Source organism: Psychromonas algarum (assembly GCF_004376845.1).
Taxonomy (GTDB): Bacteria; Pseudomonadota; Gammaproteobacteria; order Enterobacterales; family Psychromonadaceae; genus Psychromonas.
This window is the reverse complement of the sequence record NZ_SNUW01000002.1, coordinates 1-115343: the sequence shown is the minus strand read 5'-3', so window position 1 is coordinate 115343 and position 115343 is coordinate 1. Positions and strand designations below refer to the sequence as shown.

Here is a 115343-nt window from a genome sequence, read left to right as displayed (position 1 = left end):
GCTGTCATAATATTTCCTTTTATAATTTAATTAATGATTTAATTTCTGTAACTAAAGCTTTTATTTCTTTAGCTGATCTACTGTGCTTATATTTCTTTAATTCTGTAACAGATGCGCCTTTTTCCATCGCTTTTTCAAAATCGACACGTTGACGAATAACTGTGTTTAGTAATTTAAAATATTTAAATTCTGTAGATATATATTCAAAGTCTTCAAAATTAGTTGTTGATGGGTGAATTCTATTTCTTAAAATATGCACATCAATTTTACGTTTTACGTTTACAGATACATCAGCAATAACGCTATGAAATTCGATAAGTGAACTTTGCTCTAAAGTAGAGTTTTTACAAGGAGCAATAACAAGATCCGAAGCAGCTAAAGCTATTCTGATTAATTCACTGTCATAACCTCCACAGTCAATAACAATACAGTTGTCTTTTGTTGATTTTTCTAGAACTTTAATTAAGTCAGTTTTGTTTTTTGGATATTCAACATCTAACTTTTCAAGTTCACTATGCTCTCTAAAATTTTCTATACATTTAAGTTGACCTCTTATGTCATTTTCTACTAATTTCGCTTTCAATAAATGAGCTAGAGAAGCTGCTGCTGTTGTTTTACCTACGCCACCTTTAGACGTTCCTCCAAGTGCAATTATCATATATTTATCCTTTTGTTTGATTTGTATGTGTACTGTATAAATTAACAGGCCTAGAGTGGTTTGCAAGAGCAAGTGGATATCTTTTTGTATATTTGCTTGTATATCCGTTTGTATATTCGCTTGTATATCCGTTTGTATATTCGCTTGTATATCCGTTTGTATATCCGTTTATTGTATTTTTATGGCTAATTTAAGCGATTTTAAAGACGTTAAATAGGAAGGGGGTATATTTGTTTAGAGTCTTTATTTTTTGGGGGGAGAACATTGTTTTGGTTGTTTTACGAAGACGAAGTTAAAATTTGATCGTAATATTTTTATTTGAAATAAAATCAAAAAATGGAATTTTAAATAAAGATAGGCAGGCTTTACTATATACTCTTTTCATTTATGGTTGTTATCAATTATGACAACAAATAAAATGAGTTATCAATTATGATAACCCTTTTTTATTTAAGATAATGATTCGAGTAATTTGTATTCAGTTTTAAATAAATAAGTTAACTTTTCTTGATCTTCAACTTTTTCAATAAACTCGTTTAGTTCCAAACTTTTCAAAGCTCTTGATAAATTTGGTTTAGAGATAGTTATATCTGTTTTTTGAATAAAGAGAACGAAGCTTTCAAATTTAAATAAACTATCTTCAATGATTAAGAACCTATCTATCAATGTATATAGAACAGAGAAGTCAGTTTTGCTGATTTTAGAAGATATAAAGTCAATCATAACCAATTCATACAATTCACGCTTAAAGTCAGCACAAAGCAGATATTTTTCATCAGCTACAACATTAAACATCTGATTAGATTTTTTAGACCATTCGATTAAATTACTCATGATTTTTAACTCCCTTTTCTGTTGTCAAATATGATAACAGGAAAGGGTGGTGTTATCAAATGTGATAACGGATTGTTGGTTATTATCTTTTCAGCTTTTAAATAATCACATACTTAAGCTTTTTTGTTGTTCAAAGTATTCTTCTGCTATTTGTATATCTTGCAAAATTTGATAAATCTGACTTTCATCTTTATCAATAATGAATTTACTAATACTTTTCGTTAATTTTTTCATTTCAGCATCTAGAGGGAGATTTTCATTATTATCTTCAAGTATTTTTAAAACTAAACTACTGAACAAGCCTAAGACGCTCCAAGTTATTTCATCAATAGAATTATCTTTTTCATTTATTCTTTTATAGCTGTAATGTCCGCTTGAAATTGAACACCCACCGAAACCATATTTATCATCAATAATAACTCTATGTATTGTTTTGTCTTTCATCGTAAATACAAGAAAAGGACAATATTTGTAAAGTATATGTATCTCGTCAATTTGTTTTATCAGATAACTATTAAAATTTATTCTGTTTGAATATAATTTTAGTTTGTCATTTTCTAGAATCACATCATTGAAAAGATCGTCATACTTATAATCTGGTCTGTAAGTCAAAAGCTGATCTTCAATAATTTCAATCTCAGAGCTATATTGTTCTATCTCTCTCGACAGCTCATTTATTTTGTTTTTTATTGCAGGAACTGTGAAATCATCTTCAAGCAAAATGTTAAGTTTCGAATTTGTTTTATCGTGAAGCTCTTGAAGTTTAATAAGTTTTAGATTCAATGATGTTGGTACTTCTGGCTTAGGCATTAAGCCATTTTCAGTCGTTAAATGTAATAACATTAGCTCAAGTGCTGAATACTTGTAATGTTTACTGTGCGAACATTTACCGCCCCTTTTAGAATTTGAACAAGTTAAGTATTTACCACCTCTAGATGGGTTATTACCTTTATTCACATATTCCATTGCTCCATTGCAATAAGCACATTTTATTAAATTTCTAAATAAATTAGAGAATATATCTTTTCCTATTTTACCTTTGCCAACATATCTACTTTTTCTAGCAATTTGGGCTTTTAAATATATATCTTCATCAATGATCTGAGGATAATAATCAGGAATTATTTCACCGATAGGTTTACGTTTATTATCTCCAATTCCTTTGTGTGTGCCGATGTGGGGTTGATATTCACCTAATACTGATTTGTCTGTTAAAATTCGTGAGAGGCTTGTTCTTGCCCATAATTTACCTTTTTTTGAAGGAACAGGGAATTGTTCTAAGTTGTCGTTTAAAAGTCTTAAAAGCTGAGAAACACCCACACCTTCTATACATTTCTCATAAATGAATTTAATAATTTCTACACGATCTTTTTTAATATTAAAAGTAGTCTTATCTTCTGAGAGTTCTAACCAATGCGGAACAATTGAAGTTAATTTTTTAGTATGAATATTTTTACGTCTTTCAGTCCAACTTTCTTTTAATCGTTTTTGCTTAGTTGCACTTTCTTCATAAGCTCGACTCATTATAATTAGGCTTGTCATAATATCTAAGAGTTGATTATCACCAGTTGCATCATCATCTGCATGTGAATATTTTTTATTATCTTGTAAAGTATAAATATCTACATATTCTAATAAGTGCAGAAATTGGCGCATTGCTATATTTATTTTTTGTCTAGACAGTCGATCCAGATTTTCTACAATTAATAAACTGCCTTTTTTTACATTACCTTTTTCACAATCATCAATAAAACGCTTAAGGTTTTCTTGATCACCTTTAAAGCCTGAAATACCCAACTCTTGATATACAGATAATTCAGTATCAAGTTCATACCCATTCTTTTCGCAAAAGCTTTGTGTAGCTGCTAATTGTCGTCTAAAACTATCTCCTTTAGCCTGTTGCGGAGAAGAGTATCGAATGTAAGAATATGCTTTTTTCATTGATTAAAATGCCATTTATGAGTGTTGTGGTGATTATAGCATAACTAGTTATTAGTTGGTCCTCCAGGAACAGGTAAAAGTATGTTAGCTGAGCGTTTTATGACTTTGCTACCTAACTTAGAAGAACAACAAGCATTACAAACGGCTGCAGTTTATTCTGTGTGTGGAAAACAACGAGAAAACTGGTTTACTCCTCCTTATCGAGCACCACACCATAGTGCTTCTGCTGTTGCCTTGGTTGGTGGTGGAGGAAAACCTAAACCGGGAGAAATTTCATTATCACATCATGGTGTTTTGTTCTTAGACGAGTTAACTGAATTTCCAAGGCAAGTTCTAGATAGTTTACGTCAGCCAATGGAAAATCATCATGTCACTATTTCTAGGGCTGCCAATCAAGTGACTTTCCCAGCTCATTTTCAATTAATTGCAGCAATGAACCCAAGCCCATGTGGGCATATTTCAGGACAACTTTGTCGTAGTACACCAGATCAGATTTTACGTTATTTAAATCGTTTATCAGGCCCTTTTTTAGATCGCTTTGCACTTTCTATTATGGTGCCTTTATTGCCTAAAGGTATGCTTTCAGCATCACAGCAAGGTAAAGATAATTTAGCCGAAAAAAGTGCTGACATTAAAAAGCGAGTACTAAAGGCGCGTGATATTCAATTAAAAAGACAAGGTAAATTAAATCATTACTTATCTAGCCAAGAGATTAATCTATTTTGTATTTTAAGTGCATCGGATGCTCTTTTTTTAGAGCAAGCAATTGAACAAATGGGCTTGTCAATCCGTGCTTGGCATAGTTTGTTAAAGGTGGCGAGAAGTATTGCTGATTTAAAATCTGAGCCTAATATTTTAAAAGCACATCTGTGCGAAGCATTAACATATCGAGCAATAGATCGTTTATTAAATAGTTTTAATTAAGAACGTTTATATATCCCTCATTTTTTCAGGTTTATTATTATTTATTGTCGTTAAATAGTTCTTTTCATGTTACTTTTTTGTTAAGTTAGTTGTTATAGAATTGATAAGGGAATGGTAATAACTATGGCAAGTCCAATTATGTTGTATGTTGAATTAGAAGGGAAAATTTGGGCTATTACAGAGGATGGTTCTTGGCTTGCTGTTGTAGATCCATTGCCTGCTTCAATTGAAATTCCCTTTATTCGAAATCTAGCTGATATTGTTACCGAAAATATTGCAGGTGATGCAACCTTCACCTACAAAGGTAAAACTATTGTAGTAGATCAAGCTCAGCTTGAAGCTGCCGATCCCTTTGATAGCCGATCAACTCCTTCTGATGATAATACCTTCCCAACAATAGAAAGCGATGGTGGATTAGGGTTTGCTGCCCGTATCCATAGTGATGAAGCCTCGGCATTAGCACGAGCAGGTTATCAATCTCGAGGTTTTATTGAAGAGCAAAGTGATGATACAGCCGATGAAAACCATTTACCTGCTCGCTTATCAAATGATGCCCAAATTACTATCTTAATTGAAGATGGTAGTGACAATACAATCAATCAATTCGAAGTTAATAGTATTCTCATTCATGGAACTACAATTGATGTTGATGATGATCGTGAAGTACATGTTACCGTTACAGATCAATTCGGTAATAGTCTGACCTTTGTTGCTATTGTCACAAATAACGAATGGACTTTAGAACCTGCAGATTTAGCTTCTCTTAGTCAAGGCCCTATCACTGCTGGAGCGGTGATCACCGATTTTTATGAAAATACAATTTCTGCTGAAACAGATAGCAATATCGATACATTAGCTGATATTGATATACGTTTTGATGAACAAGAAAATGATAATGTTATTAATCAAGCCGAATCTCTTGATGAGACGCTATCTGGTACGGTAAATAATGTTGAAGATGGACAAATAGTTACCGTCTCTGTTACTGATTCAACAGGAAAAACAGCTAAGTTAACAACCTCTATAGTAAATGGTCAATGGCAACTACCTGATAATGATTTAAGTATTTTTAGCGATGGGGAGTTAACTGCTGTTGCGACTGTTTATGATGTTGCTGGTAATGTTGCGACTTCTCAGGTCTCTATTTTAAAAGATACCTTAGCTGAAATTGAGCTTGTTATCGATAGTGGTGATGACGAATGGTTAAATGGTCAGGAAGTCACTGATGTTACTTTCTCTGGCACGGTAACGGGGGTTGAAGATGGGCAAGTTGTTACTTTAATAAGTACTGATGAAAAAGGTTATAGCAAAACGGTCACCGCTGTGGTCGAAAATGGTCAATATAGTATCTCGGATGTTGATCTTACAGGTGTCCATAATGGGTCATTAACAGTCACAGCTAGTGTAAGTGATCAAGCTGGAAATCCTGCAACAGTAACAAACAATATTGATGTTGATCTGTCTGCTTTTATTGTGGTTCGTTTTGCAGAAAATGGCGATACTTTTATTAATGCTGAAGAAGTTGTTGCTACGACTATTCGTGGCATATCTTTTAAAGTAGATGATGGTCAAGATATTGTATTAACTGTCACGGATAGTGAAGGTAAAAGCTTAACCTTTACTACTAAGGTTGATGGAAATCTGTTTAGCATCACTGAAAATTTATCTTCTTTAGCTGAAGGGAAATTAACAGTGACGGCTGAGACTACTGATTCTGTGGGCAATACAGCAACATCATCTGATGACACAACTAAAGATACCTTAGCGTCAATTACCATCGCAGTGGATAGTGGTGATGACAGTACGCTAAATAATGCCGAAGTGGTGAGCACGCATATCTTTGGTACGGTTGCTAATATCGAAGATGGTCAAACCGTCACTGTTGACGTGACTGATGGCACGGCCACCTTAAGCTTTACTGCAACGGTTGTGGGCGGTGCTTGGTCAGTTGATAGTGAAGACTTATCTGGTTTATCAGAAGGTGAATTAAGCTTTACGGCGACAGCAAGTGATGTGGCGGGTAATCCTGCTATGAATACGACAGAGGTCATTAAAGACACTGAAGCGTCAATTACCATCGCAGTGGATAGTGGTGATGACAGTACGCTAAATAATGCCGAAGTGGTGAGCACGCATATCTTTGGTACGGTTGCTAATATCGAAGATGGTCAAACCGTCACTGTTGACGTGACTGATGGCACGGCCACCTTAAGCTTTACTGCAACGGTTGTGGGCGGTGCTTGGTCAGTTGATAGTGAAGACTTATCTGGTTTATCAGAAGGTGAATTAAGCTTTACGGCGACAGCAAGTGATGTGGCGGGTAATCCTGCTATGAATACGACAGAGGTCATTAAAGACACTGAAGCTTCGGTTACCATTGACATCAAAACTGATGGAAACTTTGATGATAATGTCATTAATAAAGTGGAAAGTGAAGGTGCCGAAATAAGTGGTACTGCTGCTAATGTTGAAGACGGTAGAATGGTTAATGTTGTTATTGTTGATGACGCGGGTGGCAAAATAACGCAAACTGCCATGGTTAATAATGGAATATGGATTTTACCTAGTGTTGATTTAAGTTCATTAGCTGAGGGCGTTGATAATATTACTGCAACTGCCACAGTGAGTGATTTAGCTGGCAATTCAACCTCTGCTGAAGAGACCGTTTCAAAAGACACATTAGCGTCAGTTGATGTTGAAATTATATCTGGTGAGGATAAGTTTTTAAATAGTAATGAAATAAGTACTGTTACTATTAAAGGAAGTGTTTTCAATATAGAAGATGGGCAAACTGTTACTTTAACCATCACAGATCAATCAACGAATGAATTAATTGTCACTGCAATCGTTGTTAATGGAGAGTTTGTTGTTGATCCTGTATTAGATCTATCTGGGTTCGTTGAAGGCCAAATTGAAGTCTCTGCTGAAGTTATTGATGATGTGGGAAATGTTGCAATCGCAACAGATAATGCCGTTAAAGATACGGAATTAACGATTGATATAGATACTGATACCAATAATGGTTTTCCTAGCCCTTATGAAGGCTTTAATACTTTCGATTTTATGAATGGAAACCATACTTCAATCGGTGGAACAACTTCCGCAGAAGAAGGACAAGAAGTCACTGTTACTATTTCTGATGGAGTTGACTCTGTTAGTTTCACTGGTTTTGTTGGTGGAGAGGGGCGCTGGTTAGTTGATAACATAGATATCGACTCTCTAGATAATACCAAAGTATGGGATTTGACGGTGTCGGTAGCCGATCTTGCTGGGAATGAAGTAAGTGATTCAATGCCTGATCTTAATATTCTAGATCAGATCACCTTTGCTGAGGATGATCTTGTTGATCGTGCTGTCGCAGGTGAAGTTGCACTAGAAATTAATAGTCCTAATACAGATATCTCTTTTTCAGAAGAACAACCTCAATTAGAAAATATTACCTCTGAAGGACAAAGTGTTTTCAGCCGAATATCTGATGATGGATTAAGTATTGATGTTTACCGTTCAAGTGACGGGCAATTGGTGTTTAATGCTGTTATTGATAGTAATGGAACTTCCGTACATATCTCTATGTTTGCACCATTAGATCATGCTGTTGATAGCGATTCATTAATTACAGAATTATTTATTAAGGCTGTGCAAACAGATGATGATGGCACAACTGAAACATCAGTTATGCCGCTTGTTTTTGAAGTTATTGATTCGCAGCCTATTGCACTTGCAGATACGTATCAAGCTGTTGAAGCAGAAACAACAACCGGAAGTCTATTAACTAATGATACTGCAATTGATGGAGACCCCGTTGTTCATTCGGTAACTTTTGAAGGTGTTACTGTAGAAGTTAGTTCAGGTGAAGATGCTGTATTTGATACAAATAAAGGTAAATTAACTGTAAGCCTTGATGGTAGTTGGACGTTTGTGGCTGCTCATAATTTGAATAATACAATAGAGCAAAAACTTGAATTTGAATATTCTATTATTGATTTAGATGGGGATATCGATTCAGCTCCTGTCACGATCACTATTACAGATGGTGATGCAGGAACAATTGATGCACAGGTCGAAAGTCATATTGAACCTGATGTAACAAAAATCACTGAATTTATTCATACTTTTACTGTTAATGCAGGATCTGATGATCTTGTTGCTAATAGTATTCGCTTTGATGTTGCTAGTGTTGATTTTTTAAATGGATTAGGTCTAAGCAGTAATGGAGCTGAGATCATCTTTACCATTAATGATGATAATACACAGATAATAGGTAGTAACAGTGGTAATGAAATTATCTTTACTTTAACCGTTTCTGCTATTGAAAATGGAGCGGACCTAACTGGCACTTTAAACTTTGAACAGCACTTACCATTAGATCATATAACAAGCGATGAATTAACTATTAGTGTTGGTGTATTAGCAACCGATAGTGATGGTACAGATACTTCTACTGGTATTATTGATTGGACTATCGATGATGGTAATAATGCAAGCATAGAAAATACACAACAAATTGCTATTGATGAAGTTGATTTAAGCAATGGACCTGTACAAGGTAGTGGTTTATTAGAAGTTACTCCAGGTAGTGATAATACTGTTTCTATTGCTTTTGATGTTACTAAACAACCTGATTTAACTGCTGCAGGCGAAACAGTTCAATATCGATTAAATGGTGATGTATTAGAAGGTTTCACTGGCACAACTCCAAATGATGTACTTATTTTTGAAGTTGCATTAACGGGGACATTAGCGGAGCAAAGTCAAAGTGGACTTGGTTACGATATTACTTTGTACCATGCGATTGACCAGATAGACCCTGATGGTCATCATATTGATAGTCTTGATGTTCCATTTACTGTTACTGTCACAGATGGTGATAATGATATTACCGATCAATCTCTTATTGTTAATATTGCAGATAGTGGTGAGGCAATCATTACAGGTGATGGTTTCACCGTTTCAGAAACACCAAAAGCACCTAGCACTGCAACAGAAATAACCGCTAATGATAGTATTGTTATTTCAATTACCGCTGACAAAGATCCTGTTACATCATTAACACTGAACGTTAAAAATGGTGATGCAGTTACTTTAAGTGATGGCACTGAAGTTACTCAAAATGGTCAAGCTGTATTATGGCAAGATAACGGTAATGGTGATTACAAAGGTGTTCTGGCAGATGGAACCGTTGTTTTCACATTGCTGTTACCGGATAGTTTATTTATTGAAGCAGGAGAGTCTGAAAATATTGATTTAACGCTTACTCTCGTTGGCCCAGTTGATCACGATAAAGATTTATATGATGAACAATTAACTATTCGTCTACCTTTAGTTGTTACTGATTCTGATTATTCTACTATAGATCATGACATTGATGCCGTTGTTTTCGATGGTGAATTACCTAGTTTAGATATTACAGAAGAAATTTACTTAGATGAAAATGCAACACTGAATGATGAACATGACAGCGATAAAACGAACTACGACTTAATAGAAGGTAGTGATCAGGTTGTTTCAGTTGAACCAATATTAGCCGGGCAAGAAATTCCTGGCATTACCAGTAATGGCAACCCAATTACTTTTGCAGCTCAAGCTAATGATAACGGTTGGTGGATTGCGAGAAGTAGTGAAGGATCGGTATTTAAAGTTCGATTTAATCTTGATGGCACCATTAATACTCAATTATTAGGTGTACTTGATCACCCTGATGAAGGGGATGATACATTACAAATTAATATTGATGTGCAAGCTGTTGATGCTGATGGTGATGTCACTGAATCAGGCGCTAATAATATTACCTTAAATATTGTAGATGATGTGCCAGAATCAAATTCAACCTTTATTTTGGTGGAAGAAGGCTCATCACATGATTTAGCACTCTTAGCAAACAATGAAGCGGGAGCCGATGGAGGCACCATCACTTATATCGCTGTTTTTGATAAAAATGGAGATTTTATTACGGAGGTGGTCGTTGGTGAAAAGACTGAAATCATTATTGGTGAAACTAACTACGGTTCCTTATTAATAAATGCTGATGGTACAGGCAACTTAACTACCAATGAAACACTAGTTGATGGACTAGGTTCTTTAGGTGATATCGTTTACACCATAACAGATGGTGACGGTGATACCGCTGAAAGTAATCTTATAGTTGGTATCGCAGATGCAATGGGTGATATCACCATCGCAAATACATCACTAACGGAAGATCATCCGCAAATATTAGCTTTAAAAGTATATGTTGGTGATGTAGATAATAATGAAGCACTTGAGAAAGTTGTATTCAAAGCAGCGAGTTTATTAGGGGGAGTATTAACTTTTAATGGCGTTCTATTATCAACAAATGCTGATGGTGATTATGTTTTAGATGGTAGTTTCTTTAAAGAAGATGCAACTGGTGTTTATGTACCTAATGGTGATTTAATCTTCGCTCCGTTATTAAATTCATCTAATGAAACGCAATCAGTAGCATTAGATATTGATGCTTTAGTTAGTAAAGATGCAGGTGCTGATCGTATTACTGAAACTATCTCTAATACTATTGATATCAGTGTGACATCGCTTGCTGATGCACCTATTTGGGATACTGTTGATTCAACTTTTGAATATAGTTTATTAGAAGATGACGAGCAGCAGAGTATTAACATCAATGCTGACTTATTTGATAATGATGGTTCTGAGGTATTAACGTATCAGATAGGAAACATAGACGAAGGGTTAACGCTATTTCTTAATGGCACAGAAATCATCACTGGAGATACGTTATCAGCTGAAGATATTGCTCTTATTGAAATTGTTGTCGCGCCTAATATCGCAGGTACTTTTACATTTGATGTCACACCTACTGCGACTGAAAAAGAGAACAACGATACTCAAGATGGGGAAACAAAAACAGTTGTCTTCAATGTTCAACCTGTTGCAGATGCTCCAACATTAGCTGTATTTGATGCAAAAGGTTATGAAGATGAAATAATCTTACTTAATCAAGCAATTAATGGACAATTAACTGATACCGATGGTAGTGAAACATTAAGTTATTTGATCACGGTTCCTGATGGTTGGAGCGTTGTTGCAATTGATGGTTCAGATGCTGTTGTCACTGTTATTGATGCTGAAATGGGTATTTATCGTGTCATCGGTGAAGATGTTTCTGCCGGTGAAGTAGGTTTATTACCTGCGCCTAATGTAAGTTCTGAAACAGGTACCTTTGAGATAAAAGCACAAGCTATTTCAACTGAAAGTACGCAAGATGGACAAGATCCTGCACCTGGCTTTGAAACTAATCATTCAAATGAAAAAACATTCGAAGTGATTGTCAAAGGTGTGGTAGATACACCAATAGTGACACCTGGTGGAGGCTGGGATTTTGATAGTGATACACAAATAATATCTAATGCTGCAGCGCTATATGAAGATAACCTTATTTCATTAGATATTGCTATCACGACTGTTGATCAAGATGGCTCTGAAAGTATTAACCTTCTATTATCTAATCTTCCGCAAGGTTTCTTATTTGTTGATGCTGATGGTAATAATGTTGATCTTGAAATTTCAGGTTTTGATGGTAATGGTAATCCAATTTATCAAATCAGTTTGGCAGACTTACAAAATTTAAATCTAAAACCACTTGCGGATTTTAGTGGCAAAGTGAGTTTTAATATCGATAGCATCATTACCGAAGCCGATGGTGATGCACGACCTGATGGCTCTTCAGATGATGACTTATTTTCAATGACAGTTGAAATGGATATATTGCCTGTTGTTGATACAAGTGAATCTGATATTAATCTGCTGGATAAAGGTGAAGAAGATACCTTGATCCAATTATATTTATATCCGGATAGCTTAAGTGATAGTGATGGTAGTGAACAATTATCTGCTTTCACCATTGAAGGGCTTGCTAGCACGGGACTCACTTTATATTTTGATGGTGCTGAAATTACGACTCCAGTGGATTTGAGTCATTATCTAGACACAACAAACTCAACGTTAGAATCCTTATTAGATAGTGGTCGATTTGCAATTAAACCTCCAATTGATGGTAGTGGAACTTTTAACTACGATATCACTTATGAGATCACTGATACTTCTGAAACGGGTGAAACATCGACCAGTTCATTTTCTGATCAAGCGACAATTGAAGTGAGTGCAAAAGTAGAAGATTTAACCTCCCCTGAAAATGAAACGATTGAAGATATTACCCGTATAGAAGGGACAAAAGCAACTCAAGTTAGCTCCGATGGAAGTGCTATCTCTTTAGATGGTTTGGTCTTATTTTATGACCAAGATAATGATGGATCTGAGCATATTGATTATGTTGTTATCCAAGTACCAAATGCTGATGATTGGTTAGTTACCCATCCTACCTTGAACGTTATCCATGATGGTGAAGGACGCTGGTTAATAGATATGAGCGGAATAACTTCTGACTCTGTGATCGAGGATGCCATGGATTTATTGACTGGTGTCACTGTCTATAATAATCAATCAACCTTGCTTAGTAATACCATACAGATATTTGCACATGTGCTTGATGGCGATGACAAGAAGATGATTGAAACCACTATTCAAGTACATTTTACAGAAGATGGCTCTGATAGTAGTGCAAGTGATATACAACCATTACAAAAAGATTATATCGAAGGTGATGAAGATAGCCCGATCGATATAGGCTCACAAATAAATATAAACGTTGCCGGTGATGATAATGACATTGTCAGCTTTAAAATTTTAGCCAGTGATTTACCTCTGGGTGGTGTGATATCGGGTAGTGGAGTGATTGTTGATTATGACTCAACAGGCAAAAATGTAGTGCAATATGTGTTCACAGAAGCTTCTCTTGCAACATTAGTTTTAAGTGGCTTAGATGAAGATTTTGCTGGTATTTTTGAAGTGCCGATCACCGCGATTGCAACAGATAGTGATAGTGGTGATAGCTTAACTGAAAATCAAACTTTAGCATTTGAAATTAACCCTGTGGTAGATGGCTTAGACCTAGTTGTGAATGTTAATGAAGTCTTAGAAGATACTATGACTTCGTTAGATCTTGAGACGGTATTTGCTGATAGTAACCTTCCGGGAGAGGGGATAGAAAGTTTAATTAGTTTAACCTTTACCCTCGTTGATGGCGGCACGTTAATGGCTGATGATGGTGTACTGACTGAAACCTCTCCAGGTGTATACCAGGTTGACGATTTAACTCAGTTGCAGTCAATCTCATATCAAGGCCCTTTAAATGTATCTGGGGCTGTAGACATTAACTTTAGTGCTGAAATTGTTGATACAGCTAACGGTTATGATAGTGATTTAACGGCCTCTGAAACCGTAGAAGGTTCCTTTACAGTCGATATTACCCCTGTAACAGATAAGGTTAATATCACTTCTGAAGATAGTGTCGGTGATGAAGATACTTACATCAGTATTTCTGGATTAAATGTTGAGTTTATTGATTCAGATGGTTCAGAAACTATGTCTATTGAACTGACAGGGATCCCCGCGGGATCTGTCTTAGTATATGGTGAACCGGGTAACTATGTACTCCTGCCTAATAACGGTGTTGATGGTGGATCTTTTAATGGTCAACCGACTTATAAATGGAGTATTGATGAAAGTCAGTTAGCGACTTTATCTATTCGACCTCCTCTTGATTTTAGTGGTGATATTCCATTATCAGTTTCAGTGATTAGTCATGAAATAGGAACAACAGATTATGTGACAACCGAAGGAAACTTTATATTAGAAGTCAATCCTGTTGGTGATAAAGCTGTATTTACTAGTGTTCCCGAGGCTATGACTGGAGTAGAAGGGCAAGTTACTCATTTTGACCTTCAAGGTATGAGCACTGAAACTGAGTCTAATGAGACGTTAATTTTAACCGTTAAGATTGCAGATGGTTCAGATAGCACGACGATGCATGACTTAGATCGAATTAGAGTCGGTAATGCAGAGGCTCAATTTACTTTTGTAGGTGGTTATTGGGTTGCAACTTTAGAAATAGACAGCAATGAGTTAAATGGTTTTGACTTATTAACGGGCCCAGATGCATTTGGTCATTTTGAGATTGAAATAGGACTCGCGAGTAAAGATAGTGCAATAGTAGGAGGAAAGTTAGTTGAAGATATTGGCGAAACATCCACTGTAACAACAACGCTCGATCTCACTGCCGTTGTTGATGCGCCAATATTAACACTTGATAGCACTTCAATTACCACTGAAATAGGAGAAGAAACTCCGTTACCTATTGAGTTGGTATTGATTAATCCTGACTCCCCAAGTGAATATGGGTATGTAGAAATAACTGGCTTACCTGATGGCGCAACTATTAGCAATGCGACTGAAAGTGACGGTGTTTGGACCGTTCTGCAAGATGATCTTGATAATGCAATGATAGAAGGATTAAGTACTGAAGGTGATTTCACCTTAGTTATCTCTCCGTATGCAACGTTAGATGGAGATACTGTAAGTAGTAATTCTCAAACAATAGATGTGACTGTACTACCTGATAGCTCATCAGTAAGCCGTAGTGTTGAAAATAATTCGTTTGATGAGTTTTTTGCAACCAGTGAAGATGATGTATTTGTCTTTAATAGTGAAGATCAAGGCAGTGCAGGAAGTCCTGCAATAGATGTTATTAATGGTTTCGAAGTGGGGGCAGATAGCATCGACCTTAGTGACTTATATAGCGCCCGAGCAGATGGTGATATTAATGCCTTGATTGGATTAGATGAATCTTCTGGTAATACAATCCTTGAAATTAAGAGTGCTGGAACAGAGGTGACACAACAAATTATTATTGAAAATACTTCTATTGATGATTTATATGGTGCTGATGCCAGTGCCGTCAGCGATGCCGATATATTATCTAAATTATTAGCTGATACCACATTAATTACAGGATCAGTTTAATGGAAAAAGTGCAACAAGATGTATATTGCGATAGTGTTTTATGGTTTGCTCATTATTATCATAAACGCTGTCACCGCCATAAATTAATTGCAGGATTACCAATTGATGATGGAAAATTAACGGCTGAATATCTGCCAAGAGCCTTCTCTAATGCAGGTTTAGAATGTGAAGCAATTGCGATAAAAAATTTAAACCAAGATGACTTACCTGCTTTATTAGTATTAGAGTCAGGGCCTCATATCATTATTAAAATAGAAAATGACAGAGTACATTTTCAGGAGATGTCTAAACCAGAAGTAACAATTATTGAAACTGAAGAAGTCGTTAATAATGAACAAAAAAATATCAAAGAAACTGAATCAGTTAATAGCCAAAGTACTAACTTAACGATTAAACAAATCCAACAACAAGAGCATGTCCTATGGCGAGTTAGTGCTGAAAATGTGTTAGATAAACGTTCTGAATTTGGTAATGATAATCCCCCCCAACATTGGTTTAGACAAGCTTTAAAGCAAGTTAGTCCTTGGTACCGAGATCTATTTGTTGCTTCTATTTTAGTTAACCTATTAGCTTTAGTGATCCCTCTCTTTACTATGAATGTTTATGACCGAGTCGTACCGAATGCTGCATTTGATTCGTTATGGGTCTTAGCTTCTGGTGCGTTAATTGCTGTTGTTTTTGATTGGATTTTAAAACAAGCACGTTCACATCTCACGGATCGTGCCGGTCGTCAGGTTGATTTATCTTTATCATCTATTTTATTTTCAAAAACCCTAGGTATGAAATTATCACAGCGTCCACAATCAATTGGTGCTTTTAGTAAACAAATTCAAGAATTTGATAGTGTTCGTGAGTTCTTAACATCAGCGACATTAGTCACATTGGTGGATTTACCCTTTACATTGTTGTTTATTGCTTTGATGGCATGGTTAGGTGGATTTATGGTGTATATCCCATTAGCTGTGATGTTGTTAGTACTTATCGTTAGTTTATGGGTGCAGCCTAAAGTTAAAGTCGCATTAGAAGAAACAGGCAAACACTCCACTCAACGTCAAGCAATCCTCATTGAGAATCTATCAAGTCTTGTGGAAATTAAGCAAATTAATGGTGAGGGGCAAGCTTTACGCCGTTGGGAACAAACTGTAGCCAGTTTGGCAGATTGGAATATTCGCTCAAAATCATTAAGCAGTATTGTGAGTCATCTGGTGGCAAGTAGTCAGCAATTGGTGACGATTGGTTTGATTGTGACCGGTGTTTATCAAATTTCGGCGGGTAACTTAAGTATGGGGGGCTTGATTGCACTGGTCATGTTAAGTGGCCGTAGTGCAAGTTCTATTAACCAAGTTTCAGGCCTAATGTTACGTTATCAACAAGCTAAATCATCTATCCAAGGGCTCGACGCGGTGATGGAATTAGAGCAAGAGTTATCTGATAACCAAATCGTTGAAAAAACAGAGTTCATTGGTGATATTAAATTATCTAATGTTACTTTCACTTATCCTGAGCAAGAAATGCAAGCATTAAAAGATATCTCTCTACATATCAAACCCGGTGAAAAGGTAGCAATTGTTGGCTCGTCTGGTGCAGGTAAATCAACTTTATTATCATTATTAGCAAAACAGATTGAACTAAGTAGTGGATTATTAAGTTACGATAATATCGATAGTAAATTATGGCCTGCAAGTGTGGTGCGAGCAAGCTCAGGTTGGGTTTCACAACAGCCACAGTTATTTTTTGGCAGCGTATTAGAAAATATTTGTACGGGATTACAAAAAATTCCCGAAGATAAATTAAGCCAAGCATTATTAGCTTCTGGTGTTGCACGTATATCTACCCGCTTAAATTCTGGTTTAGAGTCTCAAGTAGGTGAAAATGGTCGTAATTTATCTGGAGGGCAAAGACAAGCCGTTGCTTTAGCGCGCGCTTTATTACGTGATGTAAACGTATTGTTTTTAGATGAGCCAACCAGTGCAATGGATCAACAAACAGAATCGGATGTGATTAAAGGCCTCAAAAGTTTACCAAAAGAAGTGGGACTGATCATGGTGTCACATAAGCCTGCTATGTTAGCTCTTTGTGATCGAGTGATTGTGTTAGATAACGGAAAAATAGTGAATGATGGTGAAATACAATCAGTGTTAAAAGAGAAAAAAACTGCAGTAGCAAAACAAAGTGCGAGTGCCAGACAAGTACCGAGTGCTCCGTCACGTATTAAAAATGTCAAGATAGTAAAGGATGCCAAATAATGAGTACTTCCTTATACTGGCAACAGCAGATTAAAGCGCAAAAATCACGTTATGTTGTATGGATATTTTTTGTCTTAATTATCACTATTATCGTTTGGGCAAATTGGGCTGAACTTGATGAAGTGGTGGTTGGTGAAGGTCGTGTTGTCCCTGCTAGTTCTATCCAACAAATTCAAAGCTTAGAAGGTGGGATCCTACAAAAATTACATGTAAAACAAGGTGATGTAGTAGAAAAAGGGCAGTTATTAGCAACCTTAGATAATACTTTTTCTAAGGCGGCTTGGTTAGAAGGTGAACAACAAAGCAATGCTTTAGAAATGCTAATTAAAGGTGCTGAAGCAGAATTGGCTAGTATTGTGATTAAACCTCTGCATAAAAATTGGCGCGAGCAAGTTATGATCAGACCAGTTGATATTGATATCTCTGAATTTAGTGAACGACGTGCGCTTATTATTAAAGAAAACTACAACGAGCGTATTGGCCAATTAACTTCATTACTACGATTAGAAGCGCAGGAAGTAGAGCAAGCAAATCAATCATTTAATGAAGCAAAAAATAAAACTAGAACATTAGAGCAAAGTGTTAAATTATCTCAAAAAGAGATAAAGTTGACACAGTCTAGTGTTAATAAAGGGGCGGTTTCTGAGGTTGAGTTATTAAAGCTAAAACGAGAACAAATTCGTTTAGAAGGGGATTTGAGTAGTTCAAGGTTAAATGAAAAAAGGCTAACCGCTGCTTATCAAGGTGCAATTACCGATTTAGTTAATACGGCTCGTAATTTTAGAACCAATACTAGACAAGAATTAACCGATGCACGTAATCAATTATCACAATTAGAAGAGAGTCAACCAGCATTAAGAAATCGTTTACAACGTGCTGCATTATATTCTCCATTAAACGGTAAAGTAAAAGATATTTCTCGTCGTACATTAGGTGGTGTTATTAAACCAGGCGAGTCGATTATGGAGATTGTTCCCGATAGTGAAAAGTTAATTGTCGAGACTCGAATCGCTCCTAAAGATATCGCATATTTACGTCTAGGGTTACCTGCATTAATTAAATTTACGGCTTATGACTTTGTTATCCATGGTGGTGAAAAAGGAAAAGTAACTTATATCAGTGCTGATGCATTACAGGATGAAGAGGGCAATACGTATTATAAAGTCAATGTAGAAAGTACTCAGGAGCAAACCAGTTTTGATATCATTCCTGGGATGCAAGCGTCAATTGATATTAAAACGGGCAAAAAATCAGTACTAAATTATTGGTTAAAACCATTGCTTAGGGCACAAGCAACGGCATTAAGAGAACCCTAGTAGTCGTTAGGTTTATATAAGGAAATAACATGCGTTTTAAATTAGTAACAGCGGCTTGCGTCATGCTAAGTCAGTCGTTATCCGCTCAAACTTTAGAGGAGTCGATTGCCGAGGCAATTGACAATAACCCCCTCATCAAGCAGCAATATGCACGATTTGAAGCATATGTTCGTGATCGAGATGCTTCAACCAGTGGTTATTACCCAACGGTTAATATCCATGGTGGTATAGGCTACGAAGATACGCAGTATAATAGTGGTCAGAAAGTTGATGAGCAATTAACGCGTAAAGAACTTGGCTTAAAAGTAACACAAAATTTATTTAATGGTTTTGAAGATGTTTCTGAAGTTGATCGCCGTGCATTTGAAGCTGAGTCTGAGCGTTTAAATTTATTATCAGATGCAGAAAACCTCGCATTAGATGTTTCAAGAGTATATCTCAATACATTAAAAGCAGAGCAGTTATTACAATTAACAGAACGTAATGTTGATGATCATAAAAAAGTATTAGCTGATATTGAAGTTCGTAGTTCACAAGGTCTAAGTAGTCGCTCTGATTTAGCACAAATTAAGTCTCGTGTAGCGACGGCAGAGTCTTCATTGCTCGCTGCTAGAAATAACCTGTGGGATACACGAGTAGAGTTTATGCGTTTAGTTGGTACTAAACCTGAAAACTTAATCACCCCTAAAGCGGATAATTTTTTACTTCCTACCAGTGAACAAGATGCTGTTCAAAAAGCCATTAAATATAATCCGGAAATTCGTGTTGCCTTAGCTGATTTAGAAGCGGCAAATTATGAAATTAATCGTGAATCTGGCGGTTTTTATCCTGATGTAAATTTAGAGCTTCACGCTAATTATAACGATGATATTGGTGGTATCGAAGGTCGAGATAACGACATGCGTATGATGTTAACTTTCACTTATGATATCTATAGTGGTGGTAATACAGTTTCTAAAAAAGAATCGGCTATTTGGCGTAAAGAAGAAGCAAGATCAATACGTATCAGAACAGAACAAGAAGTAACTGAAGGGGTTCGCCTTGCATGGAATGCATGGTCAATTCAAGAGCAACAATTATCTTGGTTAGAACAAAATGTAGACTCAGCGAAAGAAACTGAAGTGGGTTATGAAGAGCAGTTCAAGTTAAATCGTCGTAGTTTATTGGACGTATTAGACGCAAAAGTTGAATTGTTTGTTGCACGTAAAAATTATATTGATACTTTTTATAATCAACGTTTAGCAAGTTACCGTTTATTAAATGCCACCGGACAATTAAATTATGCAATGCGAGTTGCTTATCCTGAGCAATGGAAAGAAGAGGTCATTACAAATGAGAAAGATTAATTTATTAACACTGACTTCTTTATTGCTACTCGCTGGCTGTGCTGAAAATGCAAATATGAAAGTAGACCGTTATCAATTTGATGATCTACGTGACTATGATCAAGATGGTATTATTAACCAGCGAGATCTGTGTGAAACTACGCCTCCTAATGTATTGGTTGATAATGATGGTTGTGCGTTTTGGACTGATGTGAAAAATATTAGTTGGTTCCCTATTGATTTTAAATTTGATAGTTCAGAACTGCTTGAAGAAAATATGATTGACCTTATTCGCGCAGTGGCAACGTTGAAACAAAACCCTGACACCAAATTAGTACTTATTGGTGATACAAGTGGTGAAGGCTCGCTTGAATACAATAGTGCTTTAGCAGAACGTCGTAACCTATCAGTAAGATCTTACCTTATTAGTAAAGGTGTCGAGGAAAGTCGTGTTGAAATGGAAACTTTTAACCAACCAACTTCTTTTACATCACACTTAAAATTAAGAAAACGACGTACTATCGCAGTCTTTATTGATACAGATAAAGTATTTGATGAAGCATGGAATATTTATACATCTGATCCGGAGAACAAATGAAAATTATAATTACTTTATGCTTATCACTGATTGCTAGTTTGCAGTTTGTTCAAGCAGAACCGGTTATTATCGGTAATAATAGCTTTCTTGATTTTTCGAGTCTGGATAGTGGAAATAGTGAAGTAGAATTTAAGATTGAAAATCATACTATTGCAGATATGATTTTAGGGGATACTGTTGCTGTTATTTCAAATATAAAATGGAATGATAGTCAAATGGCTGATTATCAGCAGCGTTATGGTAGTAACCCACATCAATTGATTCTTGCTGCATTCAATAACAAAAAAGATCCAACACCAGAAGAACAAGCGGAAACATTTTCCACCCGTGATGGAAGCGCTCTACTGTATTTATATTTAAGTGATTTTCAATCTGAGGAAACAAACCAAAAGATTGGTGTTTTCTTTATTAAAGATGCACAAAATTGGTTTTCTGATAAAGGGTTAATGCCAATCCCTGATGCAATTTATCAACAAAATTTAGTTGAATTAGGTTTGCAAGAAGCGGTCTATGAGGGGGGACATAAATAAAGCTAATTTCTTGTCATTTGTCTTTAGAAAGCCTCTATATTTTTAGGGGCTTTTTTGTGTCTACCTTTTCTTTATTGTTGTTTATATCAATCACAGTAGTTATAGCAATGACAGTAAATCGCAGATCTATTTTACTGTTTAAAACAACTCACTTTTTTATTATGCATTTTGGAGGCATAAAAAAGGGAGCTTAAATAAGCTCCCTTATTGATAAACCCTAATAAGCCTTAATCAGCCAAGTTAAAGTGCTTTGATAGTTTCAATTTGCTCATTTAACTTATCACAAGTAGTTTGGTATTCAGCTTGTTTTGCTTTCTCTTTAGTAATGACCGCTTCTGGTGCATTACTAACAAAACGTTCGTTGCTTAGCTTACCTGATACTTTACCTAGTTCTTTAGTTGCTTTTTCAAGCTGCTTAGCTAGACGTGCTAACTCAGCTTCTGCGTCGATCAAACCAGCCATTGGAATTAATAGCTCTAATTCACCAATTAATGCAGTAACAGAAGCCGGTGTTTCTTTGCCTTGTTCAACAAAGGTAACTGACTCTAATTTAGCGAGTGCCGCTAAGAAAGCCTCATTCTCAGCAAAACGACGTGTATCTTCAGTGCTTGCATTTTTAACTAATACGTTAAGTGGTACTTTTGGACTGATATCCATCTCACCACGAATGTTGCGTACTGCATCAATGACTTGTTTAACCCATTCAAGATCTGCAACTGCTTGTTCATCAACCTGTGAAGCATCGTATTCAGGGTAAGCTTCAAGCATGATAGTTTCACCACCTTGACCAGTAATTGCTTTCACACGTTGCCAGATTTCTTCCGTCATAAATGGCAGCATTGGATGCGCTACACGTAATAACGTTTCTAATACATTGATTAATGTATTGCGAGTACCGCGTTGTTCTGCATCGCTACCTTTGAATAAAACAGGTTTAGTTAATTCTAAGTACCAACCACAGAATTCATTCCAGATGAAATCGTAAAGAATATTTGCTGCAATATCAAAGCGATATGTGTCTAATGCTTGACGGAACTCTTTGATCATATTTTGCAATTGACCTTGGATCCAACGGTCGGCAAGACTGAATTGCATCTCTTTGTTATCACCAAAACCAAAATCTTGCTCTTCTGCGTCCATTAATACATAACGACTTGCATTCCATAACTTGTTACAGAAGTTACGGTAACCTTCAAGACGATTCATATCCCAATTGATATCACGACCCGTTGATGCCATTGCTGCTAATGTGAAGCGTAATGCATCTGTACCGTGTGCTTCGATACCATTAGCAAACGTTTTACGTGTATCTTTTTCGATTTTCTTAGCAAGCTGTGGTTGCATCATGTTGCCAGTACGTTTTGTCACTAAGCTTTCAAGATCTAAACCGTCGATCATATCTAAAGGATCTAATACGTTACCTTTAGATTTAGACATCTTATCGCCGTTTTCATCACGAATTAGACCAGTGACATATACGGTTTTAAAGGGGACTTGTGGTGTGCCATCTTCATTCTTCATAAAGTGCATGGTCATCATGATCATACGTGCAACCCAGAAGAAGATGATGTCAAAGCCGGTTACCAATACATCTGTAGAGTGGAAGGTTTTAAGATCCATTGTTTGGTTTGGCCAACCCAAAGTAGAGAATGTCCAAAGACCAGATGAGAACCATGTATCAAGTACATCATCATCTTGGCTCAGTACAACGCTATCATCTAAATTATTTTCTGTTCGAACTGTCGCTTCATCATGTCCAACGTAAACTTTACCTGCTTCGTCATACCAAGCTGGAATACGATGTCCCCACCATAATTGACGTGAAATACACCAATCATTTAAGTCATTCATCCATGAGTTGTACATATTTTCGTATTGCTGTGGAACAAATTTGATATCACCATTAGCAACCGCTTCTTTTGCTGTTTTAGCTAAAGGAGCAACACGTACATACCATTGGTCTGTTAGCATTGGTTCAATAACAACACCACCACGGTCACCGTAAGGAACGGTTAAATCGTGATCTTTAATTTCATCTAATAAACCTAACGCATCTAATTCACTCACTACTAATTTACGAGCATCTTCACGTGTTAAGCCTTGGAATTGTTTAGGTAAATCCGTTGCGTAATCTTCGCTCTTTTCACCATTAGTATTAAAGACTTCTGCTGTATCACGAATACATGCATCAAAAGTTAATACGTTGATCATAGGTAGGCTGTTACGTTTACCTACTTCATAGTCATTAAAATCATGTGCTGGGGTGATTTTTACACAACCCGTCCCTTTTTCCATATCGGCATGTTCATCGGCGATGATTGGAATTAGGCGGTTAGTGAAAGGTAAAACAACGTGTTGGCCGATCAAGTTTTGGTAACGAAGATCTTCTGCATTAACCGCAACACCAGTATCACCTAACATGGTTTCAGGACGTGTTGTTGCAACAACGATGTAATCTTTACCGTCCGCCGTTAATACGCCATTTGCTAATGGATAGCGGAAGTGCCACATGAAACCTTTAACGTCTTTGTTTTCTACTTCTAAGTCTGAAATTGCAGTGTGTAATTTAGGATCCCAGTTAACTAAACGTTTACCTCGGTAAATTAAGTCGTCATTGTATAAATCAACAAACGTCTTTTTAACGGCTTCAGATAGCCCTGCATCCATAGTAAATCGTTCACGATCCCAATCGACAGAAGTACCTAAACGGCGCATTTGGCGAGAAATATTACCACCTGATTCTGCTTTCCAATCCCAGATTTTTTCAATGAAAGTTTCACGGCCTAACTCTTTACGAGTTTCACCTGTTTCAGCAAACAGTTTACGCTCTACAACCATTTGTGTTGCGATACCTGCATGGTCAGTACCCATTTGCCACAAAGTATTTTTACCTTGCATACGTTGGTAACGGATCAAAGTATCCATGATCGTATCTTGGAAAGCATGACCCATATGTAAACTACCAGTGACATTTGGTGGCGGGATCATGATGCAGAAACTTTCTTTGTCAGTATCACCATGAGGTTTGAAATAACCTTTTTCTTCCCAATTTTGGTAATTTTTTTGTTCGATTGCACTTGGGTTATATGTCTTTTCCATCATTTATCTTCTGTCTGGTTAGTTGACTCTTGGGATGCTGTTGCAACATCTTGAGTAGATAGGGTGTGACCTAATTTTTTATAGGCGCTGTAGCGCATTCGCGCATTAATTTTTAATTGCTCTTGTGCTGGCACAAAATCAATAATTTGTTGGAAGTTTAAATTAAATTCCGGAATGTTTTGACTGAGATTAATCAGTATCGCACGTGGATGTTGCGGTGCTAACCAACTAATCTCAACTGGTGAACCATAGCGAGGGCCTTCACCGACTAAATTGTGTGGTACAAAACTATCGCCATCGAACTGCCATAAATATTCATCAACAGTAAATGCATCTTGTTGATTTTCAGTGTAAATAAATATTTTCTTATTTTGCTGATAATAATAAGCCGCTAACTGACAAGCTTGCACAAAATAGGGCGGCAAGCCATTGTCAGTCGCATCTTCTGTATGAATATAAAAAAGAACTTGGCTCATTAGCGTTCCAAATGACGTTTAGTTATTAACATTTATGCGTCGATATCCGCGACATCTTGTTCGCTGCGGTTAATGACAAACTGTGTTAATAATGAAACAGGGCGACCTGTTGCACCTTTATTTGGGCCTGAGCGCCAAGCTGTTCCTGCAATATCTAAATGTGCCCATGTGTAGGCTTTCGTAAAGCGAGATAAGAAACAAGCTGCTGTAATTGAACCAGCAGGGCGACCACCAATATTTGCCATATCAGCAAACGGACTATCTAATTGTTTTTGGAAGTCATCATCCATTGGTAATTGCCATGCTTTATCACCCGCTTGATTAGAAGCACTTAATAGTTCATGTACTAACCCTTTATGTGGACTCATTAAAGCACTGATATTGTGGCCTAATGCCATGATACATGCGCCAGTTAATGTGGCTACGTCAACAACACATTCTGGTTCAAAACGTTCTACATAAGTTAATGCATCACATAATACTAAACGTCCTTCAGCATCCGTATTCAATACCTCAACCGTTTGACCTGACATAGTTGTTAAAATGTCACCTGGGCGATAAGCTTTACTTGAAGGCATATTTTCTGCGCCAGCAATAACACCAACAACATTGATTGGTAAGTCTAATTCTGCAATGGCTTTCAGTGCACCAAATACAGAAGCAGCACCACCCATATCATATTTCATCTCATCCATGCCTGCGCCTGGTTTTAGTGAAATACCACCTGAGTCAAAGGTTAATCCTTTACCTACTAATACAATAGGTTTCTGATCTGTTGGACCACCTTGGTAATTAATGACTGACATATAAGCAGGATTTGCAGAACCTTGTGCTACCGCTAAGTAACTGTTCATACCTAATGCTTGCATTTGTGCGGTATCAACTACGTCTGTAGTAATTTTATCAAACTGTTGGTCCAGCTCTTGTGCTTGTTCACTTAAATAAAATGGCGTACAAATATTCGGAGGCATGTTCGCTAAGTCTTTACAGAACTTCATACCAGAAGCAATCGCTAACCCATGTTGTAATGCTAATTCTGCACGAGTTAGTTCTTTACGACTTGGAATATTAAACGTTAGTTTACGTAATGGGCGACGAGTATTGTCTTTATTGGTTTTGAATTGATCAAAGTTGTATAAGCTATTTTGTGTTGCTTCTACTGCTTGACGTACAGCCCAGTAACTATCGCGCCCTTTGATATGTAATTCTGATAAGAAGCAGATTGCTTCTAATGCACCGGTATCGTTTAACGTTGTGATCGTTTTTTCAATAATTTGTTTGTACTGTGTTTCTGTTAACTCGCGTTCTTTACCACAACCTACTAATAATACACGCTCACTTAATACGTTAGGTACATGGTGCAAGAATAATACTTGACCAACTTTTCCTTCAATGTCGCCACGGCGTAATAACGCACTTAAATAACCTTCACTAATATCATCTAATACTTCTGCAGCATTAGACAAACGTCGTGGTTCAAAGACACCAACAACAATACATGCGCTGCGTTGTTTTTCTGGGCTACCGCTCTTAACTAGAAATTCCATATGTATCCTTTAAAACGAATTATATTAAGATTAACTGTGCTATTTTCATAAAAATGCAGTTATCATAAGCTATTGTGGATCTTGAAACGTAATCTAAACTTACTAAAATAGCAATTTTACCGCAATTGCTTGCTTAATCCACTATTTTACGGTCTTTTGTCGCATCTTATTTTACACTGGAGAGCTGGGTGATAATTCTTCGTTATTTAATGTCTGAAACATTTAAAAGTCAGATAGGCATTCTCTTTATTTTACTCCTGATATTTGTGAGCCAAAAGTTTATTGCCATTCTTGCTCAAGCGATTAATGGTGTGATCCCTGCGGATTTAGTATTAACTCTTTTATATTTAAACTTACCCACTCTGGGTACGTTAATGTTACCTATCAGTTTTTATCTTGCGGTACTCGTTGCTCATGGTCGTTTACACAGTGAAAGCGAAATGGTGGCTTTAACATCATGTGGTTATAGTCCAAATAAAGTATTGAAAGCGACACTTATGCTGTCATTATTTACCTTCGGTTTTGCAAGTTTTAATAGCTTGTATTTAGCGCCAACAGCTGAAGATGCAATGATCTCTGTTATTGAACAAGCTGAAGCAGATGCGGGTACTGCCACTTTAATTGAAGGTCGTTTCCATAAAACATCGGGTAATGGTGGTGTTGTATACGTTGAAAAATATGAGAAGGGCCAAAAACTGGTTAATGTATTTGCAGCACACTGGCCTGAAGAGGGAGGGGTTTCTCCTTCAGTGATCACTGCAAAAACAGGGCGTGTTGAAGAAAAAAACGATGGAACATGGTTAACCTTAAAAGATGGTCAACGTTATGCTGGCATTGTAGGGCAGAATGAATTTCAAAATACCAGTTTTTTAAGCTATAAAGTACATATCGCAAATGCAGAAGTACAAAGTAAAAAACGTGGTGTAGATGCGTTACCAACACAAACATTATTAGGCTCTAAAGATCCTCGTTACCAAGCCGAATTGCAATGGCGTATTGCTATTCCTGTGTCTATTTTATTAATTACTTTTATGGCTGTGCCCTTATCAAAGGTAAACCCTCGTCAAGGGCGTTATGCTAAATTACTACCAGCTTTAGCTTTGTATTTAACCTTTTTCTTATTACTCAGCGCTTCAAAAAGTTTGATTGAAGATGGTGCTATCCCTCCTTTTGCAATTTGGGGCGTACAATTCTTGTTTTTTGGTATTGGTATTATGTTGCATTTACAAACAATCGGAAAATTTAATCTTAAAGTGAAAACGCCTAAAAAACCTAAGGTGGAAAAATAGATGGGAATTTTAGATAGATACATTGGTCGAACTGTTTTTGCTGCGACATTCTTAACTTTATTCGTATTAACAAGTTTAAGTAATATTATTAAATTTGTAGAGCAAATGAAGCATGTTGGTACTGGTAATTTTGGGGTTGTTGAAGCCGCTTATTTTGTTTTATTAAAAATGCCTGCTGAAATTACCTTATTTTTCCCAATGGCTGCATTAATAGGTGCATTAATTGGGTTAGGCTCCTTAGCAAGTAGTAGTGAACTCGTGGTTATGCAAGCAGCCGGATTATCCAAGTTTAGAATTGCAACATCAGTATTAAAAACAGCGATTCCAATGGTCATTGCCGTTATGTTATTAGGAGAGTTTGTCGCGCCTAAAACAGATAAAGAAGCTTACTTTATGCGTGATTTAGCTAAAAGTGGCAGTGCTCAAGTTGAAAATGAATACGGTGTTTGGGCTAAAGATGCGAACTCTTTTGTTAGTATTGGCAAAATGAATAGTAATGCTGAATTATATAATGTTCAGCTGTATTTTTTCTCTAAAGACTTGATCTTAGATTATGCGCTTGCTGCTAATAAAGGGAGTTATCAGCAGGGGCATTGGTTGTTAAAAAATGTCACTAAAACAATTTTTTTTGAAGACAAGACTGAGATAGAAAGTATTCCTGAATATACTTGGCAAACGGATCTGACTCCTAAAAAATTGGAAGTTATTATTAGCGAGCCAGATAAGATGTCGATGCGAGACATTTACAGCTATATCAATTATCTACAAACAAATGAGCAAGACGCTAGTCGTTACTGGTTAACCTTTTGGCGTAAAGCCGTATTGCCTTTTACTGTTGTGGTAATGATGTTGTTATCTGTATCATTTATCTTTGGTGGTTTACGTAGTGTACCTATGGGGACGAGATTGATTTTTGGTATTGCCAGTGGTTTTGCTTTCCATGTGTCTGGTGAGTTATTTGGTCCTGCAAGTTTAGTATTTGGTTTACCACCGATATTGGGAGCCTTGTTGCCAAGTATATTAGTCTTAGCAATTGCGATGTTCTTACTCAGTAGGCAAAGTTAGCCTTATCATAAATTGAAGTTAATTAGGGTATTAGTTATTTATTAACAACTAATACCCACTTTTTATTTTATTTGTTTTTATCTTCATCCATAAAACCCATCCCTTTAAAACCTTTCCAGTTACTGAGTTCTTTGGTTAATACTACGACTTCACATTCTGCCCACAAATCTTGGAATGCGTTGCGACCTTTTAATAAAGCCATGAAAGTACCTAAACCAAATGCAGAAGTTGCCATGCGGATTAATGATTGTGTAAAACTGATATTACTACCATCACTATTTTGAACGCGTAAACGCCATGCTTTCATGCCGATAGTTTGGCCCGCTTTGCTCCAAAAGTAAGCATAAAATCCAATAATTACAGCGCATAAGTAGGTTAAAAAGAGAGGACTTTGCCCTAAATAATCAGCACTATCTTTATATAAACTTAAATCGATTACTGCAATTTTAGCTAAAATAACAACAACCAATAAAGCGAATACAGTTGCAAGCATCAGCACTGCACCAATGGCAAAAAGATCATAAATATAAGCACCTAAACGCTTAAAAAATGATGCTCGTTCGCAGGCTTGATATTGTTCTTCTAAGATTAATTGTGGTGTTTTTGTATTATTAGCCTTAACCATGATGACCCCTTTAAATAATGAAAAAACAGTATAACAAATGCTTAAACAGTTACTATTTTATTTCTAAGGACAGTGAGTTAGGATTCATTCTTAATAAACCAAGAACAATAATTGATGAGTTTTTAATCGCTCACACAGTTTGTGACTGAAAAACCTTGTGTGTAAATAATGCATCGGTATAATCACTCGCACTTAGCCCGAGTGGTGAAATTGGTAGACGCGACGGATTCAAAATCCGTTTCCGAAAGGAGTGACGGTTCAAGTCCGTCCTCGGGCACCATATTTAGTGATAAAGCCTCAACAATTGTTGGGGCTTTGTTGTTTTTGGGGAGATCAAAAGCTTACCCCATAAATTTTTAGCTTATCCTTTAGCATACCTTTAGATACCGTACTCTTTATAATTAGCACATAAAAAAAGCAGTACAATTAATTTATACTGCTTTTAAAATTTCATATTAGGCTATCTATATTCTTGGCTTTATTCCACCAAAAATGGGGCTTCGGCTAACACTGTGTATTTATTGTTTTCAAATAGATAAGCGACATATTTACCTGCATCTAAGCCACTGAAAACTTGACTACCAGCTATATTACCGTTGATATAGTGCCATTCGATTCGACCTTCGCTACCCGTTGGTTCGATATCTGCGTTATAAATAGCAATCCAATCTCTGCTATTACCTGGCGCATGTGCGTAACTAATAGTGATTGCTTCATCGATTGCGTAGATGGCTTTGTTAAGACTTACTTCTGTTTCTGGCCAGGGCCATTGCGCATCAGCAGTAATTTCAGTGGATTTCATTTCAAACTCAACCCCGCGAGCAGCCAGTTCGGCTAAATTACGGCTGTCTTTCACCTTTGCTGAACATGCATCGTTTCGCGTGATAAATTCTCGGCCTATTGATGTGTGATTACTGATAGCAACTTGTGCATTGGCTTTGTCACTCACTAATACTCCCATAAGATTTAATGGTTGGCGATAATCTAAGTTGACGGCTCGAGAAGCGGCAATAAGAATAAAATCATTGGTACTGATAGCTTTAGCTTCATCAAGGCTGTAAGTGCTAAAACCTAAGTTGTCACGTTTGTTTATCCATGCTTCATCGGAAGCAAGAGCACTATTAAATTCGCGTTCGATAATATGTACGCGTGCAATAAGGTGCTGACCCCAATTTAAAATATCTAAGCGGCGTGCATGCAATTGCAGTTCATCCCATACAAAGTAGTTGTAATCATAGCTACCCCATTGTGTTAGCGCTGTAGGATCTGATTCTATGGTAGTACCTAATGTTGTACGCTCTATAATAGCTGCAATTGTTGCACCTGGATCTTCGGTTTTAGCTGCCTCTACAAAGGCTGCAAATTCACCTCTAAATGCTGGTCCGGTTTGTACTTCACAAATAGTGGTCGCACCAGGCGTAGAGTGTATACCTGTTGCTTCAAAAAACTGTTGACGTGCATAGAAGGAATAAAAGTTAGTTGCACCATGGCCACCTTGTGTTGCTGAGCCAAATGAAAATAGGAAACGGTTGGTTTGCAAACCATGACCTATCTCATGCAAGTTACCGTGTTCTACAGGATGAAATGAACCGTATGTATCGTACGGATTACCAGAGCAAGCGCCACCACAGGTTGCTTGGTCGGCATTCACATGCTTTACAATATCAACTGTTGCTACCGCTAAACCTTCCGTTTCCGCCCAGCCATGTACTTCTGGCTCTGGAGTAATATCTGGACCTTGAAATCCAGCCAGAACATGTGTGTAGTTCGTTGCATATAATTTAATCGCTTCTGCGAGTTCAGCTGCTGTATTCCAATAGGAGGTTTCTAAAGTGCTAACGATACGATCCGCTTTAGAATGTACTTCAAAGCTGTTCGTCGCAATTTCAGCCCAATCATAATGATCATCAGCTAATGCTTTTGTGAATTTTGTGTCGTCTTGCGAGCCACTCCAAAAAGCATGTTCACCGATGTTTTCGAATGTAAACTGTGTTTCTATATCGTTAGTGTTGAATGTAATGTGGATCGGGCCGCCGTAGGGTGAAGTAAATACTATCGATTCTCCAAACTTAATTGCTAGGTTCTGTGATGCTAAATATTTAGGACGTGTGTACCCATTGCTATCCCATTCATGAGTCGCACCAGATCGAACTGAGTTTACACGAATACTCGTATCAACTTCATTGTTATCTAAACGTGTGACCCGAACAGTTTGACCCGGTAAAGCATACACGCCAGATGAACGAAATGATTGTTTGCTGGTAAGTGTTATTGTTTTGCTTGTTGGTGTGATGCGGCTAAAATCACTGCGACTGTAATTACCTAAATCTTCTGGTACAGGGTTTATATCACGAGAGATATAAATCAAATGATCGGCAAAGTAGGCTTTGAGAAATTCATTTGTTGGTGTTGAATCAACACTCATAGGATAACTAATATCTTGTCGGATTTGGTCAGCTAATAATACTAAATGTTTTTCTAGTATTTTACTGTTTGAATCAAATATGCGTATACCATTTTGGTCGTAAGTATCGAACATTGATTTAATTGAATTAGCGGCGAGTGAGAATTCATTTGCGTAAGATTCATCATTCGCACATCTATCTTCAGCACAACTAGCTAATGGAACCGAAAAATTCTCATTATTTATATGATTTAATAGATTTTTTATAGCGCTGATATGTCCCGGTAAACGATCTGCATCGGCAACACTTGTATTTTTGATAGTAGATTGTGGCCAGCGATTATCACCTGCATAGGCAACATCAAAGTTGTTAAATAACTGACTACCTAAATCAGTGATGCCACCATCATGGTGCAGGTATAATACTGGAATACCATTTGCTGTTGCATAATTCACTCCCGCCATTATGTCATCAATTTCATATGCGTCTTGAAATTGCGAAATGATTAATAAATCACTACCACCTTGTAAGCAGGTTTTAAGTGCTGCACCATTACAAGTATTGGCATTATTAATAATTAAGCCTTCGTTATAATTATCTTCTAGCCATTCTCGAGTCGCTGGTTCATCTCGAAACCAATAGCTATTATCGCTTTGAGCAAGGGTTACACGTAAATCCTTTTCTTTTCCTTCGGTCAGCCAAGTCATCGTATTATGTAAAAACTGCAACATATCCTCGTTGAGCAATGAAGGGTCGCTTCTTAAATTACGGAACGGGTGACCACCAAACATAATAAATTTTGATTGCTCATGTGTGCCAGCCACTACCAAGGCTCTGCTATCATCGATATCATCACCATTTTGGTCTGCATTGACATTAAGCACTTCGATATTTTTACCTAATTCACCACGAAGAAAACCTGCATCATGAGTAGGATTCCAGTCAAGATCGGTTATATCAGCTAATAGTTGAAGCCTTGTTGCTGCATCGTTTACGCTTGCTTTATCGATAAAGTCAATTGCAGCTGCAGCGACGTTATCACTTGTTTTGAGCAAATTTATGTTGCCGGTTTTTAGTGCTTGCTCTAGAGATGATAAACCATCGCCACTAGGTGGTTTCTCTGTTTCATTATTATCTTCATCTTCTGGTACTGTGTTATCCGGAGCTGAGTCTGATGAAGGTGGGGTATTGCTTTCTGATGAACTTCCTCCTCCACAACCATAAAGAGTAAGTATTGAACTAAGAATAATAAACAATAATGTACGCTGGCTAAACATGCTGCCTCCTTGAGCATAAGTGAAAATGAATATATTCACTTCCATGTGATTTCAGATAAAGCAAAGCCTATCTTTTTATGGGCGCAATAATAATGCAGGGAGAGTATTAAAAGAACAGCATTAAAAGTATTATCTCTAAAATTGAATGTTCTTTATAAAATATTGATATGTAAGCTTTATTTAATGAGAATCGGTTACCTATAAAGTGGTAGTCGTGGAGGTGTGTCTGGGGAGAGATTAATAAATACTTTCTCTTTTATGATAATTATCATCATAATATTTTAAAAACGTTTTTACGAGCAAGCCTTAGTATTTTTATTAAGGCTGCTCGTTTGATGATTTTTGAATCTATTAAGTGCTGTTTAATAAGCTATTGTGCCACGGATTGGATATCCCTCCTGACTACGAACAAATGTTAATCCTCTCACAATAACCTCTGGATCTGGGCGTAAAAAAGGCGCATTGGAAATATCTACTGCTTGTAGAGTACCTTTATCGTTAATAATAAATAAAGCAGGTTCAGAGTAATTATGATCTGTTTCTTGCTGAGTTCGTGGGGCTGAAACATATAATCCGAGTTGTATCATTTGCTGTTCTGTTAAACCATAAGCAATAGGGTAGGTAACCGTTAGCTTTTCCATACTTGTTTGTAGCTGTTCTTTTGAATCTGCAGAAATTGCTGAAATACTGACACCAATTTCTTTTAATGCATTTTGATGTTGTTCTAGCAGGTTTAAGTAGCGAACGCATAATGGGCAATGTTTACCTCTATATACAACAATCATCTGCCAATCTGCACCACTGTGCGCTTTACTTAAATCTAATGTTGTTCCATTAAGTAAGCTTGCTTCAATCGATGGAAAAACACTACCAGCTGTTAATTTTATTGAGTTTGTCATGATCATCTCTCTTTATTTAATGGTTAATTTTATTTTTTAGCGAATGAATTAATAAGAACACTGATGGCAATGAATAATATACTGACAGCAACCACTCCAGGCCATTGATATAGTGCAAAAGCTTTAACTCCTGTAATAGAACCTAGTGCGCCACCAAGATAATAACCAAGCATATAGATCCCATTAATACGGCTCTGTGCACTCGGGTCAATACTAAAAACACGTACTTGATTCGCCACTTGAGCGCTAAAAATAGCAAAATCGATTAAAATAATACCGATAATTAATGCAATCAAGTTTCCTGAAAAAATACCCGTGATTGCAAATCCAATTGCTGCAAGTATGAGCACAACTAAGACTAATTTTTTAGAGCCTATTTTATTAACCCATTTGCCAGCTGACTTCGCGCCAATGACTCCTGCTAATGCAATGACACCAAATAAGCCTGCTTGCTGTGTGTTGTAATTAAAAGGCACATCACTTACATAAATAGCGAGTGTTGCCCAAAGCACATTAAAAGAAGCAAACCAACAAGCTCCTGCTAATGTGTATATTTGCAATGGTTTGTGTTTAATTAATAGGCTGATAGTACTTTTTAAAAGTGCGAAATAAAGTAAATTAGTTTGTGGTTTATTTTGGGGTAAAAATAGCCTTAATAAGATGCCAAAAAGAGCTGCTAATAGAGCAGACATAATAAAGACACTATGCCATCCAAAGTTTTCTCCCACATATCCACTTAATGTTCTTGAAAGCAATATGCCAATAGTTAAACCCATCATTAATGTGCCTAACGTTGCTCCTTTGTTTTTGGCTGAGACCATAGATGCCGCAAATGGAATTAACTGCTGAGTAATATTAGTGCTAACACCAATTAAAAATACGGCTACTAACAAAACAGGCAAATTTGGTGCAACAACTGCAACGCTACAGGCAAGGACTAATAAACAGGATAAAATAGTAATTAAGTGTCGACGAGCAATTGAATCACCTAAAGGAGAAATAAATAATAATGCAAAGGCATAACCAAATTGTGTTAAGGCTGGAATGCTACCTAGTTGTGAACTGCTTAAATTAAACTCTTTAGCAATCAAGGGTAAAATAGGTTGGCTGTAATAAAGGTTAGCTGCAGTTGCTGCAATAGCCGCTGTCATTAGCAATAAAATAAATTGATTTATAGATTGATCCTGTTTGCTATTACTCATCTTCTTTCCGGTGAATAAATGATGCTGAGATGATAAGGCTTGTTCATGTATAACAAAAATAATAATATATTATTGAATCTATGTTATTTGTGTATAGATGTTTATTGCTTAAACATAAAATGAAACATGTTATATAGGGAATTTACGATGGATATCAAAACATTAAAGAGTTTTATTGCGGTTGCTAAACATAAAAGTTTTTCGCAAGCAGCACGAGAACTACATACAGTACAACCTGCAATTAGCCGACATATTTCAGCATTGGAAACAGAGTTGGGGGTTAATTTGTTCAAACGAAACTCTCGAGATGTTGCTATTACTGAAGCAGGAGAGCAGTTATTAAAAGATGCGATTGATATTTTAGCATTAACGGAGCAAGCTAAAACACAAGTAAAACTGGCTCAAAATGGCCAATTAGGCACACTCAATATTGCTTACTTAAGCTCTGCTTGTTTATCGTTTATGGCTGAGTTAGTGCGTGATTATAAATCGCACTTTCCACATGTACATGTTACTTTATTTGAAATGACGGCTACGGAACAAATTGAAGCCTTTAAAAATGATCGTATCGATATTGCCTTCTCAAGGCCATTACCGATCTCAATTATGGATGAATTTGTTCATCACAGTATTTATATCGATACACTTGTTGCTATTGTTAATCAAGATCATGAATTTGTTGGTCAAAAAAGGGTTAACTTATTAGAGCTAAAAAGAGAACCGTTTATTATTTTTAATCGAGAAGAGGCTCTTGGACTTTTTGATGAAACGATTATGCTATGTAAGCAAGCTGGTTTTTCACCTAATATCGTTAGCCAACCTAGAAATATGCAAACATTAGTTACAGAAGTCGCTGCTGGATTAGGAGTGGCTATTGCTCCTTATTGTGTCCGTAAATTATATAGTGATGGTTGCCATTTTATTATGTTAGAAAATATTACGACAGAAATTCCAGTTCATATTCAATATAAAAAGAGTAACTGCAGTGCAACCGTTAATGCATTTGCAAATATTGTTTTAAATGCCAAGCAAGAAATACAGCATAATATGCTTAATTGAATATGATAAATAAAGTACAATTTAATCACTGTTGAGAGATCTTCTATTGATCTATTATTTTGCATCGACTTTTTATTGTTTGCTATAACAGAAAGTGCTTATGGATCAGTTTGTTGTTATCTGATTAGTCGCTATTTAAAGTATATATGATGCATTATTTTATTATTGTATCTTGGGATAATGTATTAATTTAAGGTGTGTTTTTGTGAACTATTGTACGCTTCAAAAATTTGATTACTCTGTTTGCAATGACCTTGATAAAAAGTATTTTTTTAGTGCCATGTTAAATATTTTATATGTCCGCTCGCGAGTTATTTTTTCTCGTATCATATTTCCTCTTTTTTTTATGATGTTTATATTTCCTATTAGTCCTGTTAAGGCCCTGGAAAGTAATGTTGAAACACCTCCACAGAAAATAGAAACAATACATCTATCTGATACAGAACTATTCAATAAAGCAAAGTCAATTCAACATTCGGATCCAAATAGTAGTCGTTTATTGGCTAATGAAGTGCTTAATCGAACAGACAAAAATAACCATCAAGAAGTCAGAGCACAAGCCTATTCTTTATTGGGTGAACTAAATTTAACATCGCAAAAGATTGTTGATTCCATGTCCTCTTTTTTACAAGCTTCACTGATTTATAAAGATCTAGATGATGAGCGTTATCAAGAAATAAATCATGCAATGGATAATTTATTACCGCTTGCAAAACAGCATAATGTTACTTGGTCTATTGCTAACATATTAATAAATAAGGGCGATGAGGATTTTGATAAGAAACATTATGGAGATGCTATTGTGCAATATACTCGTGTTTTAGAGTATGTTTCAAACTCTAAGAGCATTGCACAAACCTATAAAAAAATAGCAGAATCGTATAAAGGCCTAAATGATAAAGGGCAAACCGCTTTGTTTTATAAAAAATCATTAACGGCTTATACGGCTTTAAATGATAAAAAAAATATAGCGCGTATCTTAAATGCCATTGCAGAAGCGGAACGTCACCTTGGAAACGATGTGATCGCACTTGGTTATTCTGCACAAAGTTTGGAAGTCTATGCACAAATAGATGATCCTAAAGGTTATGTAAAAGCGCTAAATGGTGCAGGTATCATTTATAGAAATATTGGGCGTTACGAGAAATCATTAGCAAACTTTTACAAAGCGTATTTATATTATCAAAAAGTGGATGACGTTAATGGTATTGCAAAATCTTCAATTCAAATGGGGCTTATCTACACTCGTTTGAAAAAATTTAAAGAGGCAAGATCATTTTATCAACTAACCATTTATTTACCAAAAGAGGAAGTTGAAGCCAAAACATTAGCTTCAGCATACAGAGAAATAGGGGTTATTGATTTAAATGCAGGTGATTATGAGTCTGCAAAAGCGATGGTCCTGAAAGCGCATGATATCTATGAGCAGGAGAATGATAAAACAAAGCAGGCTTTGACAGCTCGGATCCTTGGTAATATTTGTCGTGATCAGAAAAATGAAAAGCAAGCGATTGCTTATTATAAAGACTCATTAGTGGATGCTGTTGCTGTTGGTAATAAAATGTATCAAATAAAAGCACAAATCTCTTTAGCATCTATGTTGATTAAAAAAGATCCTAAACAAGCCATTCATTTATTAAATCAGTCATTAGCTTTATCAAATGAAATCAATTCAAACCCTCAGAAATTATCTGTTTATTCTGAGCTTAGAAGATTAGAGAAGCTACGAGGGAATTTTGAAAAATCATTAAGTTATGCAGAAAAAGAAATTGCATTATCTTCTATTATTGAACAAGAAAAAGAAGATAAAGAGCTTGTTTTTGTAAAAGCCACATTGTCTTCGCATAAGATGGAAATGGAATTAGCATCATTAAAAGAAAAAGCAAAGCTAGATCATCTTGAACTTGAGCAGAAAAATAACGAAATTGAAATTGCAGCTCAAGTGAGTAAAATTTCTGAATTAGAATTGGTTAAAAATAAATATGCTAACTTGGCATTGGCGTTATTATTAGCCATGTGTTTGTTGCTGGTGGTTATTATTTATCGCAGGTTTTCTGCTTCAAAAAAACGCAATAGAGAACTTGATTACTTAGTTTCTCGTGACCCGCTAACCAATAGCTATAACCGTCGTATTTTATACGAACTTTTAGAGCGAGATTTTGGGAAATTTGCAAATTCGGGTTCATTTAATGAGTATTGTTTTATGATGATCGATATTGATTTCTTTAAAAATGTTAATGATGCTCATGGCCACATTACAGGTGATACTGTACTTTGTGATTTTGCTAATATTTTACAAAATACTATTGCTAATAGAGGCACGGTTGCACGTTTTGGTGGCGAAGAATTCTGTGTCGTTTTACCAGATTCCTCTCAAGAAATTGCCATGCAAGTTGCTGAAAATATACGTAAAAAAGTAGAGTTATATAACTTTGATAATATCTCTATCACTTGTAGCATTGGTGTGACATCTGTTGTATTTGGCGCTAAATCTCCAAAAGAATTAATGCATCAAGCTGACGTGGCACTTTATCAATCAAAAACCATGGGGCGAAATCAAGTAACTATCTGGAATGAAGCTTTAGAGAAAAATAATACATAAAGAGATTAACTTTATTTGTATTTATTTCACCTGTTTTATTTCTATATTGCCATTGGGCTTTTCATGGATTTAAAAGTAGCTTACTGAAACTGTGATAGGGAAATGTTTAATAATAAAAAGTAAAAAATAATCGAGCTATTGCTCGATTACATTTGTGTTGTCATTTGAGATAAAACAACAGTTAAAACAATTGCTGCTGTTACTGTAAACATCATAAAAATGCCTGCTAGTTCTCGGCTGGTACTAAAGATTTTTTGTTTCATAATCATTCCTATTTAATGTGCTCTTGATTATATTGTTTATCTAATTGTAATACAAGAAAAGTGTGATTTTCGTCACACTTTTTTGTTGTTGTCTTTTGCATTATTCCTAATAAAATTAACTTCCATTTGCTATTGTATAAATAAATCACAATCTGAGTATGTAAATACGCTTATATAAATTGCATGCTGTAACATACTTATATTAATTTACAGTAAATAGCTGATCTTAAAACAACTCACTTCTTCGTTATAAATTTCGTAAATAGAAAAGGCGTTTACGTTAATTTACATCTTGAATTGAATTACTTTTCATTGAGGACTCACCTTTTTATAGGATTTGAAATGAAATATAACGCCAATGGATTGACCATTTTATTCTTATTGTTTACCACATTATTACTTTCGGGCTGTGTTTCGGTAAAACAACAGCAACAAAAATCAGCTAAAAGTAAGGGAGATCTTCAGGTTACCTTACAGCAATATAAACAGAGTCATTTTAAACAAGTTGAAGCGAAGTTTTTCACTAGTCGTTCTAAAGCTTTAGTATTCAGGGTTTTATCTGATATTAAAGGAACACCGCGGTGGTTTGAGCGGGTGCAAAGTTTACAAGTTTTACAGGTTTATAATAATCATCAATACTTGTTACGGACTGTCATCAATAGTCCATGGCCATTTAAAGATCGCGAAGTGATCACCTGTGTTGATACTCTTTTTAAAGAAAACATTACGACAATCAATATTACATCTTGCAGTGATCGTGTGCCTACGAATGATCAATATGTACGTTTAGTTCAGGTTGAGTCTCGTTGGACAATCCAAAAAATATCTAACTCTATTGTTGAAGTTAATTATAAAACTTGGCTTGATCCTAATGGTTATGTGCCAGCTTTTATTTTTAATAGAGAGTTAATTGCGGGTACTGAAGCTGATTTGAACAAACTACAAACTATCATTGATAATGCGTCATTAGATACTTATGCATATTAATTAACAGCCATTAATTTTAAAAAATTGAATGGTTAGTGTTTATTACTATAGGAATAAAGAGTAGAGGGTATTAAATTGAAGCAGATATAAGGTTTTCCTATCTGCTTCAATTGAGGCTTACTATTGGTGCTTCATAGCGTCATAGCAGCTATCCAGCCAAAGACAATTAAAGGTAAATTGTAATGTAAGAAGGTTGGGATTACTGTATCGCGAATATGATCGTGATTACCATCTGCATTCAAACCTGAAGTTGGTCCTAAAGTTGAATCGGAAGCTGGTGAGCCGGCATCACCTAATGCGGCTGCCGTACCTACTAATGCAATAGTTGCCATTGGAGAGAAACCAAAAGAGATAGCAAGTGGCACATAAATAGTTGCAATGATTGGAATTGTTGAGAAAGAAGAACCAATCCCCATTGTTACCAATAAACCAACAACTAGCATTAAAAGAGCTGCTAGCCCTTTGTTATTACCAACATCAGATGATAATGCAGCGACTAATGTTTCAACACTACCAGTGGCTTTCATCACAGCAGCAAAACCTGCAGCAGCAATCATGATAAAGCCTATCATTGCCATCATATGTACACCTTTAGTGAATACATCATGTGTTTCTTTCCAAGCAATAACACCACCAATAGTAAATACACAGAAGCCCGCTAATGCACCGACAATCATTGAGCCTGTCATTAATTGGGTGATTAACGTTGCAGCAATGGCAATAAAGGCAACAACAATATGGCGTTTATTCAGTGCTTTAAAGGCAACTTCTTCAACACTCTTTTTTTCTTCTTGGTAAATACGTGGTTTACGGTAGCTGATAAAGACAGCAATAAGCAAACCAACAACCATTCCTATTGCAGGTAGTGCCATCGCTGTTGGTACTTGACTTGCAACAACGTCTAAGCCGTTATCATGTAAATTTTTAAGTAAGATATTATTTAAGAAAATACCACCAAAACCAATAGGTAAAACCATATAAGGTGTTACTAAACCAAAGGTTAAGATACAAGCCGCTAAACGTCTATCAACACGTAATTTATTGAAAACACTTAATAGTGGTGGGATAAGAATAGGGATGAATGCAATATGCACTGGGATAACATTTTGTGAAGCAACAGCCATTAATAAGATAACTGAAAAGACAACATACTTAATGGCTGTAGAGGTCTGCTGAGCATGCTCGCCACGTAAACGCTTAATGATACTTTGTGATAATAAATCAGTGATCCCTGATTTAGAAATAGCAACGGCAAAAGCGCCTAACATTGCGTAACTTAGTGCAATAGTTGCACCACCACCTAAACCGCTTTCGAAAGCTGCGATTGTGTCATTAAGTGATAAACCAGCGGTTAAACCACCAACTAATGCACTCAATGTTAATGCTATTACAACATTAATACGCATCATTGATAGGATGAGCATGATACACACCGCTAATAAAACTGGGTTAATCATAATTATTCCTTTTGGAGTAAATCAAAACTGCTTATATAAAAATCGCAGGCATTCTACTCGATGTGTTAATACTTTGCAGATAAAACTTTATATATATTTATCACCTTGTTTATATTCTCTTTGTAGAGTGGTTAATTTTTGCTCCTGTTGCAGGCTATTTGTGCTGAACTATTAACCCTAAAGCAATACTATTTTTATTTATTCATAACACATTTTCTTTTTTATTGTCTTAATCCAATCATTAATTGCTTTAGACGTCTAGATGTCTTAGTATGCAAGGGTAATTATGAGATAGATCACATCAGTATGATGATTGATTCATACATAACACCCGTTTGATTTCAGGAAATTTGATGATAGAAATAAAAAATGTAAATAAGGTTTTTTATCAGGGAGATAGGGCTATCAATGCGCTTTCTGATATTAATCTGACAATACAACAAGGTAGTATCTCCGGGGTGATCGGTTCATCGGGCGCAGGTAAAAGTACATTAATACGTTGTGTTAATTTATTAGAGCGTCCAACAAGTGGAGAAGTTATTGTTGATGGTGTTGATTTAACGACATTATCAGAGCAAGAACTTACTTTAACTCGTCGTAAAATAGGCATGATTTTTCAACACTTTAATCTGCTTTCATCACGTACTGTTTTTAATAATATTGCATTGCCATTGGAACTTGCTGGTATTGCTAAAGAGAAAATTAAAAGCAAAGTAGAAGATTTATTAGAGCTCGTTGGGTTAGTTGATAAACGCGATGTTTACCCTGCTAATTTAAGTGGTGGTCAAAAGCAACGTGTCGCAATTGCACGAGCATTAGCTTCAGATCCGAAAGTTTTATTGTGTGATGAAGCAACAAGTGCTCTTGATCCTGCAACAACTATTTCTATTTTAGAGTTATTACAAAAAATTAATAAAGAGTTAAATCTAACTATCTTATTGATTACCCATGAAATGGCTGTGGTAAAAGGAATATGTGAAGAAGTTGCTATTATCGGAAATGGGAAATTAGTTGAAAATGGCAAAGTAGGTGACATATTTGCTCACCCTAAAACAGATCTCGCGCGTGAATTTATTCGTTCAACATTAGATTTATCTATTCCAGTCGATTATCAAACACGTTTACAAGCACAGCGTGTTGAAAATAGTTATCCATTGATCCGTTTAGAATTTACTGGAGCATCCGTTGATACGCCTGTGATCAGCCATGTTGCACGTGAATTTAATATTGATATTAGTATCTTAAGTTCAAACATGGATTATGTTGGAGGCGTTAAGTTTGGCCTAATGCTCGCAGAGTTTATTGGTTCTGAAGTTGCTGCTGAAAAAGCGATTGCGTATTTAAAAGAGCAAAAAATAGAGTTAGAGGTGTTAGGTTATGTCGTTTAATGCAGTGATCACATGGTGGGTAGAAAATCCGCGTTTAATTGATTTATTGGTTAATTCTCTTTGGGAAACCATTGTAATGGTATTCACTTCTGGTTTTATCGGCTTTGTTGTTGGTATTCCATTAGGTGTGTTATTACATTTAAGTAAAAAAAATGGCTTATTAGAAAATACTGCACTTAATAAAGTATTAGGTGTTGTGGTTAATATTGGACGTTCTATTCCTTTTATTATTCTATTAGTGGCTTTGATACCAGTAACGCGTTTTATTGTTGGCTCTTCGATTGGTACTGCTGCAGCGATTGTGCCGTTAACTATCGGTGCGATCCCATTTATTGCTCGCTTGGTTGAAGGGGCGTTATTAGAAGTTCCTGCAGGTTTAGTTGAAGCTGCACAGGCGATGGGCGCAAAACCAATTCAAATTATTAATAAAGTATTATTACCAGAAGCATTACCCGGCATTATCAATGCAATAACGATCACTTTAGTGACGCTCGTTGGTTACTCTGCAATGGCTGGAACTGTAGGTGGTGGTGGTCTTGGCGATGTTGGTATCCGTTACGGTTATCAGCGTTTTGATGGCACAGTAATGATGATCACTATTGTTATCTTAGTCGTGTTGGTACAACTTATTCAATCTGTTGGTGATCACCTTGTTAAACGTGTCGATCATCGTTAATTTTTTACACTTTACCCTTAATGATTAACTCTTAATTATTAAGCCATAACATTTAAAAAGGAAAATTTATGAACTTTAATATCAAAAAAGTCTTTGCTGTTTTAGGCTTAGCATCAGTCGTTGCGCTATCTGGCTGTGGTGAAAAAGAAGCACCTGCAGTAGATAATACTAAAGTGACTATTGGTGTAATTGCTGGTGCAGAAGCACAAGTAGCAGAAATTGCAGCTAAAGTAGCAAAAGAAAAATATGGTCTAGATGTGAAATTAGTGACTTTTTCTGATTACATCACACCGAATGCCGCACTTGATGAAGGTTCAATTGATGCAAATGCATTCCAACACAAACCTTATTTAGATCAGCAAATTGCTGACCGTGGTTATAAATTTGCCGTTGCAGGTAATACATTCGTTTACCCAATTGCTGGTTACTCAAGTAAAATTAAATCATTAGATGAATTAAAAGATGGCGATCAAATTGCAGTACCAAGTGACCCAACTAACTTAGGTCGTTCTTTAATTTTATTAGAGCAACAAGGTCTATTAACATTAAAAGAAGGTGTTGGCCTACAAGCAACAGTTTTAGATATTGTTAGCAGTGAAAAAAATCTAAAAATTGTTGAACTAGAAGCTGCACAATTACCTCGTTCATTAGATGATGTAAGTCTTGCTATTATTAACACAACTTACGCAAGTTCTATTAACCTTTCTCCAGAGAAAGACGGTATCTTCATTGAAGATAAAGAATCTCCATACGTTAACTTAATTGTTGCACGTGAAGATAATGTTAAAGCAGAAAATATCCAAAACTTTGTGAAAGCATACCAATCTGAAGAAGTGTACCAAGGTGCTCTTGAAATCTTTAAAGGTGGTGTTGTAAAAGGTTGGTAATCCACTTTTTATAAACCATTAGTAACACTGAAAGGGGGATTAGGCTTGGCTTAATCCCCTTTTTTATTGGCTCGACTTTGGGTGAATATTTTTCACTAAAAATAACGAAAATAATTTTTAAAATAGGTATTAAAAAACGGCTTTATATTTGATGTTTGACCTGTATCAAGTTATTGTTCCCCCTCCTTTGGATATCGATTTAAAACGATACATTTATAGATGTCATAGCCATTTTAATTTGCTAACAGTGTAAATGTTTGGGAACTTGGTCAAATACCAAGGCTGCCCCCGCAACGGTAGAATAAACTGAGTTTAGTTTATTAAGCCCGGATACCAAACCTGAGGAATGATGCTTATTTAGAAGCAAACTATTGAGTTTTCTCTGAAATAAGTACCGTGGTGTTGCGGAGGGCTTCACCGGTTGGTTTGCTTGATTTGAGCTGCCATCTCCTCCACAACTTCGCCTGTTAACCATTCAGACGGAGCTTTCTCTGTGTTAAATATTAAAAAAATAAGTACATTTAAAAAATTGTTCACTCCATTATGTGTCATCACTAGCTGTTTACTGTCTTTTTCAGCTAATGCACATTTTCAAATGTTGTATACCCCACATTTATTGCATGAAAAAGGCGGCCCCATTAGTTTCAAAATGCCATTTACTCACCCTGCAGCTAGTGGGCATGTTATGACGGTTGATAAACCAGAAGCCTTTTATGTAATTAACAAAGGAAAGAAAACTGATTTATTAAAGACTATTTCAGATATTGAATGGCAAAGTTCTGTTGATAAAGGACATGCTTATCAAGCAGAAACTAGACTACGAGGTTTAGGTGATTACGCATTTATTGTACAACCTTCACCTTATTTTGAAGAAGAAGAAGATATTTATATTCAACAAATTACTAAAACAATTGTGAATGTCGGTAATTTACCTACAGATTGGAATCATGACCTGGGTTTAACCGCTGAAATTGTGCCTTTAACAAAACCTTATGCAATTTATGAAGGTGGTATTTTTAGTGGCATTGTAAAATCTAACGGTAAACCTGTTCCATTTGCTGCAATTGAAGTTGAGTTCATGAATTACCAACCTGATATGAAAAACAATCGTTTTGCTAAAGAGCCGACTATGACACCTCCATCAGATATTTTTGTTACTCAGACTATTTATGCTGATGCAAACGGTACCTTTCACTTCTCTTTATTAAAAGCAGGGCATTGGGGCTTTGCTGCATTAGGTGTGGGTGAGCAAAAAACTTATAAAGGAAAAGAGTTATCACAAGATGCTGTGATATGGGTACAAGCAACTAAGTTGCCATAAGTAATAATTGATTTATTAATCTAGGTCGAATAACGCATTTACATTAGCTTATTCGACTTACTTCTTTATTGTTAGAGAGAGTATTATGCATATTGTAGATGGTGCATTATCGTTACCAGTCTTAGTCACTGGTGGAGTATTAAGTGCCATTGGTGTTTATATTGGCCTTAAAAAAATGGATTACGAACACCTTCCTTTAGTGGGAGTTTTAGCCTCTGTTTTCTTTATTGCTTCTTATATCCATCTACCATTAGGGCTTTCTAGTGTGCACCTCATCATGAATGGATTATTAGGCATTTTACTCGGTTGGGTGGCCTTTCCTGCTTTATTAGTTGCATTGTTATTACAGGTGATTTTCTTTGGGTTTGGTGGTTTATTAGTGCTTGGTGTAAATACACTTAACATTGCTTTACCCGCAGTTATTATTTATTACGTTTGTTATAAAGGAATACGCAATAAGAATGCGAAAGTTGCTGCAATCTGGGGAGCCATTGGTGGTGCGGGCGCGATTATTATTACTTCAGTAATGGTTGCTTTATCTTTAGCATTATCAGGAGAATCTTTTATTTTAGCGGCTAAAGCGATTTTACCTGCACATATACCGATTATGATTTTAGAAGGATTTGTTTCCTATGCCGCTGTGTATTTAATCCACACAGTAAAACCAGAATTTATTACTAAGGAATATTCATAATGAAAAGTAGATCATTATTTTTAGTTTTCGTGTTTGCTTGTTCATTGTTCAGTTTTAATGCTTTTGCTCATAACGTGGTGGGTGGTGTTTATGCAAATGGTTTTGAGATAGAAGGTGAAGCTGGGTTTTCAAATGGCTCAATGGCCCGCGCAGGAACGATCGTTAAAGTATCAGATCAATCTGGCACCCCTTTAGGTGAAGTTAAAACTGATGCCGATGGCCTTTTTACCTTTACAGCAAAAAAACGTATTACCCATGTATTTAAAGTCAATATGGGAGCAGGACATCTATTAACAATGCAATTACCTGCTGAAGAGTTACCTGATGATTTTGGACATGTTGAAGCAACTACAAATGAAGAGACTGCAAATGAAGTTGTATCAATATCTAAATCTAATTTAAATGAAGTAGCTTTGAGCAGTCAAATCACACCATTGATGTTAGAAAAAGCCATTGCGAAGGAAATTATCCCTCTACGTAAAGAGATTCAAGCATTAAAAGAGAAATCAGGTTTACGCGATATTTTAGGTGGTATTGGTTATATCTTTGGTTTGTTAGGTCTTGTTGTTTTTTTACGTGAACGTAAATTAAAGGCAAAAAAATAATGCCACAAAATTTAGAGCACAGTCTGGCATCATGGTCAGGACAAGCATTAAAACATGAGACATCATGGATTGATGATATTGACGCGCGTGTGCGTGTTGTTTGCTCTGGGTTATTTGCATTAGTAGTTGTATTAAGTGAGCAATTCACTCCTACATTGTTAGGATTATTTTGTGCGTTCTTTTTAGTCAAAATGAGTAAGCTAAATATTAAACGTACTTTGCGGCGTGTCATTGCCATGGACTTTTTTATGTTGGCTCTCATTTGTATTTTGCCTTTTACAACACCTGGTGAACCTATGTTTACCGTATTCGGCTTAGCAGCAAGTTGGCAAGGTTTATCACATGCATTGTTGATCACGATTAAAGCGAATGCGGTGTTATTAGTTTTGTTTTCATTGGTCGCCACCATGAGTGCTTCTACATTAGGGCATGCACTTGCACACCTCAAAGTACCTGATAAATTAGTGCATTTGTTGTTATTTATGGTGCGTTATTTAGACGTTATTAGCCAAGAGTATAAAAAAATGCGCCGAGCTATGCAGGCTCGTGCTTTTGTACTACGAACTAACCGTCATACCTGGAAAAGTATTGGTTACTTATTTGGCATGTTGTTGATCCGCTCAGTTGAACGTGCAGAACGCATTTCAGATGCGATGAAGTGTCGAGGTTTTTGTGGGCGTTATTATTTAAATGATAAAATGAAAATTAGCAATGTTGATTGGTTTTTTGGCTTGTTCTTTTTGTGTTTTTTATTACTGCTAATAGGGTTAAATATTCATGGCTTACTCCAATAAACCTCTGATTAAAATAGAAAACCTTAATTATGCTTATCCTCGACGAGGCACAGTATTAAAGGATATTAATTTTTCTCTGTATGCTGGCGAACGTGTTGTTATTAACGGTGATAATGGGGCAGGTAAAACAACGTTATTACATTTAATTGTAGGTTTAAAAAAAGCGAAACAAGGTGACATTATTGGTTTTGGTGCAACTTGTAAAACAGAAAAACAGTTTAATAAGTTACGCACTAAAGCTGGTTTGTTATTTCAAGATCCTGACGATCAATTATTTTGTCCAACGGTCTTAGAAGATGTCATGTTTGGACCGCTTAATTTAGGTTTTAGCAAACAACAAGCGATAGATAAATCGATAGAAACATTAAAACGTCTAGGTATGCAAGGGTTTGAAAATCGTATTACTCATCAACTCTCTGGTGGAGAGAAACGCATGATCACTCTTGCGAGTGTGTTAGTGATGGAGCCTGAAGTGTTGATTTTAGATGAGCCTACTAATGCATTAGATGAAAAAGCAAAATTACGTTTATTACATGTATTACAAGCATTACCACAGGCGATGATTATTATTTCTCATGACAAATCTTTTTCAGCACAATTAGCAACGCGACAGCTTATTCTGCAAGATAGCCTGTTAACAGATCCTCTAAGTGAAACTGAAGCATTAAGTAAAACTGCCGAAGTAGCTTAAGCCATATTGATTAAGGATAGAGATAAATATGCAGCAAGATTCACCACAGCACCTAAAACAAAATATGACATTTCCTTTTAGTGCAGTACAAGGCCAGCCTTTATTTAAGTTGGCACTATTGTTAGCAACGGTTAATCCTTTGATTGGTGGTATTTTAATTTCTGGCCCTCGTGGAAGTGCTAAATCCACCTTAGCGCGAGCTGTTGCAGAGTTGCTACCTGTTAAAGATGACGTTCCGCAGAGTTTTGTGACTTTACCGCTTGGTGCAAGTGAAGACATGTTGATTGGTACGTTGGATTTAGACCATGTACTACAAGAAAAACAAGTTAAGTTTTCTGCTGGGTTATTACAGAAAGCGCATAATGGTGTGTTGTATGTTGATGAAGTGAATCTTCTACCAGATCATTTAGTGGATCAACTTTTGGATGTAGCAAGTAGCGGTGTCAATGTGGTTGAACGTGATGGTATTAGTCATCAACATGATGCTCGTTTTACTTTAATTGGCACAATGAACCCTGATGAGGGTGAATTACGTCCACAATTAAAAGATCGCTTTGGATTAATGGTTGAACTAGACAATGTGTACAGCCTAGATGAACGTATTAATATCATTAAAGCACGTCAACAATTTGATCTCGATAAAAGTGCTTTCTGTGAAAAGTACCAAGCTCATCAAGTATTATTAAAACAACAGATCAGTGATGCACAAAAGTTACTAGCAGGAGTCACCTGTGACGATAACTGTTTAATTGACATTGCTACTCGTTGCCAACAAGCTAATGTGGATGGGTTACGTGCAGACATTATGATGCATCGAGCAAGTCTTACACATGCAGCTTGGTGTGGAAGAAAAACGGTAACCTTAGAAGATATTGAGCAAGTTGCACCATTAGTATTATTGCATCGTACGCAAAATGCAGGTACACCACCTGCTGGTTCGTCATCTAATGCGCCTAATTCATCTTCTGTTCCTGATCCGTCAAGCAAGCAACCGCCATCAAAAAATAGTGGATTTTCACGTCCTCAAGCTCCTCAACATAATCATTCATCTTCGCAAGAGCAAACGACTGAGCGTGAGTCTGAAAGTGATTTACAAAGTGAACAAGAAAACAATGCCGGAGAATGGGGGGCTATGTCTGCTCAATCAGGTGAAGCACAGAAAACGGCATCTAAAAGTGCGCTAGAGTTACCAGAATTAACAACAGTATTTAGTTTGCAGGAAAAGAGTGATTCACATAATAAAAATAATAAAGGAGTCACTGCTTTAGGTAAGCAAAAAGGAGGTAAAAAAACATCCTTGAATAGCCAAAAAACGGATTGGTTTAAAACATTAACAGATAGTTTAGGTCAGTGGCCGCCAGCAGAGTTATCTTTCAAAAAAGTCTCTGCAGGAGAGCAAAAACTTCACCTCATTTTATTGGATACGTCAGCTTCTACCTTGACTGATAGTTTATCGTCAGTGGCTAAATCAGTTGTCATGAATATTACCGATAATGCTTACTTACAACGAGAAAAAATCAGTGTGTTAGGGTTTGGTAATGATAACGTTGAAAGCATTGTTAAAGCAGGTAGAGCCCCCAAAAACATTTCAAGTTTATTAGATAATATCAGTGCTTTAGGTGGTACGCCTTTACGATTAATTTTACAGAAAGCATCACAAAGTATTCAACAATTAAGCAAACAATATCCCGGTTTGTCATTGTTTTGTTATTTGATCACTGACGGGCGAACGCGTGTAGACGTTGATGATTTGAAATTGAATGTACCAACTCTATTAATTGATATTGAAAAAGCACAAATAAAACGTGGCCGTGGCAAGTTACTTGCAAACCAATTAGAGGCACAATATTTTGCCGTTTCAAATGCAGCAATAGATGCTTAATACAGGTTAAGGAACAATAGAAATCAGATGAAAAACATAACAAAAAAAGCCTGTTGCCCAGCGTTATTTTTGGCTGCACCCGCCTCAGGTCAGGGGAAAACAACTATCACAGCAGCTATTGCACGTTATTTTACGGTGCAAGGTAAAGTGGTGCGCATTTTTAAAACTGGGCCAGATTATTTAGATCCACAAATTTTAGCACAAGCATCTAATGCTCATGTTGAACAACTTGATATGTGGATGGCAGGTGAAAACTATTGCCAACAAAAACTCTATGAAGCGGCGCAACAAGCTGATCTTATTTTAGTGGAAGGCGCCATGGGTTTATTTGATGGTGAACCATCTAGTGCTGATTTAGCCGCGCGATTTAACATTCCCATTGCGATAGTGATGGATGTAAAAGGCATGGCACAAACTGCTGCGGCCGTAGCGATTGGCCTTGCAAACTTCCGTGATGATTACAATTGTTATGGTTTGATTGCTAATAACTGCAGTACTGACCGCCATGCTCAGTTAATTAGAGAAGCTTTAGGTGATAAGTTACCCTTATTAGCCTGTCTTAAAAAAGATGCTGATATCGCCTTGCCTGAGCGCCATTTAGGCTTAGTGCAAGCCAGTGAAGTATTTGATGAATTAGAAGAAAAATTTACACGAAGTTGTGACTGGTTACAAGATGGCGTGACTCGTGCAGACTCTGTCAGTCCTTTGTTAACCTTACCTGAAAGTGTTGATTTTTATGCAGGAGAAACAGAGCAAGTTGGTAAGTTACTCTCTGGCAAAACCATTGCTATTGCACGAGATGTTGCCTTTAGTTTTATCTATCAAGCTAATACTCGTTTGTTAGAAGAGATGGGCGCGACATTAGTTTATTTCTCTCCATTAACTGATACTGAACTACCCGATGCCGATGCGCTTTGGTTACCGGGGGGATATCCTGAGTTATATGCAGGGAAATTAGCTGCTAACAGTGCATTACGAGCACAAATTGTTGAGTTTTATGAAGCTGGAAAACCTGTGTTAGCAGAATGTGGTGGTTTTCTTTATTGCTTAAATGAGCTGGTGGATCTAGAAGATCAACATCATAAAATGCTTGGCCTATTAAATGGTCAAGGCAGTATGTCGGGTAAACGAGGTTGTCAGGGAATGCAAAAAGCGATACTACCTGAAGGTGAAATTCATGGGCATGCGCATCATAGATCTCGGGCAATTATGCAAATAGACGCAATGGGATATGGACAGCGCCAACGTCATCCCGCGCCCGGTGAAGCGATTTATCGAGATAAAAAATTAACGGCGAGTTATTTACATCTGTTTTTTCCATCTAACCCGCGTTTGATTGCGGATCTATTTACTGGTCAATTAAAAGCGGAAGATAAAGACAAGCTAACGGCTTGGGAAAATTATCAGTCTACACCTAAAGAGCAGTCTCAAACCCAATCTAAACCTAATCTTGTTGGTGAGTAATACCTATGTGGCCAGAATCGAACGAAACAGAGCAACCATTACGTAATGGATTAACTACAGGAAGTTGTGCAACTGCTTGCTGTGTAGCAGCTGTTCGTGCATTACTGGCAAATAAACAACCTGCAACTGTAGAGATCACTTTGCCTCGTGGAGAAAAGGTGGATCTGGATATTATTGATTATCAAATTATTGATAACGGTATACGCACAGCAACCATCAAAGATGCAGGGGACGATCCCGATGCCACACACGGTGCAACATTGTTTGTTGAATTACGTTTAACAGCTGAGCAAGGCATTGTTTTTAAAGCTGCTGAAGGTGTTGGTACGGTAACGCGAGATGGTTTAGTACTGGCTATTGGCGAGCCGGCCATTAATCCCGTACCGCGTAAAATGATCACTAGTCATTTGCAACATTATGCTTTGGTTTATCAATATCAAGGTGGTTTTGAAGTGTCCGTTGGGGTTGAGAATGGTGAGAAAATTTCGCTTAACACTATGAATAGTCGGTTAGGTATTCTTGGTGGATTATCTATTTTAGGTACTACGGGTATTGTTCGCCCTTATTCTTGTGCTGCTTATATTGCCTCCATACATCAAGGTATTGATGTTGCGCTTGCGAATGGTTTTACCCATATAGCTGCATCAACAGGTATCGCTAGTGAACATGCTATTAAAGAGCATTATCAAATGGATGAAGTGAGCTTGATTGAAATGGGCGATTTTGTTGGGGCAATGTTGAAATATTTACGCCGAGAAAAAACAGATAAAAAAACCGGCAATAAAATTACCAAACTTAGTATCAGTGGTGGTTTTGGCAAGTTAACTAAATTAGCGAACGGACATTTAGATTTAAATAGTCGTCAATCAAGTATCGATTTTCAGCAGCTAGCTAATATTGCTAAATCACTAGGTGCGACGGCGCAGTTACAGCAAGAGATACTCGATGCTAACACGACTATTGAAGTGTTTAATAAAACGCAAGCTGCAGAGCTTGATATTGCCACCGTGATTTGCAAAGACGCGTTAAAAGTTGCGCAAGGTATCGTGCATGAATCTATCGAAGTGGAAGTATGGGCGGTAGATAGAAAAGGACAGTTTGTAGGCAATAGCATAGGTGATCATTTAGGGAGATTTAAAAAATGAAAGTATTAGTGGTAGGGGGAACTGCCGATGGTCGTCGACTGGCAACGCAGCTGTTTGAATTAGGTTTCGATCTGATATATAGCATTGCAGGGATTGTTCGTAAAGCCATGGTACCTTGTACTAGCATTAGCGGAGGTTTTTCACAATTTGGTGGTTTGGCAAAATATGTAACGGCTCAAAATATTACCCATATTGTCGATGCGACGCATCCTTTTGCTCAGAAAATGAGTGAGACTATTGCAGACGTCAGTGAAAAATTATCAATCCCAGCTATTAGATTTCATCGACAACAATGGCCTAAAACAGAACAAGATCACTGGATTGAAGTATTAGATTGGCCTGAGGTTATTGAACAACTACCGGAGCAACTATCACTTTTTATTACTGCTGGACAAATAGAGCAGACGGTTATCGATGCATTAGCAAAAAAAGCAAAGCAGGTGCTTTTACGCACTGCAATGCCTGCAAAAGTAGAGCTACCAGAGAATGTCTTGTGGTTAAAAGCCATTGGCCCTTTTTTGCTAGCAGATGAAACAGCATTATTAGCAGAATATAAAATTGACGCCATTATCAGTAAAAATAGTGGCGGTGAAGCCACTTACGCAAAAATACAAGCGGCGGCAGAAGCAGGTATTCCTGTTTATCAGTTTAAACGCCCGGAGTTGCGCCCTTTAACTTATGAGTGTGATGAGCAAGTTGGCTGCGTAACACTTTTGCAAAAATTTAAAATGAGCTTACAACATGAAGTTTGAATATATTCACGATCCCAAATTAATTGAACAAGAAAGTTTTCGTCAAATCAGAACATTAACTGAACTTGAACATTTATCCATAGAAGCGCAACAAGTGGTTATGCGTGTTGTGCATAGTGTGGGGATCCCTTCAGTCGCAACACAAGTGAAGCTAAGTGAAAATGCGTGTCAATCTGGTATCGAAGCCTTAAAAAAAGGTGCTGCGATTCTCTGTGATGTGGAAATGGTTAAGCAAGGTATTACTAAACGCATGATCAAAACTGAACCGCTGTGTTTCTTAAATGCGTCGGGTGTTCCTGAACTTGCCAAACAAACAGGGGAAACACGTACCATGGCGGCATTAACGTCTTGGCTACCTTATTTAGAAGGTAGTGTTGTAGTGATTGGTAATGCACCTACTGCGTTGTTTCGGTTGTTGGAAATGATTGCTCAAGGTGCAGCAAAACCCGCTTTAATTATCGGTATGCCGGTTGGTTTTGTTGGAGCTGCTGAATCAAAGCAAGCATTATGGGATGTGCATCAAACGTTAGGCATTGAGTGTATTACATTATTAGGTCGAGAAGGTGGCAGTGCAGTGTCTAGTGCAACTTGCAATGCTTTATTACGTTGTATTAAAGGTGAACTGTATTAATGAAGTTAATTAATAAATTAATAGATAAATTTGGCTCTAATCTTGGATTGAGCATTAAGAGCAGAACGAGATCTTCATCTAAATCTGCTCGTGATATTGCGGTTATTGGCTTAGGTGTCGCTGAAAATGCCATGCTCAGTGAAGCTGCGTTAGTTGCATTACAATCGGCCGATTTGGTGATTGGATCTGAACGTCAATTAAGAACTCTAGAAAAGCACCTTGCAGTTCAGCCTAAGATAGAAAACTTGCATGAAGGTGAGCAGCAGAAAATTGAATCTCAAATAGGCAGTTTACCGCCTAGAACTGAAATTTTTCCTAAATTAAAAGAATTAAAAGCGCTAATCGAAACTGAAAATAAAGTGGTTGTTTTAGGCTCTGGTGATCCTCTCTATTACGGTATTGGTACTTGGATCAGCAAACATTTTCATAATGCGACGGTACGTTTTTTTCCTGCTGTTTCTAGTATTACACAAGCTTGTCATAGTCTGTCAATTGCCCAGCAAGACGTAAATGTTGTTAGTCTGCATGGTCGTCCATTAGCTAAATTAAAAGTTGCCTTAAAAGCACAGCAAACTTTATTATTGTTAACAGATAAAGACAGTTTGCCACATCATCTTGCTGCTGTTTGTTTACAAACAGGATTTACAGAAGCTGAAATTATTGTATGTGAGCGTCTGGGTTATACAGAGCAAAAAATATCTCGATTTACCGTTCAAGATTTATTAAAAGCGGAGTCTGAAGGTAAGTTACAACGTTTTGATACTTTACATGTTTCTTTCATTCTTTGTGGTGCAAACAAAGGTTATCTACCTCAATTCCCTGGTATTAAAGATAGTCACTTTGAAACAGGCGAGCTAGGCAGTAAAGGTATGATCAGCAAACGCGAAGTACGTTTAGCTATTTTGTCTCTATTACAACCAAGTAGAAAAGATGTTATTTGGGATATAGGTGCGGGTTGTGGTGGTGTATCTGTTGAAATGGCCTATTGGCAACCAAAAGCAAAGGTGTATGCAATTGAGCATAACCAAGCACGATTCGATTGTTTATTGCAAAATACCCAAAAGTTTGGTGTGGTGAATAATTTAAATACAAAATTTGGACGTGCACCAGAAGTGTTAATGGGTTTACCAAAAGCAAATAAAATCTTTATTGGCGGGAGTGATGGCGAGCTTCCAAAATTACTTGAAAAACTTTGGACAACACTACCTGAAGATGGACAAATTGTTGTTTCAGCAGTGATGGAAAATACTAAATCACAATTATTGGATTTTTATAATAAACGTGCGGAATTAAAAGATGCTGAGTTAGAAACGTTACAAGTTGCTGTTAATAAAAGCAAAAGCTTAGCGGGTCAACTTGCTTATAAACCTGCATTACCGGTGAGTTTATTTAGCTTTATTAAAAGTAATACTCAAAAAGGACATTCAGGTGAGTAAAGTTGAATCTACAGTACTAAAACAGTCCGTTGATCATGGTGTTTTTATCGGTGTTGGGGTAGGCCCTGGTGATCCTGAATTATTAACATTAAAAGCATATCGTGCGATTAAACAGGCTGATGTTGTCTGTTTTTTAGAAAATGAATCTGGCGAGTCTCAATCACGTAATATTGCAATTGAAGCCTTGGCTGAGCCTGTTAAAACTCAATTATATCTTGGGTTCAATATGGCTTTTGAACGAGATCGTGCAAAAGCCAATCTTGCTTATGATAATGCGATAGAACAAATACATGCTCAACTTGCATTAGGTAAAAATGTTGTATTCCTATGTGAAGGTGATCCCTTATTTTTTGGTTCGTTCACTTACCTATTAGAGCGATTAGACAGCCAATATAGATCGCAAGTGATTCCTGGACTCCCTGCCTTTATTGCCGCAACAGCAGAATTACAATTACCTTTAACGGTATTAAAACAATCTTTTGCAGTAATAACTGGTCGCCATAGTGATGAAAAAATTAAAGCTGCACTACGAGAGCATGATGCCATTGTGATCATGAAAGCAGGCATTGAAAGACCACGTTTATTGGCGTTATTAAAAGCAACAAACCGCTTTGATGATGCTAACTATCTTGAGTATATAAGCCGTGATAATCAGAAAGTTATCACCGATTTAAATCAATTAGAAGATAAGGCTGGTCCTTATTTTTCATTGTTTCTGATCACACGAGAAGAGTTAAGCGCGTGATTAGAATCATTTGTTTAACAGACGTTGGTTTGCAGTTAGCAAGGTGTTTGCAAAATGCGTTAATAGCGAATAAAGCTAAATCCGTTAACGTTTGTTTTAAACCAAACTCATTTAGCGAAACAGTACAAAGCTTTTTCAAACAAGGCGATCGACTTATTTTTATCTGTGCCACAGGCATTGTAATGCGAACCTTAGCACCTGTGATCCAAGATAAACTCAAGGATCCAGCTGTATTAGTCTTAGATGAAATGGGTAAGTTTGTTATTCCTCTGTTGTCGGGCCATGAAGGCGGTGCCAATGAGTTTGCTCGACAAGTTTCTGACTTACTTGAAAGCCAGTTGGTGATAACGACAGCGAATAGTTATTTAAAACCTGTTTATGTCGTTGGTATGGGGTGCGAACGCAATTGTCCTGAAACGGTTTTACAAACATTGTTAGATGAGTGTTTATTAAAAGCTGGTTTAACATTCGATGATATTAGTGCGATTTGCAGTATTGATATTAAAGCCGATGAAGTGGGATTAATGGCATTAGCTAAGTCACTAGATAAACCCTTTTTAACCTTCGACGCAAAAGACTTAGGTGAAATGGAAAACCGTTTATCAACTAAGTCTGATTATATTTTTAAAACTGTTGGCGTATATGGGGTCGCTGAATCAGCAGCTTTATATCAAGCACAGCAGATAACCAATAACAGCAGTGAGCTATTGCTGAATAAACATAAGAATAAGCAGGCGACATGTGCAATCGCACGTTCTTATGCGTAATAAAATTAAAGAATAAATAAGGAATAAAATGAGTAATAAAAAACAACTTTTTGTTGTTGGTATGGGACCAGGTAATGCTGATTTAGTCGCACCAAAAGCATTAAAAGCAGTGCAAGAAAGTACTGATTTAGTGGCTTATGGTCTCTATTTAGATCTGTTAGGAGAGCCGTGCAACAACAAAGTACATCACGATTTGCCATTAGGTGAAGAGATTGGTCGTGCTCGTTTAGCCTTAGATCTAGCAGCAAGCGGTAAAACGACGTCACTAATTTCAAGTGGTGATATCGGTATTTATGCCATGGCAACACTCGTGTTTGAATTGCTTGATAGACAACTTCAAGGGCTTGAAGACCATCCTGAATGGTTAGATGTTGAGATAGATGTCGTACCGGGTATTTCTGCGATGCAAGCAGGTGCAAGCCGTATTGGTGCAATGTTAGGTCATGATTTTTGTACCGTGAGTTTATCGGATCTATTAACACCTTGGGAAACCATTGATAAACGTATTCATAGCGCTGGTGAAGGTGACTTTGTTATCTCTTTCTATAATCCAGTGTCTAAAAAGCGTGATTGGCAGTTAAACCATGCGCGTGATGTGTTACTAAAATATCGCCCAGCATCAACGCCAGTTTTATTAGGTCGTCAGTTGACCCGTGAAGATGAAACCATCCGTATTATCCGTTTAGATGAGTTAGATGCAAAAGACGTGGATATGTTTACCTTAGTGAGCGTGGGGAACAGTGAGTCGCGTCATATCATTAACGGCGATAAAGACTGGGTCTATACACCTCGAGGCTATAAGAAAAAATTATAGTCATAGCGTTGAAATTCACACAATTTCTGCGTTGGTAGTGCTCACTTAGAAACTGCGCTCAGCGCTTGAAAAATGAATTATCGCGTTGCACTTCAAGCTATTTCTGCGTTGAAAGTACTCACTAGGTAAAGCTAGCTCCGTGCTTTCGTCTTGAACTCGCGTGAATTACTTAGCTATAAAACATTTTTATGAATGACATTAAAAATTGAAATAATTGTAAAGGAATCATTATGAAAGTTTATTTTATTGGCGCAGGGCCGGGTGATCCTGAGTTGATGACCATTAAAGGGGCGCGTTTATTAAAGCAGTGTCCTGTTGTGTTGTATGCTGGTTCATTGATTCCGCGTCAAACATTACAAGATGTTGAAGATAGTGCTGAGTTGATTGTGGATACTGCGAAAATCAATTTGGATGAGATGGAAGCCTATTTTGTTGAAGCATCAAAAGCGGGCAAAGATGTGGCGCGTTTACAGTGTGGTGACCCTGCATTATATGGCGCGATTGCTGAGCAAATTCGCCGTTTAGATAAGCATGGTATCGACTATGAAGTGATTCCTGGAGTAAGTGCAACGGCTGCGTCAGCTGCGTATCTAGGTAAAGAGCTAACACTGTCTGGTGTTTCACAAACGCTGATAATGACGCGTTATGAAGGTAAAACACCTTTCCCTGAGCGAGAACGCTTACCGCAACTTGCGCAAAGCGGTGCAACCTTAGCGATCCATTTAGGTATCACTAAGATCCGTAAAATTGTGGCTGAATTGATTCCGCATTATGGTGAAGATTGTCCAGTTGCTGTTTGTTACCGCAGTTCATGGCCTGACCAAGATAAAGTCACTGGCACATTAGCTGATATTGCTGAAAAAGTAGAAGTAAAAGGCTTTAAGTTAACGGCACTTATTTTGGTTGGTCACGTATTAGATACCACTAACTTTGAAGATTCGTATCTGTACAAAAAAGATAAACCCAACATTTTCCGTCGTCGTAAAAATACACTTTCAATCGAAGAATTAGAGGTCAACAATGACAACATTAAATAAGAACGTTTCATTAAATAAAATTCCAACCACGGTTGTTACTGGTTTTCTTGGTAGTGGTAAAACAACCTTATTAGCGAACTTGCTTAAAAAAGCCAAAGGCAAACGTATTGCCGTGATCATGAATGAATTTGGTGAGTTAGATATCGATTCAGAATTGCTACGTAGTTGTCCACTTGAATGTGAAGACGAAGCGGCAGAATTAGTCGGCGGTGAAGACGGTATCTACGAATTAGCGAATGGTTGTATTTGTTGTACGGTAGAGGAAGAGTTTTTACCTGTGATGGAAAAACTGGTTGAACGTCGTGATCAAATTGACCATATCTTAATTGAAACATCAGGTTTGGCATTACCAAAACCGTTAGTACAAGCATTTAACTGGCCAGGTATTAAAGAATATTGCACTGTCGATGCAGTGATCACTGTGGTTGATGGCCCTGCCATTGCTGCAGGTCGCTTTGCGGCAGATGAAGATAAAGTATTAAAGCAACGTGCTGCAGATGAAAGCTTAGATCACGACCCAAGCTTACAAGAGTTATTAGATGACCAACTTAACTCTGCTGATTTAGTGGTAGTAAGTAAAAGTGATTTACTGAACGAAGAAGAACAAGCTCGCGTTAAAGCTGTTGTGCAAAAACGCTTACAAAGCTCGGTGAAAACCGCTTATATCAATAATGGTGATGTGCCACTTGAAGTATTAATCGGTATTAATGCAGGCACTGAAAAAACTATTGATAAAGTCCATAACCATCACGATCATCATCATGCTCACGGTGCACATCACGACCATGCTCATGACCATTTCGATTCAATGGTGATTAGTTTGGGTACTGTTGATGCAGACAAGTTAAAAGTAAGCGTTGAAAAATTATTAAACGAATTTAACTTATTCCGTATCAAAGGGTTTGCTGCTGTTGAAAATAAGCCAATGCGTCAAGTATTACAAGCCGTTGGTAAACGTTTAGACGTGCATTTCGATCGTTTATGGGAAGCAAGTGAAACACCAAAAACAGAACTAGTGTTAATTGGTAAAGGCTTAGATGAAGCTGCAGTGACTGCGATTCTAAAAAGCGCAGAGGTTTAATAAAAGATGCATCTATTAGCGGCACAACCGGGTGGATTTATTGAAGAAGAGGGCATTGTCGATTTAGCACAATCGCCAGCTCCTTTAGTTATATTTAGTGCTGCTGATAGCCAATTAACGGCGCTTTCTGCTGGTTTTCAACAAATAAATGAACGTAATGGACTTGTTGAAACGCGTTTAGTGAATTGGACCAACTTATTAAAACCCGCAGCTTTTGATCTTTATGAAGATAAAGTCTTAGAGCAAGCGGAAGTGGTTGTTGTGTCGTTATTAGGCGGAAAAGTCTACTGGCAATATGGCGTAGAAGGCCTAGTTCGTTGGTCAAAAGCAAAACCGAATCGAACCCTTATTTTAGTCCCCGGTGATGATAATGTTGACCCTGAGTTAATTGAGTTATCAACTGTATCCGAACAAATCCAACATCAAGTTTGGCGCTATTGTCGTGCTGGTGGACTTGATAACAGCGCACAACTTTTTACTTATTTGAATCAACTTTACTTTGAAGCAGAATTTGAAGCTAATGATCCACAGTTTTTGCCTGTTGCGCAGTTTTATAACCAACAACCAATCAGTGAAAAATGGAGAAAAGATCAAAGTGTTGTTGCGCTGATCTTTTATCGTAGCCATTTACAATCCGCCAACTGTGAAATGTTCGACCAGTTGATTGAATTAATGTCTGCGAACGGTTTAAATCCATTACCGATAGTCATTAGTTCGTTAAAAGATGAACAAGCCATGAGTGTGGTGAATAAACTTTTAAGTGAGCATGATTGCCGTTTGATTTTAAACAGCACTGGATTTGCTGCAAACACAGTCAGTAGTCCTGGATTAAGTTCTCAACCTAATAGTTTTAAGCGTTTATTTTCCGTTGATATTCCTATTTTACAGCTAGTACTTTCTAGTAGTACGTTAGAGGATTGGACTGATTACAAACAAGGTTTGCGAAGCCGTGATATTGCTATGCAGGTGGTCTTGCCTGAAATGGATGGCAAAGTATTAACCCGCGCTATTAGCTTTAAAACCGAAGCCTTTTTTGATGAAAAAACACAAATTTCATTAGTACAATATCAATTACATCACGAGCGCGCTTTGTTTGTGATTGAGTTGGCTAAAAAATATATTCAGCTTTCAACGCTTGAAAATAAAAACAAACGTATTGCGTTAATTTTAGCGAACTATCCAACCAAAGATGGACGCATCGGCAACGGTGTTGGATTAGATACACCTAATTCCACAGTCAATATCTTAAATGCTTTAAAGGACGCTGGTTATCCCATTGATAGCGTGCCTGAAAACGGCAACCAACTGATTGAAATCTTATTAGAATCAGTGACTAACAATCCTAATACCTTACACCATTTACCCTGTTGGCAGAGTTTGTCGTTAAGTGATTACAAAAAAGCCTTTGCTAATTTGCCACTCGTTAGCCAACAAGCCATTACTGAGCGTTGGGGAAAACCGGAAGATGATATTAAATGCCGAGATGGACGTTTAATGATATCGGGGATCCGCTTAGGTGAAACCTTTGTCGGCATTCAACCTGCACGTGGTTTTAATATCGATTTACTCGCTAACTACCATGATCCCGATTTAGTGCCTCCACACAATTATTTAGCCTTCTATTTTTGGCTACGTTTTACTTATCAAGTAAACGCGATTATTCATGTGGGTAAGCACGGCAATTTAGAATGGTTACCGGGCAAAGGTCTCGCACTTTCTAACGAATGTTGGCCAGATGCTGTCTTAGGTCCAATGCCACATTTTTATCCTTTTATAGTTAATGATCCCGGCGAAGGCGCGCAAGCTAAACGCCGTACTCAAGCTGTAATTATTGACCACTTAATGCCACCAATGACTCGCGCTGAAACTTATGGTGAGTTGGCTGAGTTGGAAGGGCTGGTGGATGAGTATTACCAAGCACAAGGTTTAGATGTACGTCGTGAAGTATGGTTACGCGAGCAAATATTAGAGAAAGTACAAGATACCCATATTCTCGATGAATTAAATGAAGCTGCGCGTGAAGACGATAACCAAGTATTAGAAGAGTTAGATACTTATCTTTGTGATATTAAAGAAGCACAAATTCGTCATGGTTTACATATTCTTGGGCAATTACCTGAACCTCATAAAGTGGCCAATACGCTGATTGCTTTATTACGTTTACCCCGTGGCGAAGGTGTTATAAACCAAGGTATTTTACACGCATTAGTGAGTGATTTTTCTCTAATGGTAGACGGGCAATCTTTTGATCCTTTAGAAGCGACTCGTGAACAATGGTGTGGTGAAAAATCAGAGCTATTAATGAACGTTAGCGACACCCTATGGCGAACGCATGCGGATACGCGTGAACGTTTAGAGCTGTTAGCACTGGAGTGGGTCGAATACTTTTTACTTAATGATAATGATCTTATTGAGCTTAATTTTTACCCAGCAACACAAGCGTTATTAACCTATGCAAAATCAACGATTCAGGCCGCGTTAAATCAGAGTGTTAACAATGAATTAAGCGCCATTATTGATGGTTTAGATGGAAAGTTTATTGAAGCAGGGCCCAGTGGTGCACCAACGCGTGGTCGTTTAGATACCTTACCAACAGGACGAAATTTTTATTCGGTTGATAATCGAGCCATTCCATCGAAAGCCGCGTGGGTATTAGGTCAGCAATCGGCGCAAGCATTGATTCATCGCCATTTACAAGAGCATGGCGACTACCCGAAACAACTGGGTTTATCGGTGTGGGGAACGGCAACCATGCGTACTGGCGGTGATGATATCGCACAAGCCTTTGCATTAATGGGCGTTAAGCCAATTTGGGCACAAGGCAGTAATCGCGTGGTGGATTTTGAAATTATCCCATTCCAATTATTGAATCGCCCAAGAGTGGATGTGACCTTAAGAGTCTCTGGTTTTTTCCGTGATGCTTTTGCTAACGTGATGGCATTGTTTGATGCGGCTGTTGTTGCCATTAGCGAACTCAACGAACCGGGTAATGGCAATTTAATCCAACAAAATATTCAACAACGAGAAGCTCAATTGATTGCCGATGGCATGGCAATTGGTGAAGCTAAACGCGAAGCCAGTTATCGTGTATTTGGCTCAAAGCCCGGTGCTTATGGCGCAGGTTTACAAGGTTTGATTGATGAGCGTTGTTGGGAAGAGAAAAGTGATTTAGCAGAAGCTTATCTGAATTGGGGCGGTTACGCTTACGGCAACAGTGATAAAGATGGTGTGCAAGCAAAAGATGCCTTTTTACATCAATTGAGTAACATCGAAGTGGTGGTGCAAAATCAAGATAACCGTGAACATGATTTATTAGATTCAGACGATTATTACCAGTTCCAAGGTGGTATGAGTAACGCGGCACAAGTGTATTCTGGTAAAGCACCAACGATTTATCATAGTGACCATAGTAATCCAAGTAAGCCGGTGATCCGTACTTTAAAAGAAGAATTGAATCGCGTGATCCGTTCGCGTGTTTTAAACCCTAAATGGATTGAAGGGATGCGAGAGCATGGTTACAAAGGTGCCTTTGAAATGGGCGCAACGGTGGATTATCTGTTTGCTTATGATGCAACCACAGATTTGATTGCGGATTATCAATACGAACAAGTAACTAACACGCTATTGTTTGATCAAGTTAATCAACAATTTTTAAAAGATAATAATCCACAAATCATGGAAGAGATGGCTGAGCGTTTAATGGAGGCAGCGCAACGTGGCTTGTGGCAAGCACCTGACGAATATAAAGAAAAATTACAGGATCTGCTATTGCAGTGCGATGAAATGCAAGAGTCTAAATAAAAGGAGGGAGTAACAAGTAAGTAATGACAAATTCTACTCGTTATAACACCCTGAAATCATTATTAAAAATACGAATAAAACTTAAATATAATATATAAAAGAGATTTAACATGAATAATAAAGCAGTTAAAAAAGGGATCATGATTTGTGGACATGGCAGTCGAGATAAAGATGCAGAAGTTGAGTTTGCATTAGTCGCGGAAGGGTTAAAAAAACGCTTTCCTGAAATCCCGGTTGAATATGGTTTTTTAGAGTATTCAGCACCGAATATTCATATGGGATTAAATAGCTTAATCGACCAAGGTGTTAACCATATTTATGCGGTACCCGGTATGCTATTTGCGGCAACGCATGCTAAAAATGATATTCCTTCTGTATTAACAACTTTTGAAGAAAAAAATGAAGGTTTGCAAGTCACTTATGGCAAAGAGTTAGGTTTACAAGATCCAATGATCAAAGCCTTTGAAGCACGTATTTATGAATCACTAGGTTTGGATGCTGATAATCCGCCAGCGGAATTATACGATACCATGCTAGTTGTGGTTGGCCGTGGTACATCTGATACAGAAGCAAATGCTGAAGCGGCTAAATTAACTCGTCTGGTGAGTGAGGATATGGGCTTTGGTTGGGCTGATACGGTTTATTCTGGTGTTACTTACCCTTCTGTTGGTGTTGGTTTAGAAAAGTTATTAAAACTCGGTTACAAGCGCATTGTTGTTGCACCTTATTTCCTTTTCACTGGACGTTTAATTAAACGTATCACTGGTTATATTGATAAAGTGGCAAAAGAAAATCCTGAGGTTGAGTTTATCAATACACCTTATTTACGTGACCATGATAAAGTGATTGATGCGTTTGAAATCCGTGTTCGCGATATTATGGAGCATGATCAAACTGATCCAGAAGATCTGATGTCTATTTTTAAACGTCGTTTAGCTGCGGGGGAGATAGATGTTCATCATCACCATGCGGAGTTCCAAGATCCTGAGTCTCACGGACACAGCCACTCACATGAACATTCTCATGACCATAGCCATGCACACGGACATTCTCACTCTCATGAGCATTCTCACGAAAATGTTGAGCCACATAGCCACGGTGTTTATAAGCATATTGCCCACCCACTAGGTCCAAGAACTATGATTGGTGAAGGTATTTGTAATTGTTTCATGAGCCAATTTCCTCAAGAATTATTAGATGAAGAAAAAGAGCGTATTGAAAATGGCGTTCAAGGTGAAGCATTAGCACATCGAAAATAGTGTTAAAAACAAAAGGAGGAACAGTCTGGACTGTTCCTCCTTTTTATTAGGTTTTATTCTTGATATCTATTACATAGTCGCTTTAATACTACTCCAACGGTAGTAATCATTTTTATAAGCTAGGCTACCCCACAAGGCATTAGCATTCGCAGTCTCGATGAGTTTCTGCGGTAATGTAACGGGATGTAATTGATGACTACCACTATCATAATGATAAGTTTCCACTGCTTTATTTGCTTGGAATACTACTGCATCATTGTCATTGTTTACCCAAGCATATGTTTTATGGAACTGCATCATAGCGCGTAATTTTTCAGGTGCTATATCTTGAGTTAAATCATGTCCAATCATTGGACCATAATTATCAACACCAATTAACGACAGTAATGTGGGTGGCAAATCAAGTTGACTCGCAATTCTTTCATCTTTTTTAGCTTCAATACCACCACCAAAAATAATTGCTGGGATGTTAAATAACTCAATAGGGATAGCTTGATCGCCATAAACGCGTGAATCATGATCTGCTACCACAACAAAGACTGTTTCATCCCAATAATCAGATGCTTTTGCTTGTTTTATAAATTCACCAAAAGCAAAGTCCGAGTATTTAACGGTATTTTCACGTGTTGCAGCTGGGCTATTATATTGTTCAATTTTCCCTTCTGGATACTCATAAGGTGAGTGGTTCGTTGTTGTGAATACTAAACTAAAAAATGGCTGCTCTTTTTCTTGTAACATAGTAAATTGTTGATGAGCTTTATCATATAAATCTTCATCACAAGCGCCCCATGAACCCACAAATTGTGGTTTTATGAAAGTGGGTAAATCTTGAATATCGCAAAAACCATTACCTAAGAAAAAACCTTTCATATTATCAAAATGGCTTTCACCACCATAAACAAATTGGGTATGGTAACCTTGATGATGTAAAGTTTGAGCAATAGTATAAAAGTCGCTTTGACTCTTTGATAGCTTGACGACTGCATTAGCAGGAGTTGGTGAAAAACCACTGGTGACGGCTTCAATGCCTCGAATAGAACGAGTTCCTGTGGCATATAAACGAGTGAAGTGCCAACTCTCTTTAATTATTTCATCTAAGTTAGGGGTTAATGGTAACCCACCTAAACCACCTACAAATCTAGAGCCTAAGCTTTCTTGTAATAAAATAACTAGATTTTTAGGTTTGCCTTGATGCGTTGCAGGACGTTTAACTAAGGTGGGCAACTCTGGATAAATATAATCAGCTTGAGTTATGTGAGTTGATTTTTGAATAAGATCAACGATCTTATCCTTTTCCATTTTTGGATAATAAGTAAATGAATCCTCTTCACTTTGCATTAATTTTAGTGCATATAAAACAGAGTAGCTTGAGTTTAATGCTAAATCGTTCATTAAATTATCATTGGAAAAAGCAATCATTGATGGATTAATTCCACGATGTCCAAAACTAGAACGTGCGCCTAATAAACATAATGCAATCACTAATAAACCTAAAGGTAAACGCCAGTACCAGCTAAGAGTACCAAGGTCACTGACTAAATAACTGCTGAATATCCAGCCAAAATATAAGGTTGCTAATGAAGCCACTAAGCTAATAAATAGTTCTAATTTATATCCTGTCCAAAGCATGCTGATCACTTCTTTAGGGTAAATGAGGTACTCAATAAAAAAGCGGTTAGGGCGAACGTCATATTCTTTTATAAAAGTAGGGGAAGACACTTCCATGTAGATCAATAACCAAATACTGGCGATCAACCATATTTGCAATATGACTAACCATACTCCGTTGATGACATCGATACCTGTTAATAAACAGCTTAGTAAACCTGGTAAAACTAAAAGATAAGACAAGGTCACTATGTCCATTCTTAATCCAGAAATAAATATGGTTTTAAGACCTTGGGCTTTTTTGACTCTTTGTGCTTGCCAGGTACAAAGTGCAGCACGAGAAATAGTTAAAATAATTAACCCTAACAAAAAGACTGCAACTACAGGAAATAAAACTCCAAGTAATTGCTTAGCGTTATCTAGCATGTGTTTTCCTTCAATAATCTCAATTTCGGATAAGCTAACACCAATACAGTAGGGCCGCTATTTCCACGTATTTTTAAGTTAAGTTATCTTACAATCACCTGTTGCTGTAAGAAAATTTTCCTTGAACTACACAGAACTAACAATTCTGTGTAATATACCTACTAAGCTATTGATATTTAATAACTATGTAGTTCCATTATCTAGAAAATCTTAAATATGAATAATTCGCTGAGTGTATTTTGAACTTAATGACATTTTATATTATTTAACAAAATGTAAGTGAGTTAATTTAGATGTTACGTTAAATATTCTATACCTATATATCTTTAATGGGAGTATTTAACTTTTTGAGGCTCTATTATTGATTGTTTTTAAGTTGATGGTATCAAGTGAGGTATAACTGATTGATTAAATTGTTATGCTTGATAAAGTGTTGTTTATCTTAAAAAAGTAATGAATGGCTGTTACTGATATCAATTACAAGCGAGTCAAAAAATGGAAAGTAAGCATAGTTATACTGAAGTGGAAAAAAATGCAGTTTATCGTGCGATTAAAGAACGTCGTGATATGCGTCATTTTAGCCATGAATCTCTTGAAGACGGAGTATTAGCTCGTTTATTAACCGTTGCTAATCAAGCACCAAGTGTAGGACTAATGCAACCATGGCGCTTTATTCGGATCACGGATAACAGTATAAGAATAGCGATTAAAACATTAGTTGAAACTGAACGTAATATTACAGCTGATCTATTGGATGAGCGTAAAAATGAGTTTTTAAAATTAAAAGTAGAAGGCATTTTAGAATGTGCTGAACTGATTGTTGTGGCGTTACCCGAAGGTCGAGAAAATCATGTGTTTGGTCGTCGTACCATGCCGGATATGGATCTTGCGTCTGTCGCTTGTGCAATTCAAAATATGTGGCTCGCTGCACGTGCTGAAGGTATTGGATTAGGTTGGGTTTCATTATTTGAGCCATTACAGCTTGCAACTTTATTAAATATGCCAGAAGGCAGTCGTCCTATTGCTATTTTGTGTATTGGACATGTGGATAAATTTTATGAAAAACCAATGTTAGTTGAACAAAATTGGATTCAACCAGAAGAGATTGAAAGGTTTTTATTTGAAAATACTTGGGTTAAGTAACTTATTGTATTTGTTATAAATTTAGGTTTAAATTGATAATCTACCTAAATCCAATCAAAATGATCTTTATTAACATATGAGCTTACTTTGAATAAAAAAACTATTTTCTACCTCGCTCGCCATGGTCAAACAGAATGGAATGTAGAGCACCGTATTCAAGGGCAATTGGATAGTGTATTAACAGCACAAGGTATTAAACAAGCTTTGCATTTATCCTTCTTGTGTAAAACTTTAAATATTTCACAAATATTAACATCGTCACTTGGACGAGCAATACAAACGGCAACAATTTGCGGCGAACAATTGCAACTTACCCCTAGAGTTGTAGCTGGTTTTGAAGAGCGACATTTTGGTGTATGGCAAGGTAAATTAACGCAGCAAATGCAATCTCATCCTGATTACACTGAAATCACTTCACAAATAACCGACTGTAAACCTGAACAAGGTGAGAGTGCGAAACAGCTGTTAACTCGTTTTGAGAATGCCTTAAAAAATGAATTAAAAACAAAACCAAATGAGACTCTCTTAATTATTATCCATGGAGATATTTTACGTTGCTTCATGGCTAAGTTAGTACAGAGTAAACAATCCCAAACAGGTTATGATTATAAAAATGGTCAGTTAAATACAATCAGTTATGACCAAGAAACAGGTGTGTTTACAAGCTTATGATAGTTTTTTTTACCTTACTTATTGCCCTGATTATTGACCATTTTATTGGTGAACCTAATCGTTTTCATCCTTTAGTTTTATTTGGAAATCTTGCCAAAAAATTTGAACAAAAATTAAATAAAGGTAGTGATAAAAGACGTTTTTTTAATGGCATTATTAGTTGGTGCTGCTTAGTGCTTCCTTTACCTTTGCTCTATTGTTGGTTATTACTTGTTTTACCTAACAGTATTTTATTTATCCTTAATGTTTATATTGTTTACTGGGCTGTTGCATTAAATAGTTTAAATTTACATGCTATGCAAATTTACCAACCATTGCAGGACAATAATTTACAACAAGCACAACATTATTGTTCTTATATTGTTAGTCGTGATACGAGTGAGTTAGACGCCCAAGCAATTAGTCGAGCGACGACTGAATCAACATTGGAAAATGGACATGATGCAGTGCTGGGGACGTTGATCTATTTTGTGATTGGTGGCGCACCTTTAGTTATCATGCATCGCTTAAGTAATACTTTGGATGCTATGTGGGGATACCGTAATCAAGAGTTTAATTACTTTGGAAAATTTAGTGCGCGAATGGATGACCTATTAGGTTTTATAAGTGCAAAAATTACTGCATTATTATTTGTTGTTATTGGGCTTTTTAATTGTCGCGCTAAACAAGCGTTAGTGAACGCTTATCAACAAAGCCTACTTTATAAAAGCCATAATGGTGGTTGGGTAATGGCTGCTGGAGCAAGCGTTTTGAATGTTTGTTTGGGCGGTCGAGCAGTGTATTTTGGTAAAGCAGTAGATTCTCCGCAGTTAGGCCAAGGTGAAGTTGTGCAACCTCATCATATTAAAGCCAGCTTAGAGTTAGTTAAGCATGCCGTATTAATTTGGTTAGTTGTTGTTTTTATTTGTAATTTATATTAATCAAAAAGGTTTGTTAAATAATGGCAATTTTACATGGCGGGCAATTAAAGCGTGTCGCTGAACAATATCAGATCCCCGAAAATAAGTGGTTAGATCTTTCAACGGGTATTGCGCCTTTTAGTTATCCTATTCCGCATATATCTAGTCAAGTTTGGCAGGATTTACCCCATATTAGCCAAGATCTTATCAATGTTGCTAAGCAGTATTATCAAGCTGAATATTGCTGGCCTGTTGCTGGTAGCCAGCAGTTAATTGAAAAACTACCAAGTCTTTGGAATGATAAAATTAATGCAGATAACTGCAAATTAGCGAAACATGTTTATTTACCTAAAGTAGGATACAAGGAACATCAACAAGCTTGGGATAACGCTGGTTATCAATTACATTTTTATCAACAATCTTTACCTACAGATATTGAAAAAAATAGTGTTGTTGTGGTGATCAATCCTAATAATCCATTAGCAGATATATTTTCTATAGAACAATTAAGCAGATTGCAATTATATTGTCAGCAACAGCAAGCGCTACTTATTATTGATGAAGCGTTTGCAGATATATTTGAGGCAGAATTTAGTTTTGTTAGGCAGCTAAATAACAGCAAAGTTGTTGAAGAAGATAACACTCTGGTTTTACGTTCTTTTGGTAAGTTTTTTGGATTAGCTGGTTTACGTATTGGTTTTGTTTGCTGTAATAAAAAATGGTGTGAGTTGATTAAACAAAGTATTGGTCCATGGGCGATTAATGGCCCCGCATTATATATTGCAGAGTTAGCCTTACGTGATACCTTGTGGCAAAAAGAGCAGAAAATTAAATTAAAAAAACAAAGTCAAGCATTACAGGTTTTACTTAAAGAACACTTCCATTATCAATCTATTAAAGCAAACTCTCTATTCATTACTATGTTTATTGATAATGCCCCGAGTATTTATAAACAACTTTGTGAACAGGCAATTTATGTGCGCTTAACAGATGAAAATGATTCTTTAAGGTTTGCTATTGCAGATCAATTCCAATTACAGCAATTAGCTGTAGCATTATCGAAAATAAAATAAGCTAGGTTTGCTTAAGCTATTGTTATTAATGTATTGTTAATATTAATAAACCAAGACAGGCTGATTACTGGGCTTTGTTGTTATAAATTATCTTGTTATAAATATGAGGAATAAAAATGAGCAAATTAATGGGAATTATATTTGTAGTAGTCGGTGTTGCTTTAGTGATGTGGGGATATAACATTTTTGACTCTGTTGGTTCTCAGGTAACTCGTTCATTAGGTGGTGATGCGTCTATTCAAGCATGGGGTGGCATGATTGTTGGGGCTATTTGTATCGTTATGGGACTTGCTAAAATAAAATAATAGTGACTAAGTAAACTTTATGATCCTTCTGTCGTTAATAGAGTTTTGCTAATAAATCTTGCAGTGCTTGCTGTTTTTCTGGTGGGGTAGCCGCAAGTATTTCCTGCTCTTGAAGTATTGCTAATAATTTCCACGGCGACACATTTTTATCCCCTACAATCTCTACATGTCCAGCATCAACTTGAATATTAGTCACTTGTGAATAGCTATCAATAATTGGGTGTGATTGTTCTACTAAATCAAATACATAATCACTTTCAATACATTGACCTAGTGCATTTTCTCGACGACATGTATTCTCTTCATTGGTTACTACCTTCAAATAACGTTGAACAGAAGAAGAGAGGGGCTTTGTTTGTCGAATAAACGAAGATGTAGCAGTTATTTCATTCCAATTATCACCCGTAATGCCCCAGCAGATCCCAGGAACAACACCTAAGCTCAACCAATTTAGCGTATTGCTACTGCATGAGTTAGCAGCTTTTATCCCTGATAGAGGTGCTGATACGGTAACTAATTGGATGTTCGTTTTATTATTCGTTTCTAGTTGTTCCGTTTCCATTGCTTTGCGAGCGATCAAACCTCCCATACTGTGTCCAATAATAGATATATTAGGATTATTAGTCACTGCTGAAAGTTGTTCTATGGCGTTGACTAATTTGTTGGCCGTGGTGATTAAACTGTCTCGATCATCATAGCTATAACAAGCCGTTTGCTGACCATGGAATGCATATAATTGTGCTAATGAACGAAATCTACCTGCAGAGCCATTACAACCATGAACTAAAATAGTGATTGGCTCATTTGAATTAAATTTAAGCGTTCGATCTTGAGAGTCGGTACATGATCCTAAGCCGGGAATGGTTACTTGAGTGTTTGCAGTAGGGAGTTTTCCTTTTTGTAAAGGTTGCTCTTCGGCAATATAAGAGGGAGTTGAACAAGCAGATAACACAGTCAATAAAGCTAAAATTAGAATGGCTTTCATGGTAGTTACTTCCTATAACGGATACTGACTAAAATGGAGATATTAATAAACTCATTCAACAATTATTGATACTAACACTCTCTTGATTAAAAAAGTGACTTTCCATTTAAAGGTATTAAAAAAGAAATATCATTAGTTAGTTTAAAGTGATTGTTTTTATATTTTTGAGATAGAGCACACACTTGTTTAATCACTTCTACACAATATTATTAGCTCGTTATATGGTATTTATTATCTATTATTTAGCTTCAATCAAAATAAAAAGGAATATTTATGAAAAAGGTTATTTTATTTGTATTTTTATCATTTTTTCTTTCTAGCTTTGCTAATGCGACTCCCACTTTGATCTCTGTTAAAAGTCAATTTTCAGCTAAAGAAACAGCGGATAGGTTTGTCTCTATTTTAGAGAAAAAAGGATTAACCTTATTTACTCGCGTTGATCATCAAGAAAACGCCAAAAGTGTTAATTTAGAATTGAGGTATACAGAAGTGATCATGTTTGGTAACCCTAAAATAGGTACGCCATTAATGCAATGTTCACAACTTGTTGGTATTGATTTACCGCAAAAAGTACTAGTGTGGCAAGATTCTAATAATGATGTGTTTTTAACTTACAATAATCCAGAGTACATTAAACAACGTCATGAAGTGAAAGGGTGTGACCCAATACTTGATAAGATTACAGGTGTTCTAAATGCTTTAACAAAAGCAACTGCCTCTAAATAAAACGGTTATTTAACGCCTTTATTATTTGAATCGAAGAATGATAAAGGCGATTGAAATTCGATGGAATAAATAGATTATATGATAAGTTGCCATCACTATGACTACATAGAAATTGTATGTATGCATCAATACCCAATTAAAATAACAACAAAATCAGATGTTGTTATTTATGGTATTGCCTTGGATACTCAGAGAAATGAATCTTGTGAAGAGTGTATAAAAGTAAATATCAATGCAATAGAAAAATTAGTGTTATTAGATGATATTGTAGTATTAGAAGTCACTGTCGAAAATCCGCATTTTCAAATCATTTCCTTCATGGCATAAGCAGTATTTTCCTATTCAGTTTGTTATTATTGAAATCAAAAAGTTAAATGAGAAAGGATAAAAAATGTTTAGTCATGTAATGATTGGTACTGACAATATCGATGAATCAAAAAAATTCTATGATGCGATCCTTGCAACATTAGGTTATGAGGAGGGAGTGGTTGATGAAAAGGGACGTTGTTTTTATTTTAGTCCTGAAGGTGTTTTTGCATTAACCGTACCGATTAATGGTGAACCTACAACTATTGCAAACGGTATGACCATTGGATTTAAAGCTTCAACTCCTGAGCTGGCAGATGCATGGTATGCTGCAGGTTTAGCAAATGGTGGAACAACTTGCGAAGACGCTCCTGGTGTGCGTGTCGGTGCAACAAGAAGTTTGTACCTTGCCTATTTACGTGATCCATCAGGACATAAAATTTGTGCGACGCATTTTATTGCAGACTAGTTTTATAATCTTCTAGTTTTGAACTGTGGAAGTAGATACATTGAGATCTACTTCGTCTGTGCTTATCCTGCCTGTTTGATTCTTTATCACTTTATTTTCTACCTTTGCCGCGTGTTATTTTTGTTTGAAAAAGTAGAATAAATCTAATTTGAATTTGGGGCGTGGCTTTTAAGTCACTTTCAAAATGACTAGATGAGCTTTGTAACCCAAAAATAAAAAGCAAAGCATTAAAATGCAAAGCAAAATCACAGTCATCACATGAACGCTAAAAAAAATCACTTTTCCTCTTGAAATCGATCTAACCGCCTCCATCTATCTATTATCAAAGAAAACTTAATTACACCCAATTAATAACCATCTGAGTAAGAGAGAACTAAAAAATGGAACATCAACAAAACCATGCTTTCAGTGCTGACACTGGTAAACTTCTAAAATTAATGATCCACTCTTTATATTCAAATAAAGAAATTTTCCTACGTGAACTTGTTTCAAATGCAGCGGATGCAGCAGACAAACTACGTTTTAAAGCTTTGTCTGATGGTAGCTTATTTGAAAATGATGCAGATTTACGTGTGCGTTTGAGTTTTAATGAAGAAGCAAAAACAATCACTATTAGTGATAACGGTATTGGTATGACTCGTGATGAAGTGATCGAGCATTTAGGTACGATTGCTAAGTCAGGTACAAGTGACTTCTTTGAACAACTATCGGGTGACCAAGTTAAAGATTCACAATTAATCGGTCAATTCGGTGTTGGTTTCTATTCTGCATTTATTGTCGCGGATAAAGTAACTGTTAATACTCGTAAAGCGGGCGAAGATGCATCTCAAGGTACTTGTTGGGAGTCTTCAGGTGAAGCTGATTACACGGTTGCTGATATTGAAAAAGCAGAGCGTGGTACTGAAATTATTCTACATTTACGAGATGATGAAACTGAATTCTTAAACGACTATAAACTACGTAATGTTGTTTCTAAATATTCTGACCACATTAGTATTCCTGTGCAAATGTTTAAAGATGCGGTGCCTGAATCTGAAGGTCCTGATGGTGAAAAAGTTGCTGCTGTTGAAGCAACTTGGGAAACTGTGAATAAAGCAACTGCATTATGGAATTGTGCTAAAAGTGATTTAAAAGATGAACAGTACCAAGAATTCTACAAGCACATCGCAAATGATTTTGAGGATCCACTAACATGGTCTCATAACAAAGTAGAAGGTGAACAAGAGTACACAAGTTTACTTTACATCCCTAAACGTGCTCCATACGACTTATGGAACCGTGAAAAAGCACATGGTTTAAAACTATACGTTCAACGTGTATTTATTATGGATGATGCTGAACAGTTCATGCCAACATACTTACGTTTTGTGAAAGGTGTGTTAGATTCAAATGATTTACCGCTAAATGTTTCTCGTGAAATACTACAAGATACACGTGTGACAACTAAGTTACGTAGCGCTTGTACTAAGCGTGCATTATCTATGCTGACTAAATTTGCTAAGAAAAATGAAACAGAATACAACGCATTCTGGAAAGAGTTTGGGCAAGTATTAAAAGAAGGCCCTGCAGAAGATCCTACTAATAAAGAGCAAATTGCTAAGCTATTCCGTTTTGCTTCAACTGAAACTGATTCAGCAGAACAAACTATCTCTTTAGATGCTTACATCTCTCGTATGAGTGAAGAGCAAGATAAGATTTACTACATTACTGCAGATAGCTTCAATGCGGCTAAAAATAGCCCTCACTTAGAAATATTACGTAAGAAAGGTATCGAAGTCTTATTATTATCTGACCGTGTTGATGAGTGGTTATTAAATCATTTACCTGAGTATGATGGTAAAACATTTGTTAGCGTAACACAGGGTGATTTAGACTTAGGTAAGCTTGATTCTGAAGAAGAAAAACAAGAGCAAGAAAAACAACAAACTGAGTTTGCTAGTTATATTGAACGCACTAAGAAAGTCTTAGGCGATAAAGTAAAAGACGTACGTTTAACACAGCGTTTAACGTCTACTCCTTCATGTATTGTTGCTGACAATGATGATATGAGTACTCAGATGGCAAAACTAATGGCACAAATGGGACAACCTGTTCCAGAAAGTAAGCCAATCTTTGAAATCAATCCTGAACATGTAATGATCACTAAATTAGCCGATATGGCTGATGAAGAATTATTTGCAGAATGGACTGAGCTGTTATTACAACAAGCGGTACTTTCTGAAAAAGGTAGTTTAGATGATCCGTCTGAATTTGTAGCACGTATTAATAAGCTATTAATCGCTTAATCTGCTCATAAATAGACCAAAGGCCGGCTTATGCTGGCCTTTTTGCTTGATAATCTTGAGAAATTGATCACAACCGTGTAAATTTCGCTCATAAAATTTTATTAATAATAATAGGAAGCTACAATGCGCATTATTTTATTAGGTGCTCCAGGTGCAGGAAAGGGTACACAAGCTCAGTTTATGATGGATAAGTATGGCATTCCGCAAATTTCTACGGGTGACATGTTACGTGCTGCAGCAAAAGCTGGGACAGAACTTGGTTTAAAAGCAAAAGAATTAATGGATGCAGGCCAATTAGTTTCTGATGAATTAATTATTGGTTTAGTGAAAGAACGTATTGCACAAGAAGACTGTGCAAAAGGTTTTTTACTAGATGGTTTCCCTCGCACTATTCCACAAGCTGACGCAATGAAAGAAGCGGGTGTTATTGTTGATTTTGTACTTGAATTTGATGTGCCAGACGAAGAGATCGTTAAGCGTATGGCGGGTCGTCGTGTTCATTCTGGTTCAGGCCGTACTTACCACATTGTTTACAATCCACCAAAAGTGGAAGGTAAAGATGATGTAACGGGTGATGACTTATCAATCCGTCCAGATGATGAAGAAGCAACTGTGCGTAAACGTTTAGAAATTTACCACGCTCAAACTGCACCACTTATTGCTTATTACAAAAATGAAGCTGCACAAGGTAACGGTGCTCATCATAAATTTGATGGCACTAAAGCGGTTGATGCTATCAGTGCAGAGCTTGCTGTGATCTTAGGTTAATTTTTTAACGTATTGGATTATTAAGCTATCCATTATCCTATTTTATCATGTATAAAGTAGGTGATAGAGATAGCGACTAGGGGCGTAAGCCCCTTTTTTATTGGTATTAATATGGAACTGATATGAGTAAAAAATGTGGGGTTTTGTTAGTTAATTTAGGCACACCTGAACAACCAAGTAAAAAACATGTGCGTGAGTTCTTACGTGATTTTTTATCTGATAAACGGGTTGTTGATACTTCTCGTTGGATTTGGTTACCTATTTTATACCTTATTATTTTACCTATTCGTTCAGTAAAAGTAGCTAAGCTTTATCAGAAAATATGGACTAACGGTGAATCGCCTTTACGTTTTTATACACAATCTCAATCTGAAAAACTGGCTCAAAAATTAGCACATAAAAATATACAAGTTAACTATGCCATGACTTATGGTAAACCCTCTATTGCTGAGCAGTTACAACAGTTTGAGCATGATGGGATTGAACAGCTAACTGTATTGCCTTTATACCCGCAATATTCAGTTTCAACTACCGCGCCTGTGTTTGATCAATTAAGTGATGCAATTAAACAACAGTTTAATTTCCCTGAATTGCACTTTATTCATAATTATCATGATCATCCTCTTTATATAAAACAACTGGTAGATTCGATTAAACATTCTTGGGAAATTAATGGCCGTAGTGAATGTTTGGTTTTTTCTTTTCATGGCATTCCCAAACGTTACGTTACTTTAGGTGATGTTTATCAACAACACTGTGAAAAAACAGTCTCATTAGTGGTTGAATGCCTACAGTTAGAAACCGGTCAATATAAGCTATGTTATCAGTCTCGTGTAGGACGAGAGGAATGGTTAAAACCTTATTTAGATGTTTCATTACCAGATATGGTTAAACAAGGAATTGAAAGCATTGATATTATTAGCCCTGCATTTTCATGTGATTGTTTAGAAACTTTAGAAGAATTAGCGATTGAAAATAGAGACCTTTTTTTAGCTAGTGGTGGTAAGGCTTATCATTATATTCCTTGTGCTAATGATAATGATGCTCAGATTGCATTGTTTGCAGATTTGGTTACATAAAATAAGTGTTTAAATGCTTATTTAATCGTTATTCCTCTTTAATACTACTGCCGTTAATTTTTTTATTAACGGCGTGTGCTTCTCAACCTGAACATCAAAAAATATCCCCTCCAGTAGTAAATACTCATCACCAGAATTCTCAACAAAGTATGCAGCCTGACGATTTATTGTATGTGCTATTAATGAGCGAATATAGCTACTGGAAAGGGAGTCCTTATCGGTGGGGAGGGAATACATTAAATGGCATAGATTGCTCAAGCCTAGTGCAGCAAGTGTTCCATAATACTTTTAATATTACATTACCTAGAACCACTGAATATCAGGTACGAAAAGGGTATTCAATTAATAAAAGCGATTTAAAAGTTGGTGATTTAGTCTTTTTTAAAACAGGATGGAGAACCCGTCATGTTGGTATTTATATGGGAAACAATGAATTTTTTCATGCGTCAACCAGCCGAGGCGTTATGATTTCTAAACTATCTAACCCTTATTGGAAGAAGCATTATTGGCAGTCTCGCCGAGTGATTAAAGAATAAAATCTATTTTAAGATGTTTTTTATTCATCAGTTTGCATTGAAGCTGAAAATGAAAGCGCATAAGATGTTTCTTTTATTACCATTTAGGTTGATTCCCATGCTCTCTTTATATCTTACATTTGCAATTTCAATCACCTTATTGATCTCCTCTCCTGGGCCTATAATCTCATTAGTTATTTCTGACTCTAAACATGGTTGGCCGACAGGTACTATTTGGGGGGGAGCCATTTCTGCACTTCTATTATTAGCCATTTCATTAGTAGTGATTCATTTTGCATTAGTGATTGATGAAAATATATTAGACTGGGGCAGAGTGATTGGTGGTGTGTATTTAGCTTATTTAGGTTTGTCTATTTTACGCAGCAAGGTGCATATTGAAAAAAATAAATCTCATCACAAAGATTGTTTTTGGCGCACCATGAAAGCGGGGTTATCAAACCCTAAAGACATTTTGTTTTTCCTTGCATTTTTACCTTCATTTATTGTTTCAGGAGAATCTTTTATCGAGCAGTCATTTATCTTTTTAGGTATTTGGGCTGTGATTGATATGGGCATTATGGTGGCTTATGCAGGGCTTGCTAAAAAGCTATTTAGCTATCAGAAAAGTCAGCCCATATTATATTATTTACCGGGTATTTTTATGATGTTGGTTGGTTTGATTTCATTGTATTTAGGTGTTGTAAGCCTTATCGCTTAATATGCTCTAAAAAATAAAGATATCAAAGGAACAAGATATTGAGTCATTTGAAAAAAAACATTAAAGATGAACAAGCTATTAAGGATCTACTGAGTAAAATGCCAAAATCAGTCGCTGAAAGCTTTAGTGAAGAGCAATTGACTCATTTGTTTACCATTGTAAGCACTCGTAGTTGGGCTAAGCATAGTATGGATTTGCGTGGTACTGTTAAAATTCCATTTTATAGTTGGCGTTTTTATTATGTTTTTCTTATTGGTAAGAATGTGCGTGAGTTATCAAGGCAAGAAGCTCGCATGTCATTATTCATTAAAGCGCTTATTATCACTATTTTATTATTATCATGTACGTTACTTGGTATATTGATTTTGTATTTAATAAAGTCAGCATTAGGAATTGATATTTTTCCGCATTATTCCTTTGGTTTATGGACATGGTTTAAAGAGTTGGCGTTGTAATTGAATATTCGATGAGTGATATTGTTACATGTAAAGCGTTGTCCCTGAGCATGGTTAATCACTCTCAGGGACGACAATAATATTTATTCTGCGTACCAATAACCTAAGTTAACTAATTTAGTAAATAAAGCTAATGCTTCTGCTGAACTTTGAAAAATTTCAACCAATTCACTAGCTGTTTCATCTTGATCGCATAAGCAAGAGATTAATTCAAGAAACCCTGAAAAATCATAAGCATCACCATTAATAAATACTTGCTGTGGTGCTTGCTCAAAGTAGACTGCACGTAAACCGCCTAAACGAGTAAATTGTGCTCCATCCTCTAAGAATTCAAGAATATCTTCAGTTTGTAGGGGATGTTCTGGCTGTGCTATGTCTAAATCATGTTTTGCTTCACTGATCATTTTTCCAAACCAAGGGATCAAATGTGCAGGTGTTTTGCAGTTTTCTAACATCACTTGGTGTAATTTATTAAGCTCTGCTTGTTCAATACGTCCGGGTTTTTCACGTACTTGCATTGGAATATCAGTGTAACGTAATGCATTGTCGTTGTTATCAATATTGTAATCAGTAAAACTACTTAATAAATCATTTTGGTCTGGGGCTCTGAAACCAACACTATAGTTAATTGATGCTTCTACTGCGTAACCTTCATGTGGGCAACCACTTGGAATATATAAAATATCACCCGGTTCCATCTCAACATCAATAGATGCTTCAAACTCTGCACAATGTTTTAATGCACCGTGGGCTGCAAATTCAGGTAATGTTTGGCGTTCACCTACACGCCAGTGGCGCTTACCTTGACCTTGAATAATAAATACATCGTAATTATCAATATGTGGGCCGACACCACCTTTAGGTGTTGAGTAACTGATCATTAAATCATCAATGCGCCAATTTGGTAAAAAACGAAATGGGCGTATTAATTGTTGTGCATCTGGATGCCAATGATCAACTGCTTGGATAAGCAATGTTGCACCATCATTATCCAAACGTTCAAAGGTGTTGAAAGGGCCTATTTCAGCCTGCCATGCACCTTCTTCTTGATATACTAAGCGACTTTCTAAGTCTTCTTCCATTGCTAAACCGGCTAATTCATCAGCAGCGATGGGATCTTGGAAATCAACAAATCCTTGTTTGATTAGAATTGGCTTTTTTTGCCAGTAGGTATCTAAAAACTGGTTTATTTCAAAATTAAGTTCAAACATTGGTGAAAGCCTTTAGTTGTGGGAATAGGTGAACTGAGATATACATGGTCAAGAGAGTGGAGTGTAACAGTTCATTTAAAGTCGCGGTAGTTGAACTTGTAAAGTGACTTTATGGCTGCATTAAGGAATTTAAAAGCGTTGCTTTGTATTTGATTCATCAGTACTGTGATCTGCTCATATTTATAAATAATAAGGACGTTTTGATGGCACAACGGATCTCGTTTGAAAAAATATCTGGGTTATTAGCTGGGCTTGCCGTGGTGATGATTTGGTCTGGTTGGATCATTATTTCTAAGTGGGGAATTTCTCATGCGTTAACGGTTTGGGATGTCACCGGGATCCGTTTTCTGACAGCCACATTTTTTGTTTTAATTTATGCCTATTTTAGTAAAGCCTCGATTAAAGCGCTGTTTACGCCACCTATTATTATCTGTAGTTTATGTTGTGGCACTTTTTATGTTTGTGCCAGTTTAATTGGATTATTAATGTCAGATGCGGCTAATACTGGCGTTATCATTAATGGCTCATTACCTATTATGTGTGCTGCTATTCTTTTTATATGGAAGAAAAATCGCTTACACATACCGCAATATATCGGCATATTATTGATTTTAATTGCAAATGTGTTGTTGTTTACTAGTTCGGGAGGGGCAAGTTTAAGTGCGTTAATTTGGTTATTAATTGCAGCTTTTTCTATCGCTTTTTATTCTGTCTCAATGAAAATATGGAGGCTAGATCTTAAAACGATTATGATTTCAGTCCCTTTGGTTAATGCTTTATTTTTTACGCCTATTTGGTTCTTCTTACCCAGTAATTTAGCCGCAGCTCCTATTCATGAAATTGCTTTACAAGGCTTTTATCAAGGTATTGTTGTGAGTATTATTGCTTTATTTTGTATGACCTACTCAATCAACCGTTTGGGTGCAGTTTCTGCTTCTACTATTATGGCTTTAGTACCGATAATGTCAGTGTTATTAGCGTTGTTATTTTTAGATCAACATATGAGTTTGCAGGTGGGGATTTCAATTTTGCTCTGTTCTGTCGGCATTGCTTGTTACAGTGCTCTGCATCCATTTTTAGTGTGGTTAAATAAAAAGCAGGGTAATTAAAAAAGGCAACCCGAAGATTGCCTCTTAATAACTGTTAATTGCTAAGCAACTAAAGTTATTATGCCATTTTGTCTACTAGCTCAACTGCTTGACCAATGTAAGACGCTGGTGTCATTGCTTTAAGCTCGGCTTTCACTGCTTCTGGCAATTCAAGTGTATCAATAAATTCAGACATACCAGGGCCGTCTACACGTTTACCACGAGTTAACTCTTTTAGTTTCTCGTATGGTTTTTCGATAGCGTAACGACGCATTACTGTTTGGATTGGCTCAGCTAATACTTCCCAGTTTGCATCTAAGTCTTTCAGCATGTTTGCTTCGTTTGCTTCAAGCTTGCTAATACCTTTTAAGCTTGCTTCGTAAGCGATAACAGAATAACCGATAGCAACACCTAAGTTACGTAATACAGTTGAGTCTGTTAAGTCACGCTGCCAGCGAGAAACAGGAAGTTTTGCAGCTAGGTGATCAAAGATAGCGTTGGCAAGCCCTAAGTTACCTTCAGAGTTTTCAAAATCAATTGGGTTAACTTTATGTGGCATAGTTGAAGAACCAATTTCGCCAGCAATTGTTTTTTGTTTGAAGTGACCAAGGCAGATATAACCCCATACGTCACGGTCAAAGTCTAAAAGGATTGTGTTGAAACGTGCAATTGCATCAAATAGTTCTGCAATGTAATCATGCGGTTCGATTTGAGTTGTGAACGGGTTAAACGTTACACCTAAGCTTGTTACAAACTCTTCAGCAAAACCTTGCCAGTTAACTTCTGGGTAAGCACTTAGGTGAGCGTTGTAGTTACCAACAGCACCGTTTGTTTTACCAAGTTGCTCTGTTGCTTCAATTTGCTTGACTTGACGTTGTAAACGAGCAACAACATTAGCAAATTCTTTACCTAGTGTAGTAGGAGAAGCTGGTTGACCATGTGTGCGAGACATCATTGGCATCGCTTTGTATTCAATTGCTTTTTCTTTAATCGCATCAACGATACGGTTGCAGTAAGGCAAGATAACGTATTTTTTAGCTGTGCTTAACATCAATGCGTGAGATAGGTTATTAATATCTTCTGAAGTACATGCAAAGTGGATAAATTCAGATACTGCATGTAGTTCAGCTACGTCAGCTACTTTTTCTTTTAAAAAGTATTCAACGGCTTTTACATCATGGTTAGTTGTTGCTTCGATATCTTTTACACGTTGTGCGTCTGCTTCACTAAAGTTTGCAACGATTGCATCAAGGTGGGCATTTGCTTCAGCAGAGAAAGCAGGAACTTCTGCGATACCATCTGTTTGTGCTAGTTTTTGTAACCAACGCACTTCAACTTGTACGCGAAATTTGATTAAACCAAATTCACTGAAAATATCGCGTAAAATTGCAGTCTTGCTACCGTAACGGCCGTCAACGGGTGATACAGCTGTTAGTCCTGAAAGTTCCATTTGTTGCTCCTAATTATATGTAGGTTGTTGAAATAGTTTGCTTAATTTCCTTATGCGGAAACGCTTTATACAAGATTAAGTTCGTAGTAAATTTTGTTTTGTTTGGTGTACCATGGCTTTACGTGATAATAATAACTGACGGCGTTTGCCACCAATTTGTCGCCATAATACTGCAGCACGAACGCCGGCTAATAATAGTGCGCGGATTTTATGCTGTGTATGTTCTTGTTGCAAGTATGCAGGGTTACCATTAACTTGAATACGCGGCCCTAGGGTACTAATAAGATCGCGGTAAATTGAATCTAAATTACTAAGTACATTGCTATCATCAATTTCAAAGTGTGCTAATTGACGATTAACCTGATTAATACGTTCACCTAATAAATTTAAGTTGCCTGGATTTGCTGACAGTTTACGCTCTAATGCCATCAATCCAGCAACATATTTAGTGACCTGCATATTACGATTGCCACTCGCGTTATCTAATTGTGTTACTACTGTTTGATAACCTAGCTTTAATGATTCATGCCCACCAAAAATATCAATTGGAGAAGCGCTGTCTGTGCGTACTATTGAGCGTAAAGAAGCATTAAAAGCAACTGCATCAGGGCAGATGCCTTTGCTGGCAATTTTATCAACTAGGTAAGCTGCTTGGCACATAGCTGCAAAAGCGATACTACGAGATTCTAAAGTATGGAATGACATATATGGTTACACTTCTCATTTAAATAAATATTGGTCAATATTAATCGTGTTTTCTATATAACAGTTTTCTATCTTTAACGTTGTAAATGTTGCTCGATAATAGCACCACCTAAACAAACTTCATTGATATAAAAGACCGCTGATTGTCCTGGAGTCACCGCTGCTTGAGGTTGTTCAAAAATAACCTCTAAGGTATCGTCATCAATAGGATTAACGGTACAAGCAATATCAGTTTGGCGATAGCGAGTTTTTACCGTACATTGAAAGCTTTCTTTTCTAGGTGTTCTGTCTACCCAGTCGCATTGTTTGGCAATTAAACCATAAGAGAATAAAGCAGGATGATTAGCTCCTTGCGCAACTAATAAACGATTATTTTCCATATCTTTGCCAACAACATACCACGGATTTTCATTCGAATTTTGTAAACCGCCAATACCTAAACCTTTACGTTGACCTAATGTGTGATACATCAAACCTTGGTGTTGGCCAATCACTTCATTTTCTGGGGTGATTATGTCACCTGGTTGTGCAGGTAAGTAGGTTTGTAGAAAATCGGTAAATTTACGTTCACCGATAAAACAAATCCCCGTACTGTCTTTTTTGTTATGTGTGATGAGATCTTGCTCTTCTGCGATGCGGCGTACTTCTGGTTTTTCTAATTCACCAACAGGGAATAAGGTTTTTGCTATTTGTTGTTCGCCTACTGCATATAAAAAGTAACTTTGATCTTTATTGCTATCTAAGCCGCGTAATAATTGAGCATGTCCATCAACTTCTCGGCGACGACAGTAATGACCAGTTGCGATAAAGTCAGCACCTAGATCTTCAGCAGCAAATTCTAAAAAGGCTTTAAATTTAATTTCTTTATTACACATGATATCTGGATTTGGGGTACGACCAGCTTTGTATTCAGCTAAAAAATGTTCAAATACATTATCCCAATATTCAGCAGCAAAATTAATGGTATGCAGTTTAATACCTAATTTATCACAGACGGCTTGTGCATCTTGAAGATCCTGAGCAGCTGAACAATACTCATCGGTATCATCTTCTTCCCAGTTTTTCATGAATAAGCCTTCTACTTGATAACCTTGCTGCTGTAATAAATAAGCAGATACAGAGGAATCAACACCGCCAGAAATTCCGACGATCACTTTAGTTTGGCTATTGTCTTTCATAAATTATTCTCCAACGAATTCAGCGGCGTATTTTAGCAGAATTTAGCTTCAATTGAACTAATAATGTGAGCTTGCTAACAACAGCGAAGGTATTACTCATATTTGTAAGGAGCAAGCTGTGTCACGGTGAATTTGAACACTCTAGAATAAACTATTGAGAGATTAAAAAAATAGGTGGTGAATATGGCTTAATTGACTTATCAAGATCAGGTAAAATATCCATACTTGACAGTTATTGCTTAGTTTCGCTGATACTATATTAATGTTGATACTTTGTTGGTTGTAATGGATGTAAATAATTACTTGGAGATTTTGAATGGGTCATGCTTTGTCAGTTGTTGATGGTGTTTTGAATTTAAGTTCATTTTTTACTGTCACGATGGGGATTATTGTTCTGTTTGTTGGGCGTAGAATAAATCGTTCATCGAAGTTATTACAGGAATTCAGTATTCCAGAGCCTGTGACTGGCGGCCTTTTGTTTTCTATTATATTTAGCCTGTTATTTCTATTTATGGATATAGAAATTAAGTTTGATTTAACTGCTCGTGATATTTTACTTGTGTACTTTTTTACCACAATTGGTATTAATGCAAGTTTTAGGGATTTATTACGTGGCGGTAAACCTTTACTTATTTTGCTTTTTATTACAATCGCTTACATGATCATACAAAATCTCACTGGTATGAGTGTTGCACATCTGTTTTCTTTAGATCCGGCTGTGGGTCTTTTAGGTGGAAGTATTTCATTGATTGGTGGTCATGGCACTGCTATCGCTTGGTCTCCTCGAATTGCTCAAGAATATGGTATTCATAATGCGATGGAAATTGCCATTGCAAGTGCAACCTTTGGTCTTATTTTAGCAAGTTTAATGGGGGGGCCTATTGCTAAATATTTAATTACTCGTAACAACTTAAAAGCAGAAAAAACCATTGAAGCGGTTTCTGAAAAACAAGAAAAAGTAGCATCAAAAGGCATTAATAGTTTTGAGTTTTTAGATGCTATTTTTGCTATTCATATCTGTATTATTTTTGGCTCTATTTTAAATGAAGTTATTTCAGAAATGGGCTTAAAACTCCCTTTATTTGTTACCTGTTTATTTGCGGGTATTGTGATTACTAATTCACTTCCTAAAAAGAAACGCCCGATTACAGAAACCCATTGGCCAACAGGCAGCCCTGCAATTTCATTGATTGCTGATATTGCATTAGGTACTTTTTTAGCTATGTCATTAATGAGTATGCAGTTATGGACTCTAGTTGATTTAGCGGGGCCTATTTTCGCTATATTAGCGGCACAATTTATTATCGCCATTTTAGTGAATTTATTTATTGTTTTTCCTGCTATGGGAAGGAATTATAATGCAGCGGTAGTCTGTGCTGGGTTTGGCGGTATATCGCTTGGTGCAACCCCAACGGCAATGGCGAATATGTCAGCAGTTTCACAGAAATATGGTTATTCCAAACAAGCCTTTATAATTGTGCCGTTAGTCTGTGCATTTTTTATTGATTTAGTAAATGCAATGATGATTCCATTTTTCTTAAATCACTTTGCTTAATATTATTATTTAGGAGTTTACTGTTGGTTTATTCTACCGACTCTGGGGCAACACGTAAGCGAGCTTCATAGGCATCAAAATAATCTTTATCTGTTAACAGGTGATGTAATTGTTGCAACGTCATCTGTTGATCATCAATTAAATTCAATAAACGCTGTTTACAGTGTTGGATGATGACAGTGTCTTCTAAATGCTGATATTCACGACAAAAATATAATTGTGGTAAAGCTAATGCAAAAGCAGTGAGTTGTGCAAATTGCATCGCATTGAGCATCAAAGTTACTTTTTCAAATTCTATTCGTGTGTTTTTAATATCATCTTGCATTTAATTGGACTCATGTTGGAAAACCTAAATATACCCTACAGTAAAAATATTTTTATGTCCTGAGCCGTTGTAAATATCCCTTTTAATCCGATAAATAATTTTATTGATGTCTGACATGTCACATTGTTTGATAATTATCTTCGCTAGATCTGGGCATTTAATCCCAATTTTATGAAGGCTGACTAAACTCTTTTAGGTGCTCGATAGCTATTTATGCAACTTAGATACAAATAACAAGAGCTCCTCTTTACGTTTTTAATGTTAAAGGATAATCCATGTCAGCTAATCACTCTAGCAAGTATCAACAACTAAAAGCCTCTCTATTAACCTGTATTGATGAAAAACGTATTTATAGCGATCCCGCTCAATTATTGGCTTATGGTACCGATGCTAGCTTTTATCGTTTGATCCCAAAGATAGTGTTGCGTTTAAAAAATGTAGAGGAAGTTATTTTTACCCTTAAACAGTGCCAGTTATTCAATATTGCTTGTACTTTTCGTGCCGCTGGAACAAGTTTATCAGGACAAGCGGTTTCTGATGCGGTGTTGATTACTTTGAGTGATGATTGGCGAGGTTATGAAGTTATTGATAATGGCCTTAAAATTAAATTGCAGCCTGGAGTTATTGGTGCCGATGCTAACAAATATTTACAACCATTTGGACGAAAAATAGGGCCTGATCCTGCTTCTATTAACGCTTGTAAAATTGGAGGTATTGCAGCCAATAATGCGAGTGGTATGTGCTGTGGGACTGCTCAAAATTCTTACCGTACTCTTGATAGTATGAAATTAGTCTTTGCAGATGGAACACAACTTGATACAGCGAGTATTGAGAGTATTAAGAATTTTAAAGTTAACCATGTGTCGCTTATTGAAGGAATTAAAAAATTAGTAGAACAAGTAAAAAATGACAGTGATTTAACTGAATTAATTAAACATAAATATCGTCTTAAAAATACGACTGGTTACTCTTTAAATGCGTTAGTTGATTATCAAGATCCAATTGATGTTATTGAACATTTAATGATTGGTTCAGAAGGGACGTTAGGTTTTATTAACGAAATTACTTACAACACTGTTATTGAACATCAATATCGAGCCTCAGCATTAATTGTATTTGAAACGATTGAGGTTGCCTGCCAAGTTGTTTCTGAATTAGCTAAACTACCTGTTGCAGCAGTGGAGATGATGGATGGTAGGGCGATGCAATCAATTGCTGATAAACCTGGTATGCCTAGTTTTATCAAGCAATTAGATCTTGATGTAGGAACCTTGTTAATTGAATCTAGAGCAAGTGATCTTGATACGTTAAATCAGCAATGTGCTAGCGTGATAGAGAAAATAGTCACTTTTCCCGTTGTTGAATCCATTGCATTTACGCGTGATGTTGAAGTAGTTGAAAGTCTTTGGGCAATTCGTAAAGGCTTATTTCCTGCGGTGGGTGCTGTCAGAAATGTTGGTACAACAGTTATTATTGAAGATGTCGCATTTCCTGTTGAAAATTTAGCTGCAGGTGTGCGTGATTTACAGCACTTATTCGATCAATTTAACTATAACGAAGCGATTATTTTTGGTCATGCATTAGATGGGAATTTACATTTTGTATTTACGCAAAGCTTTGAATCAGATGATGAAATAAAGCGTTATAGTGATTTTATGGATGGGTTAACAGAGTTAGTTGCTGTTAAACATTCAGGCTCGTTAAAAGCAGAGCATGGTACAGGGAGAAATATGGCTCCTTATGTGGAGCTTGAATGGGGGAAAACAGGTTATGCTTTGATGCAGGAAATTAAAGCTTTATTTGACCCAACAGGGCTATTAAATCCCGGTGTTATCATTAATGATAATGCAAAAGCGCATATCGAAAACCTGAAACCGATGCCGGCTGCAGATGATTTAATTGATCGTTGTATTGAATGTGGATTCTGTGAGCCTGTTTGCCCATCTCGCTCTTTAACTTTATCTCCTCGTCAACGCATTGTGCTGTATCGAGAAATGAAACGTAGTGAAAAATTTGCTGAGACAGCTTATACAAAAGCATTAACTAAAACTTTTCAATATCAAGGTGTAGATACTTGCGCGACAACAGGGCTTTGTGCAGAGCGTTGCCCTGTAGGAATTAATACTGGCGATTTAGTTAAAAAACTACGAGGTGCTAAATATGAAAAATTTACACCCATTGCACGTTGGACTGCGGATCACTTTAGTTATACCAATAAACTGCTTAATTTAGGATTAAAAACAAATCAGCTTACTCAGAAAATAGTAGGGATTAAACGACTTAATAAAGTAAGTCATCAGCTTGCTAAATTATCTAAACATAAGGTACAACATTGGTCACCACAAATGCCCACATCGAGTACTTATCAGCTTAAAAATATTCCTTTAAAAACACATTCAGAGATCAATGCAGCAGATAAAAAAGTCGTATACTTTGCTTCTTGCGCTAGTCGTATCATGGGTCCTCAAGTTGATAATAAGGATCATCGAACATTACCTGAAGTGACGCTTTCTTTGTTGAATAAAGCTGGGTTTGAGGTGATTACTCCTGAGCGCATTGATGAGTTATGCTGTGGTCAGCCACATGAAAGCAAAGGTTTTAGTGATATTGCGACGCTCAAAACGGCACAATTAGAAAATGCCTTATGGGCTGTAAGTGAGAATGGAAAATGGCCGGTATTAATTGATACAAGCCCGTGTGTTAAACGTAGTATTGAAAAGTTTTCTCAGCCACTGCAAATTTTTGAACCAAGTCAATTTGTCATTGAATATCTACTTGACCATTTAACTATTAAGACCTTACAAGAAACCGTCATGCTACATATTACCTGTAGTACAAGGCGGCTGGCTTTAGATAAAAAAATGCTACAACTAGCGCAACGTTGTGCAGCTAAAGTGATTGTTCCTGAACATATAGAATGTTGTGGTTGGGCTGGGGATAAAGGCTTTACGACACCTGAATTAAATGCCGCTGCGCTTTTGCCATTAAAGTCACAGGTGCCGGAAGGTTGCACTCGAGGCTATAGTAATAGCCGCACTTGTGAGATAGGTTTATCGCATCATAGCGGTATTATCTATCAATCTATTTTGTATCTTATGGATGAAGTCAGCGTGTAATATTTATGTGCAGTGTCATTAATCACTAGTTTAGTGACACTGTTATTTATCAAGGTGCTGGATATCTTTCACTAAATTCATTAAATTTATGCTGTAGAAAATCAATGATCATACGTAATTGTTTTCTAGGATAGTCTGTTTGTAGATACACTAACTGTAAGGGAATATCTTCAGTTACATAATCAGTCAATAGCACCTTTAAACGACCTTGCTCAACATCTTCGGCAATATCAATCCAGTTTTTATAAGCAATACCGTGTCCTGCAATAGCCCATTCTCTTAATAGAGCGCCATCGTTGGTTGTTTTGATAGGGGAAATCATAATGTCTAATGGTTGGTTATCTTTATTAAAAGACCATTGCTGATGGCTTTTATTACCTAAGTTCCAATTTAATAATTTATGTTGTTGTAATTCTGCTGGACTATTTGGCTCTCCATATTTTTCAATGTAAGCGGGAGAGGCGACAACATAGCGAGGTGAAGAGGTTAGGTAACGACGCTTTAATGATGAATCGGCTAAATGACCATAACGCAGTGCTAATTGGATTTTTTGTTCCATTAAATCACTCATATGATCACTTAAATATAACGTTAATGTAATTGAAGGTGTTTCTGCTAAAAATTCATCTAACCAATTACTGACGATATTTCTACCTAGATCTGAAGGCATACTTAAACCTAAGTCTCCGGTTAATAGATCGTTATTTATGTTTAATGAATTACTTGCGAGTTCTAAAATGTTGATCGCTTCTCGACTACTTTCAATAAATAGCTGACCTTCCTCGGTTAATTGCATATTACGAGTTGAACGTACAAATAGTTGGCAATTTAATCTCTGCTCGATACGTTTTAATGCAGCACTTGCAGCCGCTGGAGTTAAATTTAACTCGCGGCTTGCTGCAGAGATATTTTGTAAATCTGCTATTCTGATGGCGAGTTTAAGGTCATTTAAATGATACATATTCAAAAATAATTTTAAAGTAATTCAAATTTAAGGTTTATTATCAAATAAAAAAATCAAGTGTACAATGCTTTTATAAATTATCTGATGTGTATTATTTTTATCACTATTACTAACGGATATTAAGTGTAAATAACAAAGAACGGGAGCTGAACTAATGACAACTCATGAACATATTATTAATGATTTAGAATCACGTTATACAACTAAAAAGTATGATAAAACTAAAAAAGTTCCACAAAAAGATTTAAACGTATTGTATGAGGCATTGCGCCTTTCACCTTCTTCAATTAACTCTCAGCCTTGGAAGTTTATTGTTATTGAAAGTGATGCTGCTAAACAAAGAATGCATGATTCTTTTGCTAATAAATTCCAGTTTAATCAACCTCATGTTTTTACCTGTTCTCATATTATTTTATTTGCTCATAACCCAGCCTACACTCGTAATGATTATGAAAAAGTAGTGGATAAGGGGATTGCTGATAAACGCACTAAATTAGAAGATAAAGAGAGTGCTTTTGGTGGTTATGTCTTTGCTGAAATTAATACAGATGAGCAAGGAATAAATGAAGCATGGACTAAATCACAAACTTATATCGCGTTAGGTAATGCAATGCATACGTTAGCTCGTTTAAAAATAGATTCGACGCCAATGGAAGGGGTTGATAGTGAGCTGATCAGCGAAATTTTTGCAGAAGAGTTAGGTGGTTATCAGTGTCATGTAGCATTAGCAATCGGTTACCATGATGAGGCGGAAGATTACAATAACAAACTAGCAAAATCTCGTTTAGCAATGAAAGATGTGTTAACCGTTCTTTAATAATATTTGGTTTGTTTTGTTGTTAAAACAGTAAGCTGATTAAAGGTCTCATGTACTTTTAATCAGCTTTTTTATTGTTTTATTTTTAAACCTTATGCGCCATTAAATGATCTAAAACGGGCACTAGAATTAATGGTTTTTCAGTACTAATAATGGCTTGGAGCATTTTGACTCTAGCTACTTCATGCTTATCTTCTAAGTTCTGTGCATTAATATAATGTTCTTCACTGATCCATTGACTGTAAGAAACCCATTGGTTGTCTTTGGTTTTATGTAGTTTAGAGCCGAGAGCGCCATATTTTTCAATATTACGTTGTACTAATTCAGACCAACCTTCTTTGAAGGTTTTTTCATATTGAGGATTTATTTTCCAGTGAAATAATACCACTATCATATGTTTCTCCCATTTCATTATTGTTGCTTAAGCATTTTCGATAAAGTGAATCTTGTCAAATATGATGGTAACTGTGAGAGTTTTGATGCCGTAATATTAGTATGCGATTGGATATAAATGTTGGGTTATGCCGCTTGTGTTGTATTCAAGTGAATTATGTTGAATAGATCGCTTAAATTTGTCTTTTATGTAAAAAAATTCATATTTTCTCCACAATCTTTTCGTTATTTTACTTTATTATAGCGTTTAATGGCATCAGCTTTGTCTTCTTGTTGCTATCTCTATTGTTCTACTCATCTATTAGAAGAAAAAATAATGAATAAATTAAAGTCTGTTTTTACTGTTTTATTGTTAGCCACCTTTAGTAGCCTCTCTTCGGCTAAACCCTCTGCACCTGCGGTTTCTGTATATAGTGATGTGGTAGAAACACATGGTGTATCGCAATCATTATCTTTAATAGGAAAACTACAGTCCAAACAGTTTGTTAATATCACTTCAGAAGTCACAGCCAAAGTAACACGTATTGCAGTAAAGGCGAATCAGCATGTTAAAAAAGGGCAGTTGTTGGTGCAGTTGGATAATGGTAAAGCGAGAGCGTTATTAACTGAGGCAAATGCATTTTTATTAGATGAGCAAAGAAAATTAAAAGAATATGAACCTCTTATTAAAAAACAAGCAATAACTCAAACTCAATATGACGGACAAGTTGCTACTGTTGAAATTGCTAAAGCACGTTTATTAGCAGCGAAAGTGTTTGTTGAGAATCATCGCCTTGTTGCTCCATTTGCAGGTACGATTGGTTTGATTGATTTTAGCCAAGGTAAAATAGTTTCTGCTGGAGAAGCCTTATTAACATTAGATAATCTATCGCAAATGACTTTAGATTTAGCCGTTCCTGAACGCTATTTGTCGATGTTAAATATTGGAATGAATGTCACTGCAACAAGTAGAGCGTGGAATGGTACTACCTTTTCAGGCAAGGTGATGGCTATAGATTCTCGTATTAATCCAGATACGTTAAATTTACGTGTTCGTTTGTTATTTGATAATAAAGATAACAAATTAAAGCCAGGTATGATGATGTCATCTCAGTTGGTATTTGATGAAGTGAATGAGCCTATTATTGCAGTACAAGCATTAGAATATTCTGGAACAAAACGTTTTGTTTACGTGATTAATAAAGACAGTAAAGTAGAACGAAGAGAAGTTATATTAGGTGCGCGTATTCGAGATGAAGCATTAATTGAATCAGGCTTAGAGATTGGTGAACGCATTGTTGTTCAAGGTTTAGTTAATATGCGTGACGGATTAAAGGTTAAAGATTTAGGGGAAGTTGGTGGAGAAAACGTGGTGCCAACTAAAGCAAAAAATAAAGCTAAAAAGGATAACAAGTAATGTGGTTATCTGATGTTTCCGTAAAACGACCGGTAATGGCGATAGTATTAAGCCTATTATTATGTGTATTTGGTGCCGTTTCATTTAGCAAGCTTGCTGTACGTGAAATGCCTGATGTGGAAAGTCCTGTTGTTACTGTCATGACTCGATATGCAGGTGCTAGTGCAACTATTATGGAAAGCCAAGTTACGGCTATTATTGAAGATCAGATAACTGGTATTAGTGGTATTGATGATATTAAATCAGTAACGCGTAATGGTATGTCTCGAATCACAATTACTTTTAATCTAGGTTGGGACCTTACGGAGGGGGTTAGTGATATTCGAGATGCTGTTGCTAAAGCAGAACGTCGTTTACCTGACCAAATTGATGAACCTATTGTTTCTAAAAATAATGGTTCGGGTGAACCCTCTATTTATATCAATCTTAATTCCAGCACCATGGATAGAACCCAACTTACCGATTATGCGCAACGTACGTTAGTTGATAGATTTAGTTTAGTGAGTGGTGTGAGCTCAGTTAATTTATCGGGCGGTTTATATCAAGTCATGTACGTTAAATTATCTCCTGATTTGATGGCCGGACGTTCGGTTACCACCAGTGATATTATTAATGCATTAAAAACAGAAAATGTTGAGAATCCTGGTGGTGAAGTGCGTAATGACACCACGGTCATGTCGGTAAGAACTGCTCGATTATATGCAGAACCTCAAGATTTTGATTATTTAGTTGTACGTACTGCTAATGATGGCACACCTATCTACTTAAAAGATGTCGCTAAAGTTTACGTGGGCGCTGAGAATGAAAACTCTTCTTTTAAAAGTAATGGAGTGGTTAACCTAAGTTTAGGTATTGTACCTCAATCAGATGCAAACCCATTACAAGTTGCAGCGGCTGTACACAAACAAGTAGATGATATTCAAGCCTTTCTACCCCCAAATACTAACCTTACTGTTGATTATGATTCCACTGTCTTTATTGATCGCTCCATTGAAGAGGTTTACACCACGTTAATGTTAACGGGGGGATTAGTTATCTTGGTGCTATATATCTTTATTGGGCAAGTTAGAGCAACGATCATTCCCGCTATTACCGTTCCTGTTTCATTAATTTCAGCTTTTATTGCAGCGTATTATTTTGGTTTTTCTATTAACTTAATTACCTTAATGGCACTTATTTTGTCCATTGGTTTGGTGGTAGATGATGCTATTGTTGTGGTTGAAAATATTTTTCATCATTTAGAGCGCGGTGAAAAACCTTTGATGGCTGCTTATAAAGGAACAAGAGAAGTTGGTTTTGCTGTTATTGCGACGACCATGGTACTGGTTATGGTATTTTTACCAATCTCATTTATGGATGGCATGGTAGGGTTATTATTTACTGAGTTCTCAGTTTTATTATCTGTCTCTGTTATTTTCTCTTCTATTATTGCATTAACTCTGACACCGGTATTAGCGAGTAAATTATTAAAAGAGCATCAGCAACAAAATAGATTTAACCAATGGGTAGATAAACAATTCTCTCGTTTAGAAGGTTGTTACCGCAGTTGCTTGCAGTTTGCCATTAAATTACGTTGGGCTGGCCCTTTTGTCATTCTTGCTTGTATTGCTGGTAGTTATTTCTTGATGCAACAAGTGCCTTCTCAACTTGCTCCTAAAGAAGATCGAGGAGTTATTTTTGCCTTTGTAAAAGGAGCTGAAGGTACAAGTTATAACCGTATGACTGCTAATATGGATTTAGTACAAGAGCGTATCATGCCATTACTTGGGCAAGGGGTGATCAAATCTTTTAGTACTCAAGCTCCTGCTTTTGGTGGTAATGCGGGTGACCAAACTGGTTTTGTAATTATGATTTTAGAGGATTGGAATGATAGGACAGTTTCTGCTTCTGCGGCTCTAGGATTAGTTAAAAATGCATTAAAAGATTTACCAGATGTACGTGTCCGTCCTTTATTACCAGGGTTTAGAGGTGGTTCCAGTGACCCCGTTGGATTTGTCTTAGGTGGTTCTGATTATTCAGAATTAGAAAAATCTGCTGAATTATTAAAACAACACGCAGAGCAAGATGGCATGCTGTTTGACGGTGATTTAGATTATTCAGAAAAAACACCTGAGCTTGTTGTGACATTAAATAAACAACGAGCAGCTGAATTAGGAGTTAGCTTGGATGATTTATCACAAACCTTAGAGGTTATGCTGGGCGGTAAAAGTGAAACAACTTATGTCGAACGAGGTGAAGAGTACGATGTTTATTTACGTGGTGATGAAAATAGTTTCAATAATGCACGTGATTTAAGCCAAATTTATATGCGTTCTAATAAAGGTGATTTAATTACATTAGATACAATTGCTTCAGTAGAAGAGGTCGCTTCTGCTAATCGTCTATCGCATTATAATAAGCAAAAATCTATTACTTTAGGTGGTAGTGCCGCTGAAGGTAAGTCATTAGGACAAGTGTTAGATTATCTAGACGCGAAAGCAATTGAGCTATTGCCAAAAGATATTACTATTTCTTATAGCGGTGAATCGAAGCAATATAAAGAAAACCGTAGTAGCGTATTAATTGTTTTTGGACTTGCATTATTAGTTGCTTATTTAGTACTAGCGGCACAGTTTGAAAGCTTTATTAATCCATTGGTGGTTATGTTTACCGTGCCTATGGGAGTGTTAGGTGGTTTCCTTGGTATGTTCTTTATGCATCAAGGCTTAAATATATATAGCCAGATCGGTATGATCATGTTGATTGGTATGGTAACTAAAAACGGTATTTTAATTGTTGAGTTTGCCAACCAATTACGTGACAAAGGTAGTTCCTTAGACATGGCAATTATGGATGCATCTGCGCGTCGTTTACGTCCTATTTTAATGACTGCATTCACCACGTTAGCAGGTTCAATTCCGTTAATTACATCAACGGGTGCAGGATCTGAAAGTCGTATCGCAGTGGGCACAGTGGTCTTTTTTGGTATGGCATTTGCGACGATTGTTACTTTATTTGTCATTCCTGCTATGTATCGCCTTATTTCCGGTAATACACATTCACCTGGTTATGTAGAGCAACTATTGAATGAAGAGTTACGCTTAGATGCTAGTAAAACGTCATCAACCATGGACTAGTTTTATAGTTAAAGCGAGAGAGGATCTCGCTTTAACTACTAATTAAAACAAAGCGTTAAGTTTGCTTTTTCAGGATGTTTAATGACTTTTATAAAATCAGTTGGAGCTTGTTGATAAGCGTGCGATAAATTTCTGCTATTTATATTCAGCTTTTTTAAATCTGCTTTTAATTGTGAACTGTAATCTCTAATAGTTAAGGTTTGCTGTCTATTTTTGCTGTAAGTCAGGCATTGTTGATACCAATCTACATGATTCTTAAATAATATTTGTGAATTCTTTGAGCTTAATTTAGCCATTAATATTGCCATTTCTCGTGTTGTTTGAAAGTGTTGAAAATCAATTGGGCTATTCCAATCACCTCCCCATACTCTAAAACCATTTTGTGCAAAAACATCAATTACCTGTTCTGCAAATCCTTCTGACGCTGCTTTACCTAAGCGGTATTGTTTGCGATTTAAATATTGGTAGCCTAGTAGAGGTTTAAAGGTTGCTGTGCCCCAACTTGTGAAGCTGACAAAAGGGTTTTGTAATGGATTTATGTCTATTGCAACACCATAGGCATGTAATGAAACTGATTTTTTGCCTGCTATTTTTCGGTAATTAAAAGCCGAGGTATTATTGGCTGTCATTGATAGTTCATCATCCCCTTGAAAGTGCTGTATTAACTTTGCTTGATGGATTGGGAATTTCATTGCATATAGTTGTTGCATGATGTTATCAACATATGGAGCAACTGCATCTAGAACCATTAACTTGCCCTGTTTCTGCTCCCCTTTAAAATTAATATGTTGAAAAGTAATCACCTTTAGGCGCTTACAAGGAATCGGCGCAGTTTGACTGATAATGTTTTTGTCTCGCATTTCTTGGCATTGTGGTGCAGTAAGAGGGGAAATAGAAGCTTCACTTTTAGGGATAGATATAATAAAAGGCAATAATATAGCGGTATATAATAAACGCATTAATCTTCCTTAACTAAATAATTGTTATTTAGTGAAATAGTCTAATAAGTTCTGTTTGCAACAAGTATGCAGGGTAATAGACCATTATGGAAAGAATTGTTTAATTTACTTTTTTATCTTTCAAATTAATGATGAAAGCAAGAGTTAAGAAAACTAAGCCTTAAATAACTATGAAAAATCTAGTACAGTCAGCATTATTTTTATATTAATAAACAGGTAATCATCATGAGTAAATTTATTTTAGTTGTCATTGTGTTAGTCGTGGCATTTTTTATTTTTCAACGCCTTAACGCAGGCAAAAACGCCCCTGAAAATATTCAATTAGGCGAAGCCTTTTTAGCTTCAAATGCTACCCAGGAAGGTGTGATGAGCACGGATTCTGGTATGCAATATGTTATTTTAAAGAAAGGTGAAGGCACAGTGCATCCAACTGCAAAAAGTAACGTACAAGTGCATTACCATGGAACATTAATTGATGGTACTGTTTTTGATAGCTCAGTTGAACGTGATAAACCAATTAGCTTTGGCCTGAACCAAGTTATTCCTGGTTGGACTGAAGGTGTACAATTGATGGTTGAAGGTGATAAGTTCCGCTTTTATATTCCAAGTAAATTAGCTTATGGCAATCGAGGTGTAGGAAAAATTCCGGGTGGTTCATTATTAATTTTCGAAGTTGAATTATTAAAAATTAATAGACTGTAATTAAGTAGAAAATAAAAAATACTGTTAGCTAATATTGTATTTTAAAAACCTCTCTGTACATGAGAGGTTTTGTTTTTGACCGTCTAAGTTTTTATTCACAAGGTGGTGCTAAGTGAATAATCGCTAACCCTCCCTGTGAAGTTTCTCGATATTTCTTGTTCATATCTTTACCTGTTTGATACATGGTAGCGATCACTTTATCTAATGAGATTAATGATTTGCTATTACGCTTTAGTGCCATTCTAGAAGCGTTAATTGCTTTCATTGCCCCCATTGCATTACGTTCGATACAAGGTATCTGTACTAAGCCGCCGATTGGATCACAGGTCATACCTAAAGAGTGCTCCATTGCAATCTCAGCTGCGATACAAATTTGTTCATTACTCCCACCTCTGATGGCTGTTAAACCGGCAGCTGCCATAGATGAAGACACTCCGATCTCTCCTTGGCATCCGACTTCTGCGCCAGAGATGGATGCATTCATTTTATATAACATGCCGATAGCGGCAGAGACGGCTAAGAAGTCCTTGAGTTGCTTGTTATCAATTTCTCGTATGTATTTGTTGTAATACATAAGTACAGAGGGAATAACACCTGCAGCCCCGTTAGTCGGCGATGTAACAACTTGTCCTCCCGCTGCATTTTCTTCACTAACAGCAAAAGCATATAAATTAACCCAATCTAAAATACTCATGGGATCATTTTCAATGCCTTCATTTGCTTGTAAGGTTTTTAATAAGGCTGGAGCTCGACGTATTACATGTAAACCACCTTCTAAAATACCTTCTGTTTTTAAGCCCCGTTCAAGACAGCGATTCATCACATCCCAAATTTTAGTAGTCATTTCATTGAGTTGTTGTTCACTACAAAAACTGAGTTCATTTTTTAACGCCAAACCGCCAATACTCAGGCCGTTTTTATCTGCTTGATTTAATAAACTTTCTGCAGAATTAAAGGGAAAAGGCACTTTATTGTTGGCTGTTTTAATTGGATTTAATAATTGATCCTCTGTGCTAATAAATCCCCCACCTGTTGAATAATAAGTTTGAGTATTCAGTAACTTATCTTCTTGGTAGGCGGTTAATCGTAATCCATTTTCATGCAAAGGTAAGCTAGTTTGGCAAAATACTATATCGCTAGCAGGATCAAACTTAATATTATGTTGGTTTAAAAAAGGTAGTTTTTTATTTTCTGAAATGGCGGATAATAACTTATTTGCGGCATTACTTTTTACTGTATCAGGCTTAAATCCCATCAAGCCTAACATGATAGCTCTGTCTGTATGATGTCCTTTACCGGTTAAAGATAAAGAGCCAAATAACTGAATTTTAATATGAGTTATTTTTGAAATGAAGATTTGGTTATCATTGGCAAATAAATAAGCCGCTAGCATGGGGCCGCTAGTATGTGAGCTTGAAGGGCCGATACCTATTTTATAAATATCAAAAATTGAAAGCATGTGCATTTCCTAACAGTAGGCGGAAAAGTTTTCGGAGTTAGCGTAAAATAACGATTTAACCTCAGTTCTGGATAATAGAACTATATCGATTTCCTTCTCCGGAAATAAGGTTATTTACAGTGTAGCTTGTACTGTTGAGAAAAGAATCGTCCAAGCTCATTATTTGACGCTATATCTTCAGCGAGAGTCAAAGTATAAGCTCGTTGAGCATCAGTGACATTAGGTTCTACTATCTTGCCTGTGCAATGTTTATTAAGGTTTTCCGATAACTGCACATCTTCTGGATTAATCCATGACATATCAACGTAATAAGTTGAATCGTATATATATAATTGAAGTTCTTTGCCTTTAAAGGCGATTGGTTTGGATAATGGGATTTCAAAACTTAATACTAATTTATCTTTGTCTTGTATCAATTGAGGATAGCGGGCTGCTTTATAACGAACAGGTTGACTAGCATCGTATAAATAAGTGAAGTAGTGCTCGTTATACATGTTATTCGTAACGCTATCGGCAAGTGCTTGTAGTGTTTTTTTTATATTCTCTGGGCTAATATCCTCACCTTGTAACATGTAATGTGAGGTGTCGACATCAAAAGTCCAAGTCATATGTAATGAAGTAATATGAGTGTCATCGCTATCGATATAAGTATTAGTATCAACCCATGAATGAGGATGTGCTGATACCATAACGGGCAAAAGTAGAATAAATAATGGTATTATTTTTTTTAATGAAAAAGGCATAAATAAAAGGGCCGTGATACGCATATAAATTCTTCTTTATGGACTTATGTGATTAAACGATTATTTTTTAGCTTGTAACGTTAGTTCATGTTCAAATTCATCAGGGAATAAAATCATTCCACTAAGATCTTTATCTGGAAAAACTACAATTGATAATTCATCTTCTTGTAAACCTTGAGTCCAACGGTTACGCCATGTTTCTAAAGTAATTGCTTCTGCTTTACAATGTGACCATTCTTCCGTTGCCCAGTCTTTAGCAAATTCTTCATTTGGCCATACTGGAACACAATCTTCATCTTCAGTATTGAGCATGACACAACCGTGCTCGTCAATTAATAACCAAATTTCTTGTTGTTTATTTACTTCTTTACAAAGGTATTGAAAACGCTGGTGTTGATCGTACTTTAGAATTTCTTTTATACGTTGTGCAGATAACTCGCTCATGGCTTGTCCTGTTTTATTGTTTACTAAATAATGTATTAGCTTAAAGTAAATACTCTATTTTACTAGTGTTTCTAACTCTAATTTATTAATAATAAGTTGCTTTATCATAAACTTATTTAACTGCTTCGCAGTGTATTCTCACAATCAGTGCTATTTTTAAGACTTTAGCCATGATGCAAATAGAGGCACCATTAATGAAATTAGTTCTGATGACTTTTATGTCTATTACATTATTAACTGCATGTACGACAACAAGTAAGCAATCTAGCATGAGTTTATCTATACCTGTACAGGAAACATCAAATCCTCAAGTTGTTCAAATTGCATCTAATCATAATTTAAGCTCAGATAGAGGAACCGGGTTTGGCGTTTATAATGAAAGGGTTAATAAAACATGGGTCACTTGGGCTGGTGAGAATATGAATACATATGTGCGAGAATATGATCATACTACTCATCTTTGGTCTGATTCAAAAATAGTTGGGCAAATACCTGATACTTATTTTTCACAATATACTTGGTCAGAACAAAAAAGAGATCATCATAATTATCCAAAAATGATACAAACAAATGATGGAAAATTAATGGTTGTTTATTCTGCTCATAATAGTCGACTGTATAAATCTACCTCTCCTTTAGAAAACTCCGTAGAAGGGTGGGACGCTACTCATTACCAAGAAATAAAAAATGGAGATGATCCCATCAAAGCAACTTACCCTTTAATTAATAAAGCAACTAACGGGGATATTTATATTTTTTATCGTTATACAACAGGTGCACCAACGGATTATCGCCCATTAGAAATGATTAAATCAACGGATAATGGTTTAACATTTTCAGAGCCTGTTCGAATAATTGATACTCATGATGCGATGCCTTCTAATATGAATGAAGTTTACAATGATGGTTTTCGTCATGAACCTGCGCACGGAGCAATTCCAGAGCGATTTTTAGTAGGCTGGACAATGGCAGGTGGGGGACCGATTAATAAGCATAACCTGTATCATAAAAATGCTTATTTTGCTTATTTTTACCCCGAAACAGACACTTGGACTGATGCCGCAGGTACTGATTTAGGAAGTAGTATCGATGAACATGAAATTAATCATTGTCTTGTTGTTGATAGTGGAGAACTTGATAGCAACAATAAACAAGCTATCGATTATTATTTTGCAGCTTCTTATACTGACGACGGTAAACCTGTCTTATTATATGCAGATAAAAAGGGTGGTAAAAAATACTTGAATAGTGCACGTTGGACAGGAAGTGAATGGGCTGTAGTGAATATTACAAAGGGCTCAAGTTTAATGGATATTGAAAAAATTGGAGTAAATGATTTCATTGCATACCATAAGTCAGGGGGTAAAATTGTTGCTTATAAAACAACTGATGGAGCCATTTCATGGTCAAGAGATCATGTTATAGATACTCAAATTAAAAACTTAAATAAAGTAGGCTTGATAGAAAATTACCACCCAGAAGTGAAATTTTTAGGGCTCCAAGCAGATTGGAAAGAAAGAGATACTTCGGGTAAATACAATACCTATATTATTAAAGAATAGTAGAGACATAATATTATAAATAAAAAGCCTCTAATAATTGAACGGTTAGTTCAGTTGTTAGAGGCTTTTTCTTAAAAAAAAGAGGTAGGATACTTAATCTTCGAGTTGTTTAATGGAGTGATTGTTTTTTCTATAAGGCACTGTCGTTTTGGTACATTAGATTCGAGATGTTTATCAACTATGTCGTTATAGTCTTTAAAACAACGATTGGCTACTTCATTCTGACGTAACCAATTCCATACTTGTTCAATCGGACTTAATTGTTCGTGGGTCAATCGAGATGGCCTCCCAGAATGAGGCTTTTCATTTAATTCATTAAGACCATAAAGATATTATGCACGCACATCTTGAACAAATATCCACAAGTACAGTTGAAGGTCGACATGCAGTTGTCATTATGGATGGAGCTGGATGGCATACAGAAGATATTGACACTGACTTTAATAACTTGAGTTGTATTAAACTTCCTCCCTATTCACCAGAGCTAAATGCAATAGAGCAAGTGTGGAGCTGGCTACGTCAGTATCATTTAGCGAATCGGTGTTTTAACGGTTACGAAGATATTGTTAATGCCATCTGTATTGCTTGGAATGAGTTTGTAAGTGATGTTAAAAGAGTAAAGAAAACAGGCACTATAGATTGGATGAGTCTGATCAACTAATTAAGCGGAATGGTGTTAGATGTCGATGTAATTAATCTAGTTAAATCATGATCCATAACAGCTCCTTTATGAGGTTATATTAGATCACAACATTATTGGAATTGGTATAAATAGCTATGGAACGTAGTTGAATGCTAATCCTAGTATTTACGGGGGCTTAGAAAGCAAAAAAGACGCTAAAAAGCGTCTTTGATGTTTAATATGGTGGCCCTTCCCCGACTCGAACGGGGGACCTGACGATTATGAGTCGTATGCTCTAACCAACTGAGCTAAAGGGCCTAATTTGTGCGCTGATTATATAAGCTAGATTTTTAACTGTCTAGCATATCCTGATTGATTGCTTATTTAATCAGCGTTAAAGGTAACATTTTTAAGATTAATTAATAATATTACCTTCATGTACTTTTTTACTTTTCTAAGAAGCTTCGTAGTTGCTCACTACGGCTTGGATGACGTAGTTTACGTAATGCTTTAGCTTCAGTTGCACGTTCACGTTTTCTGTGAGGTGCAGTTCGAAGTGTTTAAACAAAAAATCCTACCGAAGTAGGATTTTTAGCAGCTATCTATTCATCTAAGAAGCTTCGTAGTTGCTCACTACGGCTTGGATGACGTAGTTTACGTAATGCTTTAGCTTCGATTTGACGAATACGCTCACGTGTCACGTCAAACTGCTTACCCACTTCTTCTAGGGTATGGTCTGTATTCATATCAATACCAAAACGCATGCGCAGTACTTTCGCTTCACGAGCAGTTAGGCCTTCTAATACATCATTTGTTGCATTTTTAAGGCTTTCACTTGTTGCGCTATCAACTGGCAGTGCAATCGTTGTATCTTCAATGAAATCACCTAAGTGCGAATCTTCATCATCACCGATTGGTGTTTCCATTGAAATTGGCTCTTTAGCAATTTTTAATACCTTACGAATTTTATCTTCTGGCATCATCATGCGTTCAGCTAGCTCTTCTGGCTGAGGCTCACGCCCCATTTCTTGTAGCATTTGACGAGAGATACGGTTAAGTTTATTAATCGTTTCAATCATGTGTACGGGGATGCGAATTGTACGTGCTTGGTCAGCGATTGAACGTGTAATTGCTTGACGGATCCACCATGTTGCGTAAGTTGAGAATTTGTAACCGCGACGGTATTCAAATTTATCAACGGCTTTCATTAGACCTATATTACCTTCTTGGATTAAATCTAAGAACTGTAAACCACGGTTGGTGTATTTTTTAGCAATTGATATTACAAGACGTAAGTTAGCTTCAACCATCTCTTTTTTTGCTCGACGAGCTTTGGTTTCACCAATACTCATTGCACGAGAGATTTCTTTTAGATTAGTAATTGTTAGTGCACTTTCCACTTCAATTGCTAACATTTTACGAATACAACGCTCTAGATCTTCCGTTGCTTCTTTAATGCCTGCTACATAAGGTTCGTTGCCTGATAATAATTTTTCTAACCATGCGCTGTTAGTTTCATTACCTTTAAATAGCTTAATAAATTCAGCTTTAGGCATTTTGCATTGTTCAACACAGATTTTTAAGATTAAACGCTCTTGTACACGTGCCGCGCTCATGTTGCCACGGATCAATTTAACCATACGATCAAATTGTTTTGGAATAAGTTTAAACTGTTGGAAATATTCAGCTTGTTCGTCAATTGCAGAAAGTGTATCTGCGTGTTTACGACCATTTTTAGTAATTGATTTTTCAACGATGTTATTTAAACGACGTAATTCAGCAAACTTTTCAGCAGCTTCTTCAGGACAAGGGCCTTTAGGGCCTTCTTCCTCTTCTTCTACGTCTTCAGCATCTTCATCGTCATCTTCTAATTCTTTTTCTGATAGTTCTGAACCGATGTTAGTTGCGCTGACGGCTTGCGTCATATCGTCATTAGGATCGATAAAACCACTGATTAAGTCTGTTAATTTTAATTCTTCTGCTTCATAGCTATCGTAATTATCTAATAAGTTACGAATAGTCGCTGGATATTCAGATACTGAATTTTGTACTTCTTTGATGCCTTCTTCGATACGTTTAGCGATAACAATCTCGCCTTCACGCGTTAGTAGCTCTACTGTACCCATTTCACGCATATACATACGTACAGGGTCAGTTGTGCGACCGATCTCTGATTCAACGGTTGCTAATACTTGCGCTGCCGCTTCTACTGCGTCTTCATCAGGTTCATCATTGTCTGTACCAGATAGGATAAGATCGTCAGCATCAGGTGCAGTTTCAACAACACGTATCCCCATATCATTTATCATTTGAATGATATCTTCAATTTGTTCTGATTCAACGATATCTTGCGGAAGGTGGTCATTCACTTCTGCGAAGGTTAAGAAACCATTTTCTTTACCTTTAATGATCAGCTCTTTAAGCTGTGATTGAGGTGTTTGCGCCATAGGTACCATCCAAAAAAATTAGTCGTGAAATGCGGTATAAACGGGAAAAAATGTAAGCGCTCGATTATACGCTTAAATTGAATTTTATGCCAATCCCATTAATACTGTTTTTGTTCTTTTAGAAGTTGTGCTAATTGCACCGTTTCTTCTGTTGTTAAAACCTCACCTTGTCTTGATTTTTGTTTTAAAAATTCAATGCGTTGTGTGAGATGTAATGATAAAAAATTATCTAATATATCAAAAAATACTTGCTCATATTTATCTTCTTGCACTTGGTTTTTCCAAGTTGCTAAGGTGATTAATTGCTTTTCTTCTGGCTGATTTCGCCAATGTTCTAATAGTAGACCTGTAGAGAGATGGGGTGTCTCTCTGCAAATTTCAAGTAATGTATTTAAAAGAGTTAACCCAGGTATCTGCATTTCTTTAAATTCAGGGATCTCTGGTAGTTGATAAGCCATTTGCGGCTGTTGTAATAATAAAGAAATAGCCAAACGCATAGGCGTTATTTTTTGTGATTTTTTTTGTTTATCTATTACTTGAGGAGCTGGCAATAATTTTTTCAACCCTTCTTTTTCAATACCTAGTAAGCTGATTAAACGAGTTTCCATCATCTGTCTAAATACTGAATCAGGTAGTTTAGTTAATAATGGAATAGCTAATTGTGCTAATTTTGATTTGCTATCTGCACTGGTCATATCTACTTGTGAAAGCAATTGTTGATATAAAAAATCAGATAAAGGCATTGCTTGATCAACTAACTTTTCAAAAAAATCTTTACCCTCTTTTTGCACTAAGCTATCTGGATCTTCACCATCGGGTAAAAACATAAAGCGTAATGTTCGACCATCTTGAATAGAGGGTAAGGCATTTTCAAGTGCTCTCCATGCAGCAGTTCTACCGGCACTATCACCGTCAAAACAACAGATAACTTCACTGGTTTGTCTAAATAATAACTGAATATGATCTGGCGTTGTTGCTGTGCCTAATGAAGCGACTGCATAGTTGATATCAAATTGCCCTAAAGCAACAACATCCATATAACCTTCAACTACTAGAATGCGTTTAACATCTTTTTCAGCTTGCTTTACTTGATATAAACCATAGAGTTCCTTGCCTTTATGGAAGATAGGTGTCTCTGGAGAGTTTAAATATTTGGGTGTTGTGTCATCAAAGACTCTACCGCCAAAACCAATGACTCGACCTCGGCGATCAATAATAGGGAACATGAGTCGGTCACGAAAACGATCATAGCTGCCGCCACTATCCTTACTAATGAGCATACCGGCGTCGATTAGTTGTTGCTCTGTTTGTTTGTTGACTGCAAATTTTTTACGAACTTCATCCCAACCATCCGGGGCATAACCAATTTGAAAGTATTTGGCTGTTTGTCCTGATAAACCTCGGCTTTTAAGGTAGTTGATGACTTTTTCGCTGTTTTTATGTGAGCGTAATTGTTGCTGATAAAAACGTGTGATATCGCTCATTAGTTGATAAAGATCTTTTCTATCAACATAACTGGTTGTTTGTTGTTGTCCGCCATCTTCGCGAGGAACTTCAATAGACAGTTGCTCCGCTAATACTTCAACTGCGTCAACAAACTCTATGCCGTCATAATCCATGAGGAATGATACAACATTTCCACTTACTCCACAGTTAAAGCAATGATAGAATTGTTTATCCGAACTGACTGAAAATGATGAGTTATTACTCCCGTTATGAAAAGGACAACAAGCACGGTAATCCTTACCTTTTTTTCTCAACTTTACGCGGCTATCAATCACATCAACGATATCAGTACGTGCAATTAAATCATCGATGAAATTTTTAGGAATGCGGCCGGCCATGTTTGGATCCTATTATGAGAAAATCAAGAGTATAAAACAAAAAAGCCCCAGACTTAAATTAAGCTGGGGCTTTTTAATCAATGACGAGTGATATTGCTTACATTAAGTTTTTTCTTACGAGTCCACTTACTTGAGCCATATCTGCTCGACCTTGAATGTCTTTTTGGAGTATTCCCATCACTTTACCCATATCTTGCATACCTTTTGCATTTACTGATGCAATGGCTTGTTTAATATGCGCATCGATTTCTTCCGAAGTCAGTGCTTGAGGTAAAAACTCTTCTAAAATAGCAAGTTCTTTTTTTTCAATATCAGCAAGATCATGTCTATCAGCTTTTTCAAACTGAGTAATTGAATCTTTACGTTGTTTTACTGACTTAACAAGTACTGCTGTAACAGCATCGTTATCCAGTTCCACTTTGTCATCGATTTCAATTTGTTTTACAGCAGCAATTAATGAGCGGATTGTCACTAAACGGACTTTATCCTTTGCGCGCATTGCAAGCTTTTGTTCTTCTTGTAATCTTGTTTTTAAAGACATCGAGAACCTTTATCTATTCTAGTAAAGACGAACGCGACGAGCGTTATCACGAGAAAGTTTTTTCAAGTGACGTTTAACAGCTGCTGCTTTAGCACGTTTGCGAACTGTAGTAGGTTTTTCGAAGAATTCACGTTTACGTGTTTCTGCTAAGATACCTGCTTTTTCACAAGAACGTTTAAAACGACGTAGTGCTACGTCAAATGGTTCGTTTTCACGAAGTTTAATTACTGGCATATGCCTATTACCTTTATGGTTACGGTCGTAAATTGACCAGTGCATTTAAATTGGTGCGAGATTTTAATCCTATTTGGGGGATAATGTAAAGAAATTCCGTATTAATTTTAGTTAAAAAAGCATAAAGATCCTAATGATCTTTAGATCTGCTTTTTTATAATCAAGATAGATAAAAAAATCAGTGTTTGTTGTACTTTTCCGCTAGAATGCTTTTAATTTTTTATTTAACTAAGTTTGACTACTCATTTTAGTCAACTTTAACTGTTATAAGGTTGTTTATTATGCGAATTTTAGGCATTGAAACATCATGTGATGAAACGGGCATTGCCGTTTATGATGATCAGCAAGGTTTGCTATCACATCAATTATATAGTCAGGTTAAATTACATGCAGATTATGGTGGTGTTGTGCCTGAGTTAGCATCTCGAGATCATGTACGTAAAACAATTCCCTTGATTAAAGATGCACTTAAACTTGCTGGTTGTACAAAAGATGATATTGATGCGATTGCTTATACAGCAGGTCCAGGGCTTGTTGGCGCATTATTGGTGGGCTCGTGTATTGGGCGTAGTTTAGCCTATGCTTGGGGAAAGCCTGCGATTGCAGTCCATCACATGGAAGGTCATCTATTAGCCCCAATGTTAGAAGAAAGTAAACCAGACTTTCCTTTTGTTGCTTTACTTGTTTCTGGTGGACATACATTATTAGTACAAGTTGATGCTATTGGTGAATATACATTATTAGGGGAAAGTATCGACGATGCCGCAGGTGAAGCTTTTGATAAAACAGCTAAACTACTCGGGTTAGATTATCCTGGTGGTCCTCGTTTAGCTAAAATGGCAGAGCAAGGTGCTGCAGGACGTTTTAAGTTCCCACGCCCGATGACAGACAGACCTGGTTTAGACTTTAGTTTCAGTGGCTTAAAAACCTCTGCTGCTGTGACCATTGCAAGAGAAGGTAAAGACGATCAAACGCAAGCTGATATCGCTTATGCTTTTCAAGAAGCTGTTATTGATACTATTGCGATTAAATGTAAAAGAGCATTAAAACAAACGGGTTTAAAACGTTTAGTGGTTGCTGGTGGAGTAAGTGCTAACACAGCTTTACGTGAACAATTAGAAAATACGATGAAAAAATTAGGTGGTGAAGTATTTTACCCTCGTAATGAGTTTTGTACTGATAATGGTGCCATGATTGCTTATGCGGGCATGCAACGTTTAAAAGCGGGACATACTCAAGATCTTAAAATACAAGCAAAACCGCGTTGGCCATTGCAAGATTTACCGAGTGTTAATAGTTAAACCAAATAGTTTATTTATATTTAAATGTTTATTAAAGAGGGTTTATGAAGTCACAAAATAATGAGTCATTTCATCAAGGGCATTTAAATATGCCGGTATATCAACAGATAGAAGATGATGAGATTGACCTACGTGAGTTAATCAAAGTGATCTGGGATTATAAATGGCTAACTGCTGTTATGTGTGTGCTGGCTATTGTGGGCTCTGTTTTTTATGCTTTAAATGCACAAGAGTGGTGGGTTGCTAAAGGTAAAGTGATTCAACCTCAGTTAAATGATGTTGCTGAATTATATTCTCAAACTGAAAGAGTTAAGGCTGTTTTAAAAGCAGGAGAGTTAAAAGGTGAATTAGATAATGGAGAAGCAAATATACCTGTTTCTTTTTCTAATTTATTCGAACCTCATGTTTTATTTGCAAACTTTATTAATACATTTAATTCGTCAATTAATAAAAAAGAATTCTTAGAAAGCAATCCTGTCTTTTTAGCTTTTTTGAAATATCATAAAATTGAATTGCCTACTAATGAAACGACTGCTGAAAACCAATTAGTACGTCAAACTTACCAAACAACTTTAAATGGTTGGTTACAGGAAATTAATGCATCACAAGATCCTAAAACAAAAGAAGCAACCCTATCTTTTCGTACGGATGGTAAGCATAGTTCTTCGGATCTTTTGAATAAATATATTGATTTTATTGCTAATAAAGTAAAAGAAAATCAATTAGAGAAGTTTTCTTTATTTGTTGACTCATCTCAAAATGAATTAGAGGTTGCTATTGCGATGTCTGAAGCTCGCGTAAAATTAGAGCTTCAAGTGTTACTGAAAAAAACAGAGTTAGCTTATAAAATTGCTTCACAATCGGGAATGAATGATTACAAACCTAACCTTAATGTTGAAGAGGATTTATTTCAAATTAACTTAGGGGCTAAAGCATTAAAGTCTAAAGTTGAAGTATTAAAATCAATTAAAGACTTGAGTATTCTAGATCCTAATATTGCAAAAATGAAAATAACGTTAAATACGTTAAAAGATCTACATAATGTAAATAACCAGTCTTTTACACCTTATCGTTATTTAGAAAATGTAGAGCCGCCACTTAATCGTGCTGCTCCTAAGCGAGCTTTAATTGTTGTTTTAGCAACGCTGTTAGCAGGTATGGTATCTATTTTCATTGCATTGGTTCATTTTTATATGGTTAGAAAGCCTGTAATTAAACAAGAAAGTTAATCAACTGATTTCATGTTCTGAAGACAATAAAAAACCGCTTATGCGGTTTTTTATTGTCTATCTTTTGTGATTGCTATCATTAAGCATCTCTAGGTAAACCTTTTATGACTGCTTTAATTAAACGCTGATTTAAACGATCAACATTGATGGGTAATTTTAACTGTTGTTCTGCTAAAGCCCATTGAATATGTTCATTAATGATTTCATCTTCGTTAATTGCAAGTTTGTCCTGCAAGGCGGTAATCGTTTCTAGACTACTCGGAGCATTACCGAGTGCAATGGCAATATTTCTTAACCAACGCTGATAACCAATTCTACGGATCGGGGATCCTTCAGTGTTTTTTAAAAAAGTTTCTTCAGACCAATTAAATAGAGTGATTAAAGATTGGTTTTGTAAAAAATATTTTGCTTGATAGTCTGACTCTTGTGTTATTTCTGCGAAACGATTCCATGGGCAAATTAACTGGCAATCATCACAGCCATAAATACGGTTGCCGATGGCTTTTCTAAATTCTAACGGAATTGTTCCTTGTAATTCAATGGTGAGATAAGAGATACAACGTCTACCATCAACCACATAAGGACTAACAATCGCCTGAGTTGGACAAATTTTTATACATGCAACACATTGCCCACATTGATTCGTTTGTGCTTGATCAACAGGTAAAGGTAAATCAACTAAGAGTTCACCAATAAAAAACCAAGATCCTGCCGTTTTATCTAATAGTAATGAGTGCTTCCCAATCCAGCCTAGGCCTGCTTTTTCTGCTAGTGGGCGTTCTAATACGGGGGCACTATCTACAAAAGGGCGGAAGCCAAATTCACTTACTTCATGTTGGATCTTGTCTCCTAATTGCTTCAATTTTTTACGTAGTACTTTGTGGTAATCTCGACCTAAAGCATAACGGCTAATATAAGCGAGATCTTTATTTTCTAAATTAGAAGCAAATTGAGCATCTTCTGGTAAATAATCCATACGTGCTGAAATGACACGCAATGTACCAGGCAATAATTCGTTAGGACGAGCACGTTTCATACCATGCTTAGCCATATAATCCATTTCACCGTGATAATTATTATCTAACCATTTTTGTAGGTTTACTTCGTGATCAATGAGATTGATATCGCTAATTCCTACTTTTTGAAAACCGAGAACTTTTCCCCACTCTTTTATTTTTTGAGCAAGTTCCTGTAATCCGTGTTCAGATAACGTTGGGTTATTTGAGGTCTTTAATTGCTGGTTATTTTCCATGATTAACTTTTAGTGATTATTGGGGAATGTTGATAGTAAAAATTTATCTTAATGTCATTTTAGTCAGTTTATCATATTAAAGTACTATTTTAGGTAGCGATGTGTACTCACAAATATGTTTTCATATGGAATTAACACAATAAAATATGTTATTTTCCAGTTTTAATTAATGCACTTTAATACGTTATATGTGTCTATACCAATCACATTAAAATAACTGAGACATCTTATTGGATAAAAAGAAGCTGTTATCGATTAACTTACTACTGCTAATAATACTAGAGGTAGTATGAATCATGTGCTTTCTGGTAGTATTATGTTCATTTTTTAAATAAATAACAAAATGCTATTTATTCTCTATAAAAACCATTTATTTATATCGGAAGTTAGTAAAATTCATGTCTAATATATTAAAAGAAAAACTACATAATGCAGAGCAAACCGTTTTGTTTGGAAAGCGTTTAAGTGAAGCTTGTGAACTCGCTACTTGTGTTTATTTACATGGTGATTTAGGTGCAGGAAAAACAACATTAACTCGTGGCTTTATTCAAGGTTTGGGACATGTTGGTAATGTAAAAAGTCCTACTTATACCTTAGTTGAACCTTATGAGTTAGCTGATTGGCAGGTTTACCATTTTGATTTATATCGTTTGTCAGATCCTGAAGAATTAGAGTTTATGGGGATCCGTGATTATTTTGGTGAAACAAGTCATTGTTTAGTGGAATGGCCTGAACGTGGTATTGGTTTTTTACCGCCTCCCGATATCGATTTAACATTAACGTATGTAGGCGAGCAGCGTGAAATTACTTTACAAGCAAATACTGTGGTTGGTTTAAGAGTATTGAAAAAATTATGATGGTTCAGGAGAAGATGGCAATTTTAGTAAATTCATTATTTAAATCTACAATACGTTTTTTATGTTTTGTTTTTATTTTACAAAGCATCAGTTTCAGTGTTTTTGCTGCTCAGCAAAATAAACTTGAAGGCATTCGTGCTTGGCCTTCTCCTGATAATACTAGAATTGTATTAGATCTTTCTCAGAAACCACATTATAAAACTCACTATTTAACTAAACCAGATCGTTTGGTAATTGATTTAAATTCAACGATTAATAAAGCTGATTTGAATAAGATTACTGCCGATAGTGCTATTGTTAAAAAAATAAGAAGCAGCGCAACTGGTCAAGCGAATACGTTCCGTTTAGTCGTCGACTTAAAGCAAGCGAGTCAGGCCAAAATCTTTAGCTTGCCACCCGCAAAACCTTATGGACATCGTTTAGTTATTGATATTCCTCATAAGGAAGTGGCTCAAGTGCCGGCTAGTATTGCCGTGGCACAACCAAAATTTGTAGGTCGTGATCTTATTATTGCAATTGATGCGGGACACGGTGGGGATGACCCCGGTGCGCTAGGTAAGTATACCTATGAGAAAAAAGTAACCTTAGAAATCGCTAAACGTTTAAAAACTAAAATAGATGCAGAAAAAGGAATGCGCGCATTTCTCGTCAGAACAGGGGATTATTTTGTTAATTTAAATAAAAGATCCGTGATAGCTCGTAAAGGAAAAGCTGATTTTCTAGTTTCAATTCATGCTGATGGTTTCACTTCTAGTCGACCTAGAGGAGCTTCAGTTTGGGTGCTATCAAACCGCCGAGCAACGTCGGAATTAGGCCGCTGGATGGAAAGGCATGAAGCGCATTCTGAGTTATTAGGGGGGGCGGGTGATATTATCCAAGACTCTGATAGTGTTCCATTTTTAAATAAAATGTTACTTGATATGTCCATGGGGAATACCATGGATGTTGGTTATGCAATTGGTAGTTTAGTGTCTAAAGAGTTGTCTAAAGTTACTTATATGCATAAGAAAAAACCAGTGCATGCAAGCTTAGCGGTTTTAAAGTCTCCTGATATTCCTTCGATTTTAGTTGAGGCTGGTTTTATTACTAACCGCACAGAAGAGCGCCTATTAAATCAACCTGCTTTCCAAAATAAAATTGCAGGTGCTGTTTATAAAGGTATATATAAGCACTTTATTCAAACGCCTCCGCAGGGTACTTTGTTTGCACAGAAAAAACGAATTATTAAACATACTGTGCGTAGTGGCGAGTCTCTTTCGATATTAGCTAAGCGTTATAGTGTAAGTAGTGCAAATTTAAAAAAATATAATGAGTTAAAATCTAACTCTCTACGTATTGGACAAGTTTTAAATATTCCACCTAATTATCATGTGGTTGTTAAATCAGAGCCTGTTAAACATTACGCAACACCTACTGAACCTCAAAGAGCAATTGTACATACAGTGCAGCGTGGTGAGTCATTATCTGTTATTGCTAGTAAATATAATAAAACAGCAGCACAGTTAAAATCCCATAACAAATTACGCTCAACATCATTAGCGATTGGACAAAAAATAAAAATTCCAGGTGTTTACATTAGTCCAATTCAACCGATTAAATCCGCGCCTAAAATCATTACCAAAAAAGTGAAACAAAAAGACAAGTTACATATTGTTAAGCGTGGAGAGTCTCTCTCTGTGATTGCGCAAAAATATAATAAAACCAGTGCTCAATTAAAGTCTTTTAATAAGTTGCGTTCAACGTCATTAGCGATTGGTCAGAAAATTAAAATTCCGGGTGGTTATGTTATAACTAAAACAACTGTCACTCCAAAAGTTGTTCAATCTCATAATACTCAACCATCTGTGCATGTTGTGCAACGTGGTGAATCATTATCTGTGATTGCGCAAAAATATAATAAAACCAGTGCTCAATTAAAGTCTTTTAATAAGTTGCGTTCAACGTCATTAGCGATTGGTCAGAAAATTAAAATTCCGGGTGGTTATGTTATAACTAAAACAACTGTCACTCC

The 115343-nt window shown here is 36.5% G+C and carries 88 protein-coding genes, 2 tRNA genes, 3 pseudogenes and 1 riboswitch (1 of these 94 running past the window's edge); of the genes and pseudogenes, 61 read left to right on the top strand and 32 right to left on the bottom strand.

All coding sequences use genetic code 11. The features are described 5' to 3' along the window. The 4 genes from E2R68_RS00585 to E2R68_RS00570 form a co-directional block, all read right to left on the bottom strand. Positions 1-8: the beginning of a hypothetical protein gene (locus tag E2R68_RS00585; RefSeq protein WP_134275560.1), read on the bottom strand. Its footprint begins 241 nt before the window's first position; the window shows 8 of its 249 coding nt (coding positions 1-8); the start codon lies at positions 6-8; its stop codon lies beyond the left edge, outside the window. An 11-nt stretch (positions 9-19) separates the two neighbouring features. Continuing rightward, entirely contained in the window at positions 20-658 is a 639-nt protein-coding gene (locus tag E2R68_RS00580; RefSeq protein WP_134275559.1) for a ParA family protein, read from the bottom strand. A gap of 450 nt (positions 659-1108) precedes the next feature. After that, positions 1109-1492: a hypothetical protein gene (locus E2R68_RS00575; protein ID WP_134275558.1), complete on the bottom strand. Its 384-nt coding sequence runs from the start codon at positions 1490-1492 to the stop codon at positions 1109-1111. A 105-nt stretch (positions 1493-1597) separates the two neighbouring features. After that, positions 1598-3433: a recombinase family protein gene (locus tag E2R68_RS00570; protein ID WP_134275557.1), complete on the bottom strand. Its 1836-nt coding sequence runs from the start codon at positions 3431-3433 to the stop codon at positions 1598-1600. Positions 3434-3493: 60 nt separating this feature from the next. Here E2R68_RS00570 and E2R68_RS00565 point away from each other — a divergent pair. From E2R68_RS00565 to E2R68_RS00535, 7 genes and pseudogenes are all read left to right on the top strand, one after another. Next, positions 3494-4357 (top strand): annotated as a pseudogene (locus tag E2R68_RS00565) (YifB family Mg chelatase-like AAA ATPase); the annotation flags it as partial. 123 nt (positions 4358-4480) lie between these two features. Then, positions 4481-15253 (top strand): T1SS-143 repeat domain-containing protein, encoded by a 10773-nt coding sequence (locus E2R68_RS00560; protein ID WP_166738767.1) that lies wholly within the window; start codon positions 4481-4483, stop codon positions 15251-15253. Continuing rightward, entirely contained in the window at positions 15253-17499 is a 2247-nt protein-coding gene (locus E2R68_RS00555; RefSeq protein ID WP_134275554.1) for a type I secretion system permease/ATPase, read from the top strand. Before E2R68_RS00560 ends, E2R68_RS00555 begins: the two co-directional genes overlap by 1 nt. Further along, positions 17499-18815: an HlyD family type I secretion periplasmic adaptor subunit gene (locus E2R68_RS00550; protein WP_134275553.1), complete on the top strand. Its 1317-nt coding sequence runs from the start codon at positions 17499-17501 to the stop codon at positions 18813-18815. The genes E2R68_RS00555 and E2R68_RS00550 overlap by 1 nt, the downstream gene beginning before the upstream one ends. A gap of 29 nt (positions 18816-18844) precedes the next feature. Then, a complete protein-coding gene (locus E2R68_RS00545) occupies positions 18845-20161 on the top strand; it encodes a TolC family outer membrane protein (protein WP_134275552.1) in 1317 nt (438 codons plus the stop codon). Then, positions 20148-20738, top strand: a complete 591-nt coding sequence (locus E2R68_RS00540) for an OmpA family protein (protein ID WP_166738766.1) — start codon at positions 20148-20150, stop codon at positions 20736-20738. The genes E2R68_RS00545 and E2R68_RS00540 overlap by 14 nt, the downstream gene beginning before the upstream one ends. Further along, positions 20735-21268: a hypothetical protein gene (locus tag E2R68_RS00535; protein ID WP_134275550.1), complete on the top strand. Its 534-nt coding sequence runs from the start codon at positions 20735-20737 to the stop codon at positions 21266-21268. Before E2R68_RS00540 ends, E2R68_RS00535 begins: the two co-directional genes overlap by 4 nt. A 240-nt stretch (positions 21269-21508) precedes the next feature. Here E2R68_RS00535 and E2R68_RS00530 read toward each other — a convergent pair whose 3' ends face one another. Genes E2R68_RS00530 through pepA form a run of 3 tightly spaced genes read right to left on the bottom strand, consistent with a single transcriptional unit; the run spans position 21509 to position 26390 of the window. Next, positions 21509-24367 carry a valine--tRNA ligase gene (locus tag E2R68_RS00530; RefSeq protein WP_134275861.1) on the bottom strand — a complete coding sequence of 953 codons (2859 nt, stop codon included), beginning with the start codon at positions 24365-24367 and terminating at the stop codon, positions 21509-21511. After that, positions 24367-24843, bottom strand: a complete 477-nt coding sequence (locus E2R68_RS00525) for a DNA polymerase III subunit chi (protein WP_134275549.1) — start codon at positions 24841-24843, stop codon at positions 24367-24369. Before E2R68_RS00525 ends, E2R68_RS00530 begins: the two co-directional genes overlap by 1 nt. Before the next feature lie 32 nt (positions 24844-24875). Beyond that, entirely contained in the window at positions 24876-26390 is a 1515-nt protein-coding gene (gene pepA / locus E2R68_RS00520; protein WP_134275548.1) for a leucyl aminopeptidase, read from the bottom strand. Positions 26391-26578: 188 nt separating this feature from the next. Between pepA and lptF the strand changes: the two genes are divergently transcribed. Together lptF and lptG are read left to right on the top strand one after the other, a co-directional pair. Beyond that, on the top strand, positions 26579-27679 hold the full coding sequence (lptF, locus tag E2R68_RS00515) for an LPS export ABC transporter permease LptF (RefSeq protein WP_134275547.1): 1101 nt from the start codon (positions 26579-26581) through the stop codon (positions 27677-27679). Then, a complete protein-coding gene (gene lptG, locus E2R68_RS00510) occupies positions 27680-28744 on the top strand; it encodes an LPS export ABC transporter permease LptG (protein WP_134275546.1) in 1065 nt (354 codons plus the stop codon). Between the two features lie 67 nt (positions 28745-28811). On the opposite strand, the gene E2R68_RS00505 is transcribed toward lptG, so the two are convergent. Next, complete coding sequence (locus tag E2R68_RS00505) at positions 28812-29369, bottom strand: RDD family protein (RefSeq protein ID WP_134275545.1); 558 nt, start codon at positions 29367-29369, stop codon at positions 28812-28814. Between the two features lie 195 nt (positions 29370-29564). Between E2R68_RS00505 and E2R68_RS00500 the strand changes: the two genes are divergently transcribed. After that, positions 29565-29649 (top strand) — tRNA-Leu (locus tag E2R68_RS00500). A gap of 198 nt (positions 29650-29847) precedes the next feature. Here the strand turns inward: E2R68_RS00500 and E2R68_RS00495 are convergent. The 3 genes from E2R68_RS00495 to E2R68_RS00485 all read right to left on the bottom strand — a co-directional run bounded on the left by E2R68_RS00495 (position 29848) and on the right by E2R68_RS00485 (position 35152). Next, positions 29848-33051, bottom strand: coding sequence for an ImpA family metalloprotease (locus tag E2R68_RS00495; RefSeq protein WP_166738765.1), 3204 nt, complete (start codon positions 33049-33051; stop codon positions 29848-29850). A gap of 362 nt (positions 33052-33413) precedes the next feature. After that, the gene (locus E2R68_RS00490; protein WP_134275543.1) at positions 33414-33950 is read right to left on the bottom strand and encodes a redoxin domain-containing protein; all 537 of its coding nucleotides are present in this window, start codon (positions 33948-33950) and stop codon (positions 33414-33416) included. Positions 33951-33979: 29 nt separating this feature from the next. Further along, the gene (locus E2R68_RS00485; RefSeq protein ID WP_134275542.1) at positions 33980-35152 is read right to left on the bottom strand and encodes an MFS transporter; all 1173 of its coding nucleotides are present in this window, start codon (positions 35150-35152) and stop codon (positions 33980-33982) included. A gap of 147 nt (positions 35153-35299) precedes the next feature. Between E2R68_RS00485 and E2R68_RS00480 the strand changes: the two genes are divergently transcribed. From E2R68_RS00480 to E2R68_RS00470, 3 genes are all read left to right on the top strand, one after another. Next, the gene (locus tag E2R68_RS00480) at positions 35300-36211 is read left to right on the top strand and encodes a LysR family transcriptional regulator (RefSeq protein WP_134275541.1); all 912 of its coding nucleotides are present in this window, start codon (positions 35300-35302) and stop codon (positions 36209-36211) included. Between the two features lie 280 nt (positions 36212-36491). Continuing rightward, positions 36492-38813: a tetratricopeptide repeat-containing diguanylate cyclase gene (locus tag E2R68_RS00475; protein ID WP_243834568.1), complete on the top strand. Its 2322-nt coding sequence runs from the start codon at positions 36492-36494 to the stop codon at positions 38811-38813. A 605-nt stretch (positions 38814-39418) separates the two neighbouring features. After that, positions 39419-40063: an SRPBCC family protein gene (locus E2R68_RS00470; RefSeq protein ID WP_134275540.1), complete on the top strand. Its 645-nt coding sequence runs from the start codon at positions 39419-39421 to the stop codon at positions 40061-40063. 131 nt (positions 40064-40194) lie between these two features. On the opposite strand, the gene E2R68_RS00465 is transcribed toward E2R68_RS00470, so the two are convergent. Next, positions 40195-41517, bottom strand: a complete 1323-nt coding sequence (locus E2R68_RS00465; protein WP_134275859.1) for a Na+/H+ antiporter family protein — start codon at positions 41515-41517, stop codon at positions 40195-40197. A 356-nt stretch (positions 41518-41873) separates the two neighbouring features. Here E2R68_RS00465 and metN point away from each other — a divergent pair, with 356 nt between their 5' ends. The 21 genes from metN (at position 41874) to E2R68_RS00360 (ending at position 65390) form a co-directional block, all read left to right on the top strand. Further along, the gene (metN, locus tag E2R68_RS00460; protein WP_134275539.1) at positions 41874-42908 is read left to right on the top strand and encodes a methionine ABC transporter ATP-binding protein MetN; all 1035 of its coding nucleotides are present in this window, start codon (positions 41874-41876) and stop codon (positions 42906-42908) included. Further along, positions 42898-43584 carry a methionine ABC transporter permease gene (locus E2R68_RS00455; RefSeq protein WP_134275538.1) on the top strand — a complete coding sequence of 229 codons (687 nt, stop codon included), beginning with the start codon at positions 42898-42900 and terminating at the stop codon, positions 43582-43584. Before metN ends, E2R68_RS00455 begins: the two co-directional genes overlap by 11 nt. A 68-nt stretch (positions 43585-43652) precedes the next feature. After that, positions 43653-44471: a MetQ/NlpA family lipoprotein gene (locus E2R68_RS00450; protein WP_134275537.1), complete on the top strand. Its 819-nt coding sequence runs from the start codon at positions 43653-43655 to the stop codon at positions 44469-44471. 221 nt (positions 44472-44692) lie between these two features. Further along, a riboswitch (cobalamin riboswitch) is annotated at positions 44693-44827 on the top strand. Between the two features lie 137 nt (positions 44828-44964). Further along, positions 44965-45792 carry a DUF4198 domain-containing protein gene (locus E2R68_RS00445; protein ID WP_134275536.1) on the top strand — a complete coding sequence of 276 codons (828 nt, stop codon included), beginning with the start codon at positions 44965-44967 and terminating at the stop codon, positions 45790-45792. Between the two features lie 85 nt (positions 45793-45877). Then, positions 45878-46486, top strand: coding sequence for a cobalt transporter CbiM (gene cbiM / locus E2R68_RS00440; protein WP_134275535.1), 609 nt, complete (start codon positions 45878-45880; stop codon positions 46484-46486). Continuing rightward, a complete protein-coding gene (locus E2R68_RS00435; RefSeq protein WP_134275534.1) occupies positions 46486-47091 on the top strand; it encodes a NikL family nickel/cobalt ECF transporter subunit in 606 nt (201 codons plus the stop codon). The genes cbiM and E2R68_RS00435 overlap by 1 nt, the downstream gene beginning before the upstream one ends. Further along, positions 47091-47885, top strand: coding sequence for a cobalt ECF transporter T component CbiQ (gene cbiQ, locus E2R68_RS00430; RefSeq protein WP_134275533.1), 795 nt, complete (start codon positions 47091-47093; stop codon positions 47883-47885). The genes E2R68_RS00435 and cbiQ overlap by 1 nt, the downstream gene beginning before the upstream one ends. Continuing rightward, entirely contained in the window at positions 47869-48576 is a 708-nt protein-coding gene (locus E2R68_RS00425) for an energy-coupling factor ABC transporter ATP-binding protein (RefSeq protein ID WP_134275532.1), read from the top strand. Before cbiQ ends, E2R68_RS00425 begins: the two co-directional genes overlap by 17 nt. Positions 48577-48604: 28 nt before the next feature. Continuing rightward, a complete protein-coding gene (locus E2R68_RS00420) occupies positions 48605-50458 on the top strand; it encodes an AAA family ATPase (protein ID WP_208380078.1) in 1854 nt (617 codons plus the stop codon). 27 nt (positions 50459-50485) lie between these two features. After that, entirely contained in the window at positions 50486-51922 is a 1437-nt protein-coding gene (locus E2R68_RS00415; RefSeq protein WP_134275531.1) for a cobyrinic acid a,c-diamide synthase CobB, read from the top strand. A gap of 5 nt (positions 51923-51927) precedes the next feature. Continuing rightward, entirely contained in the window at positions 51928-53067 is a 1140-nt protein-coding gene (locus tag E2R68_RS00410) for a cobalt-precorrin-5B (C(1))-methyltransferase (RefSeq protein WP_134275530.1), read from the top strand. Beyond that, the gene (locus E2R68_RS00405; protein WP_134275529.1) at positions 53064-53819 is read left to right on the top strand and encodes a precorrin-6A/cobalt-precorrin-6A reductase; all 756 of its coding nucleotides are present in this window, start codon (positions 53064-53066) and stop codon (positions 53817-53819) included. The genes E2R68_RS00410 and E2R68_RS00405 overlap by 4 nt, the downstream gene beginning before the upstream one ends. Further along, positions 53809-54450, top strand: coding sequence for a precorrin-8X methylmutase (locus E2R68_RS00400; protein WP_134275528.1), 642 nt, complete (start codon positions 53809-53811; stop codon positions 54448-54450). Before E2R68_RS00405 ends, E2R68_RS00400 begins: the two co-directional genes overlap by 11 nt. Further along, the gene (gene cbiE / locus E2R68_RS00395) at positions 54450-55886 is read left to right on the top strand and encodes a precorrin-6y C5,15-methyltransferase (decarboxylating) subunit CbiE (protein WP_134275527.1); all 1437 of its coding nucleotides are present in this window, start codon (positions 54450-54452) and stop codon (positions 55884-55886) included. Before E2R68_RS00400 ends, cbiE begins: the two co-directional genes overlap by 1 nt. Beyond that, the gene (cobI, locus tag E2R68_RS00390; RefSeq protein ID WP_134275526.1) at positions 55879-56631 is read left to right on the top strand and encodes a precorrin-2 C(20)-methyltransferase; all 753 of its coding nucleotides are present in this window, start codon (positions 55879-55881) and stop codon (positions 56629-56631) included. The genes cbiE and cobI overlap by 8 nt, the downstream gene beginning before the upstream one ends. Continuing rightward, positions 56628-57398, top strand: a complete 771-nt coding sequence (locus E2R68_RS00385) for a cobalt-precorrin 5A hydrolase (RefSeq protein WP_134275525.1) — start codon at positions 56628-56630, stop codon at positions 57396-57398. The genes cobI and E2R68_RS00385 overlap by 4 nt, the downstream gene beginning before the upstream one ends. Before the next feature lie 28 nt (positions 57399-57426). Beyond that, complete coding sequence (gene cobJ, locus E2R68_RS00380) at positions 57427-58212, top strand: precorrin-3B C(17)-methyltransferase (protein WP_134275524.1); 786 nt, start codon at positions 57427-57429, stop codon at positions 58210-58212. 230 nt (positions 58213-58442) lie between these two features. Beyond that, the gene (cobM, locus tag E2R68_RS00375) at positions 58443-59249 is read left to right on the top strand and encodes a precorrin-4 C(11)-methyltransferase (RefSeq protein WP_134275523.1); all 807 of its coding nucleotides are present in this window, start codon (positions 58443-58445) and stop codon (positions 59247-59249) included. After that, positions 59233-60330 carry a cobalamin biosynthesis protein CobW gene (cobW, locus tag E2R68_RS00370; protein ID WP_134275522.1) on the top strand — a complete coding sequence of 366 codons (1098 nt, stop codon included), beginning with the start codon at positions 59233-59235 and terminating at the stop codon, positions 60328-60330. Before cobM ends, cobW begins: the two co-directional genes overlap by 17 nt. Positions 60331-60336: 6 nt before the next feature. Then, positions 60337-64131 (top strand): cobaltochelatase subunit CobN, encoded by a 3795-nt coding sequence (cobN, locus tag E2R68_RS00365; RefSeq protein WP_134275521.1) that lies wholly within the window; start codon positions 60337-60339, stop codon positions 64129-64131. Positions 64132-64241: 110 nt separating this feature from the next. Further along, entirely contained in the window at positions 64242-65390 is a 1149-nt protein-coding gene (locus tag E2R68_RS00360; RefSeq protein WP_134275520.1) for a sirohydrochlorin chelatase, read from the top strand. 69 nt (positions 65391-65459) lie between these two features. On the opposite strand, the gene E2R68_RS00355 is transcribed toward E2R68_RS00360, so the two are convergent. Then, positions 65460-67424: an LTA synthase family protein gene (locus tag E2R68_RS00355; protein ID WP_134275519.1), complete on the bottom strand. Its 1965-nt coding sequence runs from the start codon at positions 67422-67424 to the stop codon at positions 65460-65462. A 495-nt stretch (positions 67425-67919) separates the two neighbouring features. Here E2R68_RS00355 and bluB point away from each other — a divergent pair, with 495 nt between their 5' ends. The 5 genes from bluB to E2R68_RS00330 all read left to right on the top strand — a co-directional run bounded on the left by bluB (position 67920) and on the right by E2R68_RS00330 (position 71516). Further along, complete coding sequence (gene bluB / locus E2R68_RS00350) at positions 67920-68567, top strand: 5,6-dimethylbenzimidazole synthase (RefSeq protein ID WP_134275518.1); 648 nt, start codon at positions 67920-67922, stop codon at positions 68565-68567. 87 nt (positions 68568-68654) lie between these two features. Continuing rightward, a complete protein-coding gene (locus tag E2R68_RS00345; protein WP_134275517.1) occupies positions 68655-69239 on the top strand; it encodes a histidine phosphatase family protein in 585 nt (194 codons plus the stop codon). Further along, on the top strand, positions 69236-70159 hold the full coding sequence (cbiB, locus tag E2R68_RS00340; protein WP_134275516.1) for an adenosylcobinamide-phosphate synthase CbiB: 924 nt from the start codon (positions 69236-69238) through the stop codon (positions 70157-70159). Before E2R68_RS00345 ends, cbiB begins: the two co-directional genes overlap by 4 nt. Before the next feature lie 20 nt (positions 70160-70179). Then, positions 70180-71211 carry a threonine-phosphate decarboxylase gene (locus tag E2R68_RS00335; protein ID WP_134275515.1) on the top strand — a complete coding sequence of 344 codons (1032 nt, stop codon included), beginning with the start codon at positions 70180-70182 and terminating at the stop codon, positions 71209-71211. A 116-nt stretch (positions 71212-71327) separates the two neighbouring features. Beyond that, positions 71328-71516, top strand: coding sequence for a DUF3185 family protein (locus E2R68_RS00330; RefSeq protein ID WP_134275514.1), 189 nt, complete (start codon positions 71328-71330; stop codon positions 71514-71516). Positions 71517-71550: 34 nt separating this feature from the next. On the opposite strand, the gene E2R68_RS00325 is transcribed toward E2R68_RS00330, so the two are convergent. Then, positions 71551-72501, bottom strand: coding sequence for an esterase/lipase family protein (locus tag E2R68_RS00325; protein WP_134275513.1), 951 nt, complete (start codon positions 72499-72501; stop codon positions 71551-71553). A gap of 273 nt (positions 72502-72774) precedes the next feature. Here E2R68_RS00325 and E2R68_RS00320 point away from each other — a divergent pair, with 273 nt between their 5' ends. The 9 genes from E2R68_RS00320 to E2R68_RS00280 all read left to right on the top strand — a co-directional run bounded on the left by E2R68_RS00320 (position 72775) and on the right by E2R68_RS00280 (position 79822). Next, entirely contained in the window at positions 72775-73227 is a 453-nt protein-coding gene (locus tag E2R68_RS00320) for a DUF302 domain-containing protein (RefSeq protein ID WP_134275512.1), read from the top strand. A 78-nt stretch (positions 73228-73305) separates the two neighbouring features. Next, on the top strand, positions 73306-73554 hold the full coding sequence (locus E2R68_RS00315) for a Rho-binding antiterminator (RefSeq protein ID WP_134275511.1): 249 nt from the start codon (positions 73306-73308) through the stop codon (positions 73552-73554). A gap of 64 nt (positions 73555-73618) precedes the next feature. After that, positions 73619-74002, top strand: a complete 384-nt coding sequence (locus E2R68_RS00310; protein WP_134275510.1) for a VOC family protein — start codon at positions 73619-73621, stop codon at positions 74000-74002. A gap of 380 nt (positions 74003-74382) precedes the next feature. Beyond that, positions 74383-76287, top strand: coding sequence for a molecular chaperone HtpG (htpG, locus tag E2R68_RS00305; protein ID WP_134275509.1), 1905 nt, complete (start codon positions 74383-74385; stop codon positions 76285-76287). Between the two features lie 123 nt (positions 76288-76410). Next, a complete protein-coding gene (gene adk / locus E2R68_RS00300) occupies positions 76411-77055 on the top strand; it encodes an adenylate kinase (protein WP_134275508.1) in 645 nt (214 codons plus the stop codon). A gap of 122 nt (positions 77056-77177) precedes the next feature. Continuing rightward, a complete protein-coding gene (gene hemH, locus E2R68_RS00295; protein WP_134275507.1) occupies positions 77178-78134 on the top strand; it encodes a ferrochelatase in 957 nt (318 codons plus the stop codon). A 5-nt stretch (positions 78135-78139) separates the two neighbouring features. Beyond that, positions 78140-78670, top strand: a complete 531-nt coding sequence (locus E2R68_RS00290) for an NlpC/P60 family protein (protein WP_208380076.1) — start codon at positions 78140-78142, stop codon at positions 78668-78670. Between the two features lie 64 nt (positions 78671-78734). After that, positions 78735-79367, top strand: a complete 633-nt coding sequence (locus E2R68_RS00285; protein WP_208380074.1) for a LysE family translocator — start codon at positions 78735-78737, stop codon at positions 79365-79367. 38 nt (positions 79368-79405) lie between these two features. Then, a complete protein-coding gene (locus E2R68_RS00280; RefSeq protein WP_243834566.1) occupies positions 79406-79822 on the top strand; it encodes a 3-phosphoshikimate 1-carboxyvinyltransferase in 417 nt (138 codons plus the stop codon). 83 nt (positions 79823-79905) lie between these two features. Here the strand turns inward: E2R68_RS00280 and E2R68_RS00275 are convergent, their stop codons facing one another. Beyond that, positions 79906-81033 (bottom strand): ribosomal protein uL16 3-hydroxylase, encoded by a 1128-nt coding sequence (locus E2R68_RS00275; protein WP_134275506.1) that lies wholly within the window; start codon positions 81031-81033, stop codon positions 79906-79908. 203 nt (positions 81034-81236) lie between these two features. On the opposite strand from E2R68_RS00275, the gene E2R68_RS00270 reads away from it, so the two are divergent. Next, positions 81237-82142 carry a DMT family transporter gene (locus E2R68_RS00270; protein WP_134275505.1) on the top strand — a complete coding sequence of 302 codons (906 nt, stop codon included), beginning with the start codon at positions 81237-81239 and terminating at the stop codon, positions 82140-82142. Between the two features lie 58 nt (positions 82143-82200). Here E2R68_RS00270 and purB read toward each other — a convergent pair whose 3' ends face one another. From purB to mnmA, 3 genes are all read right to left on the bottom strand, one after another. After that, the gene (gene purB, locus E2R68_RS00265) at positions 82201-83571 is read right to left on the bottom strand and encodes an adenylosuccinate lyase (RefSeq protein WP_134275504.1); all 1371 of its coding nucleotides are present in this window, start codon (positions 83569-83571) and stop codon (positions 82201-82203) included. A gap of 75 nt (positions 83572-83646) precedes the next feature. After that, positions 83647-84276 (bottom strand): high frequency lysogenization protein HflD, encoded by a 630-nt coding sequence (gene hflD / locus E2R68_RS00260; RefSeq protein WP_134275503.1) that lies wholly within the window; start codon positions 84274-84276, stop codon positions 83647-83649. A 74-nt stretch (positions 84277-84350) separates the two neighbouring features. Continuing rightward, positions 84351-85454, bottom strand: a complete 1104-nt coding sequence (mnmA, locus tag E2R68_RS00255) for a tRNA 2-thiouridine(34) synthase MnmA (RefSeq protein WP_134275502.1) — start codon at positions 85452-85454, stop codon at positions 84351-84353. 316 nt (positions 85455-85770) lie between these two features. Here mnmA and gltS point away from each other — a divergent pair, with 316 nt between their 5' ends. Further along, positions 85771-87009, top strand: a complete 1239-nt coding sequence (gltS, locus tag E2R68_RS00250; protein WP_208380072.1) for a sodium/glutamate symporter — start codon at positions 85771-85773, stop codon at positions 87007-87009. Between the two features lie 28 nt (positions 87010-87037). Here the strand turns inward: gltS and E2R68_RS00245 are convergent, their stop codons facing one another. Then, positions 87038-87334: a hypothetical protein gene (locus tag E2R68_RS00245; protein ID WP_134275501.1), complete on the bottom strand. Its 297-nt coding sequence runs from the start codon at positions 87332-87334 to the stop codon at positions 87038-87040. Between the two features lie 275 nt (positions 87335-87609). Between E2R68_RS00245 and E2R68_RS00240 the strand changes: the two genes are divergently transcribed. Continuing rightward, on the top strand, positions 87610-90450 hold the full coding sequence (locus E2R68_RS00240; protein WP_134275500.1) for an FAD-binding and (Fe-S)-binding domain-containing protein: 2841 nt from the start codon (positions 87610-87612) through the stop codon (positions 90448-90450). Between the two features lie 49 nt (positions 90451-90499). Here E2R68_RS00240 and E2R68_RS00235 read toward each other — a convergent pair whose 3' ends face one another. Then, positions 90500-91411 (bottom strand): LysR family transcriptional regulator, encoded by a 912-nt coding sequence (locus tag E2R68_RS00235; RefSeq protein WP_134275499.1) that lies wholly within the window; start codon positions 91409-91411, stop codon positions 90500-90502. 157 nt (positions 91412-91568) lie between these two features. Between E2R68_RS00235 and E2R68_RS00230 the strand changes: the two genes are divergently transcribed. Continuing rightward, a complete protein-coding gene (locus E2R68_RS00230; RefSeq protein ID WP_134275498.1) occupies positions 91569-92231 on the top strand; it encodes an NAD(P)H-dependent oxidoreductase in 663 nt (220 codons plus the stop codon). Between the two features lie 85 nt (positions 92232-92316). On the opposite strand, the gene E2R68_RS00225 is transcribed toward E2R68_RS00230, so the two are convergent. Continuing rightward, the gene (locus E2R68_RS00225) at positions 92317-92625 is read right to left on the bottom strand and encodes an antibiotic biosynthesis monooxygenase family protein (protein WP_134275497.1); all 309 of its coding nucleotides are present in this window, start codon (positions 92623-92625) and stop codon (positions 92317-92319) included. A gap of 315 nt (positions 92626-92940) precedes the next feature. Between E2R68_RS00225 and E2R68_RS00220 the strand changes: the two genes are divergently transcribed. Together E2R68_RS00220 and E2R68_RS00215 are read left to right on the top strand one after the other, a co-directional pair. Continuing rightward, a complete protein-coding gene (locus E2R68_RS00220; protein WP_134275496.1) occupies positions 92941-94020 on the top strand; it encodes an efflux RND transporter periplasmic adaptor subunit in 1080 nt (359 codons plus the stop codon). Beyond that, the gene (locus E2R68_RS00215; RefSeq protein ID WP_134275495.1) at positions 94020-97136 is read left to right on the top strand and encodes a multidrug efflux RND transporter permease subunit; all 3117 of its coding nucleotides are present in this window, start codon (positions 94020-94022) and stop codon (positions 97134-97136) included. The genes E2R68_RS00220 and E2R68_RS00215 overlap by 1 nt, the downstream gene beginning before the upstream one ends. Before the next feature lie 38 nt (positions 97137-97174). Here the strand turns inward: E2R68_RS00215 and E2R68_RS00210 are convergent, their stop codons facing one another. Beyond that, positions 97175-98095, bottom strand: coding sequence for a M15 family metallopeptidase (locus tag E2R68_RS00210; RefSeq protein WP_134275494.1), 921 nt, complete (start codon positions 98093-98095; stop codon positions 97175-97177). A gap of 225 nt (positions 98096-98320) precedes the next feature. Between E2R68_RS00210 and bamJ the strand changes: the two genes are divergently transcribed. Continuing rightward, positions 98321-98797 (top strand): BamJ family beta-barrel-assembly machinery protein, encoded by a 477-nt coding sequence (gene bamJ, locus E2R68_RS00205; protein WP_134275493.1) that lies wholly within the window; start codon positions 98321-98323, stop codon positions 98795-98797. Positions 98798-98888: 91 nt separating this feature from the next. Here the strand turns inward: bamJ and E2R68_RS00200 are convergent, their stop codons facing one another. The 3 genes from E2R68_RS00200 to E2R68_RS00190 form a co-directional block, all read right to left on the bottom strand. After that, positions 98889-100256, bottom strand: coding sequence for an L-serine ammonia-lyase (locus E2R68_RS00200; protein ID WP_134275492.1), 1368 nt, complete (start codon positions 100254-100256; stop codon positions 98889-98891). A 110-nt stretch (positions 100257-100366) separates the two neighbouring features. Next, positions 100367-101023 carry a DUF1007 family protein gene (locus E2R68_RS00195; RefSeq protein ID WP_134275491.1) on the bottom strand — a complete coding sequence of 219 codons (657 nt, stop codon included), beginning with the start codon at positions 101021-101023 and terminating at the stop codon, positions 100367-100369. A 36-nt stretch (positions 101024-101059) separates the two neighbouring features. Continuing rightward, positions 101060-101443: a DUF2750 domain-containing protein gene (locus E2R68_RS00190; RefSeq protein WP_134275490.1), complete on the bottom strand. Its 384-nt coding sequence runs from the start codon at positions 101441-101443 to the stop codon at positions 101060-101062. 194 nt (positions 101444-101637) lie between these two features. Between E2R68_RS00190 and E2R68_RS00185 the strand changes: the two genes are divergently transcribed. Further along, entirely contained in the window at positions 101638-103005 is a 1368-nt protein-coding gene (locus E2R68_RS00185) for a BNR-4 repeat-containing protein (protein ID WP_166738764.1), read from the top strand. Between the two features lie 71 nt (positions 103006-103076). On the opposite strand, the pseudogene E2R68_RS00180 reads toward E2R68_RS00185, so the two are convergent. Further along, positions 103077-103268: pseudogene (locus E2R68_RS00180) on the bottom strand (hypothetical protein); the annotation flags it as partial. A 59-nt stretch (positions 103269-103327) separates the two neighbouring features. Between E2R68_RS00180 and E2R68_RS00175 the strand changes: the two are divergent. Further along, positions 103328-103666, top strand: a pseudogene (locus E2R68_RS00175) (transposase); the annotation flags it as partial. Positions 103667-103868: 202 nt separating this feature from the next. Here the strand turns inward: E2R68_RS00175 and E2R68_RS00170 are convergent. From E2R68_RS00170 to rpsU, 5 genes are all read right to left on the bottom strand, one after another. Then, a tRNA-Ile gene (locus tag E2R68_RS00170) sits at positions 103869-103945 on the bottom strand. Between the two features lie 284 nt (positions 103946-104229). Continuing rightward, positions 104230-106074, bottom strand: coding sequence for an RNA polymerase sigma factor RpoD (rpoD, locus tag E2R68_RS00165; protein WP_134275486.1), 1845 nt, complete (start codon positions 106072-106074; stop codon positions 104230-104232). Positions 106075-106172: 98 nt separating this feature from the next. After that, positions 106173-107918, bottom strand: a complete 1746-nt coding sequence (gene dnaG, locus E2R68_RS00160) for a DNA primase (RefSeq protein ID WP_134275485.1) — start codon at positions 107916-107918, stop codon at positions 106173-106175. Between the two features lie 97 nt (positions 107919-108015). Further along, positions 108016-108459 carry a GatB/YqeY domain-containing protein gene (locus E2R68_RS00155; protein WP_134275484.1) on the bottom strand — a complete coding sequence of 148 codons (444 nt, stop codon included), beginning with the start codon at positions 108457-108459 and terminating at the stop codon, positions 108016-108018. Positions 108460-108477: 18 nt separating this feature from the next. Continuing rightward, entirely contained in the window at positions 108478-108693 is a 216-nt protein-coding gene (gene rpsU / locus E2R68_RS00150) for a 30S ribosomal protein S21 (protein ID WP_025563760.1), read from the bottom strand. Between the two features lie 281 nt (positions 108694-108974). Here rpsU and tsaD point away from each other — a divergent pair, with 281 nt between their 5' ends. Together tsaD and E2R68_RS00140 are read left to right on the top strand one after the other, a co-directional pair. After that, positions 108975-109994, top strand: coding sequence for a tRNA (adenosine(37)-N6)-threonylcarbamoyltransferase complex transferase subunit TsaD (tsaD, locus tag E2R68_RS00145; RefSeq protein WP_134275483.1), 1020 nt, complete (start codon positions 108975-108977; stop codon positions 109992-109994). 44 nt (positions 109995-110038) lie between these two features. Then, entirely contained in the window at positions 110039-111223 is a 1185-nt protein-coding gene (locus E2R68_RS00140) for a Wzz/FepE/Etk N-terminal domain-containing protein (protein ID WP_134275482.1), read from the top strand. Between the two features lie 79 nt (positions 111224-111302). Here E2R68_RS00140 and queG read toward each other — a convergent pair whose 3' ends face one another. After that, positions 111303-112475 (bottom strand): tRNA epoxyqueuosine(34) reductase QueG, encoded by a 1173-nt coding sequence (queG, locus tag E2R68_RS00135; protein WP_134275481.1) that lies wholly within the window; start codon positions 112473-112475, stop codon positions 111303-111305. 398 nt (positions 112476-112873) lie between these two features. Here queG and tsaE point away from each other — a divergent pair, with 398 nt between their 5' ends. Together tsaE and E2R68_RS00125 are read left to right on the top strand one after the other, a co-directional pair. Beyond that, a complete protein-coding gene (gene tsaE, locus E2R68_RS00130) occupies positions 112874-113332 on the top strand; it encodes a tRNA (adenosine(37)-N6)-threonylcarbamoyltransferase complex ATPase subunit type 1 TsaE (protein WP_134275480.1) in 459 nt (152 codons plus the stop codon). Positions 113333-113346: 14 nt separating this feature from the next. Continuing rightward, positions 113347-115343, top strand: a 1997-nt coding sequence (locus tag E2R68_RS00125) for a LysM peptidoglycan-binding domain-containing protein (protein WP_208380070.1), incomplete at its 3' end; no start/stop codon positions are given.

Coding starts and splice junctions, on each gene's coding strand:
- cbiE (WP_134275527.1), top strand. CDS start 54,450: ATGAAGTTAATTAATAAATTAATAGATAAATTTGGCTCTAATCTTGGA.
- E2R68_RS00325 (WP_134275513.1), bottom strand. CDS start 72,501: ATGAAAGCCATTCTAATTTTAGCTTTATTGACTGTGTTATCTGCTTGT.
- cobW (WP_134275522.1), top strand. CDS start 59,233: ATGACAACATTAAATAAGAACGTTTCATTAAATAAAATTCCAACCACG.
- E2R68_RS00235 (WP_134275499.1), bottom strand. CDS start 91,411: ATGTATCATTTAAATGACCTTAAACTCGCCATCAGAATAGCAGATTTA.
- hemH (WP_134275507.1), top strand. CDS start 77,178: ATGAGTAAAAAATGTGGGGTTTTGTTAGTTAATTTAGGCACACCTGAA.
- cbiB (WP_134275516.1), top strand. CDS start 69,236: ATGATAGTTTTTTTTACCTTACTTATTGCCCTGATTATTGACCATTTT.
- tsaE (WP_134275480.1), top strand. CDS start 112,874: ATGTCTAATATATTAAAAGAAAAACTACATAATGCAGAGCAAACCGTT.
- E2R68_RS00315 (WP_134275511.1), top strand. CDS start 73,306: ATGATAAGTTGCCATCACTATGACTACATAGAAATTGTATGTATGCAT.
- E2R68_RS00220 (WP_134275496.1), top strand. CDS start 92,941: ATGAATAAATTAAAGTCTGTTTTTACTGTTTTATTGTTAGCCACCTTT.
- tsaD (WP_134275483.1), top strand. CDS start 108,975: ATGCGAATTTTAGGCATTGAAACATCATGTGATGAAACGGGCATTGCC.
- queG (WP_134275481.1), bottom strand. CDS start 112,475: ATGGAAAATAACCAGCAATTAAAGACCTCAAATAACCCAACGTTATCT.
- E2R68_RS00525 (WP_134275549.1), bottom strand. CDS start 24,843: ATGAGCCAAGTTCTTTTTTATATTCATACAGAAGATGCGACTGACAAT.
- E2R68_RS00450 (WP_134275537.1), top strand. CDS start 43,653: ATGAACTTTAATATCAAAAAAGTCTTTGCTGTTTTAGGCTTAGCATCA.
- E2R68_RS00310 (WP_134275510.1), top strand. CDS start 73,619: ATGTTTAGTCATGTAATGATTGGTACTGACAATATCGATGAATCAAAA.
- cobN (WP_134275521.1), top strand. CDS start 60,337: ATGCATCTATTAGCGGCACAACCGGGTGGATTTATTGAAGAAGAGGGC.
- E2R68_RS00540 (WP_166738766.1), top strand. CDS start 20,148: ATGAGAAAGATTAATTTATTAACACTGACTTCTTTATTGCTACTCGCT.
- E2R68_RS00490 (WP_134275543.1), bottom strand. CDS start 33,950: ATGACAAACTCAATAAAATTAACAGCTGGTAGTGTTTTTCCATCGATT.
- dnaG (WP_134275485.1), bottom strand. CDS start 107,918: ATGGCCGGCCGCATTCCTAAAAATTTCATCGATGATTTAATTGCACGT.
- E2R68_RS00560 (WP_166738767.1), top strand. CDS start 4,481: ATGGCAAGTCCAATTATGTTGTATGTTGAATTAGAAGGGAAAATTTGG.
- bamJ (WP_134275493.1), top strand. CDS start 98,321: ATGAGTAAATTTATTTTAGTTGTCATTGTGTTAGTCGTGGCATTTTTT.
- E2R68_RS00580 (WP_134275559.1), bottom strand. CDS start 658: ATGATAATTGCACTTGGAGGAACGTCTAAAGGTGGCGTAGGTAAAACA.
- E2R68_RS00400 (WP_134275528.1), top strand. CDS start 53,809: ATGAAGTTTGAATATATTCACGATCCCAAATTAATTGAACAAGAAAGT.
- E2R68_RS00210 (WP_134275494.1), bottom strand. CDS start 98,095: ATGCGTTTATTATATACCGCTATATTATTGCCTTTTATTATATCTATC.
- E2R68_RS00420 (WP_208380078.1), top strand. CDS start 48,605: ATGCAGCAAGATTCACCACAGCACCTAAAACAAAATATGACATTTCCT.
- E2R68_RS00505 (WP_134275545.1), bottom strand. CDS start 29,369: ATGGTTAAGGCTAATAATACAAAAACACCACAATTAATCTTAGAAGAA.
- cobM (WP_134275523.1), top strand. CDS start 58,443: ATGAAAGTTTATTTTATTGGCGCAGGGCCGGGTGATCCTGAGTTGATG.
- cbiM (WP_134275535.1), top strand. CDS start 45,878: ATGCATATTGTAGATGGTGCATTATCGTTACCAGTCTTAGTCACTGGT.
- htpG (WP_134275509.1), top strand. CDS start 74,383: ATGGAACATCAACAAAACCATGCTTTCAGTGCTGACACTGGTAAACTT.
- rpsU (WP_025563760.1), bottom strand. CDS start 108,693: ATGCCAGTAATTAAACTTCGTGAAAACGAACCATTTGACGTAGCACTA.
- E2R68_RS00335 (WP_134275515.1), top strand. CDS start 70,180: ATGGCAATTTTACATGGCGGGCAATTAAAGCGTGTCGCTGAACAATAT.
- E2R68_RS00185 (WP_166738764.1), top strand. CDS start 101,638: ATGAAATTAGTTCTGATGACTTTTATGTCTATTACATTATTAACTGCA.
- E2R68_RS00530 (WP_134275861.1), bottom strand. CDS start 24,367: ATGGAAAAGACATATAACCCAAGTGCAATCGAACAAAAAAATTACCAA.
- E2R68_RS00475 (WP_243834568.1), top strand. CDS start 36,492: ATGTTAAATATTTTATATGTCCGCTCGCGAGTTATTTTTTCTCGTATC.
- mnmA (WP_134275502.1), bottom strand. CDS start 85,454: ATGAAAGACAATAGCCAAACTAAAGTGATCGTCGGAATTTCTGGCGGT.
- E2R68_RS00240 (WP_134275500.1), top strand. CDS start 87,610: ATGTCAGCTAATCACTCTAGCAAGTATCAACAACTAAAAGCCTCTCTA.
- E2R68_RS00435 (WP_134275534.1), top strand. CDS start 46,486: ATGAAAAGTAGATCATTATTTTTAGTTTTCGTGTTTGCTTGTTCATTG.
- lptG (WP_134275546.1), top strand. CDS start 27,680: ATGGGAATTTTAGATAGATACATTGGTCGAACTGTTTTTGCTGCGACA.
- E2R68_RS00330 (WP_134275514.1), top strand. CDS start 71,328: ATGAGCAAATTAATGGGAATTATATTTGTAGTAGTCGGTGTTGCTTTA.
- E2R68_RS00410 (WP_134275530.1), top strand. CDS start 51,928: ATGTGGCCAGAATCGAACGAAACAGAGCAACCATTACGTAATGGATTA.
- E2R68_RS00355 (WP_134275519.1), bottom strand. CDS start 67,424: ATGCTAGATAACGCTAAGCAATTACTTGGAGTTTTATTTCCTGTAGTT.
- E2R68_RS00480 (WP_134275541.1), top strand. CDS start 35,300: ATGGATATCAAAACATTAAAGAGTTTTATTGCGGTTGCTAAACATAAA.
- E2R68_RS00405 (WP_134275529.1), top strand. CDS start 53,064: ATGAAAGTATTAGTGGTAGGGGGAACTGCCGATGGTCGTCGACTGGCA.
- E2R68_RS00415 (WP_134275531.1), top strand. CDS start 50,486: ATGAAAAACATAACAAAAAAAGCCTGTTGCCCAGCGTTATTTTTGGCT.
- E2R68_RS00225 (WP_134275497.1), bottom strand. CDS start 92,625: ATGATAGTGGTATTATTTCACTGGAAAATAAATCCTCAATATGAAAAA.
- E2R68_RS00535 (WP_134275550.1), top strand. CDS start 20,735: ATGAAAATTATAATTACTTTATGCTTATCACTGATTGCTAGTTTGCAG.
- E2R68_RS00485 (WP_134275542.1), bottom strand. CDS start 35,152: ATGAGTAATAGCAAACAGGATCAATCTATAAATCAATTTATTTTATTG.
- E2R68_RS00470 (WP_134275540.1), top strand. CDS start 39,419: ATGAAATATAACGCCAATGGATTGACCATTTTATTCTTATTGTTTACC.
- hflD (WP_134275503.1), bottom strand. CDS start 84,276: ATGTCATTCCATACTTTAGAATCTCGTAGTATCGCTTTTGCAGCTATG.
- bluB (WP_134275518.1), top strand. CDS start 67,920: ATGGAAAGTAAGCATAGTTATACTGAAGTGGAAAAAAATGCAGTTTAT.
- metN (WP_134275539.1), top strand. CDS start 41,874: ATGATAGAAATAAAAAATGTAAATAAGGTTTTTTATCAGGGAGATAGG.
- E2R68_RS00215 (WP_134275495.1), top strand. CDS start 94,020: ATGTGGTTATCTGATGTTTCCGTAAAACGACCGGTAATGGCGATAGTA.
- purB (WP_134275504.1), bottom strand. CDS start 83,571: ATGGAACTTTCAGGACTAACAGCTGTATCACCCGTTGACGGCCGTTAC.
- E2R68_RS00195 (WP_134275491.1), bottom strand. CDS start 101,023: ATGCGTATCACGGCCCTTTTATTTATGCCTTTTTCATTAAAAAAAATA.
- E2R68_RS00155 (WP_134275484.1), bottom strand. CDS start 108,459: ATGTCTTTAAAAACAAGATTACAAGAAGAACAAAAGCTTGCAATGCGC.
- cbiQ (WP_134275533.1), top strand. CDS start 47,091: ATGCCACAAAATTTAGAGCACAGTCTGGCATCATGGTCAGGACAAGCA.
- E2R68_RS00545 (WP_134275552.1), top strand. CDS start 18,845: ATGCGTTTTAAATTAGTAACAGCGGCTTGCGTCATGCTAAGTCAGTCG.
- E2R68_RS00495 (WP_166738765.1), bottom strand. CDS start 33,051: ATGTTTAGCCAGCGTACATTATTGTTTATTATTCTTAGTTCAATACTT.
- E2R68_RS00275 (WP_134275506.1), bottom strand. CDS start 81,033: ATGTTTGAACTTAATTTTGAAATAAACCAGTTTTTAGATACCTACTGG.
- rpoD (WP_134275486.1), bottom strand. CDS start 106,074: ATGGCGCAAACACCTCAATCACAGCTTAAAGAGCTGATCATTAAAGGT.
- E2R68_RS00140 (WP_134275482.1), top strand. CDS start 110,039: ATGAAGTCACAAAATAATGAGTCATTTCATCAAGGGCATTTAAATATG.
- E2R68_RS00575 (WP_134275558.1), bottom strand. CDS start 1,492: ATGAGTAATTTAATCGAATGGTCTAAAAAATCTAATCAGATGTTTAAT.
- E2R68_RS00555 (WP_134275554.1), top strand. CDS start 15,253: ATGGAAAAAGTGCAACAAGATGTATATTGCGATAGTGTTTTATGGTTT.
- E2R68_RS00570 (WP_134275557.1), bottom strand. CDS start 3,433: ATGAAAAAAGCATATTCTTACATTCGATACTCTTCTCCGCAACAGGCT.
- E2R68_RS00360 (WP_134275520.1), top strand. CDS start 64,242: ATGAATAATAAAGCAGTTAAAAAAGGGATCATGATTTGTGGACATGGC.
- E2R68_RS00230 (WP_134275498.1), top strand. CDS start 91,569: ATGACAACTCATGAACATATTATTAATGATTTAGAATCACGTTATACA.
- pepA (WP_134275548.1), bottom strand. CDS start 26,390: ATGGAATTTCTAGTTAAGAGCGGTAGCCCAGAAAAACAACGCAGCGCA.
- E2R68_RS00550 (WP_134275553.1), top strand. CDS start 17,499: ATGAGTACTTCCTTATACTGGCAACAGCAGATTAAAGCGCAAAAATCA.
- gltS (WP_208380072.1), top strand. CDS start 85,771: ATGGGTCATGCTTTGTCAGTTGTTGATGGTGTTTTGAATTTAAGTTCA.
- cobJ (WP_134275524.1), top strand. CDS start 57,427: ATGAGTAATAAAAAACAACTTTTTGTTGTTGGTATGGGACCAGGTAAT.
- E2R68_RS00320 (WP_134275512.1), top strand. CDS start 72,775: ATGAAAAAGGTTATTTTATTTGTATTTTTATCATTTTTTCTTTCTAGC.
- E2R68_RS00270 (WP_134275505.1), top strand. CDS start 81,237: ATGGCACAACGGATCTCGTTTGAAAAAATATCTGGGTTATTAGCTGGG.
- E2R68_RS00285 (WP_208380074.1), top strand. CDS start 78,735: ATGTTTCTTTTATTACCATTTAGGTTGATTCCCATGCTCTCTTTATAT.
- adk (WP_134275508.1), top strand. CDS start 76,411: ATGCGCATTATTTTATTAGGTGCTCCAGGTGCAGGAAAGGGTACACAA.
- E2R68_RS00245 (WP_134275501.1), bottom strand. CDS start 87,334: ATGCAAGATGATATTAAAAACACACGAATAGAATTTGAAAAAGTAACT.
- E2R68_RS00455 (WP_134275538.1), top strand. CDS start 42,898: ATGTCGTTTAATGCAGTGATCACATGGTGGGTAGAAAATCCGCGTTTA.
- E2R68_RS00190 (WP_134275490.1), bottom strand. CDS start 101,443: ATGAGCGAGTTATCTGCACAACGTATAAAAGAAATTCTAAAGTACGAT.
- E2R68_RS00200 (WP_134275492.1), bottom strand. CDS start 100,256: ATGCTTTCAATTTTTGATATTTATAAAATAGGTATCGGCCCTTCAAGC.
- E2R68_RS00425 (WP_134275532.1), top strand. CDS start 47,869: ATGGCTTACTCCAATAAACCTCTGATTAAAATAGAAAACCTTAATTAT.